The organism is Verrucomicrobiia bacterium, assembly GCA_036405135.1.
Classification (GTDB): domain Bacteria; phylum Verrucomicrobiota; class Verrucomicrobiia; order Limisphaerales; family JAEYXS01; genus JAEYXS01.
Genome location: DASWYF010000009.1, coordinates 1 through 115,343, shown reverse-complemented (window position 1 = coordinate 115,343; position 115,343 = coordinate 1). Strand labels below are relative to the sequence as shown.

99 protein-coding genes and 1 pseudogene (1 of these 100 running past the window's edge) are annotated in these 115,343 nt (G+C 55.2%); 66 read left to right on the top strand and 34 right to left on the bottom strand.

Annotation, left to right across the window (positions count from 1 at the left end; genetic code table 11):
• The 5 genes in view from VGH19_03830 to VGH19_03810 are tightly spaced (at most 57 nt apart) and all read left to right on the top strand, a layout consistent with a single transcriptional unit that may run on beyond the window.
• Positions 1 to 57, top strand: the 3' portion of a protein-coding gene (locus tag VGH19_03830) for a DUF1553 domain-containing protein (GenBank protein ID HEY1170479.1). Its footprint begins 3,099 nt before the window's first position; the window shows 57 of its 3,156 coding nt (coding positions 3,100-3,156); the start codon falls outside the window, past its left edge; it ends in the stop codon at positions 55 to 57.
• Positions 54 to 1,529, top strand: coding sequence for a DUF1501 domain-containing protein (locus tag VGH19_03825; protein HEY1170478.1), 1,476 nt, complete (start codon positions 54 to 56; stop codon positions 1,527 to 1,529). Before VGH19_03830 ends, VGH19_03825 begins: the two co-directional genes overlap by 4 nt.
• Positions 1,530 to 1,586: 57 nt before the next feature.
• Complete coding sequence (locus VGH19_03820; protein ID HEY1170477.1) at positions 1,587 to 2,375, top strand: SDR family oxidoreductase; 789 nt, start codon at positions 1,587 to 1,589, stop codon at positions 2,373 to 2,375.
• A 32-nt stretch (positions 2,376 to 2,407) separates the two neighbouring features.
• Entirely contained in the window at positions 2,408 to 3,373 is a 966-nt protein-coding gene (locus tag VGH19_03815; protein ID HEY1170476.1) for an ROK family protein, read from the top strand.
• Between the two features lie 6 nt (positions 3,374 to 3,379).
• Positions 3,380 to 3,796 carry a cyclic-phosphate processing receiver domain-containing protein gene (locus VGH19_03810; GenBank protein ID HEY1170475.1) on the top strand — a complete coding sequence of 139 codons (417 nt, stop codon included), beginning with the start codon at positions 3,380 to 3,382 and terminating at the stop codon, positions 3,794 to 3,796.
• A 3-nt stretch (positions 3,797 to 3,799) separates the two neighbouring features.
• Here the strand turns inward: VGH19_03810 and VGH19_03805 are convergent, their stop codons facing one another.
• Positions 3,800 to 5,071: a GDSL-type esterase/lipase family protein gene (locus tag VGH19_03805; protein ID HEY1170474.1), complete on the bottom strand. Its 1,272-nt coding sequence runs from the start codon at positions 5,069 to 5,071 to the stop codon at positions 3,800 to 3,802.
• 99 nt (positions 5,072 to 5,170) lie between these two features.
• Here VGH19_03805 and VGH19_03800 point away from each other — a divergent pair, with 99 nt between their 5' ends.
• The gene (locus tag VGH19_03800) at positions 5,171 to 5,983 is read left to right on the top strand and encodes a 3-methyl-2-oxobutanoate hydroxymethyltransferase (protein ID HEY1170473.1); all 813 of its coding nucleotides are present in this window, start codon (positions 5,171 to 5,173) and stop codon (positions 5,981 to 5,983) included.
• Positions 5,984 to 6,055: 72 nt separating this feature from the next.
• Positions 6,056 to 6,802: a hypothetical protein gene (locus VGH19_03795; GenBank protein HEY1170472.1), complete on the top strand. Its 747-nt coding sequence runs from the start codon at positions 6,056 to 6,058 to the stop codon at positions 6,800 to 6,802.
• Between the two features lie 64 nt (positions 6,803 to 6,866).
• Here the strand turns inward: VGH19_03795 and VGH19_03790 are convergent, their stop codons facing one another.
• On the bottom strand, positions 6,867 to 7,208 hold the full coding sequence (locus VGH19_03790; protein ID HEY1170471.1) for a zinc ribbon domain-containing protein YjdM: 342 nt from the start codon (positions 7,206 to 7,208) through the stop codon (positions 6,867 to 6,869).
• A 395-nt stretch (positions 7,209 to 7,603) separates the two neighbouring features.
• Between VGH19_03790 and VGH19_03785 the strand changes: the two genes are divergently transcribed.
• Genes VGH19_03785 through VGH19_03775 form a run of 3 tightly spaced genes read left to right on the top strand, consistent with a single transcriptional unit; the run spans position 7,604 to position 12,319 of the window.
• Positions 7,604 to 9,889, top strand: a complete 2,286-nt coding sequence (locus VGH19_03785; protein ID HEY1170470.1) for a response regulator — start codon at positions 7,604 to 7,606, stop codon at positions 9,887 to 9,889.
• Positions 9,890 to 9,938: 49 nt separating this feature from the next.
• Complete coding sequence (locus tag VGH19_03780) at positions 9,939 to 10,934, top strand: glycosyl hydrolase family 18 protein (protein HEY1170469.1); 996 nt, start codon at positions 9,939 to 9,941, stop codon at positions 10,932 to 10,934.
• A gap of 8 nt (positions 10,935 to 10,942) precedes the next feature.
• Positions 10,943 to 12,319 (top strand): basic secretory protein-like protein, encoded by a 1,377-nt coding sequence (locus VGH19_03775; GenBank protein HEY1170468.1) that lies wholly within the window; start codon positions 10,943 to 10,945, stop codon positions 12,317 to 12,319.
• 8 nt (positions 12,320 to 12,327) lie between these two features.
• On the opposite strand, the gene VGH19_03770 is transcribed toward VGH19_03775, so the two are convergent.
• Positions 12,328 to 13,065: a DnaJ domain-containing protein gene (locus VGH19_03770; protein ID HEY1170467.1), complete on the bottom strand. Its 738-nt coding sequence runs from the start codon at positions 13,063 to 13,065 to the stop codon at positions 12,328 to 12,330.
• 109 nt (positions 13,066 to 13,174) lie between these two features.
• Here VGH19_03770 and VGH19_03765 point away from each other — a divergent pair, with 109 nt between their 5' ends.
• The 3 genes from VGH19_03765 (at position 13,175) to VGH19_03755 (ending at position 15,643) form a co-directional block, all read left to right on the top strand.
• The gene (locus VGH19_03765; GenBank protein HEY1170466.1) at positions 13,175 to 14,191 is read left to right on the top strand and encodes a PmoA family protein; all 1,017 of its coding nucleotides are present in this window, start codon (positions 13,175 to 13,177) and stop codon (positions 14,189 to 14,191) included.
• A 20-nt stretch (positions 14,192 to 14,211) separates the two neighbouring features.
• A complete protein-coding gene (locus VGH19_03760; GenBank protein HEY1170465.1) occupies positions 14,212 to 14,943 on the top strand; it encodes an SGNH/GDSL hydrolase family protein in 732 nt (243 codons plus the stop codon).
• Between the two features lie 199 nt (positions 14,944 to 15,142).
• Positions 15,143 to 15,643 carry a VOC family protein gene (locus VGH19_03755; GenBank protein HEY1170464.1) on the top strand — a complete coding sequence of 167 codons (501 nt, stop codon included), beginning with the start codon at positions 15,143 to 15,145 and terminating at the stop codon, positions 15,641 to 15,643.
• Positions 15,644 to 15,734: 91 nt separating this feature from the next.
• On the opposite strand, the gene VGH19_03750 is transcribed toward VGH19_03755, so the two are convergent.
• Both VGH19_03750 and VGH19_03745 read right to left on the bottom strand, forming a co-directional pair.
• A complete protein-coding gene (locus VGH19_03750; protein ID HEY1170463.1) occupies positions 15,735 to 18,035 on the bottom strand; it encodes a molybdopterin-dependent oxidoreductase in 2,301 nt (766 codons plus the stop codon).
• 127 nt (positions 18,036 to 18,162) lie between these two features.
• Positions 18,163 to 19,077 carry an NAD(P)-dependent oxidoreductase gene (locus tag VGH19_03745; GenBank protein ID HEY1170462.1) on the bottom strand — a complete coding sequence of 305 codons (915 nt, stop codon included), beginning with the start codon at positions 19,075 to 19,077 and terminating at the stop codon, positions 18,163 to 18,165.
• A 198-nt stretch (positions 19,078 to 19,275) separates the two neighbouring features.
• Between VGH19_03745 and VGH19_03740 the strand changes: the two genes are divergently transcribed.
• The 12 genes from VGH19_03740 to gyrA all read left to right on the top strand — a co-directional run bounded on the left by VGH19_03740 (position 19,276) and on the right by gyrA (position 33,616).
• Complete coding sequence (locus VGH19_03740; GenBank protein ID HEY1170461.1) at positions 19,276 to 20,709, top strand: P-loop NTPase fold protein; 1,434 nt, start codon at positions 19,276 to 19,278, stop codon at positions 20,707 to 20,709.
• A gap of 81 nt (positions 20,710 to 20,790) precedes the next feature.
• Positions 20,791 to 22,701, top strand: coding sequence for an Hsp70 family protein (locus VGH19_03735; GenBank protein ID HEY1170460.1), 1,911 nt, complete (start codon positions 20,791 to 20,793; stop codon positions 22,699 to 22,701).
• A 742-nt stretch (positions 22,702 to 23,443) separates the two neighbouring features.
• On the top strand, positions 23,444 to 24,376 hold the full coding sequence (gene trxB / locus VGH19_03730) for a thioredoxin-disulfide reductase (GenBank protein HEY1170459.1): 933 nt from the start codon (positions 23,444 to 23,446) through the stop codon (positions 24,374 to 24,376).
• A 112-nt stretch (positions 24,377 to 24,488) separates the two neighbouring features.
• Positions 24,489 to 24,812 carry a rhodanese-like domain-containing protein gene (locus VGH19_03725; GenBank protein HEY1170458.1) on the top strand — a complete coding sequence of 108 codons (324 nt, stop codon included), beginning with the start codon at positions 24,489 to 24,491 and terminating at the stop codon, positions 24,810 to 24,812.
• Between the two features lie 184 nt (positions 24,813 to 24,996).
• On the top strand, positions 24,997 to 25,662 hold the full coding sequence (gene hisB / locus VGH19_03720; GenBank protein ID HEY1170457.1) for an imidazoleglycerol-phosphate dehydratase HisB: 666 nt from the start codon (positions 24,997 to 24,999) through the stop codon (positions 25,660 to 25,662).
• A gap of 42 nt (positions 25,663 to 25,704) precedes the next feature.
• Positions 25,705 to 26,310 carry a sigma-70 family RNA polymerase sigma factor gene (locus VGH19_03715; GenBank protein HEY1170456.1) on the top strand — a complete coding sequence of 202 codons (606 nt, stop codon included), beginning with the start codon at positions 25,705 to 25,707 and terminating at the stop codon, positions 26,308 to 26,310.
• Positions 26,307 to 26,825 (top strand): hypothetical protein, encoded by a 519-nt coding sequence (locus tag VGH19_03710; GenBank protein HEY1170455.1) that lies wholly within the window; start codon positions 26,307 to 26,309, stop codon positions 26,823 to 26,825. Before VGH19_03715 ends, VGH19_03710 begins: the two co-directional genes overlap by 4 nt.
• Positions 26,826 to 26,871: 46 nt before the next feature.
• A complete protein-coding gene (locus VGH19_03705; protein HEY1170454.1) occupies positions 26,872 to 27,357 on the top strand; it encodes a hypothetical protein in 486 nt (161 codons plus the stop codon).
• Between the two features lie 299 nt (positions 27,358 to 27,656).
• Positions 27,657 to 30,128, top strand: coding sequence for a DNA topoisomerase (ATP-hydrolyzing) subunit B (gyrB, locus tag VGH19_03700; protein HEY1170453.1), 2,472 nt, complete (start codon positions 27,657 to 27,659; stop codon positions 30,126 to 30,128).
• Between the two features lie 43 nt (positions 30,129 to 30,171).
• Complete coding sequence (locus VGH19_03695) at positions 30,172 to 30,504, top strand: type II toxin-antitoxin system prevent-host-death family antitoxin (protein HEY1170452.1); 333 nt, start codon at positions 30,172 to 30,174, stop codon at positions 30,502 to 30,504.
• Between the two features lie 2 nt (positions 30,505 to 30,506).
• Entirely contained in the window at positions 30,507 to 30,950 is a 444-nt protein-coding gene (locus tag VGH19_03690) for a type II toxin-antitoxin system VapC family toxin (GenBank protein ID HEY1170451.1), read from the top strand.
• A gap of 14 nt (positions 30,951 to 30,964) precedes the next feature.
• The gene (gyrA, locus tag VGH19_03685; protein ID HEY1170450.1) at positions 30,965 to 33,616 is read left to right on the top strand and encodes a DNA gyrase subunit A; all 2,652 of its coding nucleotides are present in this window, start codon (positions 30,965 to 30,967) and stop codon (positions 33,614 to 33,616) included.
• An 87-nt stretch (positions 33,617 to 33,703) separates the two neighbouring features.
• Here gyrA and VGH19_03680 read toward each other — a convergent pair whose 3' ends face one another.
• Positions 33,704 to 34,726 carry a carboxypeptidase regulatory-like domain-containing protein gene (locus tag VGH19_03680; GenBank protein ID HEY1170449.1) on the bottom strand — a complete coding sequence of 341 codons (1,023 nt, stop codon included), beginning with the start codon at positions 34,724 to 34,726 and terminating at the stop codon, positions 33,704 to 33,706.
• A gap of 133 nt (positions 34,727 to 34,859) precedes the next feature.
• Here VGH19_03680 and VGH19_03675 point away from each other — a divergent pair, with 133 nt between their 5' ends.
• From VGH19_03675 to VGH19_03660, 4 genes are all read left to right on the top strand, one after another.
• Entirely contained in the window at positions 34,860 to 35,564 is a 705-nt protein-coding gene (locus tag VGH19_03675) for a hypothetical protein (GenBank protein HEY1170448.1), read from the top strand.
• Positions 35,565 to 35,690: 126 nt separating this feature from the next.
• On the top strand, positions 35,691 to 37,154 hold the full coding sequence (locus VGH19_03670; protein HEY1170447.1) for an arylsulfatase: 1,464 nt from the start codon (positions 35,691 to 35,693) through the stop codon (positions 37,152 to 37,154).
• A gap of 9 nt (positions 37,155 to 37,163) precedes the next feature.
• Positions 37,164 to 38,066, top strand: coding sequence for a metallophosphoesterase (locus VGH19_03665; protein HEY1170446.1), 903 nt, complete (start codon positions 37,164 to 37,166; stop codon positions 38,064 to 38,066).
• Between the two features lie 11 nt (positions 38,067 to 38,077).
• Entirely contained in the window at positions 38,078 to 39,475 is a 1,398-nt protein-coding gene (locus VGH19_03660; protein ID HEY1170445.1) for an alkaline phosphatase PhoX, read from the top strand.
• A gap of 5 nt (positions 39,476 to 39,480) precedes the next feature.
• Here the strand turns inward: VGH19_03660 and VGH19_03655 are convergent, their stop codons facing one another.
• Positions 39,481 to 41,067 (bottom strand): arylsulfatase, encoded by a 1,587-nt coding sequence (locus VGH19_03655; protein HEY1170444.1) that lies wholly within the window; start codon positions 41,065 to 41,067, stop codon positions 39,481 to 39,483.
• A 131-nt stretch (positions 41,068 to 41,198) separates the two neighbouring features.
• Between VGH19_03655 and VGH19_03650 the strand changes: the two genes are divergently transcribed.
• Positions 41,199 to 41,582 (top strand): hypothetical protein, encoded by a 384-nt coding sequence (locus tag VGH19_03650; protein ID HEY1170443.1) that lies wholly within the window; start codon positions 41,199 to 41,201, stop codon positions 41,580 to 41,582.
• Positions 41,579 to 42,943 (top strand): hypothetical protein, encoded by a 1,365-nt coding sequence (locus VGH19_03645; GenBank protein HEY1170442.1) that lies wholly within the window; start codon positions 41,579 to 41,581, stop codon positions 42,941 to 42,943. The genes VGH19_03650 and VGH19_03645 overlap by 4 nt, the downstream gene beginning before the upstream one ends.
• Position 42,944: 1 nt before the next feature.
• Here the strand turns inward: VGH19_03645 and VGH19_03640 are convergent, their stop codons facing one another.
• Positions 42,945 to 45,620 (bottom strand): delta-60 repeat domain-containing protein, encoded by a 2,676-nt coding sequence (locus VGH19_03640; GenBank protein HEY1170441.1) that lies wholly within the window; start codon positions 45,618 to 45,620, stop codon positions 42,945 to 42,947.
• A gap of 44 nt (positions 45,621 to 45,664) precedes the next feature.
• Between VGH19_03640 and VGH19_03635 the strand changes: the two genes are divergently transcribed.
• The 4 genes from VGH19_03635 to hemC all read left to right on the top strand — a co-directional run bounded on the left by VGH19_03635 (position 45,665) and on the right by hemC (position 49,981).
• Entirely contained in the window at positions 45,665 to 47,065 is a 1,401-nt protein-coding gene (locus VGH19_03635; protein HEY1170440.1) for an MFS transporter, read from the top strand.
• 73 nt (positions 47,066 to 47,138) lie between these two features.
• Positions 47,139 to 47,960: a cytochrome c biogenesis protein CcsA gene (gene ccsA / locus VGH19_03630; protein HEY1170439.1), complete on the top strand. Its 822-nt coding sequence runs from the start codon at positions 47,139 to 47,141 to the stop codon at positions 47,958 to 47,960.
• Positions 47,957 to 49,021 carry a glutamyl-tRNA reductase gene (gene hemA, locus VGH19_03625; protein ID HEY1170438.1) on the top strand — a complete coding sequence of 355 codons (1,065 nt, stop codon included), beginning with the start codon at positions 47,957 to 47,959 and terminating at the stop codon, positions 49,019 to 49,021. The genes ccsA and hemA overlap by 4 nt, the downstream gene beginning before the upstream one ends.
• 3 nt (positions 49,022 to 49,024) lie before the next feature.
• Positions 49,025 to 49,981: a hydroxymethylbilane synthase gene (hemC, locus tag VGH19_03620; GenBank protein ID HEY1170437.1), complete on the top strand. Its 957-nt coding sequence runs from the start codon at positions 49,025 to 49,027 to the stop codon at positions 49,979 to 49,981.
• Here hemC and VGH19_03615 read toward each other — a convergent pair.
• Positions 49,978 to 51,546: a PQQ-binding-like beta-propeller repeat protein gene (locus tag VGH19_03615; GenBank protein HEY1170436.1), complete on the bottom strand. Its 1,569-nt coding sequence runs from the start codon at positions 51,544 to 51,546 to the stop codon at positions 49,978 to 49,980. The two genes, hemC and VGH19_03615, sit on opposite strands and share 4 nt — an antisense overlap.
• A 123-nt stretch (positions 51,547 to 51,669) precedes the next feature.
• Between VGH19_03615 and cobA the strand changes: the two genes are divergently transcribed.
• The gene (gene cobA / locus VGH19_03610) at positions 51,670 to 53,286 is read left to right on the top strand and encodes a uroporphyrinogen-III C-methyltransferase (protein ID HEY1170435.1); all 1,617 of its coding nucleotides are present in this window, start codon (positions 51,670 to 51,672) and stop codon (positions 53,284 to 53,286) included.
• Positions 53,287 to 53,360: 74 nt separating this feature from the next.
• On the opposite strand, the gene VGH19_03605 is transcribed toward cobA, so the two are convergent.
• Together VGH19_03605 and VGH19_03600 are read right to left on the bottom strand one after the other, a co-directional pair.
• Positions 53,361 to 54,314: an AEC family transporter gene (locus VGH19_03605; GenBank protein HEY1170434.1), complete on the bottom strand. Its 954-nt coding sequence runs from the start codon at positions 54,312 to 54,314 to the stop codon at positions 53,361 to 53,363.
• Between the two features lie 197 nt (positions 54,315 to 54,511).
• Positions 54,512 to 55,072, bottom strand: a complete 561-nt coding sequence (locus VGH19_03600; protein HEY1170433.1) for a hypothetical protein — start codon at positions 55,070 to 55,072, stop codon at positions 54,512 to 54,514.
• Positions 55,073 to 55,290: 218 nt separating this feature from the next.
• Here VGH19_03600 and VGH19_03595 point away from each other — a divergent pair, with 218 nt between their 5' ends.
• Positions 55,291 to 56,844 carry a sulfatase gene (locus tag VGH19_03595; GenBank protein ID HEY1170432.1) on the top strand — a complete coding sequence of 518 codons (1,554 nt, stop codon included), beginning with the start codon at positions 55,291 to 55,293 and terminating at the stop codon, positions 56,842 to 56,844.
• A 338-nt stretch (positions 56,845 to 57,182) separates the two neighbouring features.
• Here the strand turns inward: VGH19_03595 and VGH19_03590 are convergent, their stop codons facing one another.
• The 7 genes from VGH19_03590 to VGH19_03560 all read right to left on the bottom strand — a co-directional run bounded on the left by VGH19_03590 (position 57,183) and on the right by VGH19_03560 (position 65,079).
• Positions 57,183 to 57,605 carry a TRL domain-containing protein gene (locus tag VGH19_03590; protein ID HEY1170431.1) on the bottom strand — a complete coding sequence of 141 codons (423 nt, stop codon included), beginning with the start codon at positions 57,603 to 57,605 and terminating at the stop codon, positions 57,183 to 57,185.
• Positions 57,606 to 57,615: 10 nt separating this feature from the next.
• Entirely contained in the window at positions 57,616 to 59,142 is a 1,527-nt protein-coding gene (locus tag VGH19_03585) for a hypothetical protein (protein HEY1170430.1), read from the bottom strand.
• 484 nt (positions 59,143 to 59,626) lie between these two features.
• Positions 59,627 to 60,745 (bottom strand): tRNA 2-thiouridine(34) synthase MnmA, encoded by a 1,119-nt coding sequence (mnmA, locus tag VGH19_03580; protein HEY1170429.1) that lies wholly within the window; start codon positions 60,743 to 60,745, stop codon positions 59,627 to 59,629.
• Positions 60,746 to 60,940: 195 nt separating this feature from the next.
• Positions 60,941 to 62,440, bottom strand: a complete 1,500-nt coding sequence (locus VGH19_03575) for a sugar ABC transporter ATP-binding protein (protein HEY1170428.1) — start codon at positions 62,438 to 62,440, stop codon at positions 60,941 to 60,943.
• Between the two features lie 132 nt (positions 62,441 to 62,572).
• Positions 62,573 to 63,388, bottom strand: coding sequence for a glycerophosphodiester phosphodiesterase (locus VGH19_03570; GenBank protein HEY1170427.1), 816 nt, complete (start codon positions 63,386 to 63,388; stop codon positions 62,573 to 62,575).
• 199 nt (positions 63,389 to 63,587) lie between these two features.
• Complete coding sequence (locus tag VGH19_03565) at positions 63,588 to 63,920, bottom strand: hypothetical protein (protein HEY1170426.1); 333 nt, start codon at positions 63,918 to 63,920, stop codon at positions 63,588 to 63,590.
• 16 nt (positions 63,921 to 63,936) lie between these two features.
• Entirely contained in the window at positions 63,937 to 65,079 is a 1,143-nt protein-coding gene (locus tag VGH19_03560) for an ABC transporter permease (protein HEY1170425.1), read from the bottom strand.
• A 267-nt stretch (positions 65,080 to 65,346) separates the two neighbouring features.
• On the opposite strand from VGH19_03560, the gene VGH19_03555 reads away from it, so the two are divergent.
• From VGH19_03555 to VGH19_03470, 18 genes and pseudogenes are all read left to right on the top strand, one after another.
• Positions 65,347 to 65,559 carry a hypothetical protein gene (locus VGH19_03555; protein ID HEY1170424.1) on the top strand — a complete coding sequence of 71 codons (213 nt, stop codon included), beginning with the start codon at positions 65,347 to 65,349 and terminating at the stop codon, positions 65,557 to 65,559.
• A gap of 264 nt (positions 65,560 to 65,823) precedes the next feature.
• Positions 65,824 to 66,540: a MotA/TolQ/ExbB proton channel family protein gene (locus VGH19_03550; protein ID HEY1170423.1), complete on the top strand. Its 717-nt coding sequence runs from the start codon at positions 65,824 to 65,826 to the stop codon at positions 66,538 to 66,540.
• A 68-nt stretch (positions 66,541 to 66,608) separates the two neighbouring features.
• The gene (locus tag VGH19_03545) at positions 66,609 to 67,034 is read left to right on the top strand and encodes a biopolymer transporter ExbD (protein HEY1170422.1); all 426 of its coding nucleotides are present in this window, start codon (positions 66,609 to 66,611) and stop codon (positions 67,032 to 67,034) included.
• A gap of 7 nt (positions 67,035 to 67,041) precedes the next feature.
• Complete coding sequence (locus tag VGH19_03540; protein HEY1170421.1) at positions 67,042 to 68,082, top strand: TonB family protein; 1,041 nt, start codon at positions 67,042 to 67,044, stop codon at positions 68,080 to 68,082.
• A 6-nt stretch (positions 68,083 to 68,088) separates the two neighbouring features.
• Positions 68,089 to 69,264 carry a hypothetical protein gene (locus VGH19_03535; protein HEY1170420.1) on the top strand — a complete coding sequence of 392 codons (1,176 nt, stop codon included), beginning with the start codon at positions 68,089 to 68,091 and terminating at the stop codon, positions 69,262 to 69,264.
• 26 nt (positions 69,265 to 69,290) lie between these two features.
• A complete protein-coding gene (gene pal, locus VGH19_03530) occupies positions 69,291 to 69,938 on the top strand; it encodes a peptidoglycan-associated lipoprotein Pal (GenBank protein ID HEY1170419.1) in 648 nt (215 codons plus the stop codon).
• A 92-nt stretch (positions 69,939 to 70,030) separates the two neighbouring features.
• Positions 70,031 to 70,207: a twin-arginine translocase TatA/TatE family subunit gene (gene tatA, locus VGH19_03525; protein HEY1170418.1), complete on the top strand. Its 177-nt coding sequence runs from the start codon at positions 70,031 to 70,033 to the stop codon at positions 70,205 to 70,207.
• Between the two features lie 69 nt (positions 70,208 to 70,276).
• Positions 70,277 to 70,558: a twin-arginine translocase TatA/TatE family subunit gene (tatA, locus tag VGH19_03520; protein ID HEY1170417.1), complete on the top strand. Its 282-nt coding sequence runs from the start codon at positions 70,277 to 70,279 to the stop codon at positions 70,556 to 70,558.
• Positions 70,559 to 70,882: 324 nt separating this feature from the next.
• A complete protein-coding gene (locus VGH19_03515; protein ID HEY1170416.1) occupies positions 70,883 to 72,220 on the top strand; it encodes a twin-arginine translocase subunit TatC in 1,338 nt (445 codons plus the stop codon).
• Between the two features lie 411 nt (positions 72,221 to 72,631).
• Positions 72,632 to 72,761, top strand: a pseudogene (locus VGH19_03510) (ISAs1 family transposase).
• A gap of 429 nt (positions 72,762 to 73,190) precedes the next feature.
• Positions 73,191 to 74,459 carry a transcription termination factor NusA gene (gene nusA / locus VGH19_03505; GenBank protein HEY1170415.1) on the top strand — a complete coding sequence of 423 codons (1,269 nt, stop codon included), beginning with the start codon at positions 73,191 to 73,193 and terminating at the stop codon, positions 74,457 to 74,459.
• Between the two features lie 91 nt (positions 74,460 to 74,550).
• The gene (infB, locus tag VGH19_03500) at positions 74,551 to 77,163 is read left to right on the top strand and encodes a translation initiation factor IF-2 (protein ID HEY1170414.1); all 2,613 of its coding nucleotides are present in this window, start codon (positions 74,551 to 74,553) and stop codon (positions 77,161 to 77,163) included.
• 22 nt (positions 77,164 to 77,185) lie between these two features.
• Complete coding sequence (gene rbfA, locus VGH19_03495; GenBank protein ID HEY1170413.1) at positions 77,186 to 77,545, top strand: 30S ribosome-binding factor RbfA; 360 nt, start codon at positions 77,186 to 77,188, stop codon at positions 77,543 to 77,545.
• Positions 77,542 to 78,531, top strand: coding sequence for a bifunctional oligoribonuclease/PAP phosphatase NrnA (locus tag VGH19_03490; GenBank protein ID HEY1170412.1), 990 nt, complete (start codon positions 77,542 to 77,544; stop codon positions 78,529 to 78,531). The genes rbfA and VGH19_03490 overlap by 4 nt, the downstream gene beginning before the upstream one ends.
• Positions 78,528 to 79,241, top strand: coding sequence for a tRNA pseudouridine(55) synthase TruB (truB, locus tag VGH19_03485; GenBank protein ID HEY1170411.1), 714 nt, complete (start codon positions 78,528 to 78,530; stop codon positions 79,239 to 79,241). Before VGH19_03490 ends, truB begins: the two co-directional genes overlap by 4 nt.
• Before the next feature lie 13 nt (positions 79,242 to 79,254).
• Entirely contained in the window at positions 79,255 to 80,190 is a 936-nt protein-coding gene (locus VGH19_03480; GenBank protein ID HEY1170410.1) for a bifunctional riboflavin kinase/FAD synthetase, read from the top strand.
• 122 nt (positions 80,191 to 80,312) lie between these two features.
• Positions 80,313 to 83,195, top strand: coding sequence for a tetratricopeptide repeat protein (locus tag VGH19_03475; GenBank protein ID HEY1170409.1), 2,883 nt, complete (start codon positions 80,313 to 80,315; stop codon positions 83,193 to 83,195).
• The gene (locus tag VGH19_03470; GenBank protein ID HEY1170408.1) at positions 83,192 to 84,742 is read left to right on the top strand and encodes an exosortase/archaeosortase family protein; all 1,551 of its coding nucleotides are present in this window, start codon (positions 83,192 to 83,194) and stop codon (positions 84,740 to 84,742) included. The genes VGH19_03475 and VGH19_03470 overlap by 4 nt, the downstream gene beginning before the upstream one ends.
• Before the next feature lie 7 nt (positions 84,743 to 84,749).
• On the opposite strand, the gene VGH19_03465 is transcribed toward VGH19_03470, so the two are convergent.
• The 3 genes from VGH19_03465 to VGH19_03455 all read right to left on the bottom strand — a co-directional run bounded on the left by VGH19_03465 (position 84,750) and on the right by VGH19_03455 (position 89,463).
• The gene (locus tag VGH19_03465) at positions 84,750 to 85,433 is read right to left on the bottom strand and encodes a hypothetical protein (GenBank protein ID HEY1170407.1); all 684 of its coding nucleotides are present in this window, start codon (positions 85,431 to 85,433) and stop codon (positions 84,750 to 84,752) included.
• A gap of 113 nt (positions 85,434 to 85,546) precedes the next feature.
• The gene (locus VGH19_03460; protein ID HEY1170406.1) at positions 85,547 to 86,230 is read right to left on the bottom strand and encodes a hypothetical protein; all 684 of its coding nucleotides are present in this window, start codon (positions 86,228 to 86,230) and stop codon (positions 85,547 to 85,549) included.
• Between the two features lie 86 nt (positions 86,231 to 86,316).
• On the bottom strand, positions 86,317 to 89,463 hold the full coding sequence (locus tag VGH19_03455) for a PAS domain S-box protein (GenBank protein ID HEY1170405.1): 3,147 nt from the start codon (positions 89,461 to 89,463) through the stop codon (positions 86,317 to 86,319).
• A gap of 320 nt (positions 89,464 to 89,783) precedes the next feature.
• Here VGH19_03455 and VGH19_03450 point away from each other — a divergent pair, with 320 nt between their 5' ends.
• The 7 genes from VGH19_03450 (at position 89,784) to VGH19_03420 (ending at position 98,243) form a co-directional block, all read left to right on the top strand.
• Positions 89,784 to 90,773: a MoxR family ATPase gene (locus VGH19_03450; GenBank protein ID HEY1170404.1), complete on the top strand. Its 990-nt coding sequence runs from the start codon at positions 89,784 to 89,786 to the stop codon at positions 90,771 to 90,773.
• A 77-nt stretch (positions 90,774 to 90,850) separates the two neighbouring features.
• Positions 90,851 to 91,783, top strand: a complete 933-nt coding sequence (locus VGH19_03445; GenBank protein ID HEY1170403.1) for a DUF58 domain-containing protein — start codon at positions 90,851 to 90,853, stop codon at positions 91,781 to 91,783.
• Positions 91,780 to 92,643 (top strand): hypothetical protein, encoded by an 864-nt coding sequence (locus VGH19_03440; protein HEY1170402.1) that lies wholly within the window; start codon positions 91,780 to 91,782, stop codon positions 92,641 to 92,643. Before VGH19_03445 ends, VGH19_03440 begins: the two co-directional genes overlap by 4 nt.
• The gene (locus VGH19_03435; GenBank protein ID HEY1170401.1) at positions 92,640 to 93,644 is read left to right on the top strand and encodes a VWA domain-containing protein; all 1,005 of its coding nucleotides are present in this window, start codon (positions 92,640 to 92,642) and stop codon (positions 93,642 to 93,644) included. The genes VGH19_03440 and VGH19_03435 overlap by 4 nt, the downstream gene beginning before the upstream one ends.
• Positions 93,645 to 93,649: 5 nt before the next feature.
• Entirely contained in the window at positions 93,650 to 95,653 is a 2,004-nt protein-coding gene (locus tag VGH19_03430; protein ID HEY1170400.1) for a VWA domain-containing protein, read from the top strand.
• A 26-nt stretch (positions 95,654 to 95,679) separates the two neighbouring features.
• Positions 95,680 to 97,407 (top strand): BatD family protein, encoded by a 1,728-nt coding sequence (locus VGH19_03425; GenBank protein ID HEY1170399.1) that lies wholly within the window; start codon positions 95,680 to 95,682, stop codon positions 97,405 to 97,407.
• Positions 97,404 to 98,243, top strand: coding sequence for a tetratricopeptide repeat protein (locus VGH19_03420; GenBank protein ID HEY1170398.1), 840 nt, complete (start codon positions 97,404 to 97,406; stop codon positions 98,241 to 98,243). Before VGH19_03425 ends, VGH19_03420 begins: the two co-directional genes overlap by 4 nt.
• A gap of 245 nt (positions 98,244 to 98,488) precedes the next feature.
• Here VGH19_03420 and VGH19_03415 read toward each other — a convergent pair whose 3' ends face one another.
• The 3 genes from VGH19_03415 to VGH19_03405 are packed head-to-tail and all read right to left on the bottom strand — an operon-like array spanning position 98,489 to position 100,002.
• Complete coding sequence (locus VGH19_03415; GenBank protein ID HEY1170397.1) at positions 98,489 to 99,046, bottom strand: GNAT family N-acetyltransferase; 558 nt, start codon at positions 99,044 to 99,046, stop codon at positions 98,489 to 98,491.
• Between the two features lie 42 nt (positions 99,047 to 99,088).
• Entirely contained in the window at positions 99,089 to 99,562 is a 474-nt protein-coding gene (locus VGH19_03410) for a hypothetical protein (protein ID HEY1170396.1), read from the bottom strand.
• 14 nt (positions 99,563 to 99,576) lie between these two features.
• Positions 99,577 to 100,002, bottom strand: coding sequence for a hypothetical protein (locus VGH19_03405; GenBank protein ID HEY1170395.1), 426 nt, complete (start codon positions 100,000 to 100,002; stop codon positions 99,577 to 99,579).
• Positions 100,003 to 100,835: 833 nt separating this feature from the next.
• On the opposite strand from VGH19_03405, the gene VGH19_03400 reads away from it, so the two are divergent.
• From VGH19_03400 to VGH19_03385, 4 genes are read left to right on the top strand one after another with little or no spacing between them, the layout of a single operon-like run.
• Positions 100,836 to 101,801 carry an ATP-binding cassette domain-containing protein gene (locus VGH19_03400; GenBank protein HEY1170394.1) on the top strand — a complete coding sequence of 322 codons (966 nt, stop codon included), beginning with the start codon at positions 100,836 to 100,838 and terminating at the stop codon, positions 101,799 to 101,801.
• Positions 101,798 to 102,547 (top strand): ABC transporter permease, encoded by a 750-nt coding sequence (locus VGH19_03395; protein HEY1170393.1) that lies wholly within the window; start codon positions 101,798 to 101,800, stop codon positions 102,545 to 102,547. Before VGH19_03400 ends, VGH19_03395 begins: the two co-directional genes overlap by 4 nt.
• 10 nt (positions 102,548 to 102,557) lie before the next feature.
• On the top strand, positions 102,558 to 104,468 hold the full coding sequence (locus tag VGH19_03390; protein HEY1170392.1) for a Gldg family protein: 1,911 nt from the start codon (positions 102,558 to 102,560) through the stop codon (positions 104,466 to 104,468).
• Positions 104,465 to 105,592, top strand: a complete 1,128-nt coding sequence (locus VGH19_03385) for a DUF4340 domain-containing protein (GenBank protein ID HEY1170391.1) — start codon at positions 104,465 to 104,467, stop codon at positions 105,590 to 105,592. Before VGH19_03390 ends, VGH19_03385 begins: the two co-directional genes overlap by 4 nt.
• A gap of 11 nt (positions 105,593 to 105,603) precedes the next feature.
• Here the strand turns inward: VGH19_03385 and VGH19_03380 are convergent, their stop codons facing one another.
• From VGH19_03380 to VGH19_03335, 10 genes are all read right to left on the bottom strand, one after another.
• Positions 105,604 to 106,107 (bottom strand): GreA/GreB family elongation factor, encoded by a 504-nt coding sequence (locus tag VGH19_03380; protein HEY1170390.1) that lies wholly within the window; start codon positions 106,105 to 106,107, stop codon positions 105,604 to 105,606.
• Between the two features lie 61 nt (positions 106,108 to 106,168).
• Positions 106,169 to 106,771, bottom strand: a complete 603-nt coding sequence (locus tag VGH19_03375) for a riboflavin synthase (protein ID HEY1170389.1) — start codon at positions 106,769 to 106,771, stop codon at positions 106,169 to 106,171.
• 9 nt (positions 106,772 to 106,780) lie between these two features.
• A complete protein-coding gene (gene ribD, locus VGH19_03370) occupies positions 106,781 to 107,917 on the bottom strand; it encodes a bifunctional diaminohydroxyphosphoribosylaminopyrimidine deaminase/5-amino-6-(5-phosphoribosylamino)uracil reductase RibD (protein HEY1170388.1) in 1,137 nt (378 codons plus the stop codon).
• Between the two features lie 204 nt (positions 107,918 to 108,121).
• The gene (gene ftsY, locus VGH19_03365; GenBank protein ID HEY1170387.1) at positions 108,122 to 109,033 is read right to left on the bottom strand and encodes a signal recognition particle-docking protein FtsY; all 912 of its coding nucleotides are present in this window, start codon (positions 109,031 to 109,033) and stop codon (positions 108,122 to 108,124) included.
• Between the two features lie 24 nt (positions 109,034 to 109,057).
• Positions 109,058 to 109,918: a PHP domain-containing protein gene (locus VGH19_03360; GenBank protein HEY1170386.1), complete on the bottom strand. Its 861-nt coding sequence runs from the start codon at positions 109,916 to 109,918 to the stop codon at positions 109,058 to 109,060.
• Positions 109,919 to 109,921: 3 nt separating this feature from the next.
• On the bottom strand, positions 109,922 to 110,458 hold the full coding sequence (gene nusB / locus VGH19_03355) for a transcription antitermination factor NusB (protein HEY1170385.1): 537 nt from the start codon (positions 110,456 to 110,458) through the stop codon (positions 109,922 to 109,924).
• 3 nt (positions 110,459 to 110,461) lie between these two features.
• Positions 110,462 to 111,610 (bottom strand): molybdopterin-synthase adenylyltransferase MoeB, encoded by a 1,149-nt coding sequence (gene moeB, locus VGH19_03350; GenBank protein ID HEY1170384.1) that lies wholly within the window; start codon positions 111,608 to 111,610, stop codon positions 110,462 to 110,464.
• Between the two features lie 1,321 nt (positions 111,611 to 112,931).
• Entirely contained in the window at positions 112,932 to 113,471 is a 540-nt protein-coding gene (locus VGH19_03345) for a toll/interleukin-1 receptor domain-containing protein (GenBank protein ID HEY1170383.1), read from the bottom strand.
• 3 nt (positions 113,472 to 113,474) lie between these two features.
• On the bottom strand, positions 113,475 to 114,941 hold the full coding sequence (locus VGH19_03340; GenBank protein HEY1170382.1) for an SIR2 family protein: 1,467 nt from the start codon (positions 114,939 to 114,941) through the stop codon (positions 113,475 to 113,477).
• 44 nt (positions 114,942 to 114,985) lie between these two features.
• Positions 114,986 to 115,343 (bottom strand): hypothetical protein (locus VGH19_03335; GenBank protein ID HEY1170381.1); only part of this gene is annotated, 358 nt, incomplete at its 5' end.

The following is a 115,343-nucleotide window of genomic DNA, read 5'->3' as shown; positions in this document are numbered from 1 at the left end:
ACGACCATGCTGGTTAGTGTGGTGATGAACTTTGATGAATTTGTGATGAAGCGATGAATACGAACCATCAACCACTTTGCACGGGGCCGCTGGATGCGCTGGGCTTGAGCCGACGCCAGTTCCTGAACCGTTTCGGTCTGGGGTTGGGTGGCATTGCGCTCGCGAATTTGGTGAATCCGATGAGTTCGTTTGGTGCGACGACGCAAGCGGCGGACAAGGGCATTCTAAACGGGCAAACGCATTTTCCGGCGAAGGCGAAGCGGGTGATCTATCTCTTCATGAGCGGTGGGCCATCGCAGCTCGAGACGTTTGATTACAAGCCGTTGCTCAATGAACGGAATGGCGAGCAATTGCCGGATTCCGTGCGCAAAGGACAACGGCTAACAGGCATGTCGGGCAATCAGGCGTCGCTGCCGCTGGCGGGGTCCATCTACAAATTTGGTCAGCACGGGAAGAACGGGGCGTGGGTGAGTGAGCTACTGCCGCATACGGCGAAGCAGGTGGACAACATGTGCATCGTGCGTTCGATGTTCACGGAGGCGATCAATCACGATCCGGCGATCACGTTTTTACAGACGGGCTCGCAGCTTTCCGGCAGGCCGAGCATCGGAGCGTGGCTGCATTATGGCTTGGGGAGTGATAACGAGAATCTGCCATCGTTCGTGGTGTTGATTACAAAGGGCAAGACGGATCAGCCGCTTTATTCACGCTTGTGGGGCAGCGGGTTTCTGCCGTCGCGGCATCAGGGCGTGCAATTCCGTTCGGGCAAAGATCCGGTGCTTTACCTGAACAATCCGGAAGGCATCGATGGTGAAGGCAGGCGTCTGATGCTGGATCGCTTGCGTGAGTTGCACGAACACAGCGCGACGAAACAGCATGATGCGGAGATCGATACGCGCATCGCGCAGTACGAGATGGCGTATCGCATGCAGACGAGCGTACCGGATGTGATGGATCTTTCGAAGGAATCGCAAGCCACGCTGGATATGTATGGGCCAGATGCGAAGAAGCCGGGGACATTCGCGGCGAATTGCTTGCAGGCGCGGCGATTGGCAGAGCGCGGGGTAAAGTTCATCCAGCTTTACCATCAAGGGTGGGATCAGCACGGTGGTTTGCCGGGCGGTATCAAACGTCAGTGCCAGGAGACGGATCAGCCGGCGGCGGCGTTGCTGGAGGACTTGAAACAGCGGGGGATGCTGGATGATACGTTAGTCGTATGGGGCGGGGAGTTTGGTCGCACGAATTATTCGCAGGGCAAATTGACACCGACGAATTACGGGCGCGATCATCATCCGCGCTGCTTCAGCATCTGGATGGCGGGCGGCGGCGTGAAGCCGGGCATGGTGTATGGCGAGACGGATGAGTTCGGCTACAACGTGACGAACAAGGGCGTGCACGTGCATGATTTTCACGCGACGATGCTGCACTTGCTGGGCATCGACCACGAGCGGCTGACGTTCAAGTATCAGGGACGTTACTTCCGGCTCACGGATGTGCATGGACATGTGGTGAAGGATATTTTGGTGTGAGTGAGGAGGTTTTTATCAAGGTGGCGTTCCGAGGCGAATGCTGCTTAGGTAGGTGATATGGGTTCGCGCTTAAAGAATAAGGTCATCGTCATCATCGGCGGCACGAGTGGTATCGGGCTGGCGGCTGCGGAGGCGATTGTGGCTGAAGGAGCGAAGGTGGTGGCGGTGGGACTGGAACGCAGGACTTCGTTGAAGGCGCAGAAGCTGCTCGGTAAATCAGCGAAGGTCATCACAGCAGATGCTTCGCGGCCGGATACGGCGGTGAAGGCGATCAAGACTGCGCTGAAAACTTTCGGAGGATTTCACGGGCTCTATCACGTGGCGGGTGGCAGTGGGCGGAAGATGGGCGATGGGCCTTTGCACGAATGCACGGATACGGGCTGGTCTTTCACGATGGGGATCAATCTGGATTCGGTGTTCTACTCGAATCGCGCGGCAGTGCAGCAGTTCTTGGAGCAAGGTTCGGGTGGAGCGGTGGTGAATCTGGCGTCTGTGCTGGCGTGGTCGCCTTCGCCGAAATTTTTCAGCACGCATGCGTATGCGACGGCGAAGGCGGGGATTGTGGGTTTAACGAAAGCTTCCGCTGCATATTACGCGACGCAGAATATCCGCTTCAACGTGTTGGCGCCAGGACTCGTCGCCACGCCGATGTCCGAGCGCGCGCAGACGAATGAGGCGATCATGAAGTTCATCGCCACGAAACAGCCGCTGGATGGCGGGCGCATCGGGCGGCCGGAGGATTTGAGTGGGGCGGCGGTGTTCCTACTTTCGGATGAGGCGAAGTTCATCACGGGACAGACGTTGGCGGTGGATGGCGGGTGGGAGATTTCTGAGGGACAAGTTTGAAGGAGGAGTCTATAGTCGCGAGACTTTGATTGATGATGAAAAGTGAACCTTACGCGTTAGGAATAGATCTGGGCGGATCGAGTGTGAAGGCCGTGGTGGTGACGGTCAGCGGGCAAGTATTGGTCAAACGCCAGGAGGACTTCGATGCCAGCGAGAGCATGGATTGGGCGAAACGTATCTCGGCGATGGTGCGCGGATTCACGGCGGAGCAGGGGAAGGATCCGATCGCGATCGGGCTTTCGGCACCGGGCTTGGCGGCAGCGGATGGAAAATCCATCGTGAACATGCCGGGGCGTTTGAGTGGCTTGGTGGGACTCGATTGGACGAAGCATTTGCAGATGGAGAAGACTGTGCCAGTGCTGAATGATGGTCATGCGGCGTTGCTCGGCGAAGTGTGGATGGGCGCGGGCAAGGGGTGCCAAAATGTCATCATGCTGACGCTGGGCACTGGTGTGGGTGGCGCGGCGATCGTGGATGGGCAGTTGCTGCGCGGGCGCTTAGGGCGTGCGGGACATCTGGGACACATGAGCTTGGACCCCGATGGTGTGGCGGATATTTGTGGAACACCGGGAAGTCTCGAAGTGGCGATAGGGAATTGCACCATCAGTGAACGCTCTGGCGGACGCTTTGCTTCCACACATGATTTGATTGCGGCTTACAAAACGGGTGATGCGAAGGCGAAAGAGGTTTGGCTCAAGTCCGTGAAAGCACTCGCAGCAGGTGTGTGCTCCTTCATCAATATCTTGGACCCGGAAGTGGTCATCATCGGTGGCGGTATCGCTCGTGCGGGCGATGTGTTGTTCAAGCCGCTCGAAGAATTTCTCGCACCGATGGAATGGCAGCCGACGGGCTCTCGCGCGAAGATCGTGCCCGCGCAAGTAGGTGAGTATGCCGGGGCTTTGGGAGCGGCATATCACGCGCTGTGCTTCAATAATAAGCCGCAGAAGCAGGGCAAGTGGCGTATCGACCTTGTGCCGTATGTGCACAAGGCAGGTTAAGCTATTGTGCGAAACGAAATCCTGATCTTGGAGGACAACGAGGAACGCAGGACTGGCTTCACTGCTGTTCTTAAAGAACTTGCTCCAGATTGCCGGATTCTTTTTTGGAACAACGCCCGTGTCATGATTGATGAGTTTCCTCCTCATCTGGCAAACGCCCGGCTGATATCACTGGATCACGATCTCAACGAAGTCGCGTTGGCCGAGGATGCCCGTGATGGGTTGCTGGTCGCGGAATTTCTCGCTACGCAGAAGCCGTCCAGCCCTGTGATAGTGCATTCCTCCAATTACGAACGCTCGTTATCCATGGTGAATGAGTTGACCTATGGCGGATGGACAGTAGAACGCATCGGTCCAGTCTGTGCCGACTGGATCACGACGCTATGGCAACCCGTGGTGGCGAAACTGCTTTCCGCCAAGTAAACCTTAAGGCAGCTCCTTGAGCCGGATACGGCGATACTCCATGATGCCGCGATCGCCTTCGAGGCCGATCGGGCCGGTCGCTGGAACCTTCATTGCTGCATTCAGCACCTCGCCGTTGCACGTGCAATGCGCGACGCCATTCGTCACCGTCACGATCACTTCGTTCCAATCCTGCGCTTTGTAGTTCTTGAGATCTTTGTAAGGACCGGCGATCGGATAATCACGGCATTGCAGTTGCGGCTGGCGGATGAAGATACCGCTGTCTGCATTCACGCCCGCGCGGAATTCCAGCTTCAGCACGAAGTCTTTCGGGAATTGCTCTGTCGTCCAGATCTGCTGAATCTTCCGATACTCCGGAGGATAATTCACGATGAGCACGCCATCCTTCGCAGAGTAACGTCCATCGATGCTCACGGCCTTACCGTCGAAATTATTCGTTTTATAACCCCAGCCCGTGAGGTCTTTGCCGTTGAATAGGCTCTTGAAACCTTCTTCCGTTTTGAACGTATCCGCAGGCGATTCCAGCAGTCCCAGCACGGAAAGCGTCGGGCGCAAGGCACTCGCCCACTTCGCATAACCTTCCTTGTTCGGGTGCAGCAGGTCCGGGAATTCTTCCTTCTTCGCATCACCTTCCGCATTCGCGAAAAGCGGCCACGTCTCCACCAAGGTCACTTGTGGATTGCCCTTGATGGCGGCGAGGTAGAGGTCGTTGATCTTCTTGATTTTGTCGGCTGGACGTTTCTTCGTGTCTGAGCTGGGGAATACTTGGTTCAAGATGATGGGCATCTTGGGATTGTGCTTTTGAAATTCGGCGAGCAGCAGCTTGAGATTCGCCGTGATCGTTTCCGGGTCCGCTTGTTCCTCCAGATCATTTGTGCCGATGAGCAGCACGATGGCGCGTGGCTTGAGTGAAAGGACGTCTTCTTCCAAGCGGATCAGCACACCGCGCGTCGTGTCACCACTGATACCGCGATTGGCCACCTTCATGCCGCTGAAGCTATTGCCCAGATTGTCACCCCAGCCCTGCGTGATGGAGTCCCCGAGGAACACCACCGCATTCTGATCCTGCTCAACTCGTTGGGCCCAGCTTGTGCGCTTCTGCAGCCACAATTTCTTGAACCAATCATAACGGCGGATCGGTCCGGCGCCGGGCAAGCCATCATCCTTCTCTGGGATTTGATAGTGCGAGGGGTCTTTGGCCGCAGATTGGGCGGTCAGAGTGAAAGACGATCCAGCCAAGGCGACAGCAAGCGTAAGCAGACGCAGGGTTTTCATGTGTGTTGCCGAGATGGTTTGCTGATTTACCTGCGAGAGGCAATAGCGATGTGATGAATCGCGGTTGAGTTCTGCGATTGCGTTGCATAGCTTTGCCCCATGCTCCGTCCACGCAAGAAATACACCGTTTACGATCTGCAACAGCTCAAGGGCAAATGCGTCCTGACACATATCCATGTGAAGTCACCTGAGGAAGCAACGGCGGCTGAGCAGGCAGGCGTGGATCTCATGAGCTGCAGCTTTGATTCGCCGGAATCGCAAGCGCGTTTGCCGAAGCTCGTGGCAGCCGCGCCAAACAGCTTTCTTTCTTGCGCCACGCCTCATGGGATGGCGACGCAAGAGGAGGCGATCCGCATCGGTTTTCGCGCATTGGAGATGGGGGCCAGCTCGGTCTATTGCTCGGCCAGCCCGTTCATCATTGAGGGCATGGCACGTGAGGGCATTCCGGTCGTGGGCCATCTCGGCATGGTGCCGCGCCATGTCACGTGGACGAACTACCGCGCCATCGGCAAGACCGTGGATGAGGCGAAGGAACTGTATCGCCGTATGAAGGAACTGGAGAGCGCGGGCGCTTATGCCGCTGAGTTGGAATTGGTACCGCACAATCTCGCAAGCTGGCTCTCCAAGCAGACCAAGCTCCTCCTCATGTCACTTGGCTCGGGTGATGGTTGCGATACGCAATTCCTTTTCAGCGATGATATCCTTGGTGACTACGATGAACGTCTGCCGCGTCATGCCAAGGCGTACCGCAATTTCCTCGCGGAGAACCGCCGCTTGCAGCAGGAACGCATCGCGGCTTTCCAGGAATACATCGCGGATGTGAAGGAGGGCCGTTTCCCAGCGAGAAGCAACCTGGTGGAGATGGATGCGAAATTGCTAGATGAGTTGGTACAATCCGTCGAAAAGATGTGATTTTTAGGCCGTTTACTTGCCTCTTGCCAAAGGGGAAGTGTCGTTCCACGATACATAGCGTCCCTATTATTTATGAAGACGCGTATTCTCTTTGCTGCACTTTCACTCATCACTTCAGCCGCTTTTGCTGCCGATCTGCCACCAGTTCCCAATCAATCTCTCGCCAAGAAGAAGGAGCTGCTTTTCTCGGATAACATGGAGAGCAATCCTCCGGCGAAGCCGTGGCATAAGGTCGTGGACACGTTTAAGTTCGAGAACGGTGTGCTGAAAGGTACGCAGACGCGTGATAAGACGATCCCGGCATCCGAAGGCAAAAAGGAGATCACCGCGCATGCCGCAGTCTATGGTCTGGAAATCCCGACGAAGGACAGCGTGATCGAGGTGCGTATCAATCTGGCTGGAGCCGGTTTGGTGGATGTGGAGTTCGATGACCGCAAATATACCGAAGCGCACTACGGCCACCTGTGCCGCGCCATCGTCCGCACGAATGGCGTGACCATCATGGATGAGCGTGAAGGCAGCCAGAATCTGGCCATCAAGAAGCTCAAAGAAGATCCGACGAAGAAAGATGAAGTCGCCAAGCTCATGAAGGGCAAGCAGGTGACCTATCCTGCGAAGATCGAGCAGAACAAATGGTACACGATGACCGTCGAGACAGTGGGTGACGAGATGCGCGTGCTGATCGATGGCAAACCGATGGCTTACTTGAAGTCACCGGGCATCGGTCATGCCACGAAGTCCAAGATCGAATTGGGCGTGGGCGGCAAGGACGGCTTGTTCGATGACATCAAGGTGTGGAATGCCGAACCAGCGAAGTGATTCATCCTGCGAATAGTTTTCAGATCAACCCAAGGCCGATGAGGCCTTGGGTTTTTCTTCATTCTTACTCCTGCACTTTCTTCACGAAGCACGCTTTTAATCCCACGGTGATGCCGTCCACTTTGCAGGAGATTTCATGGTCGCCATCTACCAGACGGATGGCTTTAGATTTTGAGCCGCCTTTGAGCACCTGATTGCCGCCACCGAGCTTCAGGTCTTTGATGAGGATGACTTGGTCGCCGTCAGCCAAGATATTGCCGTGGGCATCCTTTACTACGCGAGGACCGCTCGGAGCTTCGGCCTGCGCTTCCCGTTCCCATTCATGACCACAGGTCACGCATTCGTATTTGTCTGCGTGTTCCAAAACATCATCCATCGTACACATCGGGCAAGCGGGTTTGCTCATAAAGGTGCCACAGTAGACGGGGTGTGAGGTGCGGCACAATGTGCATTTTGTCCAAAGGCAGATGAAAATTGACAATGGTGTGGGCGCAAAGCACATCGTCATGAATATCTGCAAGTGACGATGACGAAACGTGCGAGTGAGTAATTACTGCTGTATAACTTTTGTCTAGCTATTCGTGGGGTGTTCGTATGTCATAATATTTTTTAGCAAGGAACTTGTTTAATCTTGATTGGTAATAAAGGGGCAGCAGAATCAATGGTATCACAGGGAGGGCGTAGAGGTATTTTGTACACTTTCGGAGACGTTATGACGTATCGCCAAGTACACTTTTCGGGAAATCTTCGAGTCGAAGAAACAGAGGCTGTTTGTTTTTCAATCCTCAACCTGACAGCATCATGAGCATCATCCGCATACTGCATCTGGAAGACAGTCCGATCGACGCCAAGTTGATCCAGCGCAAGCTGCAAACGAACGGATTGAACTGCGACATCACCCATGTGAACACTCGCCAAGGATTTGAGTCCGCCTTGGAGAGGGAAAATTTTCAGGTTGTCCTTTGTGACTACAATATTCCTGATTATGACGGGATATCTGCACTGAAGCTCGTCCGGAAAAAGCATCCGATCATCCCTGTCTTGCTGATCTCCGGTTCCATCGGTGAAGAAGATGCGGTGAAATGTCTGCAGCATGGAGCTACGGATTATTTGTTGAAGGGCAGCCTTGACCGTTTGCCGGCAGCGGTGAACCGCGCGTTATCCGAAGCAGACGGTATGCTCAAGCGGCACTTGGCCGAAGAGCGGATGCATGAACAGGCCGCCTTGCTGGATAAGGCGCAGGACGCGATCTACGTGCGCGATCTGGATCAACGCATCGTCTATTGGAACAAAGGGGCGGAGCGCATCTACGGCTGGACGGCAGAAGAGGCCATCGGCAAACGTGCGGATGAACTTTTTTCCACGGACAACTCACGTCGGCGGGAAGAAGCGTATCGGTTGCTTCTGGAAAAAGGTGAGTGGATGGGCGAGTTGAGCCAGTCCACGCGGGATGGCAAGGAGATCATTGTGGAGAGCCGTCGCAATCTGTTATATGATCAGCATGGCCGGCCCAAGTCCGTCCTCATCATCAATACCGACATCACAGAGAAAGTGCGTGCTGTGCAGGCGATGACGGAGAGTGAAGAACGATTTAGACAGCTTGCGGAGCAGAGCGGGGAAGTCTTCTGGTTTGTCAGCCTGAATCCTCAGGTTCTTACTTATATCAGTCCGGCATCGGAAAAAGTGCTGGGATTCAAACCAGACCACATTTATCAGAACCCAGATATCTGGATGGAATCCATCCATGTGGAGGACCAGCCTCAAGTCCGGCAGGCGTGGAAAGATTGCATTTTAGGGACAACGCCACGATTCGATTCCGAGTATCGCATCATCAAACCGGATCGCTCCACCAGCCTTGTGCTGGCTAGCGGAACTCCAATCCGGAACTCTAGCGGTGCGATCATCCGCATCGGCGGGACAGCAAAAGACATCACTGAAAAAAAACGCGCGGAAGGACAGATGCTGCGTACCCAAAGATTGGAAAGCATCGGCACTTTGGCGGGAGGCGTGGCGCATGATCTGAACAACGCGCTGGCTCCTATTCTCATGAGCGTGGAGCTGATGAAGATGGAGTATCCGGGCTCATCCGACATGATCGACATGGTGGAGGTGAGCGCAAAGCGCGGTGCCGAGATGGTGCGTCAGCTTCTGACGTTTGCGAAGGGAGTGGAAGGCGCACGCCTGTTGATCCAGCCACTACATCTGCTAAAGGAGATGGAAAAGATTGTCAAAGGAACGTTCCCGAAAAACATCCGCACGCAGGCATTGTTTCCAAAGGATCTCAAAACCATTCTGGGGGACTCTACGCAGCTCCATCAGGTGCTGCTCAATCTGTGCGTGAATGCCCGGGATGCGATGCCGAATGGCGGCACGCTGACGCTGGAAGCGGAGAATGTGGAGCTGGATGTAGCCTACGCTGCATCAGTGCCAGAAGCTAAACCCGGCAGTTATGTGGTGTGGCGAGTAACTGATACCGGCACGGGCATTCCGCCGGAGATCATCGAGCGGATATTCGAGCCGTTCTTCAGCACGAAGGGACCGGACAAGGGGACGGGCTTGGGGCTTTCCACGGTGATCGGCATCGTGAAGAGTCATGGAGGTTTCGTCCGGGTTTACTCAGTGCCATCTGAGGGAACAACATTCACTGTCTATCTGCCTGCGCATGGTGAAGAATCAGTCGCAACGAACGGGGATAGAACGATTGATGGATTCCGTGGTAATGGCGAAACGATCCTGGTGGCTGATGATGAACCCAGCGTGAGACAGGCGGCGCGTGCGGTGCTGACATCGCTGAATTTCAATGTGCTTACCGCGTCGGATGGCACGGAGGCACTTATCCAGGTGGCGGAAAAGCGCAATGAGCTTCGTGCCGTGCTTACTGATCTGCACATGCCGCACATGGATGGTCTTTCCTTTGTGCGCGCTCTCAAACGCATGCTGCCGGATGTGGGCATCATCGTAGCGAGCGGACGGCTGGACGAGCGAGAGGCCAAGGAATTCAAGGCGCTGGGAGTCAGTTCGATTCTCGAGAAGCCTTTCACGCAGGACAAACTGGTGAATGCATTGAAGGTTGTGTTCAAGAAGTGAGGAGTTTTCAGAGTTGAAGACTGCGAGCGGCGAGCCTTAGGGTTGGCCCATGTTCACTCATTTGCGGTTCACGGGGCAGATGTTTCTAGCGCTTGTCTTATGCGTTCTGACAGCAAGGGCGGAGAACCGCGTCGTTGCCTATGTGCCGAACTGGGTGGATCTGAACACGTTCTCCGAGTCGATCGAATACGGGAAGATTACGCATATCAATATCGCGTTTGAGAATCCCAAAGATGCGGAGGGGAATCTTTCAGCCAGCAAGCGGAACGAGGTGCTGATCAAGAAAGCGAAGGAGAACAAGGTCAAGGTGCTGATCTCCATCGGTGGTGGTGCGGCCTCGGGGAACAAGGCGTTGCTGGCCCGTTATTTCGATCTTATCTCGGACAGTAAACGGGCGATGTTCACGAAGAAGCTGGCCGAGTATGTGGAGACACATGGCTATGATGGCTTGGATGTGGATATCGAGGGGCCTTCCATCAATCAGGATTACGGTGCGTTCATCGAGGATCTGGCGAAGGAGTTGAAGCCGAAGGGCAAGCTGCTGACCTCTGCGCTCTCCAAAGGATACGGCGGCAATAAGGTGAAGGACGAGACGCTGAAGCATTTCGATTTCGTGAACATCATGGCGTATGACGGAGCAGGAACGTGGAATCCCAATGCGCCTGGCCAGCATTCCTCGATGGAATTCGCGAAGAACAATGTGAAGTTCTGGCTGGATAAGGGATTGCCGAAATCGAAGGCGGTGCTGGGCGTGCCGTTCTACGGCTATGGCTTCGGTGAAGCATTCAGCAAATCTTCCTACGCTTATAACGACATTCTGAAGAAGTATCCGGGCGCAGAAAAGGTGGATCAGATCGGCAGCACGATTTGGTATAACGGCATCCCGACGATCAAGGCGAAGACGCAGTACGTGGTGGATGAGGGCTTGGGTGGCATCATGATTTGGTCGCTGGATAATGATGTGAAAGGGGAGAACTCACTGCTCTCGGCCATCGATGAAACGCTGAAGGGGAAGAAAACGGTGAAGCAGGATGTGAAGCCTTAGGCGTTTATATGATTTCGCTGCGTTATCTTTTAACGGGTATTGGTTTGCTCGCCGGTTCGTTGTCTTTATCAGCTGAACCGAAAGTGGTGTTCGAGCATGATGCATCTGGAGCGGGCTTCACGTTCAAGAGGGTGCCACTGCCCGCAAACAATGATGCGGCGACAGAGGCGAAGTTTGTCATCGTGGATGGCGAGCGGGATCGCAACGGTGGTGAACTGGCGGTCTTACATGATGGCAAGGTGCCAACGGGTGAAGATCAGCCGGGTGCGAACTTCTTTTTTCGAGCGGGAATAGATGGCGGCAGAATCTCTGTTGATTTGGGCCGAAGTGTTTCCGTCAAACAGATTAATTCCTACTCATGGCATGCGGGGACGCGTGGTCCGCAGGTTTATAAGGTTTATGGTGCCAGTGGCGAGGGGCAGGGATTTGAAGCGGCTCCTAGAAAGGGAGTATCACCGGAATCGTGTGGTTGGAAATTGATTGCGAGCGTGGATACGCGGCCCAAGGACGGTGATGGTGGAGGGCAATACGCGGTGGCGATCAGTGACAGCAAGGGCGAGGTGTTAGGTGATCATCGCCATCTGCTGTTTGAGATTTCCCGCACGGAAGATCGTGATGCTTTCGGGAACACGTTTTTCAGCGAGATCGATGTCATCGATGCGAAGGGGCCAGCTCCGACGAGTTCGGTGGTGCCAGTGGGGCCAAAGATCGTGAAGGAGTTCACTGCCGCGGAAGGGAAGTATCAATTCCTGCTGGATGTGACGGCAGCGCCTGATCTGGCTGAGTGGGCGGAGAAGGAGCTGAAGCCGGTAGTCATCGAATGGTATCCGAAGCTGGTGACGATGCTCCCAAGTGAAGGATTTACTGCGCCAGCCAAGGTGACGTTGAAGTTCCGCAATGATATCGGCGGCTTGCCAGCTTCGGCGGGTGGCGGCCAGATCAATCTGAACAGCACGTGGTTCCGGAAAGAATTGAAGCGTGAGGCACTGGGCTCTGTGGTGCATGAGATGGTGCATATCATCCAGAGCTACGGTCGTGTGCGTGGTGGGAATCGGGTGCCGGGATGGATCGTGGAGGGGATACCAGATTACATCCGCTGGTTCTTGTATGAACCGCAGACGAAGGGAGCTGAGGTCACGGCGCGTAATATCGATTCCGTGAAGTATGATGCCAGCTATCGCATCACGGGGAATTTCCTGAACTGGGTGACGGCGAACTACGGCAAAGATGTTGTTCTCAAATTGAATGCAGCAGCAAGGCGTGGTGAGTATACCGAACAGACTTGGCAAACGCTGACGGGAAAATCAGTGCAAGAACTCGGTGAGGAGTGGAAGAAAGCCAATGCTGCCCGTCTGGAAAAGGCGGGCAAGACTGAAGCTCAGTAGAGTTGAGCTTAGCGCCGTCCAGCACGGGTGATCTTCACCTCCGGGCGATACATGATGCGGACGAGGAGGTCGCCGCGATTGCCACGGGGTTTTGGCATACCTTCACCGGAGATGCGGATGGTCTCACCGCGAGCGATGCCAGCGGGGATGGGCACGCGCACCATGGTGCCATTAGCGCCTGCCAAGATTTCCGAGCCTCCTTGAGCAGCTCGCTTAGCTGTTATCTTCAGGTCGCAACGAAGATCGGAGCCGCGCACTTTGAAGCGGAAGCCAGGCTGGGCTTTAGCGCGGACGATGACGAAACCGCCGCCATCGCGTGGCACTTTGAAGCGTGAGCCAGGAGCGGTTTCAGGCGGGACAATGAGTTCGTAGGACTCTGGGCCTTCTGGGTTGCCTGGATCGTTCACCTTCACATCTAGGGTAGTGCCCCGCAGGAATTCCTCGATCTTCAGATGTACATCCTGATTGATGTTGCGATCGGCCTTGCCTGAACGGTTGGGGCTCTTGGATTTCTCCGCCTTGCGCGATTCGCGGTCTTGATCGTAAGCACTGCGTTTCTCGGGGTCGCTTAGCGTTTCGTAGGCGGCGTTGATAGCCTGGGTGCGCTCCATGGCATCGGCAGAGCCTTGGTTCACATCTGGGTGAAAACGCTTGGCGAGGATGCGGTAGGCGGCGCGGATCTGGTCTTCCGTGCATTTGCGGTCGAGACCGAGGATGGCGTAGTGATCTGGTTCAGTATTGCGCAAGACCAGAGGGTAGCCCGGAAAGGGCGAAACGGAAATAGTGAACATCGAAAACAGGGTGAATTCTCTGCGTGACGGAAGGGACTTGGCTTTGTATCTGTAGCACTCACGCATGAGTATTTATCTGACGAAAATTTCCCGCCGCGCCGCCTGTTTGCTTCTTTTGGCCGGAATGGCCCTGCCACTGGCAGCCGCTGACAAGTCCAAAGGTTTTTCTATCGAGAAGACCGATGGATTGGTGACCATCAAGCATGATGGCAAGCTGTTCACGAAATACGTTTTCAAAGGTGATTCCAACAAGCCCTACTTCTGGCCGGTGATGGGGCCGACGGGGCAGCCTATGACCCGCGCGTATCCGATGGATGATATCAAGACCGAGCAGCAGGATCATCCTCATCATCGCGGCATCTGGTTCGGGCATGAGGGTGTGAGTGGCGCTGACACATGGCATGAGCCGAAGAGTGTGGAAGGCACCAAGAGCGAATCCATGAAGGCGCGCGGCCTGCGGATGGGCAGCACGAAGCATCGCGAGTTCAAGGAGACGGGCGTTTACCCTGACAAGGCGATCATCGTGAGCGTGAATGATTACTTCGATGTGAAGGGTAAGAAACTGATGGAAGATGAACGCCGCTATACCTTCCGGGTGGAGAAGGGCAATCACATCATCGATTGTGACATCGAGTTCAAGGCGTCTGCTGGCGATGTGACGTTGGAAGATGCGAAGGATGCGGGTTTCAGTGTGCGTGTTCCCACAGTGATGTCCGTGGACAAGAAGATGGGGGGCAAGATCCTTACGAGCGAGGGCAAGGTGGACAAGGATGCGTGGGGCACACGTGCTACTTGGTGTTCTTACTATGGGCCGCTGGAAGGTGAGATGGTGGGCATCACGATGCTGAATCATCCGTCCAGTTTCCGTCATCCGACACCGTGGCATGTGCGCACGTATGGTTTGCTGACGGCGAATCCGTTCGGCACGAAGAATCTCGATAAGGATGCGCCGGATGGGACGATCACTTTGAAGTCGGGTGAGAAGCTGGTGCTGCGGCATCGGATTATCCTGCACAAGGGTGAGCCGAAGGCGGCGGGTATCGAGGCGGCTTATGCGGAGTATGCGAAGGAGAAGAAATAACCTCCAAGATTTCTAAACTTATGAAAGATGCATTGGTGCGAATCGGTGGGACGATGCTGGCGCTCATTTTGACGTTCTCAGTGCTGGCAGAAGAAAAAGCGAAAACGGAGAAAGCCAAGAGTCCGGAAGTCAAGACTGCTCCGAAGAAGGCAACGCCTGATCCGGCGATGGTGCCGATCGAGGATGTGGCGGGTTTGCCGCGCGTGCTGTTGATCGGGGATTCCATCTCCATCGGTTACACGGTGCCGGTGCGGAAGGCGCTGGAAGGAAAGGCGAATGTGCATCGTATTCCGGCCAATGGCGGTCCTACGAAGACTGGTACGGCGAAGATCGATGCGTGGTTGGGCAAGGGGAAATGGGACGTGATCCATTTCAACTTCGGCCTGCATGATGCGAAGTACATGACGGAGACGACGCGCCAGGTGGAGCCGGAGGAGTATGAGAAGAATCTGCGCGAACTGGTGAAGAAGATGAAGGCGACGGGTGCCAAGGTCATCTGGGCAACGACTACGCCGGTGCCGAAAGGTGATTTGAATCCACCGCGCAAGTTTGAGGACATCCCGGTTTACAACAAGGTAGCCGAGAAAGTGATGAAGGAGGAAGGCGTGCAGATCAATGATCTGAATGCATTCATCACGCCGACGCTGGCGACGCATCAGAGGCCGAAGGATGTTCATTTCAATGCGGAAGGTTCTCAAACATTGGGCAAGCAGGTGGCGAGTGTGATTGAGGCGCAGTTGCCGAAGAAGTAGGACGAGTTTTTGGAAGGGTTATTGCGACGCTGCCAGCAAAGATTGAAAAGGCCGACGAAAGACCGGCACCCCTCGCCCCGGCCCTCTCCCCTCCGAGGAGCGAGGGTGGTGGAGCGTTATTTTGCTTCCCTGTGCTGCTGGTGTTTCGGTGCAGTGTCCAGATGCAACCAAGGCAAAGCTGTGGCATATTGTTGAGATCATGAGTGCGACAGTTAAACCTATCCCGGATGGTTTTCATTCCATCACGCCATACATCGTGGTGCGTGGTGGTGCGGAAGCGATCGAGTTTTACAAGAAGGCTTTCGGTGCGAAGGAGCGGTATCGGTTGCCAGCGCCGGATGGCAAAGGAGTGGGGCACGCGGAGATCGTGATTGGCAATTCCATCATCATGCTTGCAGATGAATTTCCGCAATATGGAAAGCTCTCGCCGCTTTCAGCAGGTGGCACTTCGGTGACGATCTGCCTGTATGTGGAGGATTCGGATGCGGTGTATAAACAGGCGGTGGTGGCGGGTGCGAAAGAGGTTCAGCCGATGACGGACAAGTTTTATGGCGATCGCTCGGGGTGTCTCAAAGATCCGTTCGGTCATGACTGGATGGTGATGACGCACAAGGAAGATGTGTCGGAAGAGGAGATAAAGAAGCGGCTGGAGAAGGTGTATGCGGATATGAAGGCGGGGAAGAAGACGTGTGAGAGTTGAGGTGGCACTAATTGTTGCCAGAGTTACTTATCTGACTGACGAATGCCTCAAGGTCTAGTTAGGGCTCGAGAGGAGTCTCGCCCTGCCGGGATTAGAGTTTTTCGATGCGGACCTGGCAATTGTAGTCGGGGACGCCGCCGAGGGTGTCTACTAATCCACGATGGATGATGATGTTGCCTTCGGGCCACATCACTTGGAGGTTTCCACGGGCGATGGGAGCGAGGAAGACGCGGCCTTCGTAGCGGCCCAATTCATTCACCAAGGCGATGCGGTCATCCTGTTTCAGGTGCAGAGAAGCGGCGTCGTCGGGGCTGATGAAGATGGCATCGCGGGCGGCGCCGGTGAGCGGATCGACTTCGGCGTAGATGAGGGTGTTGAACTGTTTGCCGCGTCGCGTGCTGACTTCGTAAATGCCCGCGGGACGTTGCTTGCGCAGTTGCGGAATGTCCACGACGCGGAAGTGGCCTTTGCCATCGGTGGTGGGGAAACGGCCATTCGCGCAGAGGTGCGGTCCACCGTATTGCACAGCATCACCGGTGTCTTTCAGGTTCTCAATGCCGCGATAGAAGGGAACGACTTTGGCGATCTCTTCGCGAACGGTTTCGCCGGTTTCGCAACCGAGTTCATCGGCGCGCTCGGGATAAGTGGCGGCGGCGATGTTCAACAAAATCTTCCATTCAGCACGAGCTTCACCGACTTGGCGCGGAATCTCAGGGCTGAAGGCGATGCGACGTTCGGTGGTCGTCTCGATGCCGCCGTCGTCTTGTTCGTAACGGGTTTTGGCTGGTAGCAGAATGACTTCCTCTTGCGGCTCGATGAACATCTGGTCGGTGAGAATGATGTCCTGATGTACGCGTAATGGCACATTCGCCATGGCCTTCGCGACGTAGTCGGGCTCGGGCAAGGTGCGGAGGAAATTGCCGCCGAGGCAATAGAGCATGTCGAGTTCACCACGGGCGCAGGCTTCCACCATCTCGGTAGCGGGCAGGCCGGGCCAATCGGGGATATCGAAGCCGTAATGATCGGCGAGGGCGCGGGCGTTCTCTACATTGATTGCTTTGCCGCCGGGGAAAGCGGTGGCGTAGGCGCCCATCTCCGCGCCGCCTTGCACGCTGGAGTGACCGCGGATGGGCATGAGGCCGTTTTTATCGCGGCCCACATAACCACGGGCGAGGCCGAGATTCAAAATCATGGAGACGCCATCGCCGCCGAAGGTGTGTTGCGTGATGCCCATGCTCCAGACGAGCACGGCGTTCTTCGCATCGCGGATGACCTGGGCGAACTCGCGCATGTCCGCTTGGCTCAAGCCGGATTCGCGTTCCAGTTCGGGCCAGTCGAGTTTGGCGACGGCGGTTTTCAGCAGTTCAAAATCAGTCGTGTTGTTCGCGATGAATTCGTGATTCAACCAACCCTCGGCAATGAGGATTTTCAGGACGCCGTAGAGGAAGGGGATATCGCCGCCTTGCGTGACGGGGAACCAGTAATCCGCGATGTCCGTGCCGAAGAGCGCGCTGCTGGCGGTGGAGGGCACCCAGTAGCGTTTCATGCCTGGCTCCATGTACGGATTCACCATCACTACCTTAGTGCCGAGCACCTTGGCCTCGTGCAGATACTTGGTGGTGACGGGTTGGTCATTGGCCGGGTTCGCGCCGAAGAAGACGATGAGATCGGTGCCGTACCAATCTTTGTAACTGCACGTCGTCGCAGCGACGCCGATGCCGTATTTCATCGCGCCGGTAGAGGGCGAATGGCAAAGGCGGGCGGCGTTATCAATATTGTTCGTGCGGAGAAAGCGGGCGACTTTTTGCGCAACGTAATAGACCTCATTCGTCACGCCGCGTGAGGTGACGAAGAAGGCGAGGCGCTTGGGATCAGCCTTGCGGATGCGTTTGCCGATGCGCTCGAGCGCTTCATCCCACGTGATGCGGCGGAAGCCTTTATCGCCTTTGCAACGGAGCATCGGGTAAGCGAGACGGCCTAGTTCGCGTAGTTGGGCGTTATCGAAGCCATTATAAGTCGCGCCTTTGCCTTGCGGTGCAACGGGCAGGGGGCTGTGCGCTTGTTCTTGGGCGAGCTTGGCGCGGAGGGCTTCGATGTCGGAAAGTAAATTGTGGTCGAACTCCGGCATGGTGTTCAGCCGGAGCAGATTCAGGCGTGTCATGCACAGATGCACGCCGGGGATGGTCCAATCGTGCAGGCCCGCGACGCCGAGGGCGCAGCCATCGCACACGCCTTTGGTGATGACTTTGTAGGCGTAGGGAAGGTTGTCGCGGTTCTTCCAGATGATGCCCACCATGTCGCGGAAGTGCTTGGGCTTGGTCTCGCCCAGACCGAAGGGGATGGCGGAACGGAGTTTGTCCTTCCAATCCTTGGTTAGTTTGCGGGTGGACATGGGTTGATAACGATCTGGAACTATCGGGGCCTTACCAAAAAGAGAAAACCGTAGGCACTCTCACTCCTCACCCCGGCCCTCTCCTCGTTGAGAGGAGAGGGAGGGGAGGCGTAAAACTTTTCGAACCTTACTTGGACTTCTTCAGGCCTTTGCCGGCGCGGCCTTTGAAGGTGAGTTCGGCGATGCCGGACTTGTCGAGGCCACCGAGACCCATCTTGGTCATCTTGGTGAATTGCTTGTAGGCAGCCGTCGCGAGCGGGGCGTTGATCTTCTTGTCCTTCACGAGGGAGAGGGCGATGCCGGAGTCCTTCGCGGCGTGGGAGCCGGAGAAGAAGCAGGAGTGATCGCGGTTCATCATGTCCTCGCCATCGGTGACGAGCACGCGGGAGTTTGCGCCGGTCTGGGAGAAGACTTCCATGACCTGCTTGAGATCGTGACCGAGGGCGGCGGCGAGGCCGAGGCCTTCCGCGAGACCGGCGGTGTTGATGTTCATCACCATGTTCACGAGCGCCTTCACTTCAGCGGCCTTGCCCGCGCCCCCGATGTAGCGCATGAGCTTGCCTTCATCGCTGAGCTTCTCGAGCATCGGCTTCACCTTGGAGAAAGTCTTTTCATCACCGCCGACCATGAGGTAGAGCGTGCCGTTGCGGGCCTGGTTGATGCTGGAGGCCATGCAGGCTTCGAGCGAATCGGCCTTGGCCTTGCGCGCGAGTTTTTGCACCTGCACGTGGACCTTGGGCGTGAGCGTGGCGCAATTGATGAAGACGCGACCGGCGGCGTTCTTCAACAGATTGTCTTTCTTATTCGTGAAGATGTTGAGCTGGGCCTTGTCATCGGTGACGACGGTGATGACGACATCGGAGAGTTCCGTGACGCCCGCGAGCGTGGTGCAGGCGGTGGCGCCGACCTCGGAGGCGAGTTCTGCGGCGGCTTCCTTGCGCACATCATAGACGGCGCTGACCGTGTAGCCGCATTCCTTGAGGCGACGAGCCATGTTGGCACCCATGCGACCGACCCCGACGAATCCAATTTTCTCTGACATAAACAGTATAGTTGGTTAGCTATTACGCTCGCCGAGCAGGGCGAGAGACTAGGGATTTGAACGGGCAAAATGGTAGCGGAAAGCCGCGCCGGGGCTATGCTTTTTTAGGGAAAAGAGATGGATAAAACTCTCAGAAAGTCGATTGAATGAACCGTTCCGTTGACCTAATCAAATGGCTTTGCTAGTTCATTATCAGCCATGGACAACATTCGTTTTAAATCCAGACCCGTTTCAATCCCTGAAGATAACCCTTTTAAAGAGGATTTGCTTGGACGTCAGGAAAGTGCGGCTGTATTGACCGATCTGGTCACCAGCCTGTCAGAGCCGTTTGTGTTATCTATTGATTCACCATGGGGTACTGGCAAAACCACCTTTTTAAAAATGTGGCTGCAGCAACTAAGGAATCAAAACGTGCCGTGCCTCCAATTCAATGCATGGGAGAATGATTTTAGCGATGAGCCTTTGGTTTCGTTGGTGGGAGAGCTTGGGGCGGCAATTGATGCGATGAAATTGCCTGAAAGCCAAACTGAGACTGCCAAGAGACTGTATGAGAAAGCGAAGAAAGCTGGCGCTAGAATCATCAGTGCAACAGTTCCGACAATGTTGAAGATGGCTACCTATGGAATATTGGATGTTTCAGAGCAATCTGAAGGTGCTATCGCCGACTTGGCGAGTGATATAGCCAAACAGCGAATTGAGCGATATGAAGCTGACAAGAATACAATATCACAATTTAAGGAAGACTTGCGTGGGTTGGTTGATGCTTTGAGCAAAAAAAACGGCGGAGAAAAGAATTCGCCCGTGGTGTTTGTCATAGATGAATTGGATCGCTGTAGGCCGACATATGCGATAAGTTTGCTTGAGAAAATCAAGCACTTGTTTTCTGTGGAAGGACTCGTGTTTGTTTTGGCTATCGATAGGAAACAGTTGGGAGAGTCAATCAAGGCTTTGTACGGTGCGATTGATGATGATGGATATCTTCGACGCTTTATCGATCTCGAGTATAGGCTTCCCGAACCGGATAATCGGAAGTTTTCCGTGGCTCTCTTTGATCGGTTCTCTTTGGACGAGACGTTAGATGCGAAGCCTGGGGATACTAGTCATGATAGTGAATCCATTCGCGAATTTATACCGAAGATGTTTTCATTGTTCGAGTTTTCCTTGCGTGTTCAAGAACAGTGTTTTACTCAGCTTGCTATTGTTTTGAAGACGACACCGGCAAATAACTTCCTCTATGGAGTTTTGCTTGTACTTTTGCTCTGTTTGCGGTCAAAAAATAGAGTGCTGTATGTGAGGTATTGCACGGGTAAAGCTACGCCTAATGATGTGCTCGAGTATCTTAGTAAATTGCCCGGAGGCCAAGAATTCGTTCAATCTGATGCCGGATGCATTGTTGAAGCTCATTTAGTCAAAGGGGTTTCAAACGAAGATGTAAGACGCAGATTGCAAAGTCAGTATGCGAATGTGATGAAGGCAGAGCCTCCGAATGAAGCGAGTCAGCGTGCATCGAGGGTTTATGAATTGTTTAGATATATTGGTCGAAATTCACGCAGTATGACTGAGTATCTTTACAAGAAGATTGAGATTTCTCATCGATTTGTTCGACCTGAAAAGAAGCCGCAAATGGTGTAATGGTGCTGTTTTGAAAAAGCAGCCACTCTCGGTATGTGAGATTTTCGTGGAAGTATTCCGTATACGTAGCAACATGGCGGCGTGAGCAAGATTGTGGGCATAGATTTGGGCACGACCAACTCGCTGGTGGCGGTGGTGGAAGCCGGGATTCCGTATGTGATGGCGGATGCGGAGGGGCGTCGGCTGACGCCTTCCGTGGTGCATATCGCCGCAGCGGAGGCAGAGCCGTTGGTGGGGGTGGCGGCGAATCGCGTGCGCGTCTTGAAACCGGCGCAGACGGTTTACTCGGTGAAGCGTTTCATGGGGCGTCGCGCGGGGGAGATCACGGATGATGAGCGCAGTGTGACGTATCCGGTGAGCGGGCAGGGGAATGGGCCGGTGACGATCCCGATCTTGGGTCGCAATTGGTCGCCCGAGGAGATTTCGGCGGAGGTGCTGAAGAAGTTGAAGCGCGAGGCAGAGATCTCACTCGGTGAAGCGGTGAGCCGGGCGGTGATCACGGTGCCAGCGTATTTCAATGACGCGCAGCGTAACGCGACGAAGCGGGCGGGGGAGCTGGCGGGGTTGACGGTGGAGCGCATCGTGAATGAACCGACGGCGGCGGCGCTGGCGTATGGGCTGAATCGCCTGAAGGAGAATGCGAAGATCGCGGTGTATGATCTGGGCGGCGGGACGTTTGATCTTTCGATCCTCGAATTGCGTGAAGGGGTTTTCCAAGTGCTGGCGACTTCGGGGAATACGCGTTTGGGCGGGGATGATCTGGATCGGCGGTTGGTAGAATTTTTTGCGGGTGAGATCCAATCGGCGGGTGGACCTAGCATCATGGAGGAGGCGTCGTTGCTCTCGCGGGTACGCGAAGTGGCGGAGGCGGCGAAGATCGCTTTATCTGAGGCAGAGGTGACGGAGGTGGCGTTGCCGTTCCTCACGCCGACGTTCAGTTGGCAACGGACTTTGAAGCGGAGTGAATTAGAATCGCTGACGCGTGATATCGTGGAGCGCACGCGGGAGTATTGTGTGCGGGCGACGGCGGATGCGAAGTTGCAGGCGTCGGAGCTGGATCAGGTGATTCTCGTAGGCGGGCAAACGCGGATGCCGTTGGTGCGGCAACTGGTTTCTGGCTGGTTCGGGTGCGTGGAGTTTGAGGAGACGCGCGGTGATCTGCGGCTGGGCACGGAGTATCATCGGGCAAAGGGGCCGCTGCTGAACACGTCGCAGAATCCGGATGAGGCGGTGGCGCTGGGCGCGGCGGTGCAGGCGGAGATTTTGGCGGGTGGCTTCAAGAATGTGTTGCTGCTGGACGTCACGCCGCTTTCGTTGGGCTTAGAGACGTTTGGGGGATTGATGAATGTGATCATCCCGCGTAATTCGACGATCCCGGTGAAGGCGGGCGAGATGTTCACAACGGTTGTCGATCAGCAGCCGAGCATGCTCATCCATGTGTTGCAGGGTGAGCGCGAGCGGGTGAAGGATAATTGGACGTTGGGCAAGTTCACGGTGGAGTTTGAGCCCTCGCCGCGCGGTGTGCCGCGAGTGGGTGTGCAATTTGAGATTGATGCGAATGGCATCTTGCATGTGCTGGCGCGCGATACGCGCACGGGCAAGCAGCAGGTCGTGGAGATGAAGTCGGCTGTGGATGTGGATGACGCGGCGGTGCAGAAGATGGTGGAGGAATCGGTGGAGCATGCCTTCGAGGATATGCGTGCGCGGCAATGGGTGGAGGCGAAGTTACGCGCGCAGGAAACGTTGATGGCGACACGCAAAGGCTTGGATGATTGCCGGGGTGATATTTCTGCGGAGTATGCGACGCAGATCGAGCAGGCGCAACAGAGGGTGGAAGCGGTGTTGCTAACGGAAGATCCATCGACGGGTTTTGGTGATCCGCTGAAGTTGAAGGAAAGTGTGCGGCAACTGGATGAGACGACGAGGGATCTGGCGGAGGTGATGATGGATAAGGCGATGGAGGCGATGTTGCGGAAGCGGGGGTTGATTTAAAAGTTGATGGGCTAGGGTGCCCGTGGGTGAGGATTTCTCTATTTTAAGTGATGTCGCTCTTCCCTCGCGCAACTCAGAATGTCATCGCGAGCAGGCCAGCAGGCTATAGGCTGTAAAGCTTCCGGCTCAAGATGATCATTACCATGAGTAATTAGAGCGGTTTAACAAATCCTGTAGCCTGGTGGCTGAAGAATGAGAAGGGCGGTCTTTTTGGGTTCTGGCTTCGTTTCGGCTCAGTCACAGGGTCCATGGAACCTTCGCCAAAGCCTCGCCAAAACCCTAAAATCCTCGCTCCACCCGGCTACATCCTTTTTTAAACCGCTCTAAGGTCTGCTCTTTCTCTTGCCGCTTGCCCTCGCTCTGTCCATTACTTCAGGAGACTAGCCGCAATCCCTCTTCTGTCTGTCAGGGCGGGGAAGGCCCTGCAACATGATGAATGAGTCCTCAATATCATCGACAAAGGGGTTGTGACATGCCCTTCATCCGCATAATTTTTACCGCGTTGCCAAGTACGCTAATCAGAAGTTTGCCGGAGAGCCAATATCAGCTTTTCAGTTAATGAGAGCGGTGACGATATGCCGGAGATGTGATGGCGGGAGTGAGCACAGATGTCAAAAGTGAAGTGACGTGAATTTGGGTGAAAAACAATGGGTGAATCTGGGGAGGGATATTTCCATACCTGCCGCTTGCAAAACGCCCGGGGCACACCTAGTTTGACGTCCTTAAAAATTTTAAGAGCCTTATGGAAAACGTAGTCATCATCGGATCGGGTTGCGCGGGTTACACGGCGGCCATTTATACGGCGCGGGCGGGATTGAAGCCTTTGGTTGTCACTGGTGAGCAGCCGGGCGGTTTGCTGACCACCACGAGCATCGTGGAGAACTTCCCCGGTTTCCCTCAAGGCATTGATGGCACGCAATTGATGGTGAATCTCCAACAACAGGCCGAGCGATTTGGTGCCCGCGTGCAGTTCGGTTCCATCGTGGAAGAGGTGGACCTGAAATCCAAACCGTTCAAGCTGAAGATTGATGGCGCAGTGGTGGAATCACAAACGGTGATCATCGCGACGGGCGCAGGTCATAAGCATCTCGGTCTGGAGAGCGAGCACTTGCTGGACAAGAAAGGCGTGACGTATTGCGCGACGTGCGATGGTGCGTTGCCGATGTTCCGCAACAAGCCTTTGGTTGTGGTGGGCGGTGGTGATTCTGCTTGCGAAGAAGCGATGTATCTCACGCGCTTTGGCTCGATCGTTTATCTCATTCATCGTCGCGATACGTTGCGCGCCTCGAAGATTATGGCGGAGCGCACGCTGGCGAATCCGAAGATCAAACCAATCTGGGATTCCGCCGTGGAAGAGATCATGGATGTAAAGGCCGGCAAGGTTACGGGCGTGAAGGTGAAGAATCTCAAGACGAACGAGATCACCACGCTGGATGCAGCGGGTGTGTTCGTGGCGATCGGCCATGTGCCGAACACGCAGCTCTTCAAGGGTGTGATCGATACCAAGGAAAACGGTTTCATCAAGCCGGTACGCGGCAGTGAGACGAATATCCCGGGTGTGTTCGTGGCGGGGGATTGTTCTGACGATGTGTATCGCCAGGCGATCACGGCGGCGGGCATGGGTTGCATGGCGGCGATCGATGCGGAGCGGTATCTGGCTTCGTTGAACCAGTGATTAGTTCGAGGACGACGACGATTACTAAGGGGGCACCCCTCATCCTCAATCCTTCTCCCCTCCGAGGGGAGAAGGAGGACTGAACCGGTCGGTCGTGTTAGAAATTTAGAACATGGAATCTGTCACAGCCGTAAAACTGGCCGAGTGGTTGAAGGCGGAGAAGCCGCCGAAGCTGCTGGATGTGCGGCAGGATTATGAATACGAGGTGGCGCGTCTGAATGATGCACGCCTCATTCCTTTGCCGGAATTACCGATGCGTACGGCAGAGTTGGCGGATTGGAAGGATGAGGATGTGGTGGTTTATTGCCATCACGGTGTGCGCAGCCAGATGGCCATCGGGGTGTTACGTATGGCGGGGTTTCAGAAGCTCCACAATCTGACGGGTGGGATTGATGCCTGGTCGGTGGAGGTGGATGGGGATGTCGCTAGATATTAGGGAAGCGGTGGAGTGGAATGAGTTTCAAGTTTTCAGTAGGGAAAAGCTGGATGTCGGAAGTCGATGAAAGAGATGGGAGCTCACTTTTGAGCATCTGGTCTAACCGATTGTCCAAAAGGAAGTTGAATAAAACCTCGCGGTTTTCCGTTCCTTTCCGATACATTTTTGGTTTCAATAGCAAAAAATGAGCACGGCGCGCAAAGCACGCATCAAACGCGATACAAAAGAGACCCGCATCGAGTTGGAATTGAACATCGATGGCACGGGGAAATCGTCCATCAAAACGGGCATCCCGTTCTTCGATCACATGCTGACGCTGTTCGCGAAGCATTCGGTGATGGACCTGAAATTGAAATGCAAAGGTGATTTGGAAGTGGATGCGCACCATACGGTGGAAGATTGCGGCATCGCACTGGGGCAGGCGTTTGTGCAGGCCTTAGGCGATAAGAAGGGTATCAAGCGTTATGGGACGGGTTTTGATCCCAAGAATCCCTTTACGGCAGAAGCGCATGTGCCTATGGATGAATGCCTTGCGCGTTGCGTGATCGATTTCAGCGGGCGGCCTTATCTGGTCTGGCGCGGCTTGGATAAGCTGCAATATAAGAAAATCAGCCCGGCGGAGCAGTCGCAGGACATGTCTTCGGCATTCCGCTTTGGTCTGGCGCGCGAGTTTTTCCAAGGTTTTGCCAATGAAGCCAAGTGTAACCTGCACTTGGAATTGCTCTACGGAGAGGAGCCTCACCATGTGGTAGAGGTTCTGTACAAGGCATTTGCGAAAGCGACTGATTTTGCCTGCCAGCGTGATCCACGGATCGCCGGACAGATTCCGAGCAGCAAGGGCAAGCTGTAACAGATTGACTGAATAAGTCCTAAAACCGAAACGTCGAACCTGATGTCGAAGAGTAAAATCGACTACGCGACCGCCGAAGATACGGCGCTAGTGTCAGCCTCCAGAAAAGGCGACATGGCGGCGTTCGAGGAATTGGTCGCCCGGCATCGGGACAAGGTGTATGCGCGAGCATACAGCATGTTGCGGAATGAAGAAGAAGCGGTTGATCTTTCTCAGGAAGCTTGGGTGAAGGCGTGGCAGAGACTGGAACAGTTCCAGGGCGATTCGAGTTTTTTGACTTGGACTACCCGGATCACGATCAATCTCTGCCTGGACCAGATCCGGCGGAATAAACGGCGGCGGACGGAATCGATCGAGCAGCTCGATGAAGATTTGGGCGGGGTGGAACGGCAGATGCCGGTCATCACGACGAATCCGACGGAAGGCCTGGAAAAAGGCGAGTTGCGGAAGAAGATCGATGAGGCGCTGGAAAAGCTCTCGCACGAGCACCGGATGGTGCTGGTGCTGCATGAATTTGAAGATTTGGAATATAAAGAGATCGCCAAGCGGATGGAGTGTTCGATTGGCACGGTGATGTCGCGGCTGTTCTATGCGCGACGAAAAATGGCCAGCCTGATGGCTGCCTACAAACGGGATGAATTGACATGAATAACGTGGAACGGGAATTAAAACTGCAGTCCTACTTGGACGGCGAACTGTCAGCGGCTGAGGCCGCCGAGGTGGAGCGCTGGTTAGATCAGGACGCGGAGATGCTCGCGCTGTCCACCGAGTTGAAGCAGACGAAGACCGCGCTGCAGGCGGGCGAAGTGGAAGTGAAGTGCCCGGAGACGCGCGAGTTTTACTGGTCTAAGATCAACCGCTCAATCGAGGCGGAGCAACGTCAGGCCGAACGCGCCACAGGGTCGCGCGACCTGCCGTGGTGGCGCAAGCTCATGCTGCCGGTGTGCTCATTGGCGGCGTTGGCGGTGACGATCACGATGCTGCAGACGGTGCCACAAGATCCGCATGCTTTGCCTTCGCAAGAGTCGGTGGAAATTGCCAAAGCGATTTCTTCGATCGCTGAGGTGGAGCAGAAGGATGAGACTGTTGGAGCCATCACGTATAACGACACTTCCGAAGGCGTGACGATTGTGTGGCATTATGATCGTTCCGGCGATATTTAGGCTGGAGTAATCGTAATATTTTCGCAAAGTGAGTCCGATGAATTCCATGCGGTCGTTGAAAAGCCGTCGAGCGTTTCTGGTTCAAGCCTTGGCTTGTGTTCCAGTTGTGGCCTTTGGTGTGGCTGCGGATGATAAAGCCAAACCTGCTGCCAAAGTGGAATCTGAGAGTTATCAGGTGCGCCTGATTTGGGCGAGTAATGATGCGTCCTCTCCAGATCCTTCTCATAAGAAACTGGATAGCGAATTGACCACTTTTTTGAAGAAGAGTTTCAAGTGGTCCAGCTACTATGAGGTGAACAGCAAGGTGGTTTCAGTGCCCCTGAACAAGACTGAAGACATCAAGCTGAGCGATGCTTGCACGGTTAAGGTTAAGAATCTTGGCAAATCCCAGATGGAGGCTGAGCTTTTTGGCAAAGGAAAAGCGGTCAGCAAGAGCAAGGGTGAGTTGAAGAAGTGGTTCATTTTGGCTGGTGAAGATAAAAATGATACTGGATGGTTCGTGGTGATTCGTAAAGTGCCTGATCCCAAGTGATTAAGATTAATTAAGACCCGCGCTTGAAGCGATTCTGGCGCGGTTTTTATTTGTAGGGCAAAAATAAGGAGTGGTATCTGGAGGCCTGAGATTGCCTCACTCACAATTCTTAGCGGTGCTTAGGTGGACGCTCCACAAGGAATAGTGGTTTTCGGGCAGAATTCGATTGTGTCGGCTCTTGATTTTCGATATATTTTCACCGTTCTGTAACGCGGAATCCATAAGCCATTAGCTTCGCCATTTTGGCTGCTGAAAATCACCAGCTCGCAAGCGTGGATAGGGGTTCTGTGTGTCATGCTATGAGCGATTCATACGACGCGTCGAAATTGGGCAAGTTGGAAGGTCTTGAAGCTGTCCGCAAAAAGCCGGGCATGTATATCGGCGGCACGGATGAGCGCGCCCTGCATCACTGCGTCTCCGAGGTGCTCGATAACTCCGTCGATGAGCATCTCGCAGGCCATTGCAAGCGCATCGATGTGAACATCCACGTGGACGGCTCCATCTCCATCCGTGATGATGGTCGTGGCATCCCGGTGGACATACATCCGCAATACAAAATTCCCGGTGTCGAGATGGTGCTCACCACGCTGCACTCCGGTGGTAAATACGGTCAGGGCGGTTACAAGTTTTCAGGCGGTACTCACGGTGTCGGTGCGAAGTGCGTGAACGCAGTCTCGGAATGGTTCGAAGTGGAAGTGAGCCGAAACGGCCAGGTGCACCACATGGAGTTCGAGCGCGGTAAGACGATTAAGAAGCTCGAAGTCATCGGCAAGGCCAAAGGCACCGGCACGCTCATCACGTTCAAGCCGGACCCGGAGATCTTTCGCGAGACCACCGAGTTCAAGGCGGAGAAGATCGGCACGCGTCTGCGCGAGCTGGCTTCGCTGAATTCCGGTTTGGAAATCGTTTTCCTCGATGAACGTCAGCCGGATGCGAAGCCGGAAGTGTATTACTACAAGGATGGCGTCGAGGAATTCGTCAAACAGCTCAACAAGAGCAAGACGGTGATCCATCCGAAGCCGATCGCTTTCCACAAAGAATCGCAAGTCACTACGGATGACAAGCAGGTGGAGATCCATGTGGAAGTCGTGCTGCAATACAACGACAGCTACAACGATCAGGTTCTTTGCTACACGAACACGATCCACAATCCTGATGGCGGCACGCATCTCTCGGGCTTCCGCAGTGCGGTGACGCGTTCCATCAATCAATACGCGAAGCAAAACAGTCTGCTGAAAGACAAAGACCCGCAGATCACCGGTGATGACGTGCGCGAAGGTTTGACGGCGGTCATCTCGGTAAAGCACAGCGATCCCAAGTTCGAATCTCAGACGAAGGTGAAACTTATTTCACCTGAGGTGGATGGTATCGTGGGCTCAATTTCCTACGAAGGCTTGATGTCCTATTTCGACGCCAATCCACCGATCGCCAAGCGCATCGTGGAGAAAGCGCTCAACGCCGCTCGCGCTCGTGAAGCCGCACGTAAAGCGCGTGAAGCCGTTCGTAAGACTGCTCTCACGGGTGGTGGTTTGCCGGGCAAGCTGGCCGATTGCTCTGATCGTGATCCGGTCAATACCGAGCTGTATATCGTCGAGGGTGACTCTGCAGGTGGCTCTGCCAAGCAGGGGCGTGATCGTAAGTTCCAAGCGATCCTGCCGATCCGCGGTAAGCTGATCAACGTGGAGAAGGCGCGTCTGGACAAGGTGCTGCAGAATAACGAAATCCGCACCATGATCACAGCGGTGGGCACGGGCATTGGCACGGGTGAAGGCGAGGGTGCCTTCAACCTCGACAAGCTCCGTTACCACAAGATCATCATCATGACGGACGCTGACGTGGACGGCTCGCACATCCGCACGTTGCTGCTCACGTTCTTCTACCGCCAGATGCCGGAATTGGTGAAGCAAGGTTTCATCTACATCGCGCAACCGCCGTTGTATTCCATCACGCGTAAGAAGCGCACAGAGTATATCGATGACGATGTGCAACTGAACCGCTTGCTCATCCAGATCGGTTCAGAGGAAGTGCGCCTTAAGAATCTTTCTGATGGCAAAGAGTTCACGCAGAAGCAACTTGAGGAAATCCTCGAGTTGCTCGAATCGCTCGATAAACACGCGACCTATATCCGTCGTCAGGGCGGCGACTTCGCGAAATACGTCGAGAAGCGCAGTGCGGATGGCAAGTTCCCATTGCATCTCGTGAAGGTGCGCGAAGGCAATGACGAGACGGTGCATTATTTCGTGGCGAACGAAGACTTCGAGCAGTTTAAGACGGATAATCCAGACCTCTTCGGCGATGAAGAAGCGAAGGAACGCCTGGAGAAGGAACGCGGAGTGACACGTCGCGCCTCACACGCGGACCTGCATCTCGAGAGCAAGGCGATTGTGGATCTGGTCGGCAAACTTACGCGCAAAGGATTGAGCGTGGAGCACTACGCTGCGCAGGACAAACCGCTCTTTGAATTGATCGAGGGTGAAGGGGAGAAGGCCACAATCGCGCCGCTGTTCTCCATTCCGGAGATTTTGAAAGGCGTCATCGGTGTCGGTAAGAAGGGCATCCAGATGTATCGCTTCAAAGGTCTGGGTGAAATGGACGCGAAGGAGCTTTTCGAGACGACCATGAATCCGGTCAAACGCAAGCTGCTGCGCATCGATCTTTCAGACGCTGTGGAAGCCGAAGAGATGTTCACACGCTTGATGGGGGATGAGGTAGAGCCACGCCGCCAGTTCATTGAGGACAATGCGCTGAACGTGCGGAATCTGGATGTTTAATTGATAATTTGACAATGTAGTCACGTGTGACTACATTTATTGCATGAAAGAGAAACGCATCACAAAATACCCGGAATCAAAACCGGATCAGATGATGTTGCAAGAGGCGGTCGCGCTGCCGGGAATCGGGCTTTCCATTCCGGTCCGTGCGGCCAAGGCCAAGCTTTCTGCATTGCTAGAAATGGTTGCCAGCGGGCAGGAAGTCACCATCACGTCGGATGGTGTTCCCAAGGCGGTGCTCACACCTGTGACCAAGCGCGAACAGCGCAAGGTTTTCACCGGGACGCGTGAGCATCTCAAGAAAATGCCTGCATGGAAGGGCGGTCCTTCAGCGGAGGAAATCATCCGCGAAGACCGGGAGGGGCGTGGCTGGTAATCATGTATCTGGACTCGTGCATCCTGGTCAAATTGCTGGCTGTCGAACCCGACAGTGAGTTTTTCGTGCGTTCACTGGAGGGCAAGCCCGTGGTGACGTCCGAGCTGGCTGAAACAGAAATTTTCTCTGCGTTGCAAGCCCGTGAACGCGCCGGGAAGATTTCCGCCAAAGACCGCCGCCTTGCTTGGCGTGAATTTGAATCCCGTGTGGAAGCAGGAGAGATCAAACTGGAACCGATGAACAGCGTGGTGCTGCGGAAAGCCCGTTACATGCTGGAGCAATGCCATCCCAAAGTGGCCTTGCGGACACTGGATGCCATTCATTTGGCAACGGCCGATCTGTGCCAGGATTTTCCGCTCGTGACCACCGATGTTCGCATGAGGGATGCGGCGACGATGATGGGATTGGAAGTATTCCCGCCGCTTGAGGACGAATCGGCCAATTAAAAAATTTTACGACCATGGCAGACGAAAACGATCAACCACCGCCTCCGACGCCGCCGAGCACACCTGGCTCCATTTACGCCCAAGGGGAGAAGGTCCAAAAAATCAACGTCGCGGACGAGATCAAGAACTCGTTCCTCGACTATTCGATGTCCGTCATCATCTCGCGCGCGTTGCCGGATGTGCGCGACGGCCTGAAGCCTTCCCAGCGCCGCATCCTGTTCGCGATGCACGAGCTTTCGCTCTATCCGGGGCGCAAGCACATGAAGTGCGCGAAGATTTGCGGTGACACTTCGGGTAACTATCACCCGCACGGTGAAGCGGTGATCTACCCCACGCTCGTGCATATGGCCCAGCCGTGGGCGATGCGTGAACGCCTGGTGCATGGCAAAGGTAACTTCGGTTCCATTGAGAACGACCCGCCGGCGGCCATGCGTTATACCGAGGCGCGTTTGACGCATCTCGGCGCGTCCTTGATGACGGACATGGACAAGGACACGGTGGACTTCGCTCCGAACTACGACGAGCGTCTCACCGAGCCGACCGTTCTTCCCGCCGCGTTCCCGAATCTCCTCGTCAATGGCGGTACAGGTATCGCCGTCGGTATGGCCACGAACATCCCGCCGCATAACTTGGGCGAGGTGATCGATGGCGTGTGTGCTCAGATCGATAATCCGAATATCACGATCCCGGAGTTGATGAAGTTCATCAAAGGCCCGGATTTTCCCACGGGCGGTGTGATCCTCGGATACGAGGGCATCAAGAATTACTTCATGACGGGGCGCGGCAGTGTGAGGCTGCGTGGCTGCCTCGGCGTGGAACAGCTCAAGGGCAATCGCGAGCAGATCGTCGTCACGGAGATCCCGTTCAACGTGAACCGGGCGGCGCTGGAAGAACGCATCGCCGAGCTGATCAATGAGAAGGTCATCACGGACATCTCCGCGATGCGCAATGAGTCAGATGAGAACACGCGTCTCGTCATGGAACTCAAGCGCGATGCGGTGTCCAAGGTGGTCATCAACAATCTTTTCAAGCATACCGCGCTCGAAGGCACCTTCAGCGTGAACATGCTGGCCATTGATCATGGCCGTCCGAAGACACTGAACCTGAAAGACCTCATCACGTGCTACATCGAGCATCGTCGTGAAGTCATTCTGCGCCGCACCCGCTATGAATTGAAGAAGGCGGAGGAGAAGGCCGAGCTGCTGGAAGGCTACATGGTGGCCCTGGCGAACTTGGACGAGTTCATCCACATCATCCGCAGTTCCAAGAATCGTGATGAGGCCAAGATCAAGTTGCTGGCTTACGAATGGAGCCGTGCGCAAGTGGAAGCCTGGGGCGTGCTTATCCGTAGTGAGGCGAACATCACGAATGGCCGCTATGCATTGAATGAGCGGCAGGTGAATGCGATCCTCGATCTGCGCCTGTATCAGCTTACGGGCTTGGAGATCGACAAGGTGGAGCAGGAATACAAGGCCATCTTGGAAGTCATCAAGGACTTGCTGGACATCCTCGCGAAGGAATCGCGCGTGATGGCCATCATCAAGGCCGAGTTGCTGGAGATCAAAACGAAGTACGCGACTCCGCGTATGACGCAGATCGTGCCGGATGAAGGCGAGATGGCGATCGAGGACCTCATCGCGAATGAAGGTGTCATCGTCACCATCACGCACAGCGGCCTGATCAAGCGCACGAATGTCTCCAGCTACCGCGCGCAACGTCGCGGCGGCAAGGGCGTCATCGGCATGACGACCAAGGAAGGTGATTCACCGGAAGAGAATGATTTCATCGAGCATCTTTTCACCGCCAGCACGCACGATTACCTCATGTTCTTCACGAACAGTGGTCGCGTGTATGTGGAGCGTGTGCATGAGATCCCTGATATGGGTCGCGCCTCGAAAGGCCGTAGTATCGCGAATATCTTGGAACTGCGTTCCGATGAGAAAATCGCTGCGCTGGTTCGCGTGCTTGCCAAGTATGGTCCGAACAAGGAAGACCAGACATGGCAACAGCCGAACTTCGTGTTCTTCACCACGCTGAAGGGCACGGTGAAGAAGACGGCGCTGGAAGACTTCGCCAATGTGCGTAAGGGTGGCATCATCGCCATCACGATCGAAGAGGGTGATACGCTCATTGACGCCAAGCTCACGAGCGGTGCTGACAACGTCGTGATCATCACTCATGAAGGCATGAGCATCCGCTTCTCGGAAGAGGACGTTCGTTGCATGGGCCGTCCGGCCACGGGTGTGCGAGGCATCTCATTGAGCGATGCCGACACAGTGGTGGCGGTGGCGATCGTGCAACAGGATGGCACCTTGCTGGTGGCAGGCGAGAACGGCATCGGCAAGCGCACGGACTTCGAGGAATACCGCATCCAATCGCGCGGTGGTAAGGGTATCATCACGATGAAGACCACGGACAAGACGGGCGGCATCGCCGGAGCTTTGACCGTGAAGGATACGGATGAGATCATGCTTATCACGTCAGCGGGCCAGATGGTCCGCACATTCGTGAAAGACATTCGCGAAGCAGGTCGCAATACGATGGGTGTAAAGCTCATCAATCTGGATGAGAAAGATAAGCTGCAAGCCATCGCTCCGGTCATCAGTGAAGAAGGGGATGAATCGGCGGCGGCAGCGGTAGAGACGCCAGAAGCACCGGCTGCTTAACCAGTTATTTAACTAAACGAGAACCGTCGCATCCGTCAGGACTGACGGATGCGCCGGTTTCTTTTCTCACGAAGAGGAGAGCGAGAGTTACTTTATCACTTCCATGCTGACAGTGATGGCCGTCGTATGGCCTGCATTGACGATGATGTCCTTAGAAATCTTGCCGGATTTGCGGTGATACAATTCCACGGTGTAATTGCCCGGCGGCACGTTCTGGATTGTGAAATTACCATTGGCATCGGTGACGGCGAAGTAGGGATGATTCACGAGACCGATATAGGAGAACATCCATGGATGGACGTCACATTTGAAGCGCAGGAACACTTCGGGATTGTCCCAGCGGAAAAGCAATGGGGCGGCTTTAGGCAGATGTGCTTTGTTGGCTTCTTTATTGCCTGCGACGGCGGGTGTGGGATGGACATTGTGCAGCAAGGGGTCGGAGTTTCTCACCTCAATCGTCTGGCCGACCTGTGCTCCACCTACATAGGGAACATAAACACAGCCGATTTGATCGAGCACCAATGCTTTTTCAGGTGGCAGAAAATTACGATTTTCCAGCCCTTTGACGATGTGAACGAAAACATCCGCCAATCCGCCATCGCCAGCGACGACGTGGAACTGCGTGGTTGGTTTGGTACCCTTGTGCAGATTGCCGCAAGAGGGGTCCAATGGCAGTGGTTTCTCCGGTTCTGGAACACCTTGTAAAACTACTTTGCCTGAAATCATTCCAAAGTCTGTGGCCGCCCCACTGGATTGCACCGAGGCGGATGCGCCGCTGGAGGCGGTGAGTGTCGCGGCGGGGATGGTCTTTACCGGCTCAACCGTAGCAGTTGACGGTGTGGTGGTTAATTTGAGTAGTGTGATTGCTGGCTCCTCCACCTTGCTCGTCGGTGCAGGAACGGAGGGGGGAGGGGAAGGTGCGGAGGGATCGTGTTTGACTGCGGAAAAGGAACTTTTACGTTCAAGTTTTGTTTCGTCATCCAGTTTTGAGCCGCCTTGGAAGACATTCTTTATCCCCCAAAACAGCAGCACGCAAATGGCTAAAGACGCGAAGATGACACTGGCCCTGATGCCACGTCCGACGGGTTCTGCTGAGGGATTGTTTTCCATGGTCTTTATCCAACACCGGCATGCGGTGATGGTTGTGTTACTTTTTGACCCCGGGACGGAGCATCGTTCAAATGTGTCCCAGTTACAAGCAAACCGGTTGTTGTGTAATGGGATATGTGCCAGATTCAGCGCCATGAGCGAAGGCAAATCCAATACGAAAAACTGTCTCATCTATGGCTGCGCGACGATGTTCGTGATGTTCATCGTCGGTGTTGCGGTCATCTTTTTCGGTGCGCGTTGGGGGTACAAGAAGCTGGTGAATACCTATACCAGTGCTACGGCAAACCAGTTGCCTGCCGTGACTTATACTGATGCCGAGGTTCAATCACTCACCAACCGGCTGGATAATTTCAAGATCGCTGCCAATGCCCTGACCAATGAAGTCACGCTCAAGCTGAACGCCCGGGATATCAACGTGCTTATCCATTCTCAGGATGAATTGAAGAATATGCGCGACAAGTTCCACATCGAGATCGGCAAGGATACGATCACCAGTGCGGTGGCGGTGCCGCTGGATGGATTCGGACTGGACGCGCTCAAAGGTCGTTTCCTGAATGGCAAGGCCGGTTTGAAAGTCTCCATTGTGGATGGCAAAATCGACGTGCGTCTGGATTCGTTGGAGATGAACGGGACTCCTGCCTCGCCCTCGTTTATCACGCAGTTGAAAAACGAGAACTTGGCCAAGGACATCAAGCTGGACCCCCAGGAAGAGAAGATTCTACAACGGGTGGAGAAACTGACGATTGAGAACGGTGAAGTGATCCTAAAGTTGAAAGCGGCGACTGAAGAGAAGAGTGTCCCGGCGACGACCAATGCAGTGCCAGCGGATGTCATTTAAAAAAAGGCGGTCAAAATCTGCGCTGATGGTTCGGGAGCACAGACAGGTGAATGTATTTGGGATCAATCCTGGAAAGCCTTTTGAAACAGGATTGTGGAAGCCCGCCCTTCCATCTAGTCTCCGGAAATGACTCCTAAAGCGCGCATGTTCCTCCTGATTTTGCTTGTCGTTTTGACAGCAGCAGAAGTTCTTTCCGCAGCCACCCAAAAATCCGAGCAACCGAACATCATCTACATCATGGCGGATGACTTGGGCTACGGCGATCTGGGCTGTTACGGCCAGCTGAAGATCAAGACGCCGAACATCGACAAGCTGGCCAAGGAAGGCATGCGCTTCACCCAGTTCTACGCCGGTGCGCCGGTCTGTGCGCCTTCACGCTGTGTGTTGATGACCGGCAAACACATCGGTCATGCGCGTGTGCGCGGCAATGCCGGAAAAGAAAATCCCATGCCACAAACTGTCCGCAAGGATGATGTCACCGTTGCGGAAGTGCTCAAAAGCGCAGGCTATACCACGGCACTCATCGGCAAGTGGGGTTTGAGCGAGGAGAACTCCGAAGGTCATCCGAACAAGAAAGGCTTCGATCATTTCTTCGGCTACCTGAACCAGCATCACGCGCATAATTACTATCCCGAATTTCTTATTCGCAATGAATCGCGCGTGTATCTGGAAAACATCGTGCCGGGCGAGGGCGATTACGGCCAAGGTTGGGCCACAGTGAAGAAACAATACAGCCACGATCTGATGGCCGAGGAGGCACTTACATGGGTGGAAGCGAACAAAGCCAAACCCTTCTTCCTCTATCTGGCCTTCACCCTGCCGCACGCGAACAACGAAGGCACTCGCGGCACTGGCAATGGGCAGGAGATACCCACCAATGGCCAATACGAGAATCTCGACTGGAAAGCGCCAGATAAAGGCCAAGCCGCCATGGTCACTCGTCTTGATGCTGATGTGGGGCGCCTGATGGATAAGCTCAAGAAACTCGGCATCGACAAGAAGACACTCGTCATCTTCACGTCTGACAACGGCAATCACAAGGAAGGAGGCAACGATCCAGAGTTCTTCAATGCCAATGGCCCGTTACGCGGCATGAAGCGTGATCTTTATGAAGGCGGCATTCGTGTGCCGTTCATTGTCCGCTGGCCCGGCAAGATCAAGGGCGGCAGCACGAGCGAACATATCGGCTATTTCGGTGACTTCATGGCCACCGTCGCAGATTTGAGCGGAGGCAAAGCACCCGAAGGCTTGGATAGCATCAGCTTCGCGCCCACCTTATTGGGGAAAGACAAGGAGCAGAAGCTGCACGGGTATCTGTATTGGGAATTTTACGAGCAAGGCGGCAAGACGGCGGTGCGTGCGGGCAATTGGAAGGCAGTGCGATTAGGCTTTGGCGATGGCGTACCGATCGAGCTATATGATCTGAGCAAAGATATCGGCGAAGAGAACAATGTGGCGGAGAAGAACCCCGAAGTTGTCGCGAAGATGAAGGAGATTTTTGCGAAAGCGCGGACAGATTCACCGGACTGGAAAATTCCCGTCAAAGCGGCGGGTGGTGCTGGTCAGGGAAAAAAGAAAGCGAAACAATAGGACATCATCATGCCCATCCATTTGCCCGCACATTCACGCCGCCGCTTTCTCGCTAGTCTGGCGGGTGGCATAGCTGCCGTTCATGGCGCGCTCCAATTATCCGCTGCGGAAGCGGAGGCCGAACAATGGCTGCTCTTCTCCGATCCTCACGTGGCAGCAGATAAGGCCACAATAGCGCGTGGAGTGAACATGGCGGAAAACTTGGAGCGGGCCGTGAAAGCGGCGCTCGCGAAAGGCAAAGGTGCGAAGGGCGCGTTTGTGAATGGTGATTGTGCTTACAACACTGGCGAAGTGGCTGATTACGCGACGTTCACGCAATTGATCGATCCGTTGCGTCAGGCAGGATTGCCCGTGCATGTCACGCTGGGCAATCACGATCATCGCGAGAACATCCGCAAAGGCTTGAAAGAAGCGGGCGATCAAAAGGCGGTGGTGACGGATAAGCAGGTGAGCATCGTGCCGGGCAAGGAAGCGAACTGGTTCCTGCTGGATACGTTGGATGTGGTGAATAAGACGCCCGGTTTGCTGGGCGAAGCACAACTTGCTTGGCTCGCCAAGGAACTTGATGCGCGGAAAGACAAACCCGCCATCGTGATGATGCATCACAATCCCGATTTGAAAGAAAAGCCGACCGGCCTCACGGACACGGTGAAGCTCTGGGATGTGCTCGCTCCGCGCAAACAGGTGAAGGCGATCTTCTACGGTCATTCACACACGTGGAAATTGGAGCAGCACGAGAGCGGCATCCATCAGGTGAATCTTCCGGCAGTCGCCTATGTCTTTGCGCAGACGATGACCAATGGCTGGGTGGAAGTGGCACTGACATCGAAGCAGATGACGGTGCGTTTGAATGCGTTCAACGAATCCTTCGCAGATAACGGTAAAGACAAGGTGTTGGTGTGGCGCAGCTAATAATTGAAACCATGAACAAAACCGCTTCACGTCGTCAGTTCCTCCAAACCGCAGCCGCGTATGCCGTGGGTTTTGCCGGTTTGCAAATGTTCGCCACCGGTTGCAGCACAGCTTCCAAATCATCCGCCAAGAAAATCGGCTATGGCGCGCTGCGTCCTGACCCGAACAAGATTCTCGATCTGCCGAAGGGCTTCAAATATTCTATTATCTCCCGCACAGGCGATGAGATGACGGATGGCTTACTTGTGCCTTCTGCGCCAGATGGCATGGCGACCTTCGCCGGACCGAACGGATTGACCATCCTTATTCGCAATCACGAGGTGGGCACGACTTCCGGTGCATCATCGGGTGCTTTCGGTAAAGATTTCAAGCGGCGCAGCAAGCTGAAGGATGAGCATTTTTACGATGCTGGTCGCAAGGGCAAGCCGTGTCAGGGCGGCACGAGCACGGTGGTTTTCAACACGCGTACGCAAGCAATCGTGAGCCAGTATCTGAGCCTCGCGGGCACGGTGCGCAATTGCGCCGGTGGTCCCACACCATGGAATTCATGGATCACGTGCGAGGAGACGGTGGAACTGGCAGGGTTGGACTTGGACAAGAATCACGGGTTCAACTTCGAGGTGCCCGCATCAGCCACGCCCAAACTTGCGGAACCGATTCCTTTGAAGGCGATGGGACGATTCAATCACGAAGCTGTGGCTGTCGATCCCGTTTCAGGAATTGTTTACGAGACGGAAGATCGTCCAGACAGTTTGATTTATCGTTTCATTCCCACGGAAGCGGGCAAGTTGGCGAAGGGTGGGCAATTGCAGGCGCTGGTATTTGTAGATCAGAAGAGCATCGACACTCGCAATTGGAAGGAAGCCACGATGCCAACGGGCAAACGCTTCGCCGTGCGCTGGGTGGACATCGAGAATGTGGATGGGCGCGCTGATGATCTGCGTTATCGCGGCTACAATCTCGGGGCGGCGCGCTTCGCGCGTGGTGAAGGCATGTGGTATGGGAATGGCGAGATCTACTTCGCCTGCACGAGTGGCGGGAAGAACCAGAAGGGCCAGATCTGGCGTTACAAGCCGAGTCCGTATGAAGGCAACAAACGCGAGAAGGAGGCACCGGGTGAAGTGGAGCTGTTCATCGAGCCGAACGACGATGCATTGGTGGATAATGCCGATAACCTGACGGTGTCACCTTGGGGCGATCTGGTGATCTGCGAGGATGGCAAGGGGGATCAGTTCCTCGTGGGCGTGACGCCTCAAGGGGAGATCTACAAACTGGCGCATAATCCTTATATCAACTCAGAGTTCGCAGGAGTAACGTTCTCACCGGATGGTTCCACTTTGTTTGTGAATATCCAAAAGGCGGGGATGACGCTGGCTATTACAGGACCGTGGAAGAAAGCGACAGTTTAAGCTGATCACTTCTTTTTCTTCGCCGCCGGAACTGGCGTGACCTTTTTTTGAATGGTCACTTCGCCGTTGTTTGCTTGCGGTTTGCCGGGCGTGCTGCGGCCTTCGGCGACGTATTTCTCCAGGAGCTTGGTGAGTTTGGATACGACTTCCGGGTTCTCGGCCTGCACGTTCTTTTGTTCGCCGATGTCGCTGGTGAGATTGTAGAGCTGGATGAGGGGTAGGGCTGAGGCGTCATCGCGACCCGGGCGAGGTGCGCTCCAGCCGCCGGAATCGGGCGTGAGGCAGAGTTTCCATTCGCCTTGGCGGATGGCGAAGGAGCCGTTGATGGAGTGATGCACGGTGGCTTCGCGGAGGGCAGTTTTCGTTTTGCCAGTGAACGCTGGGAGAAGGCTCACGCTGTCTTCGGCGGCGGTGTCGGGGAGTTTTTGATCGGTGATCGCGGCGACGGTGGCGAAGAGGTCGGTGAGGCAGATGGTGTGATCGTAGGTGCTGTCTGCTTTCACTTTCGCGGGCCAGCGGGCGATGAAGGGGATGTGATGGCCGCCTTCGAAGATATCCGCTTTATGCCCACGGAAGATGTGGCTGGGGTTGTGACCTTTCGCGAGAAGGTCAGGATAGTCGGCTTGATTGGAGCAGCCATTGTCGCTCGTGAAGATGAGGAGGGTATTTTCTGCGAGACCGTTTTTCTCGAGCGCTTCCATGACTTGGCCGAGAGCCCAATCGTTTTGCAGAACGAAGTCGGCGTAAGCGCTCACGCCGCTTTTGTCCTGCCATTCTTTCGTGGGGAGAATGGGTGTGTGCGGCGATGCGAGAGGGAGGTAGAGGAAGAAGGGTTTGCCGTCTTTCGCGGCCTTGGCCTGTTGCGCGATGTAGCTGGTGGCTTTCTTCGCGAAATCAGGTAGCACATTCGCGGCATCGAAGCCGGGAGCGGTGGGGCCTTTGCGCGTGTTACCGCCATCTTTGCCCAAATACATGGCGAATTGCTTTTCCTCGGTGGGGTTCACGGTCACCTTGTCGTTCTCGATGTAGGTGTAGGGAACCATGTCGAGCGAGGCGCTGATGCCGTAGTAGTAATCGAAGCCGACGCTGTTCGGGCCGTTCTTGATGGGTTGGGTATAATCGACGTTCCAGACTTGCTCAGGTTTTTCGATGTTCAGTTCGGAGACTTCTTTGCCGGGCTTGAGGGTCCAATCCATGCCCATGTGCCATTTGCCGATGCAAGCGGTGGCGTAGCCTTGGGATTTGAGGAAGCTCGCGACGGTTTCACGACCGGGCTCGATGAGGCGCGGGCTGAGGCCGCCGAGCACGCCGTTCTTGAGTTTGGAACGCCACGCGTAACGTCCGGTGATGATTCCGTAGCGCGTGGGCGTGCAGACGGCGGAGCCGGAATGGGCATCGGTGAAGATCATGCCCTCGCGCGCGAGGCGATCGGCATGCGGTGTTTTGATCTTGCTTTGCGGATTCAGGCACGAGAGATCACCATAGCCGAGGTCATCGCTGAGGATGTAGATGATGTTGGGCTTGGCGGCGGCGTGGACCGTTACGTGGAAAAGCAATGCGGCCAGGGCGAAGAAAAAAGTCAGGCGTTTCATGGCTTGCAGTGAATGCGTCCAAGGGTAAGACGATGGTGGTGGTTGAAAAGGTTAAAGTGTTTCCTTGGTCATTCGCATCAACGGTCGGTCATGTCGTGATGGAGTCGATGGCTTTTCCAAAATTCTGAAAGGTGAGTGCCGATGTCATTCATTTCTTCAAAATAGACTGTGAAGACTTTGTCAGCCGTGCTCTACTTCCCCTGAAAGTATCTATGGAGCAGTTGGACAAAGCAGAGTGGATCGTCCTAATCATCGGGACGGTTCTGCTGTGTGCAGTCGATTTTCCCAAGGGAGCGGCTTTTTATCGTTTGCTGTTCAATCTTTCCGTGACGCTTGTTCTTGGACTGTTTTTCTCCCTGCCGTTGTGGCTTATCGCGTTCTGGCCCGCATGGGCCAGTTCCAACTGGTTCACGATCGGTACGATTTTCTTCTACCATATCATCTTGTTCGTTTCCGTGTTCTTCTACATTAAGCGCGACCGTTTCTACTTCTGGGTCATCCGAAAACTGCGATGAATTGCCGTCAGTTTCTGATACTAACCTCCGCCGCGCTGGCCTTTCCCTCCCTCCTCAGCGCCGCTGATTCTACTGGCTTCCGCATCGCCACCTTCTCTGCAGACGTCACCGTCCCCATCGGCCACGGCATGATGGGCGGCCTCTGGCAGGCCAAGAGCATCGCGGACCCCTTGCTTGCGCGCGGCTTTGTTTTGCTCGGCGGGGACAGGCCTGTCGTGTTCGTCTCCGTGGACTGGTGCGAGATCCGCAACGACGCCTACGAACGCTGGCGCACAGTTCTTGCCGAAGCCGCTGGCACTGATCCCGTGCGCGTGATGATCACCAGCATCCACCAACACGAAGCGCCGGTGATGGATTTGACCGCCGAAAAAATTCTGCGCGAACGCAAACTCACCGGCTCCATCTGCGATCTCGATTTCCACGAGACTGCGGTGCAGCGCGTCGCCAAGGCCTTACGCGATTCCATGCCACAAGGCCGACGCGTCACGCACATCGGTGCGGGGCAGGGGCAGGTCGAGCGCCTCGCCTCGAATCGCCGCTACGCGATGCCGGATGGCACCGTCCGCTTCGATCGCGGCAGTGCTACGAAGAATGTCTTCGCCATCGAAGCGGATGAAGGCATCATCGACCCATTCTGCAAATGCCTCAGCTTCTGGGATGGTGATAAACCGCTCGCCGCGCTGAACAGCTATGCCATCCACCCCATGAGCTATTACCGCACCGGCGAAGTCTCCGCCGATTTCCCCGGCCTCGCCCGCGCTCAGCGTCAAAAAGATTTGCCGGAAGTCTTCCAGATCTACGCCTCCGGTTGCAGCGGCAACGTCACCGCTGGCAAATACAACAACGGCGACCGCGCCAACCGCCAAGTGCTCGCTGACCGGCTCCACGCGGGCATGAAACTCGCGTGGGAGAACACGAAACGGCAGCCGATCAGCAAACTGCAATTTCGCAACAGCACCGTGACATTTCCTCCACGCGCTGAAGCGGAGTTCACCATCGCCGCTTTGGAGAAAAAACTCACGCCCGAGAACAAAGCATGGGATCAATGCCTCGCTGCCATGGCCTTGAGCTGGCGTCGCCGCCTAGATGCCGAAAAGCCCGTGGATATTCCACTCCTCGATCTCGGTTCCGCCCAACTCCTGCTGTTACCGGGTGAAGCCTACGTGGAGTTCCAACTCGCCGCTCAGAAACTTCGCCCTGACAATTTCGTGATGCCCCTCGGATACGGTGAGTCCGCCACTGGCTACATCCCCACAGAAAAACATCGGCAGGAGAATGATACCAACCTGCATGATTGGTATTGGGTGGGGCAGGGTGCTGAGGAGAAATTGCTCGCGGCGATGAAGCAAGTCCTGCAGTGATTTACGGTGCCAATACCGCGCGATAAAATTTGTTCCCGCTTCCCGGTGCCGGCAGTTCAACGGTCTCCGTCTCTGTCCCCGTAGTGACCGTGGAAATCGTCGTCCAAGTGCTCAGATCAGGCGAGGATTGGATCAACCAGGTGTAACCCGTATTCCCGTCCAGTTGCAGACTGATGCCGCCACTCGTGAACGTCAGATTCTTCATCTGTGGCTGCTCTATGGATTTCAAACGGGCCAATCCAGCACGAGGCTGCCCATCGATCTGGTCGAAGGCCCCACCGATCAATATATTTCCATCCGCTTCCACAGCGATAGCATTGATGGGGACCACTTCACCGGGAGGAGGGGAGAAAGATTCGTCAATCGTTCCATCAGGTAAAAGTCTGATCAAGGTGCTGATTTTGGTCTGATCGGCATTGTAGAATCTGCCTGCTGCCAAAATGCGGCCGTCCTTTTGCACCCAGATCCGGTAAGCGGAAGAATTTGCCGGCAATGTCACGTTGAAATATGGGTCTAGGGTGCCATTCTCCAGAAAACGCTGAACGGGCGGTATCGCTGAGGCGGAAGGCAGGTCATTCCCTGTGACTTCACGGAAGTCGCGACCTCTTCCGGCACTGCCTCTGCCACCAGTTGTAGAATGCGGAATATACATCCTGTTCTTAGCATCAAATACGCTGGAAAAGCTACGGTTTGTCCCTGGTTGAAAGCTTGGATCTGGCGAACCTTCAGACAGGAATTTTTCGTAAAAATACTGAACTTCTCCAGAGGATGAGGAAGAACCTGCAGACAGAATCAAGAGAGGGATGGAATAGCTTTCTGACAAAATTTTGCTGTCCGGAGTCGCGATCAATGTAAACGATGCTCGATTTGTGTGCAGTACGGAATTAAAACTTGGGTCTTCTTCAAATTCAGCGGTGAACATTTTGATCAATGGACTTGGTTCAAGACTGTTACCGCTGCTGCCCACGATCACACGACCATCGGGAAATGCATCCCAACTGCCGTAATTGAAATAGAAGGCAGATTCTCCTTCGTTCAGTTGTCGCAAGACATCACCCGCACTATTTAATCGCGCCAGCGTGCGATCATAAGATCCAAACGACGTGGCAAGAGCGATGAGGTCTCCATTGGCCAGCAGCTTGATGCTGTCGAGCGAGTTGGTTTCACCGGTTGAAGCGTAAAAACTTCCATCGGGAGATCCATCAGGCAGGTAGCGGCTCAGCCGCGCTCGGTAATCCGGCGCGTCGGATTTTACCATATAAAATTTGGCATCGCTGGTCGGGACAAGTTCGCTGGGGCTGGAATATGTTATAAATTCCGGGCCGATCTCGGTTTCGATCGTTCCATCGGAATGGATCTTGTGCAGGTTTTTATGGGAACCCGATGGTTTGAGTGAATTGTCAGCTATCAGGAGGCTGCCGTCCGGGAGTTCCAATCTGTCTGTAGCAAGGGAGTAGAAGGCAGTAGTTGTGGTTTCGTAATCCAAATCCACTGTGCCATCATCCGCCAGCCGTTGCAGAATGTAGTCATACGTTTCTGTTTCATTGTAACGCGAGAGCAGCACCAGCAGTTTGCCATTTTTCAGAGGCATGAGGGTCGAGATGGAAAATCCAGCTTCAAATGTTGGCGCGAACGACAGGTCTTTTTCTCCATTGGGTAGAAACCGCTGGATAGCGTTTGTGTTTCCTTCGCTTAAAGTGGAGTAATTGAGAAAGGAGTATATTCCTCCTGCTGGGGTTGGATAAATGGACTCATACTCTGGGATCGCCGTGTTGGTGAATGTGCCATCCACACTTCCATCTGCATTGAGCCGCAGCGGGGAGGGCGAGCGCGGTTGGGGTTCCGCAGGTGGCAGATCGGACGGCCTCGGGCGTGGGCCTCGAGATGAACTGTTGGTTTCCCATGCCTCAGTAGTGAGGGAGAGACTGAATGAACCGATCAGCATCAATTTATTTCCCGCCACCGGTTCGATCCGGATGGATGGTCCGCGTTTGATGGCGCTGGTGAAAGCGGAGTCGATGCTGCCATCCGTATTCAACTGGATCATCACTGCGCTGGCGACATTGTTGGTGGGGAGCAGCAGTCCGTTTAAGATGATTTTTTGAGAGGCAGGGACCAATGTCACATTGTAGATGGAGCCAAGGTTTGGCGGCAGCTGGAAAGAATCATCGACTGTTCCATCCACAGTGAACCTCGTGACCGGAGGCAGCACCGTGCCATCGGCCAGAAACAAAGCTCCATGGATGATCGGTTTTCCGTCAGCCTGGACCATGACTTTGAGGATCGAACTGACCGCGCTAAGCCGGGCATTGAAAGAGGCGTCTAGTGTATGGTCCGGGTTCATCCGGGCGAGATGGATGCGGCGTACTGCTCCCACCCGGTGAAACGTGCCTGATACGAAATATTTCCCATCCGGGGCATCCGTCAGGTTGCTGATAAAGCCGGAAGCATCACTAAATACCCGAGAAAACGAATCGTCCAACTGCCCAAACTGCGCTGCTCTGCTCATGCCATTAGACAGGCAGAGAGCCAGTAGCATAAGCAGTGTTTGGAAAAACCCTCGGGTCACAATAGAAACCTTAATAAGCGGTCTATCATTAGGCAATGCCTGTTTCAGGGAAAAAATACGTGTACGGGCAATTCTTGCTTGGCGGACTTCGCTGCAAAGGGTAAGCATGGCAAGTCTCAGCAATCGCAACTTTTAAATTTAACGCTTTAGACATGAGTTCAAACGCGACGACGGACGAATCGGTGCCTTGGTACAAACTGATGAACAAGCATCACTGGTTTGTCTTCACAGTGGCTTCCTTGGCCTGGCTGTTCGATTGCCTGGACCAGCAGTTATTCATCTTGGCCCGCGGTTCGGCCATCGCTGCCTTGATGCCCAAGGGAACCGATCCGGCAGTGCTGAAAGAATGGGGCGGATATGCCACCTCCATCTTCGTCGCCGGTTGGGCCATGGGCGGTCTGATCTTCGGGTCCATCGGTGACAAGATCGGCCGCGCCAAAACTCTGACGCTCACCGTGCTGATTTATTCTCTCTGCACGGGGTTGTCGGCCTTCTCCAAGGGAATCATAGATTTTTCCATCTATCGTTTTCTGACTGGACTGGGTGTCGGCGGTGTGTTCGGTCTCTCGGTGGCGTTGGTGGCCGATTCGGTGCCGGATCGCGCACGTCCGCATGCTCTGGGCCTGCTACAAGCACTTTCCGCTGTGGGTAATGTGACGGCTGGATTGATCGCCGTGACGATCGGTTATATGGAAACGACCAGCATCGCCCCCGGCAGTGCATGGCGTTACATGTTCGTCATCGGTGCGCTGCCCGCTTTCCTCTGCGTGTTCATCCAGATGCGCCTGAAAGAACCGGAGAAATGGGTGCAGGCCAAGGCTGCGGGCAAGATTTCCGGCGTCAAATTCGGTTCCTACACGGCCCTGCTGGGCGATGCCCGCTGGCGCGGTCGCGCCATCGTCGGCATGTTGATGTGCGTAGCGGCAGTGGTGGGCCTGTGGGGCATCGGGTTCTTTTCTCCCGAGCTGATCAATGATGTGGTGGGCAAGATTCTGAAAGAGCAGGGAGTACCGCCAGAAAAGCTGGCGGGTAACCGGACGATGTGGACAGGAATCAACATGATCCTGCAGAACATAGGCGCCTTCTTCGGCATGATTGTGTTTACGAAACTTGCTGCCAAGCATGGTCGTAAACCCGTCTTTGTTATGGCGTACATCTGCGCCATGCTGGCTACGGCAGGCGTGTTCAAGTTCCTCGACCAGAAGAGCGACATTTTCTGGATGATCCCGATCATGGGCTTCTTCCAACTGGCTCTCTTCGCTGGCTTTGCCATCTACCTGCCGGAATTGTTCCCCGTCAGCCTCCGCAGCACCGGAACCAGTTTCTGCTATAACGTCGGCCGTTTCATCGCCGCCAGTGGACCCTTCACCTTGGGATTGTTGACCGCCAAGCTGTCTGAGGGAGCCACCACCCCGGAAGCCAAGCTCGAGGCGTTCCGCAACGCGTGCGCCGGTTTGAGCCTCATCTTCCTCTTGGGCTTGGCCGCCTTGCCGTTCGCCCCTGAAACCAAAGGCAAACCGCTCCCGGAAGATACCGATTTGGCCAAAGCCTGACCGGTTTCCGGCAAGGAGGGCCTATTTTTGCCATTTGCACTCGGCCTGTCATCCGGTAAGTTGACGGAACGTTGTGACGGATCGTAACTGGTTTCAGATCGCTGTCCTGCTTTACGGGATCAGCATGATTTACTCGGTCTTCCTCTGGCGGAAAGGTTTCCGTGAGGATAACCGGGTGAATTACTTTTTGCTGCTCGGTTCCTTCATCGCTCACACTGTCGCCCTCATGCAGCGTGGTTTCAGCTTTTCCCGCTGCCCGGTGAATAATCTCTACGAAGCCACGGTCTTTATTCTTTGGACCATGGTAGCGGCCTATCTCGTCATCGGCATCTGGTCGCGCCTGAGATTTCTCGGCGCGTTCCTCTCGCCTGTCTTGTTTTGCTTGGGTGTGTTCGCGCTCATGCCTGCCTTGGATAAGCATCATGGGCCTAATCCCGAATTCTTCGTTCCCGGCTGGCAGAACAGCCTGCACGCTGCCTTGTTCGCGCTGGCTTACGCCGCCTTCGGCCTCAGCTCAGGCGCAGGCCTCATGTATCTCACGCAGGAACATGATCTGAAGTTCCACAAAGCTCGCGCCATCTTTTCACTGCTGCCACCCATCCAACGTCTTGAAGTCGTCACGTGGCGGTTGCTCATCACCGGTTTTGGTCTGCTGACGGTCGCCTTGCTCATCAGCATGTCCTATCTCAACAAAACCATTGGGTCGTATTGGTCGGACGATCCCAAAGTCCTGTGGTCGTTTTTGGTCTGGGGGCTGTATCTGGGCCTCATGCTGATGCGCTGGCGGATGGAGCAGGGTGGGCGGAAGTTCGCCTGGGGAGCGGTGGCGGGATTCGCGTTTGTGCTGCTGACGTTCTGGGGCACGAACCTCCTCTCGCCGATACATAATCCATGAGCGTCGTCGTCATAGGGCTGAATCATCATACCTCGCCAGTAGAATTGCGCGAGCGCTTCGCCTTTCCCGAGGCGATCATCCCGGACGTGCTCCAGCAGATGCGCGCCTCAGGCTTGGCGAGCGAAGCGGTGATTCTCTCCACCTGCAATCGCGTGGAACTCTACGTCGTCACGGCGCATAACGAAAAAGAATCGTTCAAGGCACTGAAAGAATTTCTCGTCGCCCATCGTCAGTTCAATGGCGAACTGAACAATGAGATCTACACCTTGGGCGAACCGCACAGTCTCGAACACTTGTTCAAGGTCGCGAGCGGGCTGGACTCCATGCTCCTCGGCGAGACGGAAATCCTCGGCCAGCTCAAGAAAGCCTACGACATCGCGCTCCAGCACAAGCAGACTGGCGGACGCCTGAACAAGGTTTTCCAAAAGGCCTTCAACGTGGCCAAGCACATCCGCACGAACACGAACATCCAGCGCGGTTCGGTTTCAGTGGGTTCAGCAGCAGTGGAACTGGCGGAAAAGATTTTTACGACCCTTAGTGATCGTAATGTGATGGTTATTGGTGCTGGTGACACCAGCGAGAAGACCGCACGTTCATTGCTCAGCCGTGGGGCGAAGAGCGTGATCGTGTCCAACCGTTCCTTCGATCGCGCGGAAGCGTTGGCGAAGGAACTGAACGGACGTGCGGTGAATTTCGATGATTGGGCAAGCGAGTTCGCGAATGTGGATATCGTCATCAGCAGCACCTCGGCACCGCATTACGTGCTGGATCGCAAGAAGCTCACACCGCTCATGGCGTTGCGACATAACCGTCCGCTGTTGCTCATCGACATCGCCGTGCCGCGCGATATCGAGCCCGAGGTGAACTTCCTCGACAACGTTTACCTCTACAATATCGATGACCTGCAAGCCATCGCGGAGGATTACCTGAAGCAACGCCGCGAAGAGATCGCCAAGTGCGAAGTCATCATCCGCGACAAGGCGAAGGAACTTCTGCAAGGCGGCGGTCCGCGCGAACAAGGCCACGGCGGCTTCGCCTTCGGTCACGATTCTACAGCTTAATCCATGTCTTCGAAACCGTTCATCATCGCTACGCGGGGAAGTGCTTTGGCACTGGCGCAGGCGCATCAGATCCAAGGGCTATGCCAAAAGGCATTTCCCGGCGAGAGCTTTCAGATCAACATCATCAAGACCACCGGAGACAAGCTGCAGACCGTCTCCATCACCAATCCCGGCACGACGTTGCCGAAGGGATTGTTCACCAAGGAACTCGAAGTTGCCTTGCTGAATGGTGAAGCGGATTTGGCCGTGCATAGCCTGAAAGACCTGCCCACGGAGTTGCCCGATGGTTTGGTGCTCGGTGCGACGACAAAGCGCGAGGACGTGCGTGATGTGATGGTCTTCAAACCCGGTTTGCCCGGTGAGAAGCTGCCGAAGCTTTCCGAACTGCCGAAAGGCGCAACGGTAGCCACCAGCAGCACGCGCCGCAAAGCGCAGTTACTCCATCAACGTCCCGATCTGAAAGTGGTGGAGATCCGAGGCAACGTGGGCACGCGCCTGCGCAAGCTCGCAGAGAATCCCGGCTTGGCTGCGACGATCTTGGCTGCTGCGGGCTTGAATCGCCTCGGTTTCAAATTACAGGCAGATGGCACATTGGAAGGCTCCGAAGTCCCGCCGAAATTACGTGCTCGTCATCTTTCCCTTGAGGAGATGTTGCCCTGCGTAGGACAAGCAGCCATCGGCATCGAGATTCGTAAGAATGACGAGCGCTTGCAGAAGGTTTGTGCCGTATTGAATCACTTGCCCACATGGTATGCGGTGACGGCAGAGCGGGCGTTTTTGAACGCGATGGGCGGCGGCTGCCTAAGTCCCGTCGGAGCGTTTGGCGAAGCTGAGGGTGATGCTCTGAAGCTGAGAGCGATTTCCTTCCGCGATGGCCCGGCCAAGAGTCATGCGTTGGCTGGCAAGGCCGCTGAAGCCGAAGCCATGGGGCAGCAAATCGCCGTGAAGCTCAAGGGCTAGGGCACCACCAGCCGGTAGAAGCGTTTCGGCTTATCCGCTGAGGTTTCATCCAAGAATGATTTTGCCGTCGAGGTGCTGGTGAATGAGCCTATTTCTGTCCAGATAACGAAATCTTCTGAAGCTTCCACTTTGTAGTCGCGACCCGGTTCCACGTTGAGCATCAAGGTGACCTGGCCTTCTTCGTTCCGGCCGATCTCACGCGCGCTGGCCTGCACCGCACGGCTGGTGCGCTGGGCATCGTGGCGTTCCATGGGCCATGGTACATTGGCTGCTTCGGCATTTCCTTTCAGGACGACCATATCCGCACGGTCCACGAGCAGGTACACATTGCCGTTCGTGCCGATGACGGGTGAGTTATAGATGGGTTTTCCGGCGTCATATTCCCACTCTTTGCTGCCGACCTCAGAATTGATCGCAAGCAGCTTGCCGGGTTCGGTGGCGACGTAGACCGTGCCATCTGCAGCAAGTGCGGGGCACAATTTCAAAGGTGCTTCAGCATCGTAAGACCACCGCTCCGTGCCGCTTGAGGTCAGTGCCAGCAGTTTGGTGCCGTGGCAGACATAGATGTTGTTTGTCTCTCCGATGGCGGCAAGACCAAACGGTTCGGCTTTTTCCACGCTCCACTTCAATGCGCCCTCCGGACTGACGGCCTTGAAGTGATAAGTTTTCTCCACGCTGATGATACTCCAGTCTGGAGCGCGATTGGTGAGAGACCGGTAAGAGGCAACGTAAAGCGTGCCATCTGAACCGATGGACGGAGTGCCATAACCGACATTGAAGCTTTCATCCAGCAGCGACCATTTGCGAGAGCCATCCGAATTATAGGCGAAGAGAATGGGAGGTATGGAATCATTGGGGATGATATCACCGCTGGGGAGAGTGAGCGGTTCAGTGGAACCCCAAGAGGTTAGATAAAAAGTACCGTCGGGGGAGATCACGGGAGTTTCGCCTATCACATGGTCCTGACTGCTCAACCACGTGCTGGCATGTTCGTTCCCTTCGATCCGGGCTACATCGGCAGGATAGGCGCTGTAAGGGTATTTCTGCAGGTTGACCACGAGCAGGCTGTCATCGGCATTGACGGCTGCACGTCCACCCGTGGTGCCATGGTGCTCCAGTCCGCCTGCTTGGTTGTAGATGTAGAAATTGTTGGTCGCATAAGTACCATAATAAATATTTCCGGTGGGATGCATTCCAATGCGGCGCCTGATATCCGAAAAGCTGCTCACCACAGTGCCATCGGATAATAGGGCTAGATACTGTCCCGCATCAGATCTTTCCCAGTTGAAAACGCCGGTATGCTGCAAAGCGACTAGCTGGTTCGTACGCCGCAGGGTGACTATGTAAAAACCATATTCGTTCAGCACTGATTCAGCTGTGGTGTCAGAGTAACCGAGATAAACCCGGCCATCTTTGGAAACGGCGAAGTCAACGAGGTTGGTGTAACCGGAGGCGTAAGACCACACGACCTGACCGGGTGTGAGTGAACTTTCTGCCCGGCCAGTCAACTTGGCGGACAACATGCTGAATACGAGGAACAACCCTCCCCAAAAACGATACTTCATTGCAGGGAATTGATAACAGCATAGCGGACTCCTTTCCAACTGATTTTTCGAGCTGTCGAAGGATGATTTCTCTGCGGACACCGCTTGCGGGCAAGGCTTCAAGTCTCTACATTCCTCGGTCCCATGAGTTCGATTGGCACAGTTTACTTGGTTGGTGCGGGTCCGGGTGATGCCGGGCTCCTGACGTTGCGTGGCGCGGAATTGCTCAAGCGCGCGGATGTGGTGGTGTATGACGCGCTGGTGAACACAGACCTGCTGCGGCTCGCGCCGTCCTCGGCCGAGATCATCTACGGCGGCAAGCGCGCGAAGGATCACGCCATCCCGCAGGAGGAGATGAACCAACTGCTCGTGAAGCTGGCCAAGCAGGGCAAGACCGTGGTGCGCCTCAAGGGCGGGGATCCCTATCTCTTTGGTCGCGGCGGGGAAGAGGCTGAAGAATTACAGGCGGAAGGCGTGCCGTTCGAGGTGGTGCCGGGCATCTCCTCCATCGTGGCCGCGCCGAATTATGCGGGCATTCCCATCACACATCGCGAGCATTGCTCGAGCTTCACGGTTTTGACGGGGCATGAAGATCCGACGAAAGAAGAGACGTCGCTGGATTGGAAGCATCTCGCGGCGGACAAGGGGACGAAGGTGGTGTTGATGGGCGTGGAGCGCATCCGGCAGATCACGAGCGAGCTGGTGAAAGCGGGTGCGGATAAGGGAACGCCGGTGGCGATGGTGCGCTGGGGCACGCGGGGGAATCAGGAATCGATCCAAGGCACGTTGGAGACCATCGCGGACATCGTGGAGGAAAAGGGTTTTAAAGCGCCCGCAGTGACGGTCATCGGTGGCGTGGTGGGTTTGCGCGAGAAGTTGAACTGGTTTGAGAAGCGGCAGTTCTTCGGCAAACGCATCGTGGTGACGCGCACGCGGGAGCAGGCGAGCCAGTTGTCCAGCCAGTTGCTGGAACTGGGCGCAGAGGTGTTGGAGATTCCGACGATCAAGATCGTGCCGCCGAATGAAAAGGCGGCGCTGGCGGATGCGATGTTGGAGATCGGTTCGTATGAATGGATCGTGTTCACGAGCCCGAATGGCGTGACGGAATTTTTCAACGCGTTCTTCCGCGTGTTCGATGACGTGCGCTCCATCGGCGGTGCGCGATTCCTCGCAGTGGGTCCGGCGACGGCGTCGAAACTGAAGGAGTTGCACCTCAAGGTGGACTTGATGCCGGAGAAGTTCGTGACGCGCGAGATCATCAAGACGTTCAAGGAATATCAGGATGTGGAGAACGTGCGCATGCTGCTGATGCGCGCGGAGGTGGCGAATCCGGAATTGCCGCAGGAACTCTCCAAGATGGGCGCGATCATTGATGACGTGGCGTGCTATCGCACGGTGCCGGAGACGGAAGATGTTTCAGGTAATGCGGCGAAGCTTACCGAGAGCGGTGCGGATTGGGTGACGTTCACGAGCAGTTCCACAGTGGAGAACTTCCATGCGCGGTTTGATCTGCCGAAGCTGAAGCAGCAGTTCCCGCAGTTGCGCACGATCTCCATCGGACCGGAAACGACGAAGGCGATCGAGGCGCTGGGCTTGAAGCCGGATATCGAGGCGAAGGATCATACCATCGCGGGCATCGTGGCAGCGTTGAAGAAGGAGATCAAAGCACCGGTGATCGCGGCGGCACCTGCGCCGAAGAAAGCGGTGGCGAAGAAGGCTCCGGCTACATCGAAAGCCAAGAAGGCGGCGAAAAAGGTTTAGTAATCGTAACCGCGGACTGACGTCCGCGGCTACGGGATAAGGGGTCCGCCTACTTATCTCCGCGGCTACGATGGCTATTGCTCGATAAATCTTAAGCCCAGCTTGATCCACAGCGGAATGGTCAGCAGACCCAGCACGGTGGTGCCGATGACGATGCGCAAGGCCGTTGGCGCATGGCCGCCGTAGTGGCGCGCCATGATGATGGGGAAGACGGCGGCGGGCATCGCGCCTTGGATGACGATGATGCGTTTCAGTTCGAGCGAGCAGGGGAGATACTTCGCGAGCAGGAGGAAGAGCACGGGCAGAATTGCGAGTCGCAAGAAGCTGGAGGCAGCCATCACGCGCCAGCCTTTCTCAGCGTGGAATTCCGGGAGTTGATCTGCAATCGTTGCGCCCACGAGCAAGATGCCGATGGGGATGGCGCATTGGCCGAGCATGTGGGCGGTCTGTATGATGAACTTGGGCATCCAATTCTCCGCGCCTAAAAGATTCAACACGAGCGATACCAAGATCATGGTGATAGGCGCGTTGATGAGCTTGCGCCAGCCGGTCTTGATGGAGACGCCGCTGAGGAGCATGAGACCGAGCGTCCACATGGCGATTTCCACACCGACGTTGTGGACGAGCAGGAGGCCGACCATGTCCGGTGAGTCTTTGAAGAGCAGATAGACGAGCGGCAGGGGGACGTAGCCGTAATTGTAAACACCGGTGACGAAGGCGAAGGTGCCTTCGCGGCTTTTATCCGTGAGGCCGGCGGTGCCGCGCAGGAGCCAGCAGATAAACACGCCCACGGCCACGGTGCCGAAGCCGACCATGGGCGCGAGGAAGACGGTGCCGATATCTGTGAGCATCTTGTTGCCGAGGACGGAATCAAAGATGAGGCAAGGGACGAGGAGATTGATGAGCAGCTTGAGCATGCTCTTATCCGCCTCTTCCGTCAGCCATTCGAGACGGCGCAAACCAAAGCCAGCTCCCGCGACGGTAAAGACCGGCAGCACGGCGTTAAGGACTACAAGAAATTCGTTCACAGAAATTGATTACGCACAGAATCGACCATCTCCCTCGCCCCCTCGGAGGGGAGAGGGCTGGGGTGAGGGGTGCCGGGGAATGTGTTTGAGCAGCCAATCCGAACAGGGGGCACCCCTCATTCTCAATCCTTCTCCCCTCCGAGGGGAGAAGGAGGAAAGGGAGCCGCCAGTGTTTGTCACCTGTTCGATTGAAAAGTTCATCGCTGGCTAGCAGTGCCGGTGAAACGCTCGATTAGCACGGTGGTTTCGATGCGTTGGATCTCGCGGAGCAGGGTGCGTTGTGCTTCGGTGCCGCGACGGGCGGAGGCGGCTTCGCATGCGTCCACGAAGGCATCGGCGTCCCATTTGCCAGCGGGGATGAGTTCGCTCTTCAAGGCGGTGGCACCTTGGCCATCGAGGAAGGCGCTGACGCGTTGGGCGATCTCAGGGTAGCTGGCGTGATTGCGGACGCGGGCGAACCAATACTTGGCGTTGAAATAATCCGGCTCGCGGCGGTGCATGATGCCGTGGAGGAAACTGCCATCGCTGGAGTGCAGGTCTTGGGAAATGGTGTGCGAGGCGTCCAGATGGTCGTGCCAGAGCAGGACGGCGCTACGGATGAGTTGCTGACTGCCTGCGGAAATGCCGCCAAAGCGAAATGCTTCATCCAACCGCGCATTCACGTCGCGGACAGACAGCGTGCCTGCGCGCGGATGAGGGCCGAGGTCGGCCGGTTCCGGCGTGTTCAGCAGGGCGGATATGGTGTCGCTCAGGGGCATCGTATCGTCAGGTGCGACCAAATGGGTCGGACGCGGGGACGATTGGAAAAGGAGCCCGGAAAGTCAAGCTGCTGGTTACGGGTGAACATCAAATGATAGCTGTTGCACCTAGGCCAGTTTCTGCTGAAATCAGTACGTAACCCCGAACGCACCCGTTCCGTCAAACCTATGGGACAAAACGATTTATGCTAAAACCGAATCTTCTCTTACGCACCTGGATGGCGCTGGCTCTTTTTGTTTTGGCTTCCTTCGTTAGCACCCACGCCGCCGAAACCACCCGCCCGAACATCCTCCTCATCTTCTCTGACGACCACGCCTACGGCGCCATCAGTGCCTACGGTTCTAAATATAACAAAACCCCGAACATCGACCGCCTTGCCAAAGAAGGCATGCTCTTCAACCGCTGCTACGTCGGCAACTCCATCTGTGGCCCCAGTCGTGCGACGATCCTGAGCGGCAAATACAGCCACCTGAACGGCTTCGTGCGGAACGGCAATAAATTCGACGGTTCCCAACCCACCTTCCCGAAATACATGCAAGCCGCCGGATACCAGACCGCCGTCATCGGCAAATGGCATTTGGAAACGGACCCCACCGGCTTCGATTATTGGAACATCCTCGTCGGGCAGGGGCCATATTATAACCCGCCCATGATCGAGAACGGCGTCCGCAAACCCCACACCGGCTACACCACCGAGATCATCACCGACTACACCCTCGATTGGCTCAAGAACAAGCGCGACAAGACGAAACCCTTCGTCATGATGTACCAGCACAAATCCCCGCACCGCAACTGGCAGCCCGCCCCCGCCTACTTCGATCACTATAAAGACACAAAATTCCCCGAGCCCGACACGCTGTTCGATAACTACTCCGGCCGCGGCAAACCCGAGCGCGAACAAGACATGACCATCGAGAAAACGATGACGCCCGATGACCTCAAACTCACCCCGCCCAAGAACCTCAATCCTGAGCAACTCAAAGTCTGGAACGCCTTCTACGAACCCCAGAACGAAGAATTCAAAAAGCTCAATCTCCAAGGTGAAGACCTCATCCGCTGGAAATACCAGCGCTACATGAAGGACTACCTCCGCTGCGTCGATGCCATGGATGACCAGATCGGCCGCGTCCTGAATTACCTCGATGAAACCGGCCTCGCGAAAAACACCATCGTCATCTACGCCTCCGATCAGGGTTTCTACCTCGGCGAACACGGCTGGTTCGATAAACGCTGGATCTACGAAGAATCCGTGAAAACCCCCTTCATCATCCGCTGGCCCGGCGTGACTAAACCCGGTACCGTGAATAACGACATGGTCTCCATCCTCGACCTCCCTGAAACCTTCCTCGACGCCGCCGGATTGCCCGTGCCTGCCGACATGCAAGGCAAGAGCCTCGTCCCCGTCCTGAAAGGCCAGACGCCCAAAGACTGGCGCACAAGCTGGTATTATCACTACTACGAATACCCCGGCGCCCACAGCGTCCGTAAGCACTACGGCGTCATCCAGGGCCAATACAAACTCTTCCACTTCTACGAAAAAGACGTCAACGAATGGCGCATGATCGACCTCAAAAAAGACCCCAAAGAACTCACCGACGTTTACGGCAAACCCGAATACGCCAAAATCCAAGCCGACCTCCAAACCGAACTAGCCCGCCTCCGCAAAGAACTGAAAGTCACCCCCGAAGACCCCCCGCAAGCCGGCGCCCAAGCCGACCCCGACGCCCAACCCAAAGCCAAGGGCAAAGGAAAAGCCAAAGCGAAAGAGTAGTAGAGGGTGCGGAATTTCATTCAAATGTGCCTTGAAGTGGGGGCTTTTAGCTCGCCATTCATGGAGCATTTCCGTAAACAACGGTCTCTTGAATGTGCACGCCTAATATCCTCTTTTGAACGGAATCTACGTGGCTGATGGTGCCGATTCTCGGAGTGCCGTTTGGGCCTAGTTCTCTTGCGTTTTTAATGCTGGCATCGCCCCAGGCAAACAGGGAGAAAAAATTCCATTGTTTGCTGGAAAGGTGAGGGTTACCGCTATATCCCGAAGGCGTTGCTGCAAATGGCTCGGAGCTCTGATTGAAAATGGTACCGGATGGTGGTCGGCAGGATGCACAACTAATCTGTGACATTACTATCAGAGTGAGTAAGGCCGTTTTCCAAATTGCGGCTGCTGATTGTTTGAGCTTCTTTTTCTGGGTCATAAAAATAAACTTTCACTGTATATTTCCCAACTCCTAAGAAACTCTTCCATGTGTAGTCAACGTGTGTAACTTTGATTTTGTAAAAACTTGAAGATGCACCGTCCCTTTTCGCTTTGTCGATGCTTGCGTCACCTATGCTTATCAAACCGAATATGTTCCATGATGATGATGAACCTTCACTGTTATAGCCCCATTTGCTCGCATCGGAAGTGACTGCTACCGGTCCTGAGATATTCGACAACAAGACACCTCCTATGGGGCCGTTATTAGTCGAGCAGCCCGCTGATAGAGATAAAATTGCCAATGCAAGAGCAATGGTTCGAGGGGGAGGTGTCATTCTGGTTTATTCAATAGAGTGGTTCACTATCCATGGCTAACAACATTGCTGCATCAGGACCATCGTGAATAGTTATTGATGCGTCCCTCTCATTCCATTGGACGTGTTTTTTTTCATCGTAATAACTGCCCCCTCCAATTGCGAATGGGCCAATGAAAAAACCACCCCCACCTCGCGTGACCTCATGGAAATACTGGTACTCCGTTTTCGACACGCGAACGGTAACTTTTGGTTTATATGCTATGATTGCACGTGAAGGACGATGGCTTATAAATTTTCCTGGTCCAACTAAGCCATCTCTCTTGAGCAAATTATCCATTGGGGATCCGGCATTGAACGGACCCTTGCTGAAGATTTCAAACGCTGTAGAATCATACCAGGCTCCTGGTGAAATATCGAACACTTTCAAAGTGGCTTTGAAGTTTAATGAAAAGCTGCTGCTCTTTGTGTTGATCGCAACTGATTGTCTTTGCGCGCCTGCAAAAAAACCGAAAAAACCAAAGGATACGCCAACTCCACCACAAATGTCCTGTTTTCGATAATCGTATTCTTGGCTGTTTTGGCGGATAGTGAACTCTACATTAGGAGCATTCTCTTGTCTTGCTTGTTTCAGCCAGTCGGGAAAATCCGATGAGATTTGGTATGGGAAAACCCTTTTTTTTCCAATTGGTTGCCCTGATTGAACTCCTGGCACTGAGACCTCAATCATATTTTTGGCATCAAACTTTTCTCCGATACTGTATATAGCTTCTCCACCGCCAAATGCTTTTTGAACCCAATGCAGCCAGCTTGCTTTTCTCAAATTGACAGAGGTAATTTGAGCGTCAATCTGAGGATCTCCGTTTTTTTCATACCATTGGGCCATGCTTCGCCACTTTGTTGGGTCGTTCGGAAACGATTGACGCTGTCTGGCATCGAATGCCATCCATTCTGTTGAAAGACTTTCTTCAAGCTCGGACAGTATCCTCATTTCATCGGACCAACGTAAACCCATTTTGATTTGCTCGGCATATGCAGCTTCATCTATTGGTGGTCTGGTGATGTCTCTTATGAAGGCTTGATAACGGTCTGTGAAGGACTTAGATGTTTTTTTGTATGTGGCTCCTTCTTCCTGCAAATGATCAGCTGCATGCTTGTGGAAATAATATGGGCCAAATTCGCTATTGTCCCATTCTACCCGTTCTGGAACAGTTGTAAGCTGTAAATTTTTCCAATTAGTCCCTCCTGAGATCGCTGTCCGGAGTGCGCCATAATACATTCTCCAGCCAGCTTCATATTCTTCGGAAAATCTGGTCAATCCAACACCGTGCTCGAATGTTGCTATTCTCGAATGACGTTGACGGTTGAAATCTTTAAGTAAACTTTGATGCTTGCTGAACTGGTTATCCAAATCTTTTGCTTTTGCTTCAAAAGTACTTAGTGGTTTAGTTTGTTCCTGTGCATTGGTTGAAATTGCGAGAGGGATTCCAGCTAGGCTTCCGGCCCCAATTGATGTTAGGAAATCACGTCGATTTAAGTTTTGGTTTCCGTTTTTCATGATTTCTATCTGAGGGTTAGCTTGGATTCTTATCTAATTACGCTTTAATTATGTCAAGAAGTATTAAGTTGCAATTGTTTTGTGACTTGAATTAGAGCTCATTTATTAGGGAAACAGTCGGAGTGAGTTTAATCCAGTCTGTAGTGGAGGTTGGATTTGAAGTGCAAGGTTATGCTTTTTGTTTGTGCGTCAAAGCGATTGCTCAAGTTTGTTTTGAATGTGGTTGAATTGCGCGCAAGCATTTTCTGAGGGGCGTTTCCGCGTTAGCTAACGTTAGGCAGGGTAGGTGGTATGAATTTTTGAGAGTCTCAATTTCGAGCTGATTTTACATTCTGATTAGGTAAAGGTTGTTACTTACCCAGTTGAGTTTCGTCAAATTTGTGCGCTAATTTGGATTGCATGAAGTTGCTTCGGGAAAGCGCGACCGCGATCCCCCCTCTCATCGTGACGGGGACTTTGGAATATTGCAGATGTAGGATGAATCTTAATTACCCCCGCCCACTGATACCGCCCTCTTATGCACCATAATCCACCCGCCACCCACGACCAAATCCTCCTGATAAAACACGCACGCCTGCCCCGGCGTCACCGCGCGTTGCGGCGTGTGTAATTTCACCCGCGCCGTCCCGTTCGCCTGCGGATACACCGTCGCCATCGCGCCCGGATGATTGTAACGGATCTTCGCCATCGCCTCGAACGACTCCGGCGGCTGCTCGAAGGGGATCCAGTTGCAATACTGCACCGTGAACTCATCCCGCTCCAGTAACGTATCATCCCCCACGATCACGCGATTCGTCTCCGCATCCAGCTCGATCACATAGAGAGGTTTCGCCGAAGAAATCCCCAAGCCCTTCCGCTGCCCGATTGTATAAAACGCGATGCCATCGTGCTCACCCAGCTTCGTGCCATACACATCCACGATCTCCCCGCGCGACTTGCTCACCAGCTTCGCCTCTTGCAGGAATCGCCCGTAATTATTATCCGGCACGAAGCAGATCTCCATGCTCTCCTCCTTGTCCGCCGTCTTGAGATTGCACGACCGCGCCACCTCCCGCGTATCACTCTTCGTGCGTTCACCCAGCGGGAACATCGCGCGAGAAAGCTGCTCCTGCCGCAGCGAAAAGAGGAAGTAACTCTGATCCTTCTTCAAATCCTTCCCGCGCTTCAACAACGTGCGACCCGTCACCGGATCTTTCTCCAGTCGCGCAAAATGCCCCGTAGCGATGAACTCCGCGCCCAACTGCCGCGCCCGCTCCAGCAACGTGCCGAACTTCAGATGCTGATTGCACATCACACACGGATTCGGCGTGCGCCCGGACTTATACTCATCCGCAAAATACTGGATCACCTTCTTCTGAAAATCCGCCGATTCATCGATGAGATAGTAGGGCACCCCCAGCTTATGACACACGGACCGCGCATCCATCACCGCCTGCGGCCCGCAGCACTTATCCTCCGCCCGCGAGACGCAATCCTGCGGCCAGAGCTTCAGCGTCACCCCCACCACGTCGAAGCCCTGCTCAATCAGCAAAGCCGCCGTGGCGGAGGAATCCACTCCACCGCTCATCCCGACCAAAATCCGCGTCTTCTTCACCAACGACATAGCAGCATACCTTAGCGGTATGAATGACCAATGTCCAAGCACGAATGACGAAGGGACTGACCGCATTCGGGGGCACAGGGTTACGACATCCTTGATACTGCCCCAGAGGAGCCAAGGGGGAGAAGGTATTGGTGGGCTCCCGCCGGTAAGTTCCTGCCCGGAAAGCATTGGAGGAGCATGGGGCCGACGCTCCACTTAAGCGGCTTCGGCGGTTAGGCCGGCCATGAGGCGCATGAGGGAGTCTTGGGTGAAATCGGGGCGCTGGATTTCTCCGGCTATGGAGCCATCGCGGAGGACGAGGATGCGGCGGCTGAGGCCCATGACTTCGGGAAGTTCGGAGGAGATGACGAGAAGGGCGATGCCTTGGCAGGCGAGGTCATCGAGGAGATCGTAGATCTCAGATTTCGCACCGACGTCGATGCCACGGGTGGGTTCATCCACGATGAGGACTTTGCACTGACGGGCGAGCCATTTGGCGAGGGCGATCTTTTGCTGGTTGCCGCCGCTGAGGCCGTTGATGCCGGTTTCGAGTGAAGGAGTTTTTACACGCAGGCGTTCGGAATATTCGCGGGCGAGAGTTTGTTCTTCGCCGAGTTTCAGAAAGCCGAATTGCGTGAAGCGGGAGAGAGCGGCGAGAGAGGTGTTCTCGCGGCAGTTCATGGAGAGGACGAGGCCTTGGCGTTTGCGGTCTTCAGGCAATAGGCCGAGTCCGGCATTGAGCGCGGCGTTGACGTGGCCGAGCGGGAGTTCTTTGCCAGCGATCCACACGCGGCCGGTGGCTTGGGGATCAAGGCCGAAGATGGCTTGGGCGACTTCACTGCGGCCCGCACCAACGAGTCCGGCGAAACCGAGGACTTCACCGGCGCGAAGGGTGAAGCTGATGTCGCGGAACTTGCCGGGTGAGGAAAGGTTTTCTACGCGGAGGAGTTCTTCGCCGGGCGTTTTCTCCAGATGCTTGGGCGTGTGCCAGATGACTTGGCGACCGACCATTTGCTGGATGACGCGGTCGGGATTCGTCTCGCTCGTCTTCTCGGTGCTGACGTGTTTGCCATCGCGCAGGACGGTGATGGTATCGCACAGCCGGAAGATTTCTTCCATGCGGTGCGAGACGTAAAGGATGGTAATACCGCGTGCTTTTAGTTTCGCGAGCAAGTGAAAGAGATGCTCGCTCTCGTGCGCGGAGAGGGAGCTGGTGGGTTCATCCATCACGATGACTTGCGCGTGCGTGCCGACGGCGGCGGCGATCTGCACGAGTTGCTCTTGGCCCGTGGAAAGGCTGCTGATGGGCAGGTCCACATCGATGTTATCCGCCTCAATCTCATGCAGCATGGCGCGGGCGAGTTCGCGCATCTTCGGCTTGTTCACGATGCCGAATTGCTGGGGCAGCTCGCCGAGGCAGAGGTTTTCGGCAACGCTGAGGTTGGGGCAGAAGGCGAGTTCCTGATGGACCATCGCGATGCCGAGCTTGCGGGCGGTGAGAGGATCGGTGGGATGGATGGTCTGGCCGTTCAGCGTGATCTCGCCAGCGTCGGCGGGATAGATGCCGGAGAGGATTTTTCCGAGGGTGCTTTTGCCTGCGCCGTTCTCGCCCATCAAGGCGTGGCAACTGCCCTTTGCCACAGACACGCTAACATCATCCAGGGCGAGGACGCCGGGGAAGCGTTTGCAAATGCCGTTGAGTGTTAGGAAAGCCACAGCAACAAGTATGAATTATGAAGTATGAGGTATGAAGGGAACGGCTACGTTTTGTGATGGCCGTTTATCATTATCCGGCGGTTGGTATTCGGATGCCTCAATACTGCCGGCTGGAATCCGGCAGCACGTTGATTACTTCTTCAATTGTTCGCGGAGCCATTCGGGGCGGTCGGTGGTGATGCCGTCTACGCCGGCGGCGACGAGGCGTTTGGCGACTTCGGCATCGTTCACGGTCCACACGTAGAATTTCAATCCGGCGCCGTGAATCTTTTTTACGAAGGCTTCGTCGATGGGCCATTTGTAATCGAGGTTGAGGCCTTCGAAGTTCGCGTCTTTCGCCTGCTTGATAAGTTCATCGAGGGTGGGTTTCACTTCGCCGGTGGTTTTGTCCTGCTTGTAGCTGGCGAGGTAAAGAGCGGTGTATTCGGGGAGCGCTTTCTTGGTGGCGACGAGCACGGGATAGTTGAAGCTGATGAAGAGCGCGTCCTTCGGCGTCATCTTCTTGCGCTTCACAGATTCGACCATAGGCGGGACGATGGCGACGTCTTTGTCTTTGATCTCGATGACCATCTTCTTGCCCTTGGGCACGGTCTCAAGCATCTCGTCGAGGGTGGGGATTTTCTCGCCCGCATATTTCGGATTCTTCCACGTGCCGGCATCGAGCTTCTTGAATTCATCGAGGGTCATCTCTTTGATCTTGCCGTCCACTCCGGTAGTGCGCTTGGTGGTGGCATCGTGGATGACGGGGAGGGAATTGTCCTTGCCGAGATAGACGTCGAGCTCCACACCGTCGGCCTTTTGCTGGAAGCCGAGCTTGGAGGATGCGACGGTGTTTTCCGGCGCATCATGGGACGCGCCGCGATGGGCGATGATCTCGACGGCGTGAAGCATAGGGGCAGCGAGGCAAAGGGAAATGCCGAGGACGAAGGGTTTCAGGTTCGAAAGCATGAGGAGATATTAGGATAAATTGACGGGGATGGGAATAGGGAATGGTGGTGTTGCGGGAATGTAACAGGAGGAGTAGAGATTTTTTGGATCGGATGAAATAGTGGGTCGTCGCGCCACTACGTGGCGCGGGTGTGGTAGGTCATGTTTCCGTAGGTTCCCGTTGGTCACCCACGGCTACCGTCGGGTCGCCCCGCTGGGGCTAAGGTGAGTCAGATTCAGGGGTGCGTTTATTGGAGTTAGCAATGCGAGTGAGCATTACCTCTTTCAACTCACACGGCCTCTCTTGTTGTGAAATAAGTAATATGTCTTCGTAACCATCAATCGTTTCCACACCGTGAATGATGCTCCAGAAAACTCCTGCGCCATCTTCATCTGGAAATCTTTCAAAGATACTAAACAGCGGTTTCACCCATAAGAGTTTGGGTGGATGTTGCCAGAGTTCATCAAGCAATGTGTCCAAGGCGCGCCAATTGCCGTTCTGCGGTTCGAAACTGTGGATGCAGGCAAGGATTTCTTCTTCAGTGCGCGGCATAAAAATATCGAAGGAACTATGTTTTTTTCTCCGGCACAGAGACGAGGCGTTTTCTTGCGAGCCATGCGTTGAACTGGTCCAGCACGACGGCGATGATGACGACGGCGCCGATGATGATCTGGCTGTAGTTTTGATCGATGCCGAGGATGACGATGCCGCTATCGATCATCTGGATGATGAGGGCACCGAGGAGGGCGCCGAGCGCGGTGCCTTTGCCGCCGGAGAGGCTCGCGCCGCCTACTACGGCAGCAGCGATCACTCTCAATTCATATCCTTGGCCATCGCCTGAAGTGGCGCTGCCATAGTAGCCAAGAGCAATCATGGCAGCCACACCCGCAGTGAGGCCGGAGATGATGAAAACACCGAGCTTTACGCGCTCCACACGGATGCCGCTGAAGCGGCTGGCGAGTTCGTTGCCGCCGATGGCGTAGATGCGGCGGCCAGCAGCCATCCGGCTTAAATATATGCTGCCGATAATAGTGACCAATATCATCACAATCATGGGCATCAGGCTTGGGCCATCACTGGTGCCCCACTGGATGAGTTTACGAAATGCTTCGGGAAATCCGCCGATTGACTGGCCCTTGGTCATCACAAAGGCGATACCGCGAAAGATGGCCATGGTGCCGAGTGTGATGATGAAAGGATGGACTTTTAGCAGCGTGGTCATTCCACCATTGAACAAACCGCATAAGACGGCCACGCCGAGGCAGGTGGAAATTCCTAGAGAAACTGAAATCCAAGGTGAAGTGCCTGCATTCGCTCCTTCAGGGCCAAAACTTCGCATCACGAGTGCGGCGGTTACGGAAGCCAAGGCATAAATGGAACCTACCGAAAGATCTATTCCACCGGCGATGATGACCAGTGTCACACCAATCGCCATGATGGCAATGAAGCTGGTATCTTTTGCGAGAAGCGCGAGGTTTTGAGCGTTGAGGAATTTATTCTTTTCTTCGAAGCGTGGGGTGCGCTCGCCATCGGCGCCGACATCGAATACGCGTTGGCGTTCGCCATCGGGGCCGATCTCGAATACGGGGACTTTGACGGTGCCGCCTTGCCAGGTGAGGATGATGCCGAGGAAGAGGATGACCCAAAGCAGTCCGGCTTCTTGGAAACGGAAGCGGGACGACGCGGGCTTTTTGGCATTCTCTTGGGTCATGGGCGGGCGGAGGATAAGGGGGAACTGAAAAATGACCAATGACGAAATCCGAATGACGAAGGAATGAGTAATGATCAATGGAAACCGCGAACATCAAAGGGAAGGGGAAAGACTGGCCACAATAAGGCGCAGAAAGCACAAAAGGGAAACGATTTGACGGCTATTCGAGGACGATTACGAGCACGAGAAGAAAATTGCAAAATTGTCATTATTTTCGGTTTTAACCCCTTGACGTTTCTAAAGTAATGGCATACTTATGGCAAAGTAATGGCACGCACGCCCAATTCAGTCGACACAATAACGATAACGGTGTCCACGACGCCGCCAGTGCATGACTTTTTGAAGCAATTGGTGGCCACGGGGTTGTTTGGGAAGAATCCGGCGGAAGCGGCCGAGCGGTTGATAGCGCGGGGAATTGAGCAGCATTTGCGGGAGCGGACGTTGTTAGGACCAACGGGTGGGCAGGCGGGACAGGGTTAAGCGGTTTTTGCAGGCGTGGCAAGCGGTGTTTGCTTGGGATGAATGGAGAGGGTAGTGATGCTTTCTTCATTTTCTACGGCTACAAGGGCAGGGTGATCGGATGGTGTGATGGTGGTCCATAGGCGGGCTTCTCTTTCGGTGCTTCTTTTTTTGTCCGACCGCACAATAGATTGAGTAAAATGCAGTATTGGTTCGTCGGTTGGTAGTCTATATGGTGGTTTTGGCTTTTTTGAGGCCGGGGAGCGGTTCTCTGGCATTGTGATCATGATTAACGCGATTTTAGCCGTCAACGATCTGCCTTTCATCTGGAAAAATTCCACGATTGAGGGCAAAGCGATCATCATCTTATTGGGTATCTTCTCAACGTTCGCGTGGTCGGTGATGGTGGCGAAGACATTGCAGATGCGCAGGGCCAAGAAGCTGAACGCTTTTTTCGATACAGAATTCCGTAACCAGAAGCATGTGTTGGAGGTGTATGATCGCCGTCTGACGGTGGAGGGTTGCCCGCTGTATACAGTTTACAAGGACGGTTGCGATCAGCTTGATGCGAGGCTCCGCACGGAAGCGAACGAGGGGCGGAAGAAAGAAGTTTCCTTGAAGGTGATGGAACATGTGAAACGTGCTCTCGAATCGGCAGTGGCACGGGAGGCGCTGAAGCTGGAGTCTGGTCTCATCCTGCTGGCGATCGCGGTGAGCGGCGGGCCGTTCCTTGGGTTGCTGGGTACGGTGTGGGGCGTGATGAGCGCGTTCAGTTACGTGGCGATGGCGGTGCAGGCGGGCGGTCGTGCGGATCTGGCGACGATGGCTCCTGGTGTGGCGTGCGCGTTGCTCACTACGGTGGCGGGTCTTTTGGTGGCGATCCCATCCATGTTCGCCTACAACTGGCTGGTGCATAGCTTGCGCGTGTTCACGGTGGAGCTGGATAACTTCGCGCAGGAACTCGTTTCCAAGATGGAGACGGAATATTTGAAGGATGAATAATTTTAATTTTAGAACGGAGCAAAGGTCGAGTTGTTCCGTCTGAGCTAAAGCGAAAAAAGAAAGAAGTCATGCGGCGCGTATCACAGAGAGGGCATTTGGTGACGTTGAATGAGATCAACATCACGCCGCTATTGGATCTGGCGTTTGTGTTGCTGATCATCTTTATCATCACCACGCCGCTCTTGGAGCAGGGAATGGATCTGAGCCTGCCACATGAGGCGGGGCGGCCGGATACCAAGGTCAGCCCAAATGACATCGTGACGGTGGAAGTGAATGCGGCCGGCCAGTACATGATCAACAGCCGGATAGCGCCGCTGGACGATGTGGAAAAGGCATTGCGCGAGAGGTTTGCGAAGAACAAGAATATGGTAGTTTATATCCGGGCGGATGAAAACGGACCCTACAAGCACGTGGCGGCCATTTTGCAGCGATGCGACCGGAATGGCATCAGCCGCATCTCGCTGCGGACGGACCCCCGTCCTGGTAAACGCTGAAGATTACATGGAACGTCTGCAAAAAAAGTGTCTGGTCGGATCGCTGGCTTCCCACGGCATTCTCGTGGTGGTGCTGGCGGTGGCGACTGCTTTTGGAGAGAAGACGTTCAAGCCGGCCAAGATGGATGAGCAGCATGTCGATATCAAATTGATCGACATCCAAGGACTTACAGACGGGCCTTCGCAGCAGGGTGGTGGTGGCGGCGGGGGCAGCCCGGCGGCCGTTCAGGCTCCAGCACCTGCACCTGCGCCGCGCGCGCCGGAACCAGAGCCTGAGCCGGAGCCGCCGAAGTCCGAGCCGGTGGCGAAACCGCCGGTGGAGATACCGAAGCCGCAGCCGATCGAAGCGGTGGTGGTGCCACCACAGGATACGAGAACTGCTCTGCGTCCGCCGGACAACAAGAAGAAGACGCCCAAGGATGAGCCTAAAAAAGAAGTGAAGGCGGATGCGCCCACCAAGAGGGAAGTGCCGAAGCAGGAGGCGAAGAAGGTGGCGGTGAATTTGAACAGTGTGACGCGCACGGACCGTGATGCGGAGAATAAAAAGAAGGCGGCAGCCGCAGCGGACAAGGCTAGGAAGGAGGCGGATGCGCAGGCGATCCGCAATCAGCGGGCGCAGCAGGCAGCAATCAGAAATGCCATCGGCAATACTTTCGACAAACTGAACCAGGGGCTGTCGCAGCCGGGAGAGGGGCTGGACATCGCGAGCTTTGGCGTGGGTTCCGGCAAGGGCTGGGGCGTGGGCAACGGGCCGACGTTGATGAATTACGCGCAGTATGTGCGGGAGATCTACGACCTGAACTGGATCGTCACGGAAGCGGTGACGGGGGATGCAGGGATCGTCCGCGTGGAGATCGTGGTGCAGCGGAATGGTGCGGCGAGGGGCCGTATCATCAGGCCTTCAGGCAATACCATGCTGGACCGGTCGGTGCAGAAGGCATTGGACAATGTGAAGAACATCGGGAGGCCGTTCCCGGAAGGGGCCACGGACAGCAGCCGAACATTCACCATCAACTTTAACCTGACGTCCAAGCGAGGGACGGGCTAAACATACATGACTCTGAAACGAATTTTGACAGCGGCGATGCTATGCGCCGCGATGGTCTGCAGCAGCAATGCAGTGTACGCACAGGGAACGGTGATCGATCTCAAGCGTGATCAGGAACTGGTGGTGAACCAGGTGATCCCGGTCACGATGACGGGAGCCTCGGGCGAGATCGCCTCGACGTTGAAGTTCGACCTGGAGGTGTTGGGGTGCGAATTTGTTTCGGCGGACCGGGCGCGCTTTGAGGTTAAGGTCACGCAGGGAGACGGGTTGGAGGGGCGGCTGATCCATGTGGGCAGCAAGCAGCAGATATTGGGCAAGCGTTACGCAGGCAGTGATCAGCGTCGGCTCGCACATGCGTTTGCTGACGAGATTGTGCAGTCGATCCGCGGGGTGAGCGGTGTGGGGCAGACGCGCATCGCGTTCAAGGGCGAGCAACGACAAGGTTACAGCGAGATCTTTGTGGCGGATTATGATGGGGCGAACGCGGTGCCGTTGACATCGGACAATTCGCTGGTGGCGGCGCCTTCCTGGGTGAAGGCGAACGGCGCGATCTATTACACGTCTTACAAACTGGGCACGCCGAAGATATTCGCACACAACTTGTCCACGGGTGAGCGGAAGATAGCATCGGGGCAGCCGGGTTTGAACACTAGTGTGGCGATTTCTCCGGATGGCTCGAAGATCGCGATGGTGTTGAGCAAGAACGGCAGCCCGGACATCTACGTGGCGAATGCAGACGGGAGCGGTCTGGTGCAGTTGACGAAGACGACGGAGGATGAGAGTTCTCCGTGCTGGTCGCCCGATGGCAAGACGATCTGTTTTTATTCGCGGATGGGGCGTGGACTTTACACGGTGCCGGCCAGTGGCGGGGCGATGAAGCGCCTGACGACGGCGGGTGTGAGCAATGCGACGGAGCCGGATTGGTCGCCGGATGGCAAGACCATCGTGTTCACGTCTTTGATGGGGGATTTCAACATTTGCACGGTTCCAGCAACGGGAGGCAGCGCTACGGTATTGGCCACGGGCGAGGATCCCTCATGGGCTCCGAACTCGCGGACAGTGATCTTTGCCCGTCGTGTCGGCGGGCGGCGAGTCCTGTCTTTGCTTGACGTGCCAACCAAACGTGTAAAGGATATTAAACAAACTGCGGGTAGCAGCTCTCAGCCTGTCTGGGCTCGGTAACGCAATCCCCTACAAATAAACGAATTATGAAATTTTTTAGGTTTACGGTCTGGGCTGTTTTGATGGCGTCGCTCGTGATGGGCGGGGTGGGTTGCAAACGCAAACCGAAGCCGGTGACGCAGATCGGGTCGAACGGGATCGCGGGAAATCCTCCAGGAACTGGCAGTTCGACGCAGAGTGGCCCTATCTTGGATAGCGGCAGGCCGATCAACAATCCCAACTTGGTCACGAAAACTACGCCTTTTGAGAATCTGCCGCCGGTGGGAGATGGGGTGAACAAAGATCCCTTGGCGCAGTTTGATATCGGCAATTTCGATCCCGATCCTTCGTTCTTCAAAGCGAACACGGTGTATTTCGACTATGATCGCGCCACGGTTCGTGCGGCTGAACGTGTTCGTATCGATGAGGTTGCGGCATATTTGAAGGGGAAGCCGACGTACATGGTGCAGATCGAGGGGCATTGCGATGAGCGTGGCACGGAGGAGTATAACCGTTCCTTGGGTGAACGCCGCGCGTTGGCGGTGCGTGAGTATCTGATCAATTCGGGTGTAGAGGCACAGCGGGTGCATACGATCAGCTATGGCGAGGATCGCCCGGCGGAGATCGGTTCCAGCGAGGGTGCTTGGGCCAAGAACCGTCGTGGTGAATTTATTCTGTTAAAGCCGCGTCAATAAGGTATATTTTTAATGTGCCTGAAACTGTAAGGTCCGTCTGCCAGTCTGTTTAGTTGGCAGGAGATTGCAGTTCCGGGTTTAGCAAACAAACCATGAATGCAGCATTGCTGGCCGTATTTGGCTTGGGTTTACCGGAGGTGCTCGGCATCTCGGCCATCGTGCTGCTCCTGTTCGGGGCCAAGATGATTCCGGAGCTGGCTAAGGGGTTAGGCCAAGGCATTAAGGAATTCAAGAAGGCCGCGAGCGACACTACTGAGAAGGCCGAATGAAAGGCCGCAAGCCCGGTCTGAAAAGCCAGAAAGCTTTACGGACGGGTGCAGTAGAGATAGTGTAAGCATATGAACACCGCATTTTTCGCCTTGGGACTGGGTATGCCGGAGGTGATTGGCATCTTGGTCATCGTATTGGTTCTGTTCGGAGCCAAGAAGATCCCCGAACTCGCGAAGGGTTTGGGGCAGGGTATCAAGGAATTCAAGAAAGCCTCGAACGACATGCAGGATGAACTGCATCGTTCGATGCAGGAACCTCCTCCGCAAAGTCCGCCTCCGGCACCGCGTCCCGTGGAGCCGCGCAAGATCGCCCAAGAAGAAGCCGCTGAGAAGCAGCAGCTCAAGTCTTGATGTCCGTTCGCGGGGTTGGTCTGTCATGATGTTCTTTAAGGCATCAATGCCAGGTTTAAATCCTTACGCGACTCACCAGGCACGAGTAAACTGACTGATTCTGCTTCGGCTGCACCATGGATATACGCATGGGCAGCCGGAGCGTTTCAACGGGCACAAAAATCTTCCGTGGCATCCGAGGGCAAAAATTCCGAGACGGGGAGTTCGTCTCCAGGGATCAAGATCCAACCGGCCAGCGACATAGTGGCACGGGGGGATTCCGCTGCACCTATTGCTGACGAAAACGCTACTGGCGAAACCAGGCCAGACGCCGCTGCTCCGACAATGGAGAACAAGCCTGTTGCCGATGAGTCTAAAAAAGAGACGGCAAAGGAGTCTGAAAGTGCTGATGAAACTGCCAATACGGAATCTGCTCCGGTTGAGTCCGCATCTTCTCCCACGATAGAGATCACACCGGGACATCGTGCTACTGAAGAGGACAATCCGTTTCATCAGGAGACAACGGATTATCATCACGATGACTATCATCATCATGATGACCCGCATCACGACCAGTATCATAATGATCCTTATCATTATCAGGGAGAAGATCATGGTCATGGCAGCAGTGGAGGGTGGGTGCCGCCAACCGGCACGGGTTCTGATGGTGGAGATGGAAGCGGTAACAGTGATGAAGAGGAGGGATACGGCGGCCCGATAAAGGGGTTCATTGATCATCTGGAAGATCTGCGCTGGATGCTAGTCAAGTGCGTGGCCGCACTGCTGGTGAGCGCGGTGGTTTGTTTGGTGGCGGGGAATATGATCGTGTCGATATTGAAGTATCCGCTGGTTCTGGCCAATGAGATCACGGTTGGCGAGCAACCACCTATGGTGCAGCTGACCTTGGGCACGAATGAGATGTGGTTGCCGGTGAGCACCAATCATTTTTTTAAACCGGTGAACATGGGGACGAACAAGGTGATGTCCTTCAACCTCGTGCCCATGCAGATTGGAACGAATGTTGTATTGGGATTCGAATATAATCCGAATCCGCCAAAAGGTCCGCATAAGCATATCGATGTCAGCATCATGGGGCCGGGTGAGGTGTTCGCGGTGATGCTGGACATCGTGCTGTATGGCGGTGTGGCGCTGGCGTTGCCTTTCGTGCTGGTGTTCATCGGACAGTTCGTGATGCCGGCGCTCCGGCCCAAGGAAAGGAAGTGGCTGGTGCAGGGTGTGAGCATCGGTGCGGGCTTGTTCCTTGCCGGTGTGGTCTTCTGCTATTTCTTGTTGATGAAGATCACGTTGTTTGCCACGGCGGAGATCGCGGAATGGATGGGTTTTGTCTCCGAACAATGGCGCGCAGCGGAGTATATCAGCTTCATGTGCAAATTCCTGGTGGGCATGGGCATTTGCTTCGAATTGCCGGTGCTGATCCTGACGCTGGTTAAGATCCGGCTATTGAGCTATCGCAAGCTGGCAGATTTCCGTTCTTATATGTTCGTCATCTTGCTGGTGATCTCGGCCTTTGTGACGCCGACAGGTGATCCGTTCACCATGTTGCTGATGGCGGCACCGTTGTATCTGCTCTATGAGATCAGCATCTTGGTGGCGTATATCTGGCATCGTCGCGATCTGCGTGAGGAAGCGGCTGCAGCGAAAGCCGAGCGCGAAGGCAAGTAAGTGGTGAGCGGCGGTGATGGTGAGCGCCGCAATGAATGAATTGAGACAATTCCCCGGATGGATTTTCTATCCGGGGACTTTTTGCGTCTAGAGATCACCACGGAAACACTGAGAGTTTTTTAGCCACAGATGAGCAGACAAAATACAGATGGGGAATGGCCGCAAAGGAGAGCAGAAGGCTTGTTGGGGAAGCGGATAACGGCGAAATCGCGTGTTTGCCGCGCTCAAACCGAAGGACTTTCAGGAATGTTTCATGCGTTACTGGCAGAGCGTGGACATGAATGGTTTGCCAATGGGCGGGGGTGCGGAGTGTGTGGGTGGAGGAAAGTGTGCAGCAGCGGGGGGGCGACCAGCCGCCCGCGAGGGAACGCCGTTACTACTTGAGCAGCCTGCCGGTGGGAGCCCAACCGTTTGCGCTGGCACTGGAGCGTGGAGTGGGTGCTTGAACGGGCAATGCGGCGAAGACCGCAGCCTCGCCCGCACTGGCCATGCCGGCGAAAACCTCGCCACCTTGCGGCGGCTGGCCTTAAACCTTCTCAAACGCGAGCTCTGACATCGCCGTGAGGTTGGGGGAGGGAGGGCGGTAAGTTTGTTCGATGGGGTGGTTAGTTTTGTCCATGGGTTTGCCGATGAGTAACTCCTGTCCTCCGACTAACCGAAGTTCGGCCTCCAGTTGGAAGAAAGGGGAGGTGTTGTGCGGCGGGCTGTATCCGAATGCGTCTTGGGTTAGTTGCTTTTGCTTTTAATGCTTGGTCTTGTCGCAAAATGGTGTTATTGATGGTTCTACGATGGTTTTAGGTGAAAGCCGTTGGAAGGTGCGGTCGGGCAATTGACGCTTGACGCTCCCTTTAACGATTTTTACCTTATACAAAACGATTTAATGCTGGGTCGGCCAGCGTGAGCGTAAGTCGGAGATAAATTCTGCCGACTTTTTTATTCCCCTGATGGGGAGAGAACGGACAGCAGTCTTATGAACGCCGAATTTTTGACCATTTTAGAGTACTGGGAAAAAGAGAAGGGCATTAGCAAGCAGACTCTGGTGACTGCGGTGGAAGAATCGTTGGTGTCGGCGGCCAAGAAGGCCGTCGGACCAGCGCGTGAGTTGCGTTGCAGCATCAATCCGAAAACCGGTGATATCCAAGCTTTTGCACGTTTGATCGTTTCGGACAAAGTCATCTCCAAGCATGACCAGATTTCCCTGATCGATGCCCGCCGGATCAATCCGAATGCGGCCATCGGTGAAGAGCTTGAGGTGGAAGTGACTCCGACGGGTTTCGGCCGTATCGCGGCGCAGTATGCCAAGCAGGCACTGCTCCAGCAGGTGCGTCGCGCGGAAAAAGATTTGATCTACGCCGAGTTCAAGGATCGCACGGGAGACATCGTGAGCGGTGTCGTCCGCCGGTTCGAGCGATCGGATGTGATTGTGGATTTGGGCCGCTACGAGGCGTTGATGCCGAATCGTGAGCGCGTGCCGATCGAAGAGTATCAGGTGGGCGAGCGTATCCGTTGTTTCGTCAAGGCGGTGGAGCATACGAATCATGGGCCTGAGATCATCCTTTCAAGGGCTGACCCGCAATTTGTGGTGAAGCTGTTCCAGCTCGAAGTTTCCGAGATCAGCGATGGCACCGTGGAGATCAAGTCGGTGGCGCGTGAGCCGGGCTTCCGCACGAAGCTGGCAGTTTACTCCCGTGATTCGAAGGTGGATCCCGTGGGTGCATGCGTCGGTCTGCGCGGTCAACGCGTGAAGAATATCGTCCGCGAACTCAACAACGAGAAGGTGGACATCATCAAGTGGGATGCGAATATCCGCACGTTCATCACGAACGCGCTGGCGCCAGCCCAGTTGAAGAACTTTGAAGTGGATGAGAACAGCCGCCGCGTGCGCATCCTGGTGAGCGAGGATCAGCTATCCTTGGCCATTGGCAAGCGTGGGCAGAATGCGCGTCTGACCTCGAAGCTGACGGGCTGGCATGTGGACATCCAGCAGGAGCAGGTGACGACGGTGGGTTTTGAGCAGAAGGTGGCTGGGGCGGTGAAAGAAGTGGCTTCCATCCCTGGTATTTCTGCCGCAGATGCGGATGTGCTTGTGCATCAAGGTTTCTTGGGATTCGATGCGCTCATGCAGGCTGAACTCGGTGATTTGCAGGCGATCCCGCAGATCGCAGACCGCGCCCAGTCCATTATGGACTCGGTGCAGGCTGAATCGTTGCGCCGCCGTCTATTGGGCGACAGCAAGTAAATCAATGTGACAGCGGTCATCTGATGAAGATGGCCGGGGTGATCATGAGAACGTCGAAGGTAGCGGAAGAGACGAGAGAAAAGTTTATAATATGCCGGTTCGTATTTACGACATTGCAAAGAAGTTGGGACTTGAAAGCAAGGACGTCCTTGCCAAGGCGAAAGAGCTCGGCATAAACGAGGCGCGCGTCGCGTCCAGTTCGCTCGACAAGATCACCGCAGAATATCTGGAAGAGCAGATGGCGGGAAGTGCTCCGCCGCCTTCGGCCACGCCAGCGCCGGTTCAGGAAGCCGCGCCAGTCGTCATCATTTCCGCGCCGCCGGAACCACCACCCCAACCCGAGCCTGTAGCAGAAGAGTCTGCGCCAGAGCCGGTCATGGAGATACCCGCCGAAGCTCCTGCAGAACAAGCTCCAGCAGCCGAGGCACCCGTTGCGGAACCAGCCGAAGCTCCATTTGTTTCAGAAGCTCCAGTCTTGGTTGCGCCTGCGGAGCCGCCACCTCCGCCTGTACCTGTGAAGCCTGCGCCGCCGGTGGAAGCGGGGCCAAAGATCGGCGAGAAGATCGGTTTCATCAACTTGCCCAAGAAGGCCGCTCCGCCGACACCTCCGCCTGCACAACAACAGGGAAATCGTCAGGGCGATCGTGGTGGTCAACAGGGCCAGCAACGTCCCGGCCAACAATTTGGTCAACAACGCCCGGGTCAGCAGTTCGGCCAGCAACGTCCCGGTCAGCAAGGGCAGGGACGCGGTCAGGATCAACGCTTTGGTGGTGGTCGTCAGGACCGTCAAGGTGGCGGTTATCAGCAGGGTGGTGGACAGTTCGGCAATCGTGGCCAGCAATTCGGTCAGCGTCCGGGGCAGGCTCCCGCAGCTCCGGCGAAACCTACCGGTCCAGTGCTGCCTCCAGGTGCGCCGGTGATCACGATGAAAGCGCCGGTAGTCGTCCGTGATCTGGCCGAGCAGCTCAAGCGCAAGCCGTTCCAATTGATCGCTGATCTGATGGAACTGGGCGTTTTTGCGAACGTCAATCAGGCCATCGAAGAAGATGTTGCCAAGCGTCTATGCGCCAAGCATGGCGTGAAGTTCGAGTTGGAGAAGCGCGAACGCGGCGGCGGTGTGGTGCATGCCCCGATCAAGAAGATCGAGGACGATGAACACGACAAGCCGGAGCAGCTCAAGCCGCGCGCTCCAGTGGTGACGATCATGGGGCACGTTGACCATGGCAAGACCACGTTGCTCGACAGCATCCGCAAGGCGGACGTGGCCGCAGGTGAAGCCGGTGGCATCACGCAGCACATCGGTGCTTACACGATTTCTTTCCCGCATCCGGAACGCAAGGGTGACGTGCAACAGATCACGTTCCTCGACACGCCGGGTCACGCGGCTTTCAGCGCCATGCGTGCGCGCGGTGCGAACGTCACGGACATCGTCATCCTCGTCGTCGCGGCGAATGACGGTGTGATGCCGCAGACATTGGAAGCCTTGAGCCACGCCCAGGCGGCCAAGGTCCCGATCATCGTGGCCGTGAACAAGTGCGATCATCCGAATGCCAACCCGTTGAAGGTGCGCCAGCAGTTGCAGGAAAAGGGCTTGGTGCCGGATGATTGGGGTGGTGAAACGATTTATGTGGATTGCTCCGGCCTGACCAAGCTGGGCATCGACAAGCTGCTGGAGATGATCCTGCTGCAAGCGGACTTGCTGGAACTCAAGGCGAACCCGGACCGCAAGGCCAAGGGCAACGTCATCGAGTCCGGTCTGCAACCGGGCGGTCCGACCGCCACGGTGCTGGTGCGCAAGGGCACGCTCAAGGTGGGCGATGTCATCCTGTGCGGTGAGAATTACGGCAAGGTGCGCGCCCTCATCAATGAGGACGACAAACGCATGCAATCCGCCGGTCCTTCCTACGCCGTCAAGGTGCTGGGATTGAATGGTGTGCCGGACGCGGGGGCTGAGTTCGTCGTGCTGGAGAACGAGAAGCAGGCCCGTGAAGAGGCTGGAAAACGTATCCAGGCAGCGCGTGACGAAGCAGCCCAGGAAGCGCGCCCGAAGGTCAGTCTCGAGAATCTTTTCGATACGCTCGCCGAAAGTTCGGCGAAAGTGCTCAAGGTCGTGGTCAAGGCGGACACGCAAGGTTCTGTCGAAGCCATCGTGGATGCACTCAATAAGATCGAGTCCGACAAGGTTTCCCTCGAGATCATCCATTACGCAGTGGGTACGATCACAGAATCCGATGTGCTGCTTTGCTCGGCTTCAAAGGCGATCATCCTCGGCTTCCATACGCGCATCGATAACGGTGTGTCGGATGTGGCCAAGCGCGAGGGCATCCAGATCAAGCTTTACTCCATCATCTACGAGCTGATCGATCAGGTGAAGGAAGGTATGGCCGGTCTGCTCGACCCGCTCGTCAAAGACGTGGTCGTGGGCTCGGCGGAAGTGCGCCAGATATTCCAGCTCTCCAAGGGCGGCAGCGTGGCCGGTTGTGCGGTCACCACGGGCCGTCTGGTCAAGGGCAAGGTGCGCGTCATGCGCCGCAAGAACCTCATCTTCGAAGGCGGCATGTCCTCCCTGCGCCGCTTCCAGGACGAAGTCAACGAAGTGCGCTCCGGCATGGAGTGCGGTATCCGTCTGGACGGCTTCAACGAGTTCCAGACTGGTGACACCATCGAATGCTTCACGCAGGAGAAGGTGGCGCAGAAACTGTAAACGGTGTAAGCTGGTTTCCGATATGGCATCAGTCAGGGAAGCACGGGTGCGCGAGCTGTTGAAGCGCGCGCTAGGTGAGATCATCCGCCGGGAATTTCCGACGAATGATTACGGGGTCATTTCGGTGAACGATGTGCAGGTGTCGGGCGATCTGCAGAACGCCACCGTCTTTCTCAGCATCATCGGCACGAAAAACCAGAAGCGGGATGGTGAGGCAAAACTTCAATCCGAGCGCAAACACATCCAAGGCCTGTTGGGCAAGGAAGTGGTGCTGCGCTACACGCCGGTCCTGCGCCTCGTAGTGGATGATTCCATCGAGCGTGGTGACCGCGTGCTCCAGATCATCGAGGAGCTGGAGAAGAAGAACGATCCGGCTTCATGAAATCCGTTCCGAAAACTGTCCAGCGCATCATCGATACGGTGCGCGAATGCCAGACTTTTTGTATCGTCGGCCACATCCGTCCAGATGGTGATTGCATAGGCTCGCAGCTTGGTTTGACGCTGGCACTGAAGGGGCTTGGTAAAGATGTTGTCTGCTGGAACCAGGACAAGGTGCCGCAAAAGCTTTCCTTCCTGGACCCGGACAAGGTGGTTTCCACTTCGGTGAGGGGGAAGAAGTTTGATTGTGTCATCGCGACGGATTGCGCGAGCTATGAGCGCCTCGGTACGGTGACGGAGCATATCAAAGACCGTGGTATCCTCATCAACATCGATCATCACGGCAGCAACACGCGCTATGGTGATATCAACTGGATCTCGCCGAAGGAGCCGTCCTCGGGTGAGTTGATTTTCCGTCTGTTGAAGGATGCGAAGTGGCCGGTGACACCGGCGATCGCCAACTGTCTCTTCACGGCAGTCAGTACGGATACAGGTTCGTTCCAGTATCCGTCCACACGGCCTTCCACGTATCACACGGCGGCGGAGCTGGTGAAGTTTGGTGCGGAACTTGGGCGCATTTGCCACGAGGTGTATCAATCGTATCCGATCTCCCGCGTGCGTTTGTTACGGCATGTCTATAATTCCTTCCGTCTCACGCATGATGACCAGATCGGTTACTTCTGGTTGAAGCCCGCTGACTTTGCGCGCACAGGTGCAACGACGGCGGATAGCGAAGGATTGATCGATCATATCCGCGATATTGAACCGGTGGTAGTGGCGATAGTATTTGAGGAATTGGAACCGGAAGTCACACGGGTGAGTCTGCGTTCCAAGACGGAAGAGGTGAACGTAAGCCATATTGTGCAAGAGTTCGGTGGAGGCGGCCATCCGGCAGCTGCAGGTGCGCGGATCAAGGGCAAGCCGCTCTCAGTGCAGCGCAAGCTGCTGGCTTCGGTGCGCAAAGCTTTGGATGCAGTAAAATCAAAATGAGTTTGCAGAATTTCGATGCGCTGGATGGCGCACTCTTGGTGGACAAGCCCGCCGGTATGACCTCACACGATGTGGTGGACGAGGTGAGGCGTTATTTTAACATCAAGAAGGTCGGTCATTGCGGCACGCTTGATCCGAATGCGACTGGCTTGCTGATCCTTGTACTGGGCAAGGCCACGAAACTTTCCGAACGCCTGATGTCTGATGACAAGGTGTATGAGGGGACGGCCAAATTTGGCGAGACCACGGACAGCTATGATGTGGATGGTGAACTCACGGCATCCTTGCCGGTGCCGCCCATGACGCTGGATATCCTCAATCAAGAGGCGGACACGTTCGTGGGTGATATCTTGCAAACGCCGCCGATGGCTTCGGCTATCAAGAAGGATGGTGTGCCGCTCTACAAGCTCGCGCGCAAAGGTGTGGAGGTGGAGCGCAAGCCGCGTTTGATCCACATCTACACGTATCGTTTTCTTACCTACGAAGAACCGCTGGCGACGTTTCGTGTGGCCTGCACGAAGGGCACGTATGTTCGCAGCCTGGTGCATGATCTGGGGCAGAAGATTGGTTGCGGGGCGCATCTCACGACGTTGCGCCGCACGGTGTCCGGCAAGTTCGATGTGGCGGATGCGATGCACTTGGACAAGCTCCTGGTCTTGAAGCCTGCGGAGTTTGCCGCCCGCGTGATTCCGTTCCTGAAACTCACCTGAGCTGCGTAAAATCATGAAGATTATTCGCTCCGCCCGCGAACTGGAAACTGGCGGACGAAAAGTGTCTTTGGCCATCGGTTTTTTTGATGGCGTCCATCTCGGACATCAGCAAGTCATCCGGCAAACCATCTCGGATGCGCGCCAGCAGGAAGGGCTCGCGCTTGTCGTCACTTTTGACCGGCATCCGGCAGAGGTCATTGCGCCCGATCGCGTTCCATCGCTTATCTACACGCAACAGCAGCGCATCGACGCGATCAGTTCACTCGGTGCCGATGCATTGTTACTGTTACCATTTGATGAAGCGTTCAGTCGCGTAGATGGAGAGAGCTTTGTGCGTGGCTTGGCAAGTGATCTGGGACGCGTCCACAGTGTTTGTGTAGGAGAGAATTTTGTCTTCGGTCACAAGCGGAGCGGGGATGTGGCTTTGTTGCGGCACTTGGGCAAGGAGCTGCGCTTCACGGCTCATGGGTTGGAAGCGGTGTCCTTGGGCAACGAAGCGGTGAGCAGCACGCGCGTCCGCGAGGTGATTCGAAAAGGGGAACTGGACATGGCGGGACAATTGCTGGGCAGAGATTACTCGCTGGCAGGGGCAGTCATCTCGGGTGATCAGGTGGGGCGCAAACTGGGTTTTCCTACGGCCAATCTGGATGTGCGTGGACGCGTGACCCCGCCGAATGGTGTTTATGCGGCTCATGCAAAAGTGGGCGGCAAGAACTGGCGGGCGGCGGTGAATATCGGGATGCGCCCGACTTTGCGCGAGCCCAAGCCGGTGCTGCATGTGGAGGCGCATCTGCTGGATTTCACAGCCGATATTTACGGACAATCCATCGAACTCAGCTTCGTGGAGAAATTACGGGATGAGCAACGGTTTCCATCCTTGGATGCCCTCAAGGAGCAGATCAGCTCAGATATCCAGCAGGTGCGGGAATTGTTCGCCTCCTGCCGCTAGATCGTTTTTGGCTGCACCCAAAAATTTTTCGAAGGAGAGAAGACTTTTGCTTTCGCAACAGGGCCTAAACGCTCTATATTTCCTGGTAAAAGTCATAGGTATTGAAAGGGCTTGCTTACATAGTGATTTTGCTTGTTGCCGGGCTGATTTTTTCCGGCTGCAAGAAAGAGCGCATCGATTTTGCCGCGCAGGCGCGAGAGGCAGAGGCGAAAGGAAATTTTTCCGGAGCGATCCAGGCTTATGAGCGTGCGATCCGCGAGGCGCCTGGGGATCTTTCTCTCCGGCACGGATTGATAGAACTTCTGTTGAAAGAGTCACGGGACGAGCAGGCCTTGCCGCATCTGATGTTGCTGGTGCGGGCCGTGCCAAATGATGAGGCGCTGCTGGTGCGTACTGTCGGGCTGCTTCTGCAGTTTGGCGGTTGGAAAGAATCCAAGGAGCTGTATGATCTGGCGCCGCAAGCGGTCAAAGACCGGCCGGCAGTGCGTGAAATGCAGGCCGAGCTCCTGATCCGGGAAGCGAAGCTGGAGGAGGCTTTAAAAATTCTGGCGGCATTGGCGGCAGAGGCGCAAACGCCTCCGGAGATCATCCGGTCCGCCCGGCTTCGCCAAGGGCGTGTGCTGCATCAGATGGGGCGTTCAGACTCTGCTTTGAAAGAGTTTGATGCCTTGCTGGAGAGCGATCCAAAAGATCGTGAAGCTGCCTTGCTGCGGGCCAATCTTTTCATGGCGAGTAAAAAGTATGCTGAAGCCAAGGCTGCATATGAGGCCCTCCTGCTTCTGTATCCGGCAGAGCATGAGGCGTGGTTGGGGCTGGCTTCGCTGGCTGTGCAGGAGGGGCGGATGACCGATGCCATCGCCTCTTATGAGCAGGCGCACGCCATCAACCCGAAAGATTCGGATGTACTTTTCTGGCTGGCTGAACTGCATTTCGAGCGGGGTGACAAGGCGGCACTGGCCGATTTGAAGAACAAGGCGCAGGGCAGAAAGTGGGAGAAGGAAATCTTTCAGGGATATTTGCGTGCGCTGGAGCAGATGGGGGCGGGAGAGTACAAGGCGGCTTTGAAGGAACTGGAACGGTTGAAGCCAATGCTGGGCGGTTATCCCGGTCTTTTTGACAAGATAGGGCTTTGTTACCTGAAATTGGGTGATCCGATGCAGGCAGAGATTTCATTTGCCAAGCTGCCGCATGATGAGGCGATGCAGGAGCAGGTTTGGAGCGCCTTGGGGCGCAGCTATTTGTCCATCACCAATTATGCCCGGGCGGTGCGCTGGCTGGAGGTCGCCCGGGGAAAAGACCGCATCGGTCCCTTGACCCAGGCGCAGTTCGGCATGGGGGACTTGAGTTCCGCATATAAGAACGCACAGATATGGTTGAAGGACGAGCCTACCTCAGTTTCAGCGCGTTTGATCGCGGCAGAAGCGGCCCGCAGGCTGGAGATAGACGGGATGGGCAGAAGCCATTTCGAGCAGATCGCGGTGAGCGATCCGGAGAGTGCGGCGGGTGTATATGCGCGGGCGCAATTGCTCGTCAGCAGCAATCGTTTGAACGAGGCGGTGACCTTGTTGAAAACTGGCAACGAACTCATCTCCTCCCAAGCAGGGCCGAATCTGCTGCTGGCGGAGATACATCTGAGGTTACAGGAGGCGGATGAGGCGGAGAGGCATTTGAGGAGGACACTGGAACTGGACCCGAAAAACGCCCGGGCTTACGCGCTCTGGGGTGTGATCAGCCGGGCGAAGGGAGACACCATGGCGGCAGGGAAGCATTTTGCTGATGCGCTGGTCCATGATGCTTCCGACCGGATCGCGTTGATGGGATCGGGGTATTTGAACCAGGAGAAGGAGAATTACGCGCAGGCAGCCGAGTATTTTGAAAGGGCGGCAAACTTGAAGCGCCCGGAGGTGGAGGCAGCGCTTCTGTGGTCGTTGGCAGAGTTCGCACGGGACAATTTCAAAAGGGCGCTGCAGGCGGCGGAGCTGGCTGTGAAACTTTCGCCTACGAATGCGTTCGCCCGTTATCTCGAAGTGCGGGGAAACATGATGAACAGCGAATGGCCGAGAGCTCGCAAGAACGCGACGGAGTTGAGCACGATGCATCCTGGGTATGCTCCGGCTGAACACGCCCGGGCATTGCTGGCGTTGAGTACCAACGGGGTTGCTCCCGCCTTGGCGCATGTGCAGAAAGGGTTGCAGCTACAGTCCACCAACCTGTTGTTGCAGCCGCTGGAGGTTGAGTTGCTGCGTGCCATGGGACAAACCAATCAGGCCCGCGAGCGGTTGGACCGGTTGAAGCACGATTTTCCGGATGAGCCGGACCGCTATCTCGCAGAGGTGAACATGCTGATGGATGACAAGGATTTTGAAGGAGCCCGCAGGCTGTCCCTGGAAGGATTGAAGAAGGCGGCAAGTGAACCCAGGTTGCAACAGCGGGTGCTGGACACATTCGTGCAAACGGGCATGGAGAGGGATGCCGCCCCGGTGATGGAAGAGGTGTTGAAGCTGGATCCTGAGAACGCCGCCTTGCGGTTCATTTGCGGTCGTTTGCGGGAGGTGCGGGGAGACTGGAGCCTGGCGGAGAATCATTACCGGACCGTTCTGGAGAAGGAGCCGCAGAATGTGGCAACATTGAACAACCTGAGTCTGGTGATTGCGCGCGATGAGAAGAAGCTAGATGAAGCGGCCAAACTGGCGCAACGGGCTTATGTGCTGGACAGCCGGAATCCGGCGGTGGCGGATACGTACGCCACATTGTTGCTGGCCCGTGGGGACAGCCGGCAGGCGGTTACATTGCTGGAGGATGCGCGCAAGCGGGCGCCGAACAGCGTGGAGATAAGGTTGCATCTGGTGGAGGCGTTGCTGGCCAAAGGCGCGATGATGGAGGCGCGGTTGGAATTCGACTTGTTGAATAGGGAGTTGCCGGCGGCCAGGAATCACAGCCGCCATGAGGCGGTCTCCGCCAAGCTGGAACTGGCGGCCAGGGAGCAGGGCAAAACTAAGAGATGAATGCATCGGCAGCGCGCTTGCTTGAGAAGTTGCCGTTGCCGTGGCCGGCGGCATTGTTGTGTTTCCTGACGTTGGGATTGTATGTGCCCGCCTTTTACTGGCTCATCTACGATCATTGGTACCGCTTTGAAGGGAGTTTGCTGGGGATTATCCCGTTGGTGTTGGGCGGCTTCTGGTTGCGTCATTTATGGCAGCACTCGCCAACGAGAGCCAACCATGAGCCATTCCCGACGGCGGCGTTACTGCTGTTCACAGCGGGTTTATGGTTGTTGCTCGCAGGTTGGTCTGCTGAGGCTTCTGCGATCATGGGCTGGTCTTGTTCGTTGGTGATTCCCGCGATGGCCTGGTTATATGGGGGAAGGGAGGGCTTAAAGATGGCCTGGTTTCCGGCGTTGTGCATCGCCATGGCGTTTCCGGTTCCCGGGATCATTGAGCATCACCTGGGGTTGCATGCTCGTATATGGTCGGCGTTTCTGGCGCAGGTCATGTTGAGCACAGCGGGAATGGCCCTGGAGCGTGCGGGCACATTTTTGACGACGGATACAGGGATTTCACTGGATGTGGGCAATGCTTGCAGCGGGGTGAAAACAATGCATGTGTTCCTCGTGGCGGCGTTGATGCTGTTGCAACCGCTGCGCCAGCGTCCGTTGCGTTTCTTTGCGTTGTTGCCGGTGTTTTTCATCGTGTCGGTGCTTGCGAACGGTGTGCGGGTGGCAGCACTGGTATTGATCGCTGCCCGGCTGGATCCCAAATGGCTGGAGGGGGCGGCGCATGAGTTGACGGGCTTGTTTTTTTTCATGGTGACGTTTTTTCCCCTGGCGTATGCCGTGAGCCGATGGGGAAACCGGCGGGCAGATGCCCCGGTGCAGGGGCCGGTGCGGAAGAATCATTCATCTGACCATGCGATGATCCTGGTGGTGCATGGCCTGCTGCTGGTTCTGACGATGTTATTTCTGGTCCGGCAATCTTTTCAACGGCATGCCCAGATGGAGATCATTTTGCCAGAACTGCCTTACCTGCTGGCCGACTGGTCTGGCCGTGATGAATTACTCGCGCATCACGAAGTGCTTTTTTACGGGGTGAGCGGACTGCGTAAGCGGCTTTATCTGAGGGGGGAAAGCAGGGTGGAGTATGTGAGCAATACGGCGCTGGTATCCCGTGAGGGTTTGCATGAGCCAACCGGGTGTTTTACCTCATTTGGGTGGCGGTTGCTGGCAAGGGAGGAAATTGAACTGGCAGGAAATGGGAGAAAGGTGCCGGTGGTGATGCTGCAGCTTGACCGGCCAGCAACGGGGATGAAACAGTACGTGATTTTCTGGTTTGCCGATGGCCTGGGAAAGTATTTGGCCGGAGAACGGGAGCTTACGTGGCATGTGCTCAGGCGCAGGTTGCTGCTTAAACCGGAGGAGGTCTGGACGTTGCACACAGCAGCCGTTTCCGTGATTGCGGATGACTGGGCGGGGGCCAGGAAAACTGCGGAAGATTTCGCGCTTGGTTTGGTGGATGAACTGGAGACAGGAGGAAATTTAGAGCGGTTTGATAAATGAACTGGGGTTAGAAGGATGTCTGTGCTTGGGAAGGCAGTTTCTGGGCGGAGTCGCGTTTCAGGCTGAAATACCCCATGATTCCGAAGGCCAGCATCATCATGGCCCATTCATGTGCTTCAGGAATGGGAGTGGCAGTGACCACGCCGCTGGCGTTCATGGCCACGTCTCCACCGGTGTTCAACACTTCGAAGGTCAGCGTGTTGAGGCCGTTCAGAAAATAAGCCTGGTTGGAATTGGTAAAGCTGACGGGAGGCTGGTTCCAGATGTGTCCGGACATCGCCATGATCTCATTGCCGTTCAGCAGCACGCGGATATAATCATCCGCCCAAGTGAGGCCACCGATGGCGAAGCCGGAATGGGTGGCGGTGTTGATGCTGAACTGGTAGGCGAAGGTATATGTGCCATAAACACCGGCCACAGTCGTGCCACGGGTGATGAGTGCGGTTCCTGCGATGGGCAGCGCGCTTGACCAGCCGGAGGCGGGATCAGTGACTGTGGCAGGACGAGGAAAGGTGCCATCAGAATTGCCGCCCGTTAAGGAGGTTATGATCCAGTTGCTGTCCGTGGCGTTGTCCGCGAGGATTGTACCTGTGGTTTCGTTCACGCCCGTCTTAAATGTATCTATGACGATGGCCTGAAGGCAAGTAAGGGGCAAGACTGCCAAAGCGAGTGCGGGAACGGCTGCTCTCATGGAGCAGAGTTATGCAGCAACTGAAGAGGAAAGGTCAACGAGGTATGATTTACAATAATTGCGCCGCCTGTTCACCATATAGGGCATAAACGGCAGTGGATTGCCAGCGGACCTCAAGTGGTTATCTGAGCTTGCTGGCGGTTCCACCATTCTGCGATCTGCTCGCGGCGGAAATAACCGACCATACCGAGGGCGAGGAGCATCATGGCCCATTCGTGGGCTTCGGGGATGGGGGTGGCAGTTACGATACCGCTGACGTTCAAAGCGGTGGGACCACCCCCTGAATTGTAAACTTCGAAGGTAAGAGTGTTTAACCCGTTAACGAAATATGCCTGGGTGGCATTGGTGAAGGAAACAGGGTTGGCGTTCCAGATGGTGCTGGACATGGCCATGATTTCGTTGCCATTCAGCAAGACGCGAACCTGGTCATCGGCCCACGCCAGACCACCGACGGCGAAATTAGTGTAACTCGCAGTATTTGCGGTGAACTGGTATTGGTAAGCATAGGTGCCGTTTTGCCCGTTCCAATCGGTGCCGCGGGTGATGAGGCCTGTGCCTGCCATGGGAATGCTGGAGTGCCAGCCAGGTTCCTTGCCCGTAGCGACTGCTGCTCGAGGAAAACTACCATCGCTTCCCCCGGTCAGAGAGACGATAGTCCAATTGACATCGGCGGCGTTATCCGCGAGTACATTGCCGGTGGATTCATCGATACCGGTCTTGAACGTGTCAATGGTGGCACCCTGAACATCCATCAACGGCAGAATGGCTAGTGCCAGAGTTGTGAGCACAGCTTTCATAGTGATTACTATGACAGCATTATCGGTAAAGGGTCAACCAGCTTTAGTGGTGAAAGGCTGAATGGCTCATTAATACCCTTAACTACTTAGTTTTGCTTATCTTGGTGGCCGATGGTGTCTTCCAATACCCGCGCCAAGTCCTGAATCTTATAGGGTTTGGACAGGACGCCGATGAAGCCGTTTTCCTGATGGTTGGCCATTACAGGATCGTTGGAATAACCGCTGGAGACAATGGCTTTTGCCTTGGGATCGAGTTCTTTGATCAGTTTCACGGCTTCCTTGCCACCCATGCCGCCGGGTATGGTGAGGTCCATGATGGAGACATCAAAGCGTTTGCCGGCAGACATGGCATCGCGGTAGCGGTTTACGGCTTCGTTGCCGGTGGCGGTCGTTTCGGCCTCATATCCCAGGGCTTCAATCATGGATTTCAGGAGGTCACGGATGCGGTCGTCATCATCCATCACCAGCACGCGTCCCTGGCATTTGGTGAGCGGTTTCAGGTCGATGCGGGTCTGACGGAGTGGTTTGTCGGATGCCGGGAGGTAGAGTTTGAAGGTGGTGCCTTCGCCTACGATGGATTGGACGGTCATCAGTCCGTTATGGTTGCGGATGATGGAGTGGGAGGTGGCCAGACCGAGGCCGTTGCCTGAGGCTTTGGTGGTGAAATAAGGGTCGAATATTTTCGGCAAGATATCCATCGGAATGCCAGTACCTTCATCTTGCACGGAGACTTGTACGTATTTGCCGGCGGGCAGGTGAATGCCTGAATTGGCATCCAAGGTGACATTCTGGCCGCTGACGAAAATCTTACCCCCGTTGGGCATGGCTTGCACGGCGTTGATGACGAGATTGTCCATCACCTGGCTGATCTGGCCCTCATCGACTTCCACGGCCCAGAGGTCTGGGGCGAGATCGTATACGCATTGGACTTTGGAACCGTGCAGCACGAAGCCGGTGGTGTCTTTGATGATGTCGGTGATGGAAGCGGTCTGTTTGATGGGGGCGCCTCCTTTGGCGAAGGTGAGGAGTTGCAATGTCAGATCGCGGGCGCGCAGGCTGGCTTTTTCTGCTTCATCCAGACGGTTTTGAGCCGGGTTGCCTTGCGGCGTCTGCATCTTGGCGATGGAGATGTTGCCGATGATGACGGTGAGGATGTTATTGAAATCATGGGCAATGCCACCGGCGAGTATGCCCAGGGATTCCAGTTTGCTGGTGCGGAGAAGTTCCTCGGCAGTGCGGGTTTCATCGGTCACATCACGAAAGACGAGGACGCTGCCGAGCAACCTGCTATCGCCCCCATAGATGGGGCTGCATGAAAAAGAGATGCGGCGTTCGTTGGGAACGTCCACCAGCAGGGCTTGCTGGCTGTGAAATTCCACCTGGCCGTTGGCGCGGATCACTTTGGTCACGGGGCTTTCCAGCATTTCCCCGGATTTGATATGTTGCAGCTTGAGCCAGCGGGAGAGGGGTTGGCCAAGGACATCACGCTGGTGGCAGCCGAGCATGTGTTCGCCCACACGATTGAGCAGCACGATGTTCTCTGCGGTGTCGGTGGCGACGACGCCTTCACCGATGGAACGCATGGTGACGGAGAGGAGTTCTTTCTCTTCTTCCAAGGCGTCGGCAACATGGCGTTGCTCGGTGACATCCATGGCGAGGGTGATGACGCTGATGACTTTGCCTTCGCGATCTGTGACCGGGGTGTTATACCAGTCGCAGACGATCATCCGCCCGTCTTTGGTGCAGTTCTGATTCGTGCTGCGCTGGCCGAAGCTGTTCGCCACCAGCAGTGCCTGCCAAACTTCATTCACATGACGGCGGGCCGACTCGGGCACGATCAGCTCTGAGGCGTGGCGACCGATGGCTTCCTGAGCGGAATAGCCAAAGGTTTTTTCGGCGCCGGGGTTCCAATCGATGGCATGGAAGCCCAAATCCCATTCGATCACAGCCAGCGGAGTCTGTTCGAAATGCAGTTTGAGTTTTTGATCGGAACGGTGGCGGGCGGCTTCGGACTTTTTGCGGTCCGTGATGTCCATCATGGAGCCGATCATGCGGATGACATCGCCTTTTTCGTTACGCAAGATGTAGCCGCGATCGATGACGGTGGCATATTCATTGTCGCCACGGCGGAAGCGGTATTCATCCGCCCAGAATTCACCGCCTTTTTTGAGCGCGGATTCAAGGCCGCGGACGACACGGACGCGGTCTAGGGGATGGATCTTGTCCTCCCACCATTCGACGGAAGGTATGATTTTATCGGGACCGTAGGCAAAGCTCAGGGACATCGCTTCATTCCAGGTGATGTGATTGGCGATGGTGTCCCAGTCGTAGATGATGTCATTGGTGGCTTTGTTGACGAGGCGGAAGCGTTCATCGCCGGTGGCAAGGTTGTTGGAAAGGGTTTCGGCCATGGCGCGGGCCCGGACCTGGCTCCAAGTGATGCCAAACAGGGCGGCACTGATGAGCAGACCGCCGATGAGGCTGAGCTGGGGCAGGAAGTTTTCCGAGGTTTGGAAAAAATCGGGCTGGGTTTCCACACGCATTGTCCATTTGTGTCCGGCGAAGGCGAATTCGCGGTCTTCCGAGAATTTAGCCTGGGCTTCGGCGAGGGCATCGCGTGAGGTGTAGAGCGGCTGGTTGGAACCGGATTCGCTGAAGGTGAAGTAGAGGTGGTTGCGCTGGGCATTTTCCAGCAGGACCATGAAGAGACGTTCCAATTCCATTATGCCGACCATGAAGCCGTCGAGGCGGTCAGAGCCAGTAATGCGGGAGCGGTCGTAAACTGGCAGGACGAGCAGGATGCCGGTGGTGGATGCGGATTGGCCCCGGAGAGAGAGGGAGAGGGCGCCGGTGGCCTCGGGCCGGTTTGTTTTCAGCGATGCGGACATGGCGTCCTGCACCCCGGGCAGGAGGGCCAAGTCCAGGGGTTTATCTTTGACCGGATAGATTTGATCAGGGGAAATCAGAATGACGGGGTAATTTGTGCCGGAAGCACTTTCGGCCAATGTGTAGGCGGTCAGGCCTTGCGTACGCCAAACTCTTTCGAAGGATTCTTTTTCCGCGGAACGAACCAGTTTGGCAAAACCGATGGCACTGAAGGCGGGGAAGCGCAGGTTGAGCTCCAGGCTGGCGATGTAGCGATCCCATTCGGAGGGTTCCACGATTTCACTGGCTTCAAAGAAACCGCGTGTTTCGCGCAAGGCAGGGAAATGCATCCGGGCTTTTTGTTCCATTTCGCGATGATTTTCCCGGACCAGAGCCCTGAAACGGGCGACGTCGTGTTCATGGACGGTGTCTTTTACTTCAGTCCACACGATGAGCGCGGGTGCCAGCGAGATGACCAGAACAAGATAAGCGGCCCAGAATTGTCTGAGGTGATTCCCTAAGATGAACTTCCTGGCAGGCAACATAGCAGCCCAAATGCGGGGCTAGAATAGGTCAATTAATCCGCATGGCAAATGGATTCACGATTGCAATCGTCTTTAAGACCGTTTTTTCTGAACGCGTTCTCCGCAGGATTTGTCTTTGTGTGAGAGATTTGTTGAAAAATTGCATGAGCACAGGAATTAGCGCGATCAACGCCGCGGTGCAGGAAGCCTCGGCTTTTGTGCCCGGATTGTTAGGTGAGATCAACCGGGTGGTGGTAGGCCAGAAGTATCTGGTGGAGCGACTGGTCATCGGTCTTTTGGCGAATGGGCACGTTTTGCTGGAAGGCGTGCCGGGCCTGGCCAAAACGCTATCGGTAAAGACCTTGGCGAACTCGCTGGATGTGCGGTTCTCCCGCCTGCAGTTCACGCCGGACATGCTGCCCGCGGATGTGATCGGCACGCAGATATTCAATCCCCAGTCAGGTGCGTTCACGACACGCAAGGGCCCGGTCTTTGCAAATATTGTCCTGGCGGATGAAATCAACCGCGCGCCCGCGAAAGTGCAAAGTGCCTTGCTGGAGGCGATGCAGGAACGGCAGGTGACGATCGGCGACAAGACATATGCGCTGGAAGAGCCGTTTCTCGTACTGGCCACGCAGAATCCGATCGAGCAAGAGGGAACGTATCCGCTGCCGGAAGCGCAGGTGGACCGCTTCATGTTGAAGCTGAAGATCGGTTATCCTTCGCGTGATGAGGAGCGACAGATCCTTGATCTGATGGCGCGCACATCGGGATTGCCAAGCGCACAAGCGGTGGTGAATCCAAAACAGATTCTCGGTGCGCGGCAGGTGATCAATGACATCTACATCGATGACAAGGTGAAGGATTACATCGTGGACCTGGTCTGTGCGACGCGTGATCCGCGTAACTACAAGATCAACCTGGACGGCATGATCCAGCTCGGCGCTTCACCGCGTGCGACGATCGCGCTGACCTTGGCGGCGAAGGCACATGCGTTCTTGAAAGGGCGGGGTTATGTCACGCCGCAAGATGTGAAGACCATCGCGATGGATGTATTACGGCATCGCGTGACGGTGACGTATGAGGCGGAAGCGGAGGACAAGACGAGCGAGACGATCGTGCAGAAGCTGCTGGATGAGCTGCCGGTGCCGTGATTCAAAAACGCGAGGTATGAAGTGAGAAGTGCGATACTTGCATCGACCTTCACATTTTCTTATTCCTCGGCCCTGATATGATTCCCCGCGAGATATTGAAGAAAGTGCGGCAGATCGAGTTGCGCACCAGCAGACTGGTGAGTGAGTCGCTCTCCGGGCACTATCACAGTGTCTTCAAGGGGCAGGGGATGAACTTCGATGAGGTGCGCGAGTATCAGCCGGGCGATGAGGTGCGCTCCATCGACTGGAATGTGACGGCGCGGATGAATCATCCCTTCGTGAAGAAATTCGTGGAGGAGCGTGAGCTGACTGTGATTTTGCTGGTGGATGTCAGTGCGTCTGGTTGGTTTGGCTCGGGTGCACAATCGAAACGTGAGCTGGCGGCGGAGATCGCATCCGTGCTGGCGTTCTCGGCGATTCGCAATCAGGACAAGGTGGGAGTGCTGCTCTACAGTGATGTGGTGGAGAAATATATTCCTCCGCGCAAGGGACGCCGCCATGTGTTGCGCGTGATCCGTGAAGTGCTTTGCTTCGAGCCGCAATCGCATGGGACGGATTTGCGCAATGCGATCGACTTCTTGAACCGTGTCATCAGCCGTCATGCCATCGTGGTGATGGTGTCGGATTTTCTGGAGCAGAACCGGACGCGCATCAGCAAACCGCGGGCGGAGAAGAAACTTTCAGCGGTCGCCACGGCGGCGATACGGCAGGCAAATCGCAGACATGATGTGGTGGCGGTGCAGATCACAGACAAGCATGAGCTGGAATTGCCGAAGGTGGGCAGACTGACTTTGCGTGATGCGGAGTCGGGTGAGGTGCTGGAGGTGAACACAAATGACGAGGGCTTTCGCAGCCGTTATCGCGAACGGCAGGAGAGCGAGCTTTCGGAATTGAGCCGGTATTTCCGTTCGCTGGGTGTGGATACCATACGCTTGCGCACGGATGAGGCGTATGGGGCGGCCTTGGCCAGCTTTTTTGAAACCCGCGAGAAACGGCGTCGTCACGGATGATTAAGAACACTGGAGCAGTCATTGTCCCGCATCCGGGCAGCGCTACAAATGATGTAGCGGGCGCGGATATCCGTGACATCCGTGCGCTGGTGGATGTGCCGCTGGGGTGGGAGTGGTTGACGTGGGCGGTGGTGGCATTGATTGGAGGAGTTATCCTTTGGCGTATCTATGTCCTTTGGCAGAACCGTCCACCGGAGAAGCCCAAGAAACCGGCCCTTTCGCCAGAACAGAAAGCGTATCAGCAACTGGATGGGGCTTTACGTCTCTTGATCGAGCCGAAGGTGTTTTGCTCGGTGGTTTCAGATGCGGTACGGGTATATCTGGAGGATCGATTCCATTTCCGTGCACCGGAACGGACCACGGAAGAGTTTCTGCTGGAGCTGCAGAAAAGTCCACGACTGAACGGGGAGCAAAAGAAGACATTGGCGACATTTTTGGGGCGTTGCGACTTGGTGAAGTTCGCAGGATTTCAACCGGCGGAAACGGAGCTGAAGGAGTTGTATTCGATAGCGCACCGGTTGGTGGATGAATCGAAGCCGATGGTTGAGGCTGCCGTCCTCACCAGAGAAACGGCAGAGGAAGAAGAGAAACGGGCGAAAGCGGTGGCGCAGAACTTATTGTTGCACAGAAGACTGGTCAAAAGCATCACGCAGACCGTTGTGGTCTTTGTTTTCGGTCTGCTGATGTTTGCGTGGAGTGAAGCGGACTTTGGTTCTTCATCAGCGGAGGGAAAATGGAGCACGCTTAAGTACATGGCGGAGGCGGTGTGGTCCAAGCCGGTGGCGGTGGCCGTGATGATCCTCAGTATCACCTATTTGGTGGAAGCTGTTTCGTGCAAGGCGGGAAAGGTGGAGCTGTGAAGTTTGCGCATCCATGGTTTCTCCTGTTGCTGCTGGTGTTGCCATTCGTCGCTTGGTGGCGGATGAAGCGGTCCGGGCGGGCAGCGTTCGTCTTTTCATCGCTGGGGGTATTGGGTGAAGTGCATGCAGCGCGGCGGGATTGGGGCAGGATTGTGCTGGGCGCGTTGCGGTGGTTGAGTTTGATCGTGCTCATCGTGGCGCTGGCACGGCCGCAGTTCATGGAGGGAGAGTCGCGCATCTCGGCGAGCGGGGTGGACATCGTGGTGGCGTTCGATCTTTCACAAAGCATGGCGGCGGAGGATGAGGGGTTTCTCTACCAGGGTGAACAGGTGAACCGTTTGTTCATCTCGCGGCAGGTGTTGCAGGAGTTCATCCAGAAACGCACTAATGACCGGATCGGGCTGGTGGCTTTTTCGGGGCAGCCTTATATCGCTGCGCCGTTGTCTCTGGATCACGACTTTCTATTGATGACACTGGAGCGGCTTTCGTTGGAAACCATCAAAGAAGGTGGAACGGCGATCGGTTCGGCCATTACCACGTCGCTCAACCGGTTGCGGGATTTGCAGTCCAAGAGCAAGATAGTGATCGTGATCACGGACGGACAGAGCAATGCGGGAAAGATCTCGCCATTGACGGCGGCAGAGGCAGCCAAGACGATGGGTGTGAAAGTGTATACGATCGGTATCGGTACGCGGGGCAGAGCCCGTGAACCGTATACGGATGTTTTCGGGCGGAAAGGTTACCGGCCGGTGCAGGTGGACATCGATGAGGAGACTTTGACGAAGATCGCGGACATGACCGGCGGCAAATACTTCCGCGGAGACAGACCGGAAACTTTGCGCAAGATCTACGATGAGATCGACCGGCTCGAGAAGACGGAGATCGAGGTGAAGCAGTATCAGCATGTGACGGAACTTTTTCCGTGGTTCTTGTGGCCCGGACTGGCGCTGGTCTTGCTGGAAGTGTTGCTGGGGCACACGATCTGGCGGAGATTGCCTTAAAGAGAATGGACGGAACGGAAAACATACAGTTTCAGACACCGGTGCTGATATGGGTGGCGCTGGGAGCAGTGCCGTGCCTGATCGTGTTCTTCATGAGGGTGTGGCGGCGGAAGCAGGCGGCCATGGCACTGTTTGTACCGTCACGGCTTTTCGATACTTTGCTGAGCGGCTATTCGGCGCGGAGGGAGAAGGTGCGGTATGTCTTGCTGGGCACTGCGGTGTTCTTCGGGTTGCTGACGTTGTCTCAGCCGCGCTGGGGCTTTACTTGGGAAGAGGTGCGGCAGCGCGGACTGGATGTGGTGGTGGCGGTGGATACGAGCCGCAGCATGCTGGCACCGGATGTGCCGCCCACGCGCATCGAGCGGGCGCGGCTGGCATGCATCGACCTGATGCGGGTGGCGAAGACGGACCGGCTGGGGCTGGTGGCTTTTGCGGGGAGTGCGTTCCTGCAGTGTCCGTTGACGTTTGATGATGAGGCGTTCCGGATGAGTCTGGCGGCGGTCGATACGGGGGTGATCCCTCAGGGCGGCAGTTCCATGGCGGAAGCAGTGCGGACGGCGATGGATGCGTTCAAGAAGGATGAGGACAATCACAAGGTGCTCATCCTGATGACCGATGGTGAAGATCATGAGGAGGGGGCGATCGAGGCGGCGAAGGAAGCTGCGAAAGCGGGTTTCAAGATTTATACGATCGGGGTGGGCACGCCGAATGGAGAGCTGTTGAGCTATCGCGATGAACGGGGACGGCAGGAATATGTAAGGGATGAGGAGGGGAACATCGTGCGCTCGAAGTTGAATGAGAATCTGCTGCGCGAAATCGCCACGGCGGGCAATGGCTTTTACCTGCCGCTGACGGGGGCGAAGACGATGGAGACTTTATATGAGCAGGGTTTGGCGGCGTTGCCGAAATCGGAGTCCAGCTCCAGGTTTGTGCAGCGTTTTCAGGAGCGGTATCAGTGGCCGTTGGGGATCGTCATCGTGTTGTTGATCGCGGAGTGGCTGTTGCAGGGAGTGGCGGTGAAGAATGAAGCTGCCGGAGCGGTTCTAGTAAAAAGCAGCAAGTCAGGGCCGCGAGTGGCGGTCCTGGCGGCTTTGATGTTTTGCCTGATGACGCCTGTGGTTTCAGCATCACCGGCAGGAGCAAAGAGGTCATTTGAAGCAGGGGAATACAAGGCGGCGCTGGAGGAGTATCAACGGTTGCTGAAGGAGAGGCCGAACGATGCGAGGTTGCATTATAATGCGGGCAATGCGGCGTATCGGGCGGATGATCTGGACACGGCGGTAAACCGGTTCAATGAGGCTTTGCGGACGCCGGATCTGAATCTGCAACGGGATGCTTACTACAATCGCGGCAACGTGCGCTACCGGCAGGGTGAGAAGAGCGGGGGAGCGGAGGACAAACAGCAGATGTGGGAATCGGCGATCAACGATTATGAGCGGGCGTTGAAATTGAACCCGGAGGATGCGGATGCAAAGTTCAACCGTGATCTGGTAAGGCGGAAGCTGGAGGAATTGAAGAAACAGCAGGAGCAACAGAAAGAGCAAAACCCTGATGACAAGAATCAGGACCAGAAGGAGAACCGGGACGAGAAGCAAAAGCAGGATCAAAAACAGAAACAGGACAACAAGCAGGAGAACCAGCAAAACAAAGACGAGCAGAAGAAGCAGGATAAACAGAGCCAGAAGAACGAAGAAGAGAAACAGCAGGGCGGCGAGAAACAGGATCAGGCCAAGAATGAGGACAAGCAGAATACCGGGGATGAGTCCAAAAAGCAGGATAAACAGCAGGCCGATCAGGATCAGAAGAAACAGGGGGATGACAAGAAGGATGGCAAACAGCCGGAACCGGACGAGAACGGCCAGCCCAGGATGGCGCAAGGCAATGGAGAAATGACGAAGGAGCAGGCGATGCAGTTGCTGGACGACTTGAAGAGCCAGGAACGGGCGTTGATATTCCAGCCACCGCCGAAGGATGGCAAGGCAAAGCCCAAGATTTTCAAGGATTGGTGATGCATCGAGTTTTTATACAACGATCTGTGAAGGTTGGCCTGCTGACGGCGATTCTAATTATGCCGTGGTTGCTGATGGCGCAGGTGCAGGTGTCGCTGGACCGGTCGAGCATAGCGATGGGGGAGACGGCGACGTTGACGGTTTCCATCGATGGGACGGATCTGAATTCTTATCCGGAGATTCCGCCAGTGGACGGACTGGGATTTGCACAGACGACGGCCAGCCAGAGCATGAATATCATCAATGGTGTGAGGTCTGTGAAGATCAACATCGGTTACACGGTGAGAGCGAGCCGGGAAGGTGATTTCCTGATCGGGCCGGTGAAGGTGAAATCGGGGGGCAAGGTGCATCAATCACAGCCGGTGAAGTTCAAAGTGACGGCGGCACGGAAGCCGACGGCGGAAGAGATGAACAAGGCGGCGTTCATGCAATTGAATGTTCCCAAGCCGGAGGTGTTTGCGGGCGAGGTTTTTCCTCTCGAGGTCCGGCTTTATTTCCAGACGGCGCGGGGGGAGATCCCGCAGGTCAAAGCGGATGGGTTCTCTTTGAGTTCACCGCCGCAGCATACGCAGGGGCGGGTACGTCTTCCCAATGGAACATATCAGCAGCATGTCTTCCGTTATGTGGCAAAGGCGTTGAAAACGGGGGATGTCCCATTGGGACCGGCGGAATCGGATCTGGAGATACAGATCCCGGTGCAAGAGCCTGATCCGGTATTTGGGCGGTTGATACAGAGTTATCGTTCCCAGCCGGTGAAGGTGAAGAGCGAAGTGATGAACCTGAAGGTGTGGCCGCTGCCGGAGGAGGGAAAACCTGCGAGTTTCAACGGAGCAATCGGCCAGTTCAGTTTTCGCGCGGTGGCGACGAAGAATGATGTGGCGGTGGGCGACCCGATCATTTTGCAGGCGGAGATCACGGGCACGGGTGCGTGGGATGCGGTGCAGTTGCCGAAGATGGATGATTGGCGTGATTTCAAAATTTATCCACCGAACAGCGAATTCAAGGCGCAGGATGATCTGGGCATCCAAGGGGTGAAACGATTTGAGATCGTGGTGGTGCCTGAGAATGCGGATGTGAAGGAGATACCGGCGATCTCGTTCGCATATTTTGACACGGAGGTGAAGAAGTATCAGACGGTGGTGGTGCCTGCGGTGCCGTTGAAGGTGCGGGCGAGCAGTGGAGCGCCAGTGCAGCCGACGGTGGCTTCTGGCAATATGATTGCGAAAACGGAAGAGCAGGCGGTGGTGAAGGACATCCTGCATATCAAACCGCACTTCGGGACGTTGGCGAATGTTTCAAATCCGGTGGTGGTGAAGCCGGTCTTTTGGGTGATGAGTCTGTTGCCGCTGCTGGCTTGGGCGTGGCTGGTGTTCTGGAGGAGACAAACGGAACGGGCGGGACGTGATCCACGGGCTCTCCGGGCGAAGGCGGTGGCGCAGGGTGAGGCGGCGGGACTGGCGCAGCTGGGTGAATTGGCATCGGCGGGGAAGAGCAAAGAGTTTTTTGATCTGCTGACGAAGCTGTTGCAGGAGCGATTGGGTGAGCGGCTGGATATGCCTGCCTCGGCGATAACGGAGTCAGTGGTGGATGAGCGGTTGGGCAAAGTGGATGCGGGTTTGCGCAGCGAGTTGCATGAGTTGTTCCAGGCGTGCAATCAGGCGCGGTATGCTCCGGTATCGGATGTGGCGAAGCTGGATGCGCTGGTGGAGAAGGGGCGGAGGGTTTTTGGGGAGTTGAGGGAGGTGAAAGCGTGAAAACATCGAACATCGAATGGGGGAAGAGAGAAACTTCCAACGTTCAACGCTCAACGTTCAACGTCCAGAGGGAGGGAGCGAGGACGAGCACGATTTGGTGGCTGCTATTGCTCGGCTGCTTGTTGGGGGCGCCGTTTACGGGTTTGGCGGGAGAGGCTGAGGGGAAATTTGATGCGGCGAATAAGTTTTATGAGCAGGGGAAATACGCGGAGGCGATCGCGGCGTATCGGGAGATGGTGAAGGCGGGGGAGGCTTCGGCGGCGGTTTATTTCAATCTGGGGAATGCGTATTACAAGGCGGGGCGTGTGGGTGAGGCGGTGGCGAGTTATCGGCTGGCACAGCGGATCACGCCGCGTGATGCGGACTTGAAGGCGAATCTGCGGTTTGTGCAGGAGTCGGCGGGGGTGAGATCGGGCAGGCCGGTGTCGATCTGGCAGGCGTGGTGTCAGCAGACGAGTTTGCGGGAGTGGGCTTGGATCACGGGCGGAGCGGTGTGGGTGTTGGCGATATTGGGAATCATACGGATGATGAAACCGGCTTGGCGGACGGGGTTGAAGCCGGCGTTTGTGATCGCGTTATTCACTGTCGTGCTAGGGGGGGTGGCGGGGGCGACGGCTTGGCAGGGAACGTATGGGCAGAAGGCGGCGGTGGTGAAGGTGAAGGAGGCGGTGGTGCGCTTCGGACCGTTGGAGGATTCGCAGAGCGCGTTCACATTGCCGGATGGGGCGGAGGTGGTCGTCACGGATCAGAAGGACGCGTGGTGGCAGGTGCGGGATGGTCAGGGGCGGACGGGTTGGGTGAAGGGGGAGGCGGTGGTGAGGTTGGAGGAGTTATAACATTTTCACTCAGGGAAGTTCTTTAGCCACTGATGGAACAGGATATGTACGGATGAAGAATGACCAATGACGAAGCTCGAATGACGAAGGAATGAGCAATGACCAATGTGGAGGGGTAATCCTTTTCAGAATCAGACTGTGTTTATTGACGAAAACGTTGGCACCCCTCACCCCGGCCCTCTCCCCTCCGAGGGGCGAGGGTGCTATATCCTCGAACTTTTTCACCCGCTTATTTTATTCAAAGTTCATGACAGCTTCTGGCTGTCGCATCTTGATAGTATAAAGACCTGTTCGGTGCATTGTTCATCGCGAAATATTGCTGGGCGGGTTTCGGTGTGTTTGAAGTTCAGGCGATTGAGGAGGCGGATGCTGGGGGTGTTGCGGGCGTCGGTGATGCCGAGGATTTGTGAGGCCGGAGTGGCGGTGAAAAAGAGTTGGATGGCTTCGCGCACGGCGTTGGTGGCGATGCCGCGGCCTTGGGCTGAGGGGGCAAGGGTGAAGCCGACTTCGCCGGTCTGGCTGTTGCTGGAGAGGTGGAGGCCGATGTCGCCGAGGAGGGCATCTGTGTGAGGATCGGCAATACCTAGCTGAATCCATTGGCCGGGTTGGAAGAAGGCGGTGGTTTCCATCTCGGTCAGAAAGACCAACGCATCAGTCTCGCTCATGGGAGACCAGCCTTGATAGCGATTGAGCCCGGGGGTGTTGCGGTAAGCCTGAAATGCGCGGAGGTCGGAATGACGCAGGCGGCGGAGGGTGCCGTTGGGGAATGGGCGGGGGAGGAGGTGGTCAGCGGGGTGGTGCATGGTTACAAATGTAAGAAAGCTACACGGGAGGTTGCATGGCGCTCACTGCTTTTGATCTGCAAGCATGCCGATGTGTTCTCCTGCTCCGTCGTAGAGAAACGCTGGAAGTGAAATATGGCTCAGGTTTCCGGGAGCTATATAGATATTTTTAATGCGCCCATCATGGATGGCCATGTCCATCCAGAATTGGTACCGCCCGTTGGCGAGATATGTCAGTGAACGTCGATCTGATGGTGAGGTCGGGTTGCTCATGTCCAAGAAAATGTAGAGATGAAGTTCAGGTCGTGAATAGATCGGAGGCTCAAATTTCCCGGACCACTTCGGTTCGCTGTCGCGAATTCTCTGGTTATTCTCCGTGATGAAACTTTTGACCTGTTCAATCGTCATGCCTGCCCGGATGGGGATATCGCGTTTTAATTCAGCAATGAAGTCGGCCAGTTCGGCACTGCTGGTTGCTGGCCGGTGAGAGCATCCGACAAGCACAAACGTCAGCAGAGTGGCGAAGAGAAGGCGCATGGTCAGGCATCTGTTCACTTCTGCTCATCTAAAAATTTGAAGGCGTTTGCTACGGCTTCATCGATGATCGGGTGGTCTTCCTTGTAGGGGAACTTGGCGCGGTAGTCTTTGGTGTGTTGAAGCATAGTCATACCCGGCTGATTGGCCCGGACTGAGGCGGGGAGTTGACGGTAGTTTGAGACGAAGCTGAGGAGGTGAGAGTCCAGCCGGCCTTCCAGTAGTTTGTATGCCTGCTCGGTGCGTCCCTCTCGCAGGCGCTGCAAAACGGCCAACGTATTTGCGAGTTCTAGATAATAGCGGGCAGCATTGGACGCAGTCGTGTAATCGTGGAGTTGCTGGAGGGCGTCGGGCTGCTTGGTATCATGCAGGTGAGTAGCTAAAGACGCGTAATGCTGATTATCACCGAAGTCGTAGCTCTTGGGGTCTTTTGGTGTGTTCATACGATGTGCGGGTATCAGGGGAGTTTCTGGTTTAATGTCAGGTTTCGTGGAATGAGTTTCAAGTTTTCAGTGGTCGGAGATTTTAGCCACAGATGAAACACTGATCACACAGATGGGAATACCGAATGGGGGTAAGCGAATGGAGGTTTTTTGACAGGATTAACAGGTGGGACAGGATAGGGATATTCACCACGGAGACACGGAGTGCGCGGAGAAGAAGCAGCAGAGGAATTGATTTTAAAAATGCGAGTTACGTGGATTGGGATTCTTGGATGTTCTTGAGGGGGAGAAGGTTGGAATTTTATGACAAATTTTAGTGAAAAATGGTGGTTTTCTTGTGAGGTTTTAGTATTGTTTTCATTGCTGGCGGTCGTTGTCAGCAAATAGGAGGTGGCAGAAGTAAATTCTGAGTTCTGCTTACCCGATGAATGAAAAGTTACGACACGGATGAGGTGTGTCGTGGGATAAAGGAGGAAGAGATATGAGTGTGGAGATTTTTAGAAAAGCAGGGAGTAGGCGAACGCATTTGGAACCTTCACCCAACATGTTGGGCATTCTTCACGAGTCATCAAAGTCAGGAATGGTCAGGTGAATGACAGGGTGAATGGTATCTTTGAGTGGACGGTTCAATTTGGGAGGTCGGTGGTGAAGGCCAAAGTTTGGGCAAAGCGGCCCCGATACCGAATCGGGGCAAGCCGCTATGACTCACCATCTCTAAAAATTTTCTTGAACATGGGGGCGGGTAAATTGTCTTTTTTCAGCAAGCGTAATAAAGCGTGGCAGCTATTGCCCAATAGGCTGGCTGACAGCTAAATAGGGAAATCGTAAACGACATGATACGCGTCGAAGATTTAGTGAAGAATTTTGGGCCGAAGCGGGCGGTGAACGGAATCTCGTTCACGGTGGAGCGCGGCGAGGTGTTGGGCTTCTTGGGGCCAAACGGGGCGGGGAAGTCCACGACGATGCGGATGGTGACGGGCTTCGTGCCGCCGAGCGGGGGGAAGGTGACGGTGGGCGGCTTTGACATGGTGGAGAATCCCATTCCGGCGAAGAAATTGATCGGGTATCTGCCGGAGAATGCGCCGGCCTATACGGACATGACGGTGTATGGGTTCCTGAATTTTGCGGCGGAGATACGGGGGTTCAACGGGGACGCGCGGAAGAAGGCGGTGCATCGGGTGGTGGAGATGTGTTTCCTGGAGAATGTGCTGCATCAAAGCATTGAGACGCTGTCCAAGGGTTACTTGCATCGCACGTGTTTCGCGCAGTCGATCATCCATGATCCGGACGTTTTGATTTTGGATGAACCCACGGATGGCTTGGATCCGAATCAGAAGCATGAGGTGCGGAATCTGATCCGGCGCATGGGTGAGAAGAAGGCGATCATTTTCTCGACGCACATCCTTGAGGAAGTGGAGGCGGTTTGCTCGCGGGCGGTGATCATTGATCGCGGGCAGATCGTGGCGAATGGAACTCCAGCGGAACTTAAGGCGAAATCGGAGGTGGCGGGTTCGGTAAGGTTGCGCGTGCAGGGAGCTGCTTCCGGTGTGGTGACGCAGAAGCTTTCGGGATTGCCGATTGCGCGGAAGACGGTGCTCTTGCGTGAGGATGGTCCGGTGGTGGAAGTGCGCGTGCAGGCGAAGGATGGAGGCGCGAATGGTGCGCTGGCACGGAGTGTGGCTGAGCTGGTGGTGAAGGAGAATTGGAAGATGGAAGAATTGCATACGGAGGAAGGACGATTGGATGAGGTGTTCCGCAGTATCACGCTGCCGGATACGGTGAAAGGCGGTGCGAAATGAATTCGGCCTGGCGACATATCTGGACAATCACTAAGCGGGAGTTGAGTGCGTATTTCAGCTCGCCGGTGGCATATGTGTTCATCGTGATCTTCCTTCTGCTGACAGGATTTTTCACGTTCATGATCGGCGGATTCTTTGAACGGCGGGAGGCGGTGCTGAGTTCGTTCTTCATGTGGTTGCCATGGTTCTTCCTGATCTTGGTACCAGCGGTGGCGATGGGATTGTGGGCGGAGGAGCGGCGATTAGGCACAATTGAGCTTTTGCTGACGATGCCGATCACGGCATGGCAGGCGATCGTGGGGAAATTCCTCGCATCGTGGGCCTTTCTGGGATTGGCGCTGGGGCTGACATTCCCGGTGGTGTGGACGGTGAATTATCTCGGATCACCGGATAATGGAGTAATCTTCTGCGGTTATCTGGGGGGATTGCTGATGGCGGGAGCTTATCTGGCGGTGGGGTGCATGACATCGGCGATCACGCGGAATCAGGTGGTGAGTTTCATCCTGTCGGTGGTGATCTGTCTGTTCATGATTTTGGCGGGATGGCCGCCGGTAACGAATTTCTTCATCGGCGTGGGTGCGCCGAACTGGTTGGTGGAGACGGTCGCGGCCTTCAGTGTGATGCCGCATTTCGAAAGCCTGCAACGGGGCGTGATCGATTCACGGGATGTGCTGTTCTTCTTCTCGGTGATCGGGTTCTCGCTGTTCACCACAGGCGTGATCATCCGGAGTCAACGAGCGGGCTAAAAGGAGGCGTATGAAAAATAAGAAGCTCGAAACAATGCTTTTCTCGGTGGCCGGTGTGGCGGCGATGTTCGTCATCCTGGTGGCGCTGAATTACATCGCGGGATTGGGCAAGCAACGCATCGACCTGACGAAGGAGAAACTTTATACGCTGTCCCAAGGCAGCAAAGAAATCCTCGGCAAGATCGATGGGCAGGTGGAGATCCGTTTTTACTGCACGCGCGGCGAGAAGGAGATGCCGATGGTGCTGAAGGCCTACGCACAACGGGTGGAGGATCTGCTGGCAGAATATCAACAGGTGGCGGGCAAGAAACTTATCGTCAAAAAATTGGATCCGAAGCCGGATTCGGATGCGGAAGATTCAGCCGTACTGGATGGGGTGGAAGGCCAGATGCTCCAGACGGGCGACAAGGTGTTCCTCGGATTGGCGATCGAGTTCGTGGGACAGAAGGTGGCGTTGCCGTTCCTGATGCCGGATCGGGAAAGGCTTTTGGAGTATGATCTGTCACGAGCGATCGCCGGAGTGTTGACGGAAGAGAAGCCGACTGTTGGCATCATGACGAGCCTGCCGATATTCGGCATACCGATGAATCCGATGATGGCGCAGATGGGACAGCGCGGGCAGGATCCGTGGGTGCTGATCAGTGAGTTGAAGCAGGACTTCAACGTGCAACAGGTGGAGCCATCGGTAGAGCAGATCGATGAGAAGAAATTCAAGGTGCTGGTGGTGCTGCACCCGAAGAATCTGCCGGACAAGACGCAATATGAGATCGACCAATATGTTTTGCGCGGTGGCAAGTTGATCGTGCTGGTGGACCCGAATGCGGTGATGGACAGCCAAGGCGGCAGCAATCCGATGATGGGCAGCATGCCGGGGAATTCCTCGCTGGATAAGCTTTTCGCGGCATGGGGCATCACGATGGAGTCCGGCAAAGTGATTGCGGATATGAATTACCCGACGCAACTGGGCGGGCGGGGTGGTCAGCCGCAGACAAATCCGGCAGTGTTATCGCTATTGGAGGAAGCCTTGAACAAGGATGATGTGATCACGAGCTCGGTGGATAACTTGCTGGTGCCGTTCGCTGGCGCGATCGGTGGTACGCCAGCAATGGGTCTGCAACAGACTGTGTTGGTGAAGAGTTCCTCTAATTCGCAGATGGTGGAAGGATTCATCGCGCAGATGTCTGGTGAGAATATCGTGAAGGAGTTCAAATCGGGCGGAAAAGAATTGCCGTTGGCGGTGCGATTGACGGGCAAGTTCAAGACGGCATTCCCGGATGGCAAACCGAAGGATGCGCCAGCAGAAGCCGGCCCTGATGCTGAGAAGAAAGCTGAGAGCAAGTCTGCGGAATCGCTGAAGGAAGGAAAATCGGACAATGCAGTGATCATCGTGGCGGATGTGGATTGGCTATATGATCAATTCTGCGTGCAGGTGCAGAACTTTTTCGGGCAACGCATCGTGACACCGGTGAGCGGGAACTTGGGTTTCTTCCAGAACATGGTGGAGCAATTCGCTGGGGACAGCAGCCTGATCCATGTGCGGAGTCGCGCGAGCCAGAGCCGGCCATTCACGGTGATGACCAAGATGGAAGCGGATGCGAACGAGCGTTTCCAGAGCAAGATCAAGGAGCTGGAAGGCAGCCTGGCGGAAACGCAGAAACGCCTGAGCGAATTGCAGCAGCAGAAGGAGAAAGGTCAGCGTCTGATCATGTCTCCTGAGCAGCAGCAGGAGATCAAAGAATTCCGCAAAAAGGAATCCGAAGTGAACAAGCAACTCAAGGAAGAGCGGAAGAAGTTGCGGAAGGATATCGATGCGCTGCAATTCAAATTGAAGCTCGGAAATATCGCGGGGATGCCTGCGCTGGTGGCGCTGTTCGGCATCGGATTGTTCTTAATCAAACGGAAACGTACGGCAGCAAGATGAACCGGAAACAATTCATAGTATTGGTGGTGCTGGTCGCGGTGATCGGCGGGTTGGCGTTTGTATTGAGCAATCGCAATGCGACGACGTGGAAATCGCCGGAGAAGGCAATGAGCGGAACCATCTTCAAAGATTTTCCGCTGAACGATGTGACGGAGATCGTGATCAAGGACAAGGAGGGTTCACTTACCTTAATCAAGAAAGAGGAGCGCTGGACGGTGAAAGAGCGCGGTCATTATCCAGCGAACTTCACGGAAATCGGTGATTTGCTCAGGAAAGTATGGGATCTGAAACCAGTGCAGCAACCGACGGTGGGTGAATCGCAACTGGGACGGCTGGAATTGCTGGAGCCAGGCAAGGGTGACAAGTCCGGCACGTTGGTGGAGTTCAAGGGCGCTGGTGGCAAGACGCTCGGAGCGGTGTTGCTGGGCAAGAAGCATATGAAGGAAGGCAACGCGCAGTTCGGTGGCGGAAGTTTTGCGGACGGGCGTTATCTGATGATCCCGGGAAAGCTGGAGTCGCTCGCGCTGGTGTCGGAGAGCTTCGATGATATCGCGCCAAAGGCATCCGAGTGGCTGGCGAAGGAGTTCTTCAAGATCGAGAAGATCAAGACGGTGAGTGTTTCCACGAATGGAACAGCAGCGTGGAGCATCTATCGCGAAACAGAGGCGGGTGAGTGGAAGCTCGAGGGGATCAAAGAAGCGGAGAAAATGGATGTGGCGTCAACGGGAGCGTTTAATCACTTGCTGTCATCAGCGGCGTTCAGCGATGTGTTGACGGAAAATATGGAGTTGAAGAATCCGATCAAAGCGACGATCGAGACGTTTGAAGGTTTCAAGTATGAGCTGACGCTGGCGCCGACTGAGTCGCCGGAGGGTTATCATATGAAGTTGCTGGTGAATGCGAACTTGGCGAAAGAAAGAATGGTGGGCAAGGATGAGAAGGCGGAGGATAAGGCGAAGCTGGACAAGGAATTTACGGATCGTTCGAGCAAGCTTGCTGAGAAACTGAAGCAGGAGAAGCAGTTCGAGGGATACACGTATTATGTGAACAAGTTCACGGTGGATACCTTGCTTAAGCAGCGGAGTGATCTTATCGCGAAGACACCGGAAAAGCCGCCTGAGTAAGGCAGAATCTCTCAGTAGGAGATGTCGATGATCTCCAAGATGTCTTCACCGGCAGGGAAGCTGAATTTCACACGCTGGCCGAGCTTGGCGTTTAAGAGGGCTTTGGCGATAGGGGACATCCAACTGACTTCGTCGTTATCGAGATCGGTTTCATCCACTCCGACAATGCGATAGCGGGATTCGCCGAACTGATCACGGACAGTGACGGTAGCTCCGAAGAGGACTTGTTCGTGAGGGGGAGCGGGAGGTTGGATCACGACAGCGGTTTCCAAGCTCGATTGCAGGTGGTTGATGCGGGCGTCGAGGAGTTGGAGTTCGCGAGCGGACTCTTCTTCATCCGGCAGAGAAGCCGCAGTCGGGCGCTCAACTTCGATGAGACGCGCTAGTTCGGCGCGCATGTTTTGTTCACCCTTGGGCGTGATGTAATTCTTGGCGCCATTGGGCAAGGAGGATGCAGGTCGCCGGATCGGTTCTTCGGCGATGCTGTCATCTTCACGAGTGAATGCTTTACTCATCTGCAAGAAGGATACATCTGGTTCGCAGCGGGAACAAGATGGGGTGAAGCCCGAAATGTAACTATTTGGTGACAGTAAATTTCTCGACGTACTTAGCGAGAAGGTCTGCTTCAAGATTGACTTGATCACCCACTTTGCGTTCGCGCAAGGCGGTGACCTCGTGCGTGTGCGGGATGATCCAGATGACGAAGCTCTTTTTCTTCACTTCAGCGACGGTTAGGCTGATGCCATCGACGGCGATGGAGCCTTTGAAAACCATGTAGCGAAGGATATCCTGTGGCGCTTCGATCTCGATGACGAAATCTGAACCGCTCTTTTCCCAGCGCTTGATCGTGCCAAGGCCGTCGATGTGACCGCTGACGAAATGGCCGCCGAGACGGCCATTCGCAGCAAGGGCGCGTTCGAGATTTACAACGCCACCGACTTTTGTGTGCTGGAGATTCGTGCGCGTCCAAGTTTCTTGCAGGAGGTCCATTTGCACGAGGCGACGCGTTTTCGGGCCGCTAAGTTTTACGGCGGTGAGACAGCAACCGTTTACAGCAAGGCTGTCGCCGAGCTGCAGATCACTGCCGCAGACGCGGGTCTCAACGGTGAGCGCGATGGATTTCGCACCGGGCTTGATCGCCTTCACCACGCCTGTCTCTTCTACGATGCCGGTAAACATATGACGGCGTCAGTCTGCCACATCGGCGGTAAGCAACAAGTCTGGGGACAATTTTCGCCACTGAATATTTTTTAGCTTCAACACTTCGGTCCAGTTGGTCGCACCGGCTCCAGCGACACCTTTGCGTGCAGTTTTTCCACCCAAGATTTTTGGTGCGTAGAAGAAGGCGATGCGATGGGCGAGACGTTGCTCGGCAAACTTCGCGACAGTTTCGCCGCCGCCTTCGATGAGTAGTGAGGTGATTTCTTCTTTGCCGAGTTTCTTCAAGAGCCAGCGGAGGTTTACACCTTGTTTAGTGATGGGGGCGGTAATGACGCGGACTTGTTTCGCGAGGGCTTCAATACGTTTAGCAGGCGCGGCTTTCGTGACGACGATAGTGGTCAGGTGCTTTTGACCATCCGTGACGACTTTCGCGGTGTGCGGCGTGCGGGCTTGAGGATCCAGGATGATGCGACGGAAGCCGTGGAGCTTGTCGGGTGCTTTGCCTTTGGCGAGACGGATGGTCAGGCTGGGGTCATCGGCGATGATCGTGTTCACGCCGACGAGGATGGCATCATGTTCCGCACGCAATTTCATGGCGTGATTGCGAGCGGCTTCGCTGGTAATCCATTTGGATTCGCCATCTGCGGTGGCGGTTTTGCCATCGAGTGTCATCGCGGCTTTCAGCGTGATGAGCGGGGTGCGATGGATGATCCAATGATTGAAAATGCGATTCAGCTCGGTGGCTTCGCTTGCAAGAATGCCTTCAGTCACTTGAATGCCGGCGGCGCGCAGGAGTTTGAAGGCGCGTCCGGCATGTGCAGGGTTCGGATCAGTGGCGGCGACAACGACATGCTTGATGCCCGCTTTGATCAGCGCATCAGAGCAGGGCGGGGTGCGACCGTGGGTGCAGCAGGGTTCGAGGGTGACGTAGATGGTGGCGTCTTTAGTAGATTCGCCGTGTTTTTCGGCATCGCGCAGGGCTTCGATTTCGGCGTGAGGTTGACCGGCACGATGGTGGTAGCCGCGTCCGATCACTTTGCCGTTCTTCACGATGACGGCGCCGACGAGCGGGTTGGGGGAGGTGGCCCCGGTGGCTTTGCGGGCGAGGCGGAGAGCCTCGTGCATGTGCCGGCCATCAGTCGATTTAGTTTTCTTGTTGGACATGAGTTTACTTTTATACTCAGCCAAAGTCGAAAACTCACCCGCCGCTATCTCTTGCTCCACTAAGGGCTTGGAAGAGAGATATGTGATGACATCAGCGATATCTTCGTCAGCTTGCTCGGGGGCAGTAACAAGAAACTTAGTTTGTCTTCTTGTTGTCCGTTTCATATGAGAAAATTAACGGACGATTGTTTGTGGAGCAAACCACTATTCCCCGAACAAGGCCTTCGCAAATTCCTTCGGCTCGAACGGTTGCAGATCATCCGCCTGTTCGCCGACACCGATGAACTTCACGGGGATGCCGAGTTCCTTTTGGATCGCTACGACCATGCCGCCCTTGCTGGTGCCGTCGAGCTTCGTGATGACGAGGCCCGTGAGGTTCACAGCCTTGTGAAATTCTTTCGCTTGATTCAGCGCGTTCATGCCGGTGGTGGCATCGAGCACGAGCAGGACTTCGTGGGGTGCGCCGGGAAGTTGCTTGTCGATGACGCGGTGAACCTTTTGCAGTTCCTTCATCAAATTATTCTTCGTGTGCAGGCGACCAGCGGTGTCCACGAGCAGATACTTGGCGTTGCGCGATGTGGCAGCGGCGACGGCATCGTGCGCGACGGCAGCTGGGTCCGCGTTGTATGCGCCTGCGATCACCGGTGCATTCAGTCTCGTGCCCCAGAGCTTCAATTGTTCGATAGCTGCTGCGCGGAACGTATCGCACGCGGCCATGACCACGGCGTGCCCTTCATCATGGAAACGTTTCGCGAGTTTCGCGGTGGTCGTCGTCTTGCCCGTGCCGTTCACGCCTACGACGGCGATGACCGTCACGCCGTTCGCTTGCGTTTTGATTTCGCGCTGGCCTTCACCGAGAGATTTCTCGACCTCTTGTGCCGCGATCTTGCTCACGTCGAGTCCCTGTCCACCTTGCGATTCGTAGGCCTTCCGCACGGCAGCGAGGATTTGATTCGTCATCGGCACGCCGAAGTCGGCGGAGAGCAGGGCGGCTTCCAGTTCTTCGACGGTGCTGGCGGTCAGCTTTGGTGAACCCGTGACGATGCGCTTGATCTCGTGCACCAGCTTGTCGCTGGTTTTCTTAAGGCCCTCTTTGAGTCGTTGAAAAAATCCCATGAAAAATCTCTCTTCGCTAAATCACTAATTCACCGACGGATTCGCCGGTGGCTGGCCGTAACGCGCCTTGTTCAAGGCCGCGCGCTCGCGCAATTTCACCACGTTGCTGTAGGGCAGGCGGATGGAGCCGATGAGCGGTTTGCCTTTGTTCATGCCGTGACAATCCGAGCCACCCGTGATCAGCAGATCCTTCTGCTCGGCCATCATCAGGTAATGCTGGCTCACCGCGGTGGAATGCTTCGTGTGAAAACACTCGATGCCGTCCATGCCTGCTTCGACAAGCTCGGGGATCATGTCATCGCTGCGGTTCAATCCCGGATGCGCCATCACCGCCACGCCGCCGGATTGGTGGATGAGCTTGATTGCGTCCGGCGCGGAGATGCGGAATTTCGGCACCCAACCCGCACGTCCTTTTTTCAAGAACCGCTCGAACGCCTCATCCATCGTCTTGCAAACGCCTTTTTCCACCAGCACCCGGCCCACATGCGGACGCCCCGGCGATTGGCAACTCGCTATGCGGAACACATCCTCTGGCTCGATGGGTATGCCCAATTTCTTGATGCGCTCCACCATCTCGCGGATGCGTTCCTGCCGCGCTGCCTGGAAGGCCGCAAGCGCCGTGGTGAGCTTCACGTTGCTCGTATCCAGGTAGTAGCCGAGCAAGTGCAGTTCGTAATCATCCTGCTCCGCGGTCAGTTCGCTGCCCGGCACGAATTCGATGCCTTGCTTCGAGCAGGCTGCGGCCATGCGTTCGCACCCTTCCATCGTGTCATGATCCGTGAGCGAGAGGACCGAGAGATTGAAGCGCTTGCCCTCCATGGTCAGCTCCTCTGGCGAATACGTTCCGTCAGAAAAACTGGTGTGGAGATGCAGATCGGCAAACATGATTTACTTCACTGTGCGGGCAGGGCGCATCAACTCCTGACGCACCTTGTCCAAGATGCCGTTCACGAAACGGCCGCTATCATCCGTGGAGAACAACTTCGCGATCTCCACCGCTTCATTGATGCTGACTACCGGAGGAATATCGTCTCGGTGACGCATCTCGTAAATGGCCAGGCGCAAGATATTCCGGTCCACCACCGCCATGCGATGAATGTCCCAATTCTTCGCGTGCTTCTTGATCTCCTCATCCAGCTTCTCGCGATTCTCCAGCACACCTTTGATCAACGGTTCCGCGAAGAGGCGCAACGCCGCTTCATCACCCGCTGCCACAGGAGTTTCCGGTTCCTCGCCCCAACGCGCCTGACCGGATTTATCCTCCGTCACCGCTTCCGGATGCTGGCTGCTGAACAAGAAGTCCAGTGCCGCCTGCATATTCTCCGGCGGGTTCATGTCGTGCTGGAACAGGAACTGCACCGCGCGCTGTCTCGCCCGGCGGCGCACGCCCAGGTTCTGATTCCGCTTATCTTGCTTCTCGCTCATTTATCAATATTTCGCCACGTTGGAATCGATCTCATCCGACCACGCGTTGATGCCGCCCTTCACGCTCTTGATATATTTGAAACCCTGCTCGCGCAGGAACTTCAACGCCTTCATCGAGCGACCGCCCATCTTGCAATGGATGTAATACTGCTGGTTCGGGTCCAGCTCCGTGAAGCGCTGTGGCAGCTCGCCCAGCGGCAGCAGGGGCACGCCCTTGATATGCGCGATCTCGTACTCATCCGCATCCCGCACATCGATGACCTTGATGTTGAGGCTCGGGTTATCCAGCGCCTTCTTCATCTCGTGCACATCCACCTCATCGGGATTTGCAGACGGATTCTCCGGCTGCGTCGGGATGCCGCAGAACACCTCGTAATCGATCAACTCCTTGATCGTCGCGTTATCACCGCAGATCGGGCACGCCGGATCACGACGCAACTTCAACTCCTTGAACTTCATGTCCAACGCATTGAAGAGCAGCAAGCGATTGATCAAGGGATTACCCTTGCCCAAGGCCAGCTTCAAGATCTCGTTCGTCTGGATGCAACCGATGATACCCGGCAGCACGCCCAGCACACCACCCTCGGCGCAACTCGGCACCATGCCCGGCGGCGGCGGTTCCGGATACAGACAGCGATAGCACGGTCCGCCCAAATGCGGCGCGAACACACTCGCCTGACCCTCGAACCGGAAGATCGATCCGTAAACATTCGGCTTCTTGAGCAGCACACACGCGTCATTCGTCAGGTAACGAGTCGGGAAATTATCCGTGCCATCCACCACGATGTCATACGGCTTGATGATCTCCATCGCGTTCTCGCTGCTGAGGCGCACGCTATGCAGCACCACCTCCACATTCGGATTGATGCTTCGGATCGTATCCCGGGCGGATTCCCCCTTATGCCGGCCCACGTCCTCCGTTCCGTGGATGATCTGCCGCTGGAGATTCGAGAAATCCACCGTATCGAAATCCACCAGGCCGATCTTGCCCACGCCCGCTGCCGCCAGATACATGGCGATCGGCGAGCCGAGACCACCCGCACCGATGCATAACACGCTGGTGCCCTTGATCTTCTTCTGCCCGGCCAACCCCACTTCCGGCAGGATCAAGTGCCGGGAATACCGCTTAATTTCGTCGTTACTCAGTTCCATAAACAAATGAATCAAACAAGTTCCCGCAGACTACCGCGTGGGCCGGATAATGCAAGCGGTCAACCAGCCAATCGTAGCCGCCGAGGTGACGAGGCTCTAACCTTCCTCCTTGCTCAAACAGTAGCAGCCGACGTAAGGAGGCTCAAACTCGTGGAAAGGTAGGGCTGAGTGTCTGGTGGCCATCGGTGCAACCGACGGCCGCCCCTTCCTTGCGAAGCCAAACCTCCCACTCTGGATGTTTCTGTAGCCTCATAAGTCCTATCAGCCCCATTAGACCTATTCGTCCTATTCTTTAAGCACCAGCCGGCTCCAAAACCATACGACCCGAAACTCAAAACCAGAAACCAGAAACCAGAAACAATTCACAACCTCGTAAATCGTCCTTCGTAAATCGTAAATTCCCCTCAAAGTGGCCTTCCATCCGATCCGTTCAGTGCTCCCTCATCTCGATTGCATCCTGTCCTGCGGCACTCTAGCAACCAGTCCACACCTCCCGGCTCGCGACCCTCGCCAGCCACTCCACAAAGAAATGCAGCTAAAGAATGCTTGGTGAGCTTACGAGCGCACCTCCCTATCTTCCTTCTCCTCTCGGAGGGGAGAAGGATTGAGGATGAGGGGTGCCCCCATTTCTTCATTCCGCCTTCTTAATTCAGCATTCCTCAAAAGGAACTATGTCAAAGAGCAATGAAACCACCCGACCCCTGTGAATGTATCTGATCTATGCCCCCTCCTAATAGGGAGGCCAGACTCTTGACGCCAATCAGCACCCGGCCGGTTCCGCAGTGAGTACCATGGCCGAATTTCGTTCTCCCCTTAAATTAATAAGGAAGTCGAACTTCGACCTAGGGATTCCCCGGTGAGACATAAACTCCTACGCCCACCGACGTCCCGTTCCCCCTCCGGCTTACGAGCCCTGATCCAGCGCCCGATCCACCCACATATCCTAAGATCGAAAACCAGGTAGGGCGGAGCTGCCGCTCCGCCGTTGCCAAATCCCCGACCCTGATGATTCCATAAGGATTGCCAAAACGATTCCAATGAACCATTCAGCGGGGATTTCAGCCTTTCGTGGGTCTCATTTTTCCAGACTCGAAACTCGAACCTAGAAACCCGAAACCACTTTAATCGGCTTGCAGCCCTTCCTTTACCAACAACGAGTTGTCAGCACTGCAAACCGTATCAAACCACCGTCAATTTATCCATCAAAAAATCACCGAAAATCGGCTCCCCAACGCAACAAATTGCGCCCCAATAAATTGCGAATGAATATTTTTGAAGCTTGGCTTGGAGTGAGCACCACCCCTTACTCATATTTGTCGAATCAAGATGACCCCATGAAGCCGACCATCTTGAGGTAAAAGTCCATTAAGTGTCCTTTTCCTTCAGGTCGGAAAACTCCATATCCTCCCGACTGTGCTTCCTCAACGCGCTGATACAGTTGGAGGTACTCGGCTCCAACATATCGTCCCGAGGAGTCAGCGACCGGGATTACCACTACTTTCAGCTCGCCTTTAACTTGATCTGCAATGCCTACTTCCCAAGGAACCCATTTTGATTCGATAGCATTCGGCGTTGCTAAAACCATAAAGGCGTTGTTTTCAGCAATCTTCTGTTTGATTTTATCAGCTGTCTCTCGGTTGGTTACCCGAGGCATTTCCTTGTCGTTCCAGTCTACGTAAATTTTGATTCCGAGTTTTTCGAAATAGGCGATGAGTCCCAAAACTAAATCTTTATCCTTATGGCTGTGCGAAAGAAAGATTGAGACTGTTGCCTGTTCTCGAGCTTCTTTGACATGGGCAAACGTTCGAAAACGTTGATCTCTTGCATAGCCTCTTAGTTCGTTTTCTGTGAAAAATGCCATGACCTACTCCTTCCGCGCTTTTTGGATAATGGAAAAAATTGCCTCTATCCATTTATCTTCTGTTTCCTTTGGATTGGCCAAAGTTTCGAACTCTTTTCGAACATCTGCTTTACCAAAATAATCTTTTAAATTGGGCCGCATGGTGTTCCAGATTTTTAAAGATGCTCCGCCTGTTGCTGGAACTGGAATGAGAATGTGAGAGTTGTCCTTTGCTTGTGAAAATTCTTCGAGCACTCCGTCTGAAATGACGATTTTTTTTGTAGTCCTGTCTATCTTGTTTCCGGCTATGAAGATTGTAACCCCGGATTCTTGAACTAACTCTTTGCGTATTTCTGAATAGAACTGTTTGCGCTCGGATTGATTCTTGAATTCTTGAGGAAATGGGTGAAGCCATAGACGTTGTCCCGCTCGGCCCGTTTTCTCCCTTCGCGTTTGCTCGTGAGCGCCAACTATGCAAGAATCAGCAACTCCGACCCCAAAGCCCGAAACAAGATTGTTACCCCTTGCTATGATTTGAGATCCAAGCTTCCGGCAGAATTGGTCAAATTTATCTCGGCTGATAGTTCCGTAATCAACAACGCTTCCCGATATCAGAATGTTTTTAGAGGAAACTCGTAGTGCCAGTTCCTTTAGAATTTCTCCGATTTCCGCATAGTCATCAATCAGGACAACATCGATATTAAAACGAGCCAAATCGGTAATTCTATGGGGTAAGTGGTTTTTGTCCCTCTCATACTGAGTCTTGAGTTTCGCGTAACCTTTACCCCCTTTTTTGGGTGGTTGCGGTTTTCTTAATATGCAATATCTAGGCGGTTGGTTTTTTGCATTTGCTTCCAAGAGACAACGGAGACGGCTGAAAACATAGTCAATATTAGGGTCATTGAAGCTGTATCCTAAAAATAGAAAATGCTTCCAAGTCAAATCCCCTTGCAGGCGATTGGTGAACAGCCCTCGTTTGGTCTCGTATCTTTCGTAATCATCTTTAATTAATACTGCCTCGTCAGCATGGTCCACGTCGCCGTGCATTTTGAGTATCGTAACATCAGAATACGGTGTGCGGTGAAGAAGGTCTGCAACAGAGTGCTTAACATCGACTACCTTGGAGACGCTTTCGTACGAGTTTTCTAGCAATTTGTCATAATTGGTCGTCCAAACGGTATCGATGGGGAGTCTGGCTATCCAACGATGATTTTCCGAGGCTGTGGCCCGATCGCGAAACTCTTCTATGATTTTATTGTTAAGCCGCCCGCGATTCTGATTTCTGTTGTATTCGTACTGTGCGAGAGCAATCAAGTCATGCTCATCATCGACTTGAAGTTCCAAATCTGAGGCGATATCCCTAAGTAGCCCACGCCAATCAACAAATCCAGCACCCGCTGACATTCCAGCGCCAATGAACAAAGCAGCTTCATTGTTGATTACAGCTTTAGAAAAATCTCTGAGAAATACGCTTTTTTTTAATTCTGACATAACGTTTGCTCTTGTTAAAAAGTGCAATTGTCTCGGGAAAACAGCTAACGGCCGGCAATTTTTGCAGCCTCTTCAATCCAAGATGGCATGTTTTTTCTGCCATTGTCGTATACCCAATCGTATGCTGGGAAAATGCTAGATAATGGCTTCTGGTACTTTGTGCCCCAAGCACCAAAAATCGGGTCTTCCACTTCAATTGTGAAATCGTCTAACGGATTTCTACCTTTGGTGCCCGTCAATCCTTTGCTGTTTTTAACATTGTGAATCAGTAGCAAACCACAGGAGTAGAAGCAGAAAATGCTGGTCTGAGGATTTTGACTGCGCCACACGGAGCAGGTGAAAACAAAAAAGCACTCAAACCAGCACCGTTCGAAACTGGAAGTCCTGCGGCAGATTTGCAAT

Excerpts from the sequence above, each read along its gene's own strand:
- VGH19_03825 (HEY1170478.1), top strand. The coding sequence starts at position 54 with ATGAATACGAACCATCAACCACTTTGCACGGGGCCGCTGGATGCGCTG.
- VGH19_03820 (HEY1170477.1), top strand. The coding sequence starts at position 1,587 with ATGGGTTCGCGCTTAAAGAATAAGGTCATCGTCATCATCGGCGGCACG.
- VGH19_03815 (HEY1170476.1), top strand. The coding sequence starts at position 2,408 with ATGATGAAAAGTGAACCTTACGCGTTAGGAATAGATCTGGGCGGATCG.
- VGH19_03805 (HEY1170474.1), bottom strand. The coding sequence starts at position 5,071 with ATGAAAACCCTGCGTCTGCTTACGCTTGCTGTCGCCTTGGCTGGATCG.
- VGH19_03800 (HEY1170473.1), top strand. The coding sequence starts at position 5,171 with ATGCTCCGTCCACGCAAGAAATACACCGTTTACGATCTGCAACAGCTC.
- VGH19_03795 (HEY1170472.1), top strand. The coding sequence starts at position 6,056 with ATGAAGACGCGTATTCTCTTTGCTGCACTTTCACTCATCACTTCAGCC.
- VGH19_03790 (HEY1170471.1), bottom strand. The coding sequence starts at position 7,208 with ATGAGCAAACCCGCTTGCCCGATGTGTACGATGGATGATGTTTTGGAA.
- VGH19_03785 (HEY1170470.1), top strand. The coding sequence starts at position 7,604 with ATGAGCATCATCCGCATACTGCATCTGGAAGACAGTCCGATCGACGCC.
- VGH19_03780 (HEY1170469.1), top strand. The coding sequence starts at position 9,939 with ATGTTCACTCATTTGCGGTTCACGGGGCAGATGTTTCTAGCGCTTGTC.
- VGH19_03775 (HEY1170468.1), top strand. The coding sequence starts at position 10,943 with ATGATTTCGCTGCGTTATCTTTTAACGGGTATTGGTTTGCTCGCCGGT.
- VGH19_03765 (HEY1170466.1), top strand. The coding sequence starts at position 13,175 with ATGAGTATTTATCTGACGAAAATTTCCCGCCGCGCCGCCTGTTTGCTT.
- VGH19_03760 (HEY1170465.1), top strand. The coding sequence starts at position 14,212 with ATGAAAGATGCATTGGTGCGAATCGGTGGGACGATGCTGGCGCTCATT.
- VGH19_03755 (HEY1170464.1), top strand. The coding sequence starts at position 15,143 with ATGAGTGCGACAGTTAAACCTATCCCGGATGGTTTTCATTCCATCACG.
- VGH19_03750 (HEY1170463.1), bottom strand. The coding sequence starts at position 18,035 with ATGTCCACCCGCAAACTAACCAAGGATTGGAAGGACAAACTCCGTTCC.
- VGH19_03745 (HEY1170462.1), bottom strand. The coding sequence starts at position 19,077 with ATGTCAGAGAAAATTGGATTCGTCGGGGTCGGTCGCATGGGTGCCAAC.
- VGH19_03740 (HEY1170461.1), top strand. The coding sequence starts at position 19,276 with ATGGACAACATTCGTTTTAAATCCAGACCCGTTTCAATCCCTGAAGAT.
- trxB (HEY1170459.1), top strand. The coding sequence starts at position 23,444 with ATGGAAAACGTAGTCATCATCGGATCGGGTTGCGCGGGTTACACGGCG.
- VGH19_03725 (HEY1170458.1), top strand. The coding sequence starts at position 24,489 with ATGGAATCTGTCACAGCCGTAAAACTGGCCGAGTGGTTGAAGGCGGAG.
- hisB (HEY1170457.1), top strand. The coding sequence starts at position 24,997 with ATGAGCACGGCGCGCAAAGCACGCATCAAACGCGATACAAAAGAGACC.
- VGH19_03715 (HEY1170456.1), top strand. The coding sequence starts at position 25,705 with ATGTCGAAGAGTAAAATCGACTACGCGACCGCCGAAGATACGGCGCTA.
- VGH19_03710 (HEY1170455.1), top strand. The coding sequence starts at position 26,307 with ATGAATAACGTGGAACGGGAATTAAAACTGCAGTCCTACTTGGACGGC.
- VGH19_03705 (HEY1170454.1), top strand. The coding sequence starts at position 26,872 with ATGCGGTCGTTGAAAAGCCGTCGAGCGTTTCTGGTTCAAGCCTTGGCT.
- gyrB (HEY1170453.1), top strand. The coding sequence starts at position 27,657 with ATGAGCGATTCATACGACGCGTCGAAATTGGGCAAGTTGGAAGGTCTT.
- VGH19_03695 (HEY1170452.1), top strand. The coding sequence starts at position 30,172 with ATGAAAGAGAAACGCATCACAAAATACCCGGAATCAAAACCGGATCAG.
- VGH19_03690 (HEY1170451.1), top strand. The coding sequence starts at position 30,507 with ATGTATCTGGACTCGTGCATCCTGGTCAAATTGCTGGCTGTCGAACCC.
- gyrA (HEY1170450.1), top strand. The coding sequence starts at position 30,965 with ATGGCAGACGAAAACGATCAACCACCGCCTCCGACGCCGCCGAGCACA.
- VGH19_03680 (HEY1170449.1), bottom strand. The coding sequence starts at position 34,726 with ATGGAAAACAATCCCTCAGCAGAACCCGTCGGACGTGGCATCAGGGCC.
- VGH19_03675 (HEY1170448.1), top strand. The coding sequence starts at position 34,860 with ATGAGCGAAGGCAAATCCAATACGAAAAACTGTCTCATCTATGGCTGC.
- VGH19_03670 (HEY1170447.1), top strand. The coding sequence starts at position 35,691 with ATGACTCCTAAAGCGCGCATGTTCCTCCTGATTTTGCTTGTCGTTTTG.
- VGH19_03665 (HEY1170446.1), top strand. The coding sequence starts at position 37,164 with ATGCCCATCCATTTGCCCGCACATTCACGCCGCCGCTTTCTCGCTAGT.
- VGH19_03660 (HEY1170445.1), top strand. The coding sequence starts at position 38,078 with ATGAACAAAACCGCTTCACGTCGTCAGTTCCTCCAAACCGCAGCCGCG.
- VGH19_03655 (HEY1170444.1), bottom strand. The coding sequence starts at position 41,067 with ATGAAACGCCTGACTTTTTTCTTCGCCCTGGCCGCATTGCTTTTCCAC.
- VGH19_03645 (HEY1170442.1), top strand. The coding sequence starts at position 41,579 with ATGAATTGCCGTCAGTTTCTGATACTAACCTCCGCCGCGCTGGCCTTT.
- VGH19_03640 (HEY1170441.1), bottom strand. The coding sequence starts at position 45,620 with ATGCTTACCCTTTGCAGCGAAGTCCGCCAAGCAAGAATTGCCCGTACA.
- VGH19_03635 (HEY1170440.1), top strand. The coding sequence starts at position 45,665 with ATGAGTTCAAACGCGACGACGGACGAATCGGTGCCTTGGTACAAACTG.
- hemA (HEY1170438.1), top strand. The coding sequence starts at position 47,957 with ATGAGCGTCGTCGTCATAGGGCTGAATCATCATACCTCGCCAGTAGAA.
- hemC (HEY1170437.1), top strand. The coding sequence starts at position 49,025 with ATGTCTTCGAAACCGTTCATCATCGCTACGCGGGGAAGTGCTTTGGCA.
- VGH19_03615 (HEY1170436.1), bottom strand. The coding sequence starts at position 51,546 with ATGAAGTATCGTTTTTGGGGAGGGTTGTTCCTCGTATTCAGCATGTTG.
- cobA (HEY1170435.1), top strand. The coding sequence starts at position 51,670 with ATGAGTTCGATTGGCACAGTTTACTTGGTTGGTGCGGGTCCGGGTGAT.
- VGH19_03600 (HEY1170433.1), bottom strand. The coding sequence starts at position 55,072 with ATGCCCCTGAGCGACACCATATCCGCCCTGCTGAACACGCCGGAACCG.
- VGH19_03595 (HEY1170432.1), top strand. The coding sequence starts at position 55,291 with ATGGCGCTGGCTCTTTTTGTTTTGGCTTCCTTCGTTAGCACCCACGCC.
- VGH19_03590 (HEY1170431.1), bottom strand. The coding sequence starts at position 57,605 with ATGACACCTCCCCCTCGAACCATTGCTCTTGCATTGGCAATTTTATCT.
- VGH19_03585 (HEY1170430.1), bottom strand. The coding sequence starts at position 59,142 with ATGAAAAACGGAAACCAAAACTTAAATCGACGTGATTTCCTAACATCA.
- mnmA (HEY1170429.1), bottom strand. The coding sequence starts at position 60,745 with ATGTCGTTGGTGAAGAAGACGCGGATTTTGGTCGGGATGAGCGGTGGA.
- VGH19_03570 (HEY1170427.1), bottom strand. The coding sequence starts at position 63,388 with ATGCTTTCGAACCTGAAACCCTTCGTCCTCGGCATTTCCCTTTGCCTC.
- VGH19_03565 (HEY1170426.1), bottom strand. The coding sequence starts at position 63,920 with ATGCCGCGCACTGAAGAAGAAATCCTTGCCTGCATCCACAGTTTCGAA.
- VGH19_03560 (HEY1170425.1), bottom strand. The coding sequence starts at position 65,079 with ATGACCCAAGAGAATGCCAAAAAGCCCGCGTCGTCCCGCTTCCGTTTC.
- VGH19_03555 (HEY1170424.1), top strand. The coding sequence starts at position 65,347 with ATGGCACGCACGCCCAATTCAGTCGACACAATAACGATAACGGTGTCC.
- VGH19_03550 (HEY1170423.1), top strand. The coding sequence starts at position 65,824 with ATGATTAACGCGATTTTAGCCGTCAACGATCTGCCTTTCATCTGGAAA.
- VGH19_03545 (HEY1170422.1), top strand. The coding sequence starts at position 66,609 with ATGCGGCGCGTATCACAGAGAGGGCATTTGGTGACGTTGAATGAGATC.
- VGH19_03540 (HEY1170421.1), top strand. The coding sequence starts at position 67,042 with ATGGAACGTCTGCAAAAAAAGTGTCTGGTCGGATCGCTGGCTTCCCAC.
- VGH19_03535 (HEY1170420.1), top strand. The coding sequence starts at position 68,089 with ATGACTCTGAAACGAATTTTGACAGCGGCGATGCTATGCGCCGCGATG.
- pal (HEY1170419.1), top strand. The coding sequence starts at position 69,291 with ATGAAATTTTTTAGGTTTACGGTCTGGGCTGTTTTGATGGCGTCGCTC.
- tatA (HEY1170418.1), top strand. The coding sequence starts at position 70,031 with ATGAATGCAGCATTGCTGGCCGTATTTGGCTTGGGTTTACCGGAGGTG.
- tatA (HEY1170417.1), top strand. The coding sequence starts at position 70,277 with ATGAACACCGCATTTTTCGCCTTGGGACTGGGTATGCCGGAGGTGATT.
- VGH19_03515 (HEY1170416.1), top strand. The coding sequence starts at position 70,883 with ATGGAGAACAAGCCTGTTGCCGATGAGTCTAAAAAAGAGACGGCAAAG.
- nusA (HEY1170415.1), top strand. The coding sequence starts at position 73,191 with ATGAACGCCGAATTTTTGACCATTTTAGAGTACTGGGAAAAAGAGAAG.
- infB (HEY1170414.1), top strand. The coding sequence starts at position 74,551 with ATGCCGGTTCGTATTTACGACATTGCAAAGAAGTTGGGACTTGAAAGC.
- rbfA (HEY1170413.1), top strand. The coding sequence starts at position 77,186 with ATGGCATCAGTCAGGGAAGCACGGGTGCGCGAGCTGTTGAAGCGCGCG.
- VGH19_03490 (HEY1170412.1), top strand. The coding sequence starts at position 77,542 with ATGAAATCCGTTCCGAAAACTGTCCAGCGCATCATCGATACGGTGCGC.
- truB (HEY1170411.1), top strand. The coding sequence starts at position 78,528 with ATGAGTTTGCAGAATTTCGATGCGCTGGATGGCGCACTCTTGGTGGAC.
- VGH19_03480 (HEY1170410.1), top strand. The coding sequence starts at position 79,255 with ATGAAGATTATTCGCTCCGCCCGCGAACTGGAAACTGGCGGACGAAAA.
- VGH19_03470 (HEY1170408.1), top strand. The coding sequence starts at position 83,192 with ATGAATGCATCGGCAGCGCGCTTGCTTGAGAAGTTGCCGTTGCCGTGG.
- VGH19_03465 (HEY1170407.1), bottom strand. The coding sequence starts at position 85,433 with ATGAGAGCAGCCGTTCCCGCACTCGCTTTGGCAGTCTTGCCCCTTACT.
- VGH19_03460 (HEY1170406.1), bottom strand. The coding sequence starts at position 86,230 with ATGAAAGCTGTGCTCACAACTCTGGCACTAGCCATTCTGCCGTTGATG.
- VGH19_03455 (HEY1170405.1), bottom strand. The coding sequence starts at position 89,463 with ATGGAACAAAAAGCCCGGATGCATTTCCCTGCCTTGCGCGAAACACGC.
- VGH19_03450 (HEY1170404.1), top strand. The coding sequence starts at position 89,784 with ATGAGCACAGGAATTAGCGCGATCAACGCCGCGGTGCAGGAAGCCTCG.
- VGH19_03445 (HEY1170403.1), top strand. The coding sequence starts at position 90,851 with ATGATTCCCCGCGAGATATTGAAGAAAGTGCGGCAGATCGAGTTGCGC.
- VGH19_03440 (HEY1170402.1), top strand. The coding sequence starts at position 91,780 with ATGATTAAGAACACTGGAGCAGTCATTGTCCCGCATCCGGGCAGCGCT.
- VGH19_03430 (HEY1170400.1), top strand. The coding sequence starts at position 93,650 with ATGGACGGAACGGAAAACATACAGTTTCAGACACCGGTGCTGATATGG.
- VGH19_03415 (HEY1170397.1), bottom strand. The coding sequence starts at position 99,046 with ATGCACCACCCCGCTGACCACCTCCTCCCCCGCCCATTCCCCAACGGC.
- VGH19_03410 (HEY1170396.1), bottom strand. The coding sequence starts at position 99,562 with ATGCGCCTTCTCTTCGCCACTCTGCTGACGTTTGTGCTTGTCGGATGC.
- VGH19_03405 (HEY1170395.1), bottom strand. The coding sequence starts at position 100,002 with ATGAACACACCAAAAGACCCCAAGAGCTACGACTTCGGTGATAATCAG.
- VGH19_03400 (HEY1170394.1), top strand. The coding sequence starts at position 100,836 with ATGATACGCGTCGAAGATTTAGTGAAGAATTTTGGGCCGAAGCGGGCG.
- VGH19_03395 (HEY1170393.1), top strand. The coding sequence starts at position 101,798 with ATGAATTCGGCCTGGCGACATATCTGGACAATCACTAAGCGGGAGTTG.
- VGH19_03390 (HEY1170392.1), top strand. The coding sequence starts at position 102,558 with ATGAAAAATAAGAAGCTCGAAACAATGCTTTTCTCGGTGGCCGGTGTG.
- VGH19_03385 (HEY1170391.1), top strand. The coding sequence starts at position 104,465 with ATGAACCGGAAACAATTCATAGTATTGGTGGTGCTGGTCGCGGTGATC.
- VGH19_03380 (HEY1170390.1), bottom strand. The coding sequence starts at position 106,107 with ATGAGTAAAGCATTCACTCGTGAAGATGACAGCATCGCCGAAGAACCG.
- VGH19_03375 (HEY1170389.1), bottom strand. The coding sequence starts at position 106,771 with ATGTTTACCGGCATCGTAGAAGAGACAGGCGTGGTGAAGGCGATCAAG.
- ribD (HEY1170388.1), bottom strand. The coding sequence starts at position 107,917 with ATGTCCAACAAGAAAACTAAATCGACTGATGGCCGGCACATGCACGAG.
- ftsY (HEY1170387.1), bottom strand. The coding sequence starts at position 109,033 with ATGGGATTTTTTCAACGACTCAAAGAGGGCCTTAAGAAAACCAGCGAC.
- VGH19_03360 (HEY1170386.1), bottom strand. The coding sequence starts at position 109,918 with ATGTTTGCCGATCTGCATCTCCACACCAGTTTTTCTGACGGAACGTAT.
- nusB (HEY1170385.1), bottom strand. The coding sequence starts at position 110,458 with ATGAGCGAGAAGCAAGATAAGCGGAATCAGAACCTGGGCGTGCGCCGC.
- moeB (HEY1170384.1), bottom strand. The coding sequence starts at position 111,610 with ATGGAACTGAGTAACGACGAAATTAAGCGGTATTCCCGGCACTTGATC.
- VGH19_03345 (HEY1170383.1), bottom strand. The coding sequence starts at position 113,471 with ATGGCATTTTTCACAGAAAACGAACTAAGAGGCTATGCAAGAGATCAA.
- VGH19_03340 (HEY1170382.1), bottom strand. The coding sequence starts at position 114,941 with ATGTCAGAATTAAAAAAAAGCGTATTTCTCAGAGATTTTTCTAAAGCT.